Below are 113,491 nucleotides of genomic sequence, written 5' to 3' on the forward strand. Positions count from 1 at the left end.
TACCGCTTCAGCCGTAAGCGAACCATAATAACCGGTAGGATTAACATCTAAATAACCTAAATGATACAGCGTCTGCTGAATGCTCTCCACATCAGAACCACTACTTCCGTCTACCAACAAGCTCGAGGCCTCCGTTTTATTTTCCTGTTGAATAAAGAAAAAGCTTGCAAACATAATCGTAAAAATAATAAATTTTTTCAAATTCACACACTCCTCTACCTGTTTATAAAACATATTAAAGCGTATGCTGAGAATCTACCCTGTCTATCATCTATCGAAACTATTAAAAGGGAAAATCCATCGATATTCCCCGGAAAGCATTCAATTAAACATTCATTTTTAAGAAGATAGTCTTATATTATCTTCATGTTACTAGGCCTTTCTGTTTTAAAGCAATTTAAAGGACGCACTTCTTTTTCATTAAGAATTTGCTTCCCTATTGTTGTTTGATTATGAAGTAACAATTAAAGATGATATAAGAAACCAAATCCATTCACATTTGATAGTATAAAAAACAATCGCAACTCCTCGCTTAATAAGAGAGGTTATATGACGTAGTTGTTCACAAATGTAGAGTAAGGAAAGTTATTATTCCTAGACTTTTTGAACATGCTCTTATTAAGTCGATTTCAGAGGAGAGAATACTTTGGATATCAAAATCATGACCTACAACATTCATCATGGTAAAGGAATGGATAAACAAGTAGACCTAGACAGAATTGCTGAAGTGATTGAAAGAAGTGATGCAGATATCATCGGTCTTAATGAAGTTGATAAGCATTTTTCTAAGCGCAGTCGCTATGAAGATCAGATTAGGTGGCTTGCAAAGCAACTAAATATGGAACAGGCTTACAGTCCTTCCCTGTCATTAAAGTCAAAAAAAACAATGAGACAATATGGAAATGCCCTCTTATCTCGATATCCGATAGTAAAAAACAATAGCTACCCGTTTAACTTTATTTCTGGACTAGTTGAAAGAAGGTCATTGCTCGAAACGACAATCGAGGCTAATAAACAGCTCTTTCAAATAAATGTGACACACTTAAGCCTTAACCCTTTTCTTCATAAGAAGCAAACAGACTTCATTTTAAACCAGGCTTGCAATTGTTCTCATCCAATTATTATCATGGGCGATTGGAATATGAGACCCAGATCAAGAGAATGGCGAAAAGTAACCCGAAACCTTCAAGATGTTTGGTCTGTTTTAGGAGAAGGAGCAGGATACACTTACCCTTCACGTCGACCAAGAATGAGATTGGACTACATATTCGCCAGTCAAAACCTCCGAGTTGTTGAAGCAGAGCTTGTGAAAACAATACCAGAAGCGTCTGATCATTTACCGATAAAAGTAACACTCTCTTCTTCTTGAAATTAAGTTGTATTGTTTTTTTATAGTGGTGTTAACCAATCGATACATTTATCTCTTCGCAGCTGTGTAGCTTACTAAAAATCGAAATAGCCCTTCCCCTATTAGAACCCAACGATTCTCCATATTTAATCCCTAACATCACAAAAGTAAGTTTATTCTACATAAAAGGGAAAGAAAACAGCCAAAAGGAAGCCAACCTTCAGCAAAGTGAAGGAAATCAACTCTTAGCTGTCCGCTCTAAACTTTCTTATCTCTGAACAAAAGCTCAAGGCGCCCGTGTACCCGACTAATTGCAAATGTTCTGTCGATTAAAAAGTGCTTTTTACTTTTAATTGGGCAGGTTATTTATTTGACACGAGCCAATGGAGCTGAATCTAGACAATGAAAAAAAACGACACAACCCCTCGTTAAAACGAGAAACCGCGTCGTTGTTAACATATGGTGGAGCATAGCGGGCTCGAACCGCTGACCTCTTCGCTGCCAGATATATCTCACCTAAACAAGTTAATTATTGGAAAAATTCAAAAGATCAAGAATAATTACTGACTAGTGTTAGGAAAAATGGGGGGATGCACTCGTCAACTCGACTTAACCCTATCTATTTGATCACGATATTTACTTCTTCTCAAGCTATTCTGTATAATTCCCGTACTAAATAATACCCCCATTACAACTAGAAGAAAACCAACCCAATGCCCCAATACTATGGATTCCTTTAAAAAGAAATAAGAGCCAAGAATAGAGAAAAATGGAGTAAAATTTAAGAAAATAGCCGATTTCCCTGCACCAATCTCTCGAATTGAAAGATTATACAGGTAATGACCTGCTCCAGTTGCAATGACTCCCGAAAAGATGAACAACATCCAGACCGTCCAATCCCCCTGATCAAGCTGATAAACACCATCAGGTTCAAAAACCATACTTACAAAAATAAGTAATATTCCACCGAAAAATTGACTAATTCCTGTAATAACAAGAGTATCAACACTATTTGATATTTTTTTGACAAAAATAAAACCAATGACTTGAACAATTACTGTGCAGCAAAACAGCAAATCACCAATTGAAATATTAAACCTATAATCCGAACCAGCCAGTATTATGACAACCACACCACAAAACCCTAAAATAAAACCGGTAACTTTATGTATGTTAAAACGTTCTTGCAGAAACAATGCCGCTCCTACCGAAGTAACGATTGGTACCGTTCCAAGTATTAACCCGCCGTTAACAGCAGAAGTGTAATTTAACCCTACCGACATGAACAATTGGTGACCTACGATTGTGGTAAGGGAAATACCTAATAAATATAATCCATCCCTCCTTGATATTTTTTTCCACGAATGTCGAATAAAAAGTAAAGGTAAAATGGAAATAAATGCTATAAAAACTCTTAATGTTGTAATAGTTAATGTAGGAAAAGTCGAGACAAGAAGTTTAATAGCAATAATATTAAAACCCCATATAGCCATTGTTACGATTAACATAATGTATAATAATGCCATTTTCATCTTTATCCACCTCGCAATTATGATAAAGAAACTTGGCAATTGGTAATCTAAAACATAGATCAAAAGTTGTTACACTAATAAAAGTATTATAGAATGCCTGTATTAACCTATCGAACAACCGAGGAAAGTACAGCTGCCACGGGTACTGCAACTCCATACAAAGGATGAATCCATTCTTTGTGACCCTTAATAAACATGTTTCTATATGATGTCCAAAGGATCTTGTTAGCACGAAAAACTGCGTGACATGAATGATAAAAGGAGCAAAGCATAATAAACAGCGCAGCTACTCGATTAACCATTGTTCATTAATTAGACATATCAAGCCTTTCATAGAGAAAATAATAGTCACTACTTGGCATTTCAAATTAGCAAGTAGTGACTAATTGACTTTTTATAGTTTGTCTATGAAATGTTAATATAGTTGTTAAATTTTTACCCCAAAGTTATCTGTAACAGAAATTTCAGAAATAGCGGGTGGGGCTGGCAGCTTTATCAGAGCAAAGACAAAACCCACCTAATTCCAGTAATGACCACTCGTAAGGTTAGTATTATTTTTTCACCTGTAGTAGTAAAGAATTTTTGTAACAAGTTTAAATGTTTTTAAATTGTTTCACTTGTTCCGATATCGCGACTTCCGTAGGCAATCTTTCTACACTAGAGGCTCCAAAGAAGCCAGATACGCCTCTTGTGCGGTCGAGCACATATTTCGCATCTTTAGGCTCTGAAATCGGACCGCCATGACAAATAACGATAATATCTTCATTTACCGATTTCCCTGCATCATGAATATCTTGGACTAAATTTACGGAATTCTCAAGACTTAATGCGGTCTGAGCTCCAATTGCGCCTTTCGTCGTTAGACCCACGTGTGCAACCAGCAGGTCTGCTCCCGCTTCAGCCATCTTAATCGCATCTTCTTTATTGAAAACATACGGAGAAGTAAATAAACCTAATTCGCTAGCTTTTCTGATCATTTCAACCTCAAGATCATACCCCATACCTGTTTCTTCTAGGTTTTGGCGGAATTGTCCGTCGCATAACCCGACTGTCGGAAAGTTCTGGACACCTGAAAATCCCATATCTTTCAAATGCTTTAAGAAGTGCTCCATATCCCTGAATGGGTCTGTTCCACAAACACCAGCTAAGACAGGAGTATCTTCGACAATGGTAAGGACTTCATTCCCCATCTCAACAACGATTTGGTTTGCATCCCCATAAGGCATAAGGCCTGCCAAGGATCCTCTTCCTGCCATACGATATCTTCCTGAGTTGTAAATAATGATTAAATCAATGCCACCCAGTTCTGCACTTTTAGCTGACAGCCCAGTACCAGCTCCTCCACCGATAATAGCTGTACCATTACGAACATTTTCTCTTAACCTTCTTATAATTTCCTCTCTTGCAATTGCCACTTTTATCACCTCTTCATTTACATGAACTGTAATAATTCCTTGACCATTAACTCAGAAACTGACGGATCATTAATGTCCTCTTCCACTTCAATATATGGAATATTTCCATTTAAATTTTCTTTAATGCTTGCATACAGTACTTCTCTTTGTTCATTCCCCTCAAATGGCTGCCCATCCTTATCTAATAAGGAAACACCGCCTTTTGGCAGAATTACAACCGTTTTACCGTGGGCTTTATTTATTTTTTCAGCGATCATCTTTCCTAATTGTTCATTCTCTCCTACTGTTGTTCTCATTAATGTAGTCGTAGGATTATGCTGGTAGAATAAACGATCTTTAAACTGTTCTGGGACGGTTTCTGGTGGGCCGAAGTTAACCATATCTAGTGCACCGACAGAAACCACTTGCGGAATACCTCTACTCCCCGCGCTTTCCAACCTGTCATCACCAGCGCTAAAAATTCCCCCGACTAATTGATCAGCGAACTCAGTCGTCGTAATATCTACGACCCCTTCAATAAAACCATCTTGAATCAACGATTCCATCGCATCGCCACCTGTACCTGTTGCATGGAACACTAAGACATCATATCCTTGGCCTTCTAATAATTTTCTTGTCTTCGTTACACAAGGCGTTGTTACACCAAACATCGTGGTAGCAATCATCGGCTTACTTTCTACTTTTGGCCCTTTTTCCGCCCCTTGAACCATCCCGCTTAATGCATTTGCTGCGTTTTTCAAAATTTCAGCCGACAAACCATTAATCCCTGCGATATCAACAACAGAATACATCATCGTGATATCTTTATCTCCTACATATGGTCTCGTATTACCAGATGCAACAGTAGAGACAAGGATTTTCGGCAGGCCTACTGGCGCATTTCTCATTGCTGTTGCTGCAACAGTTGTTCCAGCTGTTCCACCCATACCAAAGATACCTGATATTTCATTTTCCACTGCCAATGTTGAGACGATTTTAGCAGCACCTTTCGTCATTGTGGCCACAGCCGTACCTCGATCATTTTTATCACGCAACTCCTGCAGGGCGACACCGCCAGCTTCTGCAACTTCACTGCTAGTTATGTCTCCATGAATAGATGTTTCATAGATTCCTGTGTTCATTAGTAAAACCGTATGATTATTGCTCTCTAGAATATCTTTTACGTAGAGAAATTCGTCTCTTTTCGTATCAAGTGAACCAATAACAAGCACTTTTTTCTCCATCGTTGATCCTCCATTCATTCTTATCCGATTACTCCTTCAAAGAACTCCTTTGTTTGACGAACAACTTCTGCCTCTCCAATTTTGTCTTGTTGATAGAATGAAGGGTAGTGTGTATCGATCGATAAAATAACGTCTGGTTCCCCTTCTGTAAGCGCCTTCAAAACTGCTTCATGTTTAAAGTCATCTTCTCCGGCAATAGCAAAGTTATTAAACCTTCCCTCAGGCATATCGTTTGTTATAGTGTTGACGACTCTCGAAGCTCCTTTTAAGTGAACAGATGCAACATTTCCTTTAATTTGTTCATATAATTCCACCGTTGGATATTCACCAGATCTCCAGCCGTTTACAATATCCCAATTTAATTTTAAATGTGGATGGTCCGCATATTGCACTAATTTCCCGAGTTCCACGCAATTGTTCGTTAACGTAGGCGGTTCATTTTCTACTAAAATCACTTTCCCTCTTCTTCTTGCGTGTTCTGCATGCCTTTTTAAGACTTCAGCATTATGTCTATATTCTTTTTCCTTTTCTTCCTCTGGCCATGTATCGAAATCAGGTTGTCTGTACAAAGAATAGATTCGAACGTTTGGTGCAGAAAAAGCATCTGCTAAATTGAATAATCGATCTAATTGATTCGTCATTTCTTCATGGTGGTTTTCGTCGTAGTTATCATATTTAGGTGATCCAGAAAAAGTACAAGAGTTTACTGCCCAAGAACTAAGAGTCGCAACTTCCAATCCATGTTCTTTGACTTTTTCTCCTAATTTCTTTGCCTTGTCAACGGATATAGAATCTATTGTATCCCCATTCAATTTGGCACGAAGTTCAATATAATCAAAACCTACTTCCTTGGCTGTTTGTAACGCATCATCAAATGATTCTAATCCTAACATATCTGTCACAACACTAAACTTCATAAAGTTCCCCCCACCTTGATTCTATATATTTACATTGAATATTATCCGATCTTAATCCAGTCACCAGCTTTATTACCTTTATATGCTTCAAATATTTGAGTTAAATGCCATGCGTCTCTTAACGTTGCACGTTCCACTTGTTTATTTTCTAATACTGCTTCCGTAAAATGATTAACACTTTGAACCATCCCTTGAGTAAATAAATTCTTATTATGCAACTGACCTAGCGAGAACTCCGGCTCCCAATGCACAGGTCCATTCAATGGGTCGTCTCCAATAAAAGAAGGTGCTTTACCATATTCACCACTGCCTTTTTTGCCTTGGTAATAACCAAGTCGGACCGCATTGTCAATTACAATATTTTCGCTATTACCGATAACTTCATATTTTTCTTTAGGACTCGTTTCTGATTGAGTGGACGGTAAGTGCAAACTGCCTACCGCACCAGATTTAAACTTAAATAATGTGTGTACATTACCACTTGGCTGATGATCAACAAAACACATTTCATCAATATCCCCCATTAAATACTGCATTCCGGAAACCGGGTGACATATATCTAAAAACCAGTGTAAACCTTCTCGTTCCCCTGACTCTTCATTAAAAGGTGTTAATGTCAGCGGATAACGCCCTGTAATCGAGGTAGCACCTCCGAATTTTTCACTCTCTACGACCTTTTTAGCTCCTTCGAATGATGGATAAAAGTATCTTTTGTTTGAAACAAGGACTTGCACATTATATTTTGCTTCTAATTCCATTAACTCTTCCGCTTCTTTTGTCGTATAAGAAATGGGTTTCTCTACCCAAACAGGAATGCCTGCTTTCATAATTTCTGGCAAAATCTTTGGGTAAAGAGGACGGCCGTTTCGATCAAAATTCAATACTACAAAAATGGCATCAAGGTCTTCTTTTTTAATCATTTCTTGATAGTCTGTATATGCTCGTTCTGCTCCAAATCGTTTTCTGTAAATCTCTGCTCTTTCTAAATTCAAGTCACAAACTGCGACTAAATCCACTGGAGCATAATCAAATGTAGGGTAAACGTTGCGAAACGAGTGAGCACCACACCCAATAAATCCTGCATTAATCTTATTGGTGTACTCGTAATTAAATTTAATATTTGTCAAAAATGACTCCCCTCTCCATATATTATTCTCCGACCGTTTGTCTGTCCGGTGCTGAATAAGCGATAATCATCCGGCAAGGTTCCCAGCTGGTAACTTTCGCATTATGAGGAATATTCCTTGGAATTCTTAACATCATTCCAGGTCTTAAATGGTAGGTTTCATCACCAAGGCTATGATCACATTCTCCTGATAAGACAAAGATCACTTCTTCGCAGTTCGGATGAATGTGACGCGGATTTTCTTCACCTGCATTAATAAACACCATCCCGAATGTCATTTCACTATCTGGATCGATATCCTCTCCGCAAAGCCATTGGATACCGCCCCAGTCCATCGGCAGTAAATAACGCTCTTCGCTTAAATCTGTAATAGTTGCACTTTTTTGATTACTAGTCATGATAATCCCCCGCTTCTTTTAGACTCTTAAATAAATCTTGTTGCACATTCCTTCGTACACAACCTGTGCAACAAAAGATTTGTTAACTATATTTTAAATCGATATATAGTACTTACAATGAGGTATTCCTTTTAAAAAAGTGGCAAAAAAGTAGATTGCTGTATTTTCACCACCAATATTACTTGTTGGACCCGCTCGACATCCCTTCAATAAAGGAGCGCTGGAATATTAAATAGACGATAATACTTGGAATCATACTGATAACCGTTCCGCCAAAAATAAGTGAATAGTTAGTTGCCATTTCTCCTTGAAATGAATACAAACCAAGAGATATCGTATATTTACTCTGTGACATTAAGAGAACTAACGGTAATAAGAAGTCATTCCATATATTCATAAATGTAAAGATTAACAATGCAACCAACCCTGGTTTCGCTAACGGAAGCATCACTGTCCAGAAGATTCTCCATTCTCCTGCACCGTCGATCATGGCAGACTCACGTAGTGCCTTTGGAACATCCCGAAATGTATTTCGCATCAAAAATATTGAAAATGGTAAGGCTAACGCAGCTGAAACCAGCGTTAGACCGGTTAGCGTATTCACTAACCCCATTGACCTCAAGTGGAAAAAGATCGGAATAATGATCGCTTGAACAGGCAAGGCCATCCCTAACAAAACAATATAAAAGATGAGGTTGTTCCCTTTAAAAGTTAATTGTGAAAACGCGTACCCAGCAGGACTTGCAACCAGTGCTACAACAAACATTCCACCAACCGTTACAATCGCACTATTAATGATATATTGCTGGAAATTCCCTACCTGCCATGCATTAACGATATTTTCGAAGTTCCAGCTACTAGGCAAAGAAAAGGGAGAAGAGAATATTTCCATATTTGTTTTAAAGCTTGCTAAAACAGCGTAAATAATTGGTGCAATGATTAATGTTAATAGTAAAAATAATACAACCCTTATCATCAATTGTGAGGACGACTTTCTTGACATTGTTCTCTCCACCATTACTCAGTCCTTTCTCTGTAGTAGTTAAATCCGATCGTAAAGATAATAATGATAATCCCTAATACTACACTTTGTGCTGTCGCGTAACTAACTTGGTTCATGCTAAATGCAGTTTTATAAACTAAGGTTGATACAACCTCACTCATGTAGAAAGGGCCACCTTGAGTCATAATCCAGATTAGCGCAAAACCTTTTAGCGCATGAATGATCACCATACTAATGACAACGTTCATTGTATTGCGCAAGCTTGGCACTGTTATATACCAAAACTTTCTGATTGGACCCGCACCGTCAATATCTGCTGCTTCATACATTTGCGGCTCAATACTTTGTAACCCTGCTAAAAATAAAATCATATACAAACCATAAAACGCCCACGTACTAGCAATCACTAAGGCAGGAATGACAAACATCTGCTCTCCAAGCCAGTTTCTTGCCATAAAATCGAACCCAACTGCCCGAAGGAAAATATTAATCGGCCCCATTGTCGGATCGTAAATTTTCGACCACAATACCCCTACAACTGCAAGGGACAATACACTTGGCAGGTAAAAGGCTGCTCTGAAAAAGGTTTTACCTCTCTTTACCTTACTAATAAGCACAGCGAGTACTAAAGTTGGAATAACCATTAGTGTTAAACTTAGGACAACCCACAATAGATTGTTACCTAAGGCTCTAAAAAAGAGAGTGTCTGTTGCTAATCTTGCATAATTTTCTATACCAACAAAGTTCATTGTTGGTGATGCCCCGTTCCAATCAAATAAACTATAACGAACGGCATCTGCCATTGGGTAAAGCATAAAAACTCCATAAAGAATCAGCGCTGGTGATAAAAAGGATGCAATAACCGCAAATCTTTTTATCTTATTATTCCTTTGCCCTCTGACTATATTTTGATTTTGAGCACTTACATTTACAGTTGGTAAATTCATGTTCATAAGCAAACTCCCCTCCCTGGTTAATTTCGGAACACTTTAAAGCGCATTCACAATTGGGTCTAATGCATGTGATAAATAACTTCATCCCCTCCCATATTTGTTTCTTTACATAAAATAATAATCTGATTTTTCAGTGAATAAAAGGAGCTATTTCGATGATAAAAGTGGGTAGAATCACATAAAAATGAATGAATAATAGAAAACGAAGGTGCCTTCTATACTTTTAGAAAACACCTTCGCTTTGTTATTAGAATCACTATACTACATCATGGTGATCCTATCTCTTTAATTGGAACCCGTTTGCTTTGTCTTCTTGAGCCGCTTCTTCAATTGCGTTCATTGCTTCTTCTGGAGTCGTTAATCCACCGACCAACCCTTGTAAGTTTTGAAAGTAGGCTTCACCCGTTTCCACGCCGATAAATACACTTGGGTTATAACCTGATCCGTCCGCAACGTCAATTGCTGCCGCTCGTAAAACATTGCCAACAGGCTCTACATCCATAGAATCAGTAGATGCGAGGATAAAGTTATAGTCTGGGAAACTATAGACAATTTCTGCATAGTCACTAGAAAGAATAAATTCTAACCATAACTCAACCGCATCTTGATTTTTTGCACCTTTTGGAACGACCCACGATTGGCCAATTCCACCTGTTGGTTTTGCTTCTTCCCCATCTATAAAGGATGGTGCCATAAAGAATCCTACACTGTCTAGCAAACCTTCTTCCGCTAAATCTGTAATAAGATACGTACCACCTGTATAGATTGCAGCTTGTTTATTTAAAAATTTAAACTTTGAGTCTGTCTCTTGCAATGTAACAGCATCTTGAGAAATATAGCCTTTATCCAGCCATTCTGTCATAGCCGTTGCTACTTCCACTACTTCCGGATCATTCCACTTCCCATCTTCAAAGAAAATTTCCTCCAATTTCTCTGTTCCTGCCTTTGCTTCTAGCATAGCCCCAAATAACCAGCCAATTGCATAACCATTTCTGGCGCCTACTGTAATTGGATCAATACTAGATTCTGCAGATAACGTTTCTAATACTTCAATGTATTCATCAGGAGTCTCAGGAACATCTAGTCCGTATTCCTCAAACACATCGATGTTATAGAAGTGGGCAATTGCATCTACCATATGAGGTACTTCATAGATATGGTCGCCACCTGCAATCAAGTCGTACGCAAATGGACGAACAGCATTCTCCCATTGGTTTGCTTCATATATGTCATCTAGCGGTTTAATTAATTCGCCCTGTGACAAAACGGAAATACGACTTGGGCCAGCATTCATAAGAAGTACGTCAGGGGTGTTTACTTCAGACTGTAACAATGCTGTTAAACTTCCAGACTCGACCCGAACATCGCCTGTTTCTAATACAACTTCAATCTCAGAATTTAATTCGCTGAAACGATCCACTACCTGCCTCCATTGATCTCGTTCCACATCATTGTAATAGTTTGGAATCAGTAACTGAAGCGTATTTTGTTCATCTTCTGATGCCTCCTGTTCTTGACCACCGTCATTTTGTTCTTCTGCTGCTTGCTCATTACTCTCTACTTCCACACTCGAGCCCCCTGACGGAGACTGACATGCAGCTAAACCTACCAACAGCAATAAAGAAATAAATAACAATGACCTTCTCATTAGCGTTTGTATCATTATTCATACCTCCTTTTTTTAATGCAAACTTTCTTTTACAGTTAGCATCGGTTAAAATTTATATTAAGCGCTTTCAAAATGAATTGAAAGAGGGCGTTTCTGTGATAAAAGTGGGTAAAAAATTTCCCCTAAACTATCTTTTTTTGTCGATAAGGTTGATAGTACTCAAATATATCATTATAATTCCTCACAAACACTTACATAGGAAGTAGGCTGAAAGTATCTAAATAATGATCAGAGAGAAAAAGAGGTAATCTCGTATAAAATTGCAAAAAGGAGGTGACTTATGAAGTTTTTTCACTCTCTATTCTTTAAATTGTTATTTTGTTTGTTAACCATCTCCATTATTCCTTTAAGTATCGTCGGACTAATTACGTACAATAACACCTCCAAAAGCATGACGGATAATCTAGATTATCATGCAAATTATATTCTTGAGCAGAAAGTAGACGCATTAGACCAGCTTTATCATGACTTAGAAAGATTAAGCAGCGGAATTGTTAATAATAAAGTGTTTTCTACTTTTAGTGGAAATGACAACTATCGAAGGCACCAGCAATTATATCTGGAGTTAGATCGATTGTTAGTCAGTATTGAAAATATATTTCCAGCATTCGAAGGCATCACCATCATTAATGAATCGGATTTCATTTACAACTATGGCTACCCATTGGCGCTCAACACCACCGCAACCACTTTCTATCAATCTGACTGGTTTCCATCGATAGAAGCTCTATCTCACCCGGCCCTTACTCCTCCACATAACAGAAAATACAGTAACAAACAGACACCCGTTTACTCCTTTGTTTATCAAGGGTGGGACAATAAATTAAACTCTAGTTTCATTATAATCGATTTCACAGAAGAGTATATTTCTAATATTCCGAATATTAAGTATAAGGGAGCTGACATAGCAGGAACGATTATTTATAATAATGACAAAATTGTCTACTCCGAAAATGAAATGTTTACCTTTTCATATAAAACAATCTCCTCTAGTGATTCCGGAGATATTATTCGAAATGAAGAAAACGAAGAGTTTATTATTTACAAACAAAGGATCCCTTCAATCGACTGGACGATCGTGGAGTACTTCGAGGTCGTAAGTTTTTTTAAACCAGTCTATGATACTAGAAACTTCTTCCTTTATACGATCATTATTACTGTAATTATTTGTATATTTGCTTCATTATTCGTAACAAAACAAATATCAAATCCTATTTATAACTTACAGAAAAAAATGAAAGAAGTCGAAAGCGGCAACTTCGAAGAAAAATTCATTACAAATTCAAAAGATGAAATCGGAGACCTAGCCAAAGGATTTAATCATATGCTTATACAAATTAAAGCTTTAATCAGTTCAGTAGCTAAAGAGGCAAAGTTAAAGAGAGAAGCAGAAATAACAGCTTTGCAATTACAAATCAATCCACATTTTATCTATAACACTTTAGAATCGATTAATTCATTAGCTAGAAAGAAAAAAGATTATGAAATTAGTCATCTTATTGTGTTACTAGGAAGACTATTACGCTTAAGTATTAGTTCTTTTGAAGAAAAAATTCCTGTTCATCAAGAGATCATGTATATTAATTACTATCTAAATATTCAACAAAAGCGAATGCGACATTCGTTTGACTTCAATATAAATATTGACAATAACTTATACGATAAGCACATATTAAAGTGGATCCTTCAACCTATTGTTGAAAACGCTATTTCACATGGTATCGAGCCTCTTAAAACAAAAGGAGAAGTTGACATTCAGGGGCATTTGGATGAAGAGTTTATTATTTTTACAGTAAAGGACAACGGAGTGGGGATTAGTAATACTAAGCTTAATGAAATCAGGAGCAGATTACAGGACAATTCTAAGGAGCTTACAAAGTATAAAAAACGAATTGGCCTATATAATGTCCAATCACGTATTAATTTACATTATGGTGGTTCTTATGGAATTTCGGTTGATAGTGATGTAGAAAAAGGCACCACGGTGAAAATTACCATCCCTAATAGGAGTGAAATAAATGAATAAAATGCTAATAGTTGATGATGATTGGATGATTACCGATAGTTTAAAGCATATGGATGAATGGTTAGATCTGAACATTGATGTGGTAGGATCCGCTGAAAACGGGGAAGAAGCTTTATTTTGGTTACAAAAAGAAAAAGTAGACATTATCTTAACAGATATACGCATGCCAGAAATGGATGGGATATCTTTAACGAAACACATCTATAATGAGCAAATAAAAACTAACGTAATTATAATGAGTGGGTTTGAAGAATTTACTTATGCACAAGAAGCGCTACGTTATAATGCAAGAGGATATTTATTAAAGCCGATTGATATAATCGAGTTATTAGAAACTGTGAATAAAGTGCTACAAGAATATCTAGCTCAGCCCAATCAGCCTATTGTGGATAATATAGAAGAAATTTCACAAAGTCAAACACAACAAGAAAGAGTAATTACTAGCACTTTAAATTATATAAATACCAACTACATGGAGCCTTTAACACTAAAACAGTTAGCACAACGAGTGCACTTGAGTGACCATTATTTAGGTCAACTCTTTAAAACTGTGACAGGTGAATCATTTTTAAAGTATTTAACGAATGTAAGAATGGAAAAAGCACGGATGTTCCTAGAAAACCCTGTATTGAAAATCTATGAAATTAGCGAAAGGGTAGGATATACTGATCCTAAACACTTTATGAAGGTTTTTAAGAAAACCAATGGATGTACTCCTAAGGACTATAGACAAGGATTTAAATCCAAACAATGCGTGGAATAACAGTTTTAGAACAATTTATTTCAACCACTTATAGAGATGTATTCCAAGAAAGCAGAAAGAAAAGATGCAATAAAGTTGATTTCACAAAAAAAATTTCTGAATATAATAAACATTTCATTATCATGTTCCGCGGTTTAGACAAATTGCCCGGATACCTAAAGCTAAAGCTAGACAATGAAAAAAAACGACACAACCCCTCGTTAAAACGAGAAACCGCGTCGTTGTTCACATAGTATGGTGGAGCATAGCGGGCTCGAACCGCTGACCTCTTCGCTGCCAGCCGGAAGGTACGATATACCCTCGTCAATTCATCCGCCAATTCCCCGGAAAACCGCAGTAATTCAACGTTTATTCCCCGTTAATTCACCGCCAATTATTTCGTACTTCACGATAATACCACGCAGCACCACTTTTCGTCAAATTTTGCAGCGCTTTACCCGAAATAATCCGCCACGTCTTCGTCGACCCTCGCACGCTGCAACCCCCTCGCAATCTTCCGTATTACTTTCGAGCTCGGTTCATAGTGCTTGTCCGTACATAACCTCGTCAATGTGTTCGGACTGATCCCGGACAGCTTCGCGAACTCCTTTTGCGTAATATCGTAATCATCAAGTAGCCGACCGAACTGGCTGCGTGCTTTTCCTAATCCGAATAATTCTGCGAACATATTATCGCCTCCTTATCGGCAGTTTCGTCCAAGTATCGCAAATTTATACGACCTTCCGCCTAAACTTTTGCGAAACATGTACGAGCGGTACGGCATAGGTATATAACGTAGTCGCTACCACGGTCGGCTGGCGCCGCTGACTGCGGTAGCTACACCGGTCATTACCCGAGTTTCTACTATAGTAATGGTACCGAGGTTTTATCTTGTACAACGGAATAATACGAGGATTTACGAAGTCTGTTTAAAGTGGAAGACGGAGCGAAGCGGAGGATGGATGTAACGGTCATGTAAATTTTGGTGAACAGTAGAAAGAAAACTATGAGGGAGTGAAATTAAATGAAGTCAATAAGAATTGGCGTATCACCTTTAACTGAGAATGTATACGCGGGAGAAATCATAAATGATATGTGGGTTGGAGATAAACAAGACGTAACAGAAGATTTTAAAAGGTGTGTTGTTAACTATTGCACTAAAGTCGTTGAATTTGAAGTGGATGGAATGAAATTTAAGGCTACTTGTGAACGAGTTTAAAAGAGAAACTATGTAAGAAAATAAAAGGAGAAAATCAGATGGCTATAGTTGTTTTATATAAGGATTAAGCCTAAGTGATGAATAGTTCGATTCCACATGACGCGAGAGTATACGTCAAATACGAAAATAAACGGAGGAAATTTTATGAAACGGAATAGTACGAAAATTACAACGGTTGATTTTCGAGAGTTTGTCCGAAATGAGCGGATACCGAAACCAGTCCCGCAAGACTACACGTTAGCTAGCGTCAGTATTATAGACGTAGGCTCGTTTATCATCGTCGGTGCCGGACTGCTCGGTCTTGGTGTAGCTGCGGCGGAAATGGTCGCTGCTCGACGAGATAATGAACATGTAGCAGAGGGCATCGTGAAATTTATGCGATTATTCATGCCGATTACGTTACTTATCGCGCTAATCGTTCTGACGTTTTTCAATCCGTTAATAAAATGACGAAGGAGGTTATGTGCATGATAGCGAAGTTTACGAAGATTAAAGAGGAGCGACGACTCAAAGCGGAGTTAAAGAAGGCGTTTACCGTTGCGGAGATTTACCGCGAATACAATGGATTCGACGGCAAGAAGGGGCGAATATATCCGAAAATTCATTCGGTCAGAGAAACGGGTGACAGTCGCGAGTATGTATTTACGTTACCGACCGGATTAGACCCGCGAGATCTTACGAAAAAGGATTATGTGTTCCGGCAGGTCTTTGGCGATAAGCTTGAATTTGACGGGGAAATTAAGCGTTTTACACTTACCGTATACTATAGGTCTCTACCGTCATCCGCGCCCTATTTACGTGTTGATTTACCGTCAAAACTAAGCGATATGCGCCTCCCTATCCTTTGCGGAGTGGATCGATACGGGGAAACGGTAAGCTACGACATGGCCGAGTACCCGCATTTACTAATCGCAGGCGAAACGGGGTCCGGTAAGTCAACGCAGGTAAGGTCGATTATTACAACGTTAATCCGTAACGTGGGCGCCGACAAATTAACGTTGTACATGGCGGATTTAAAGCGGTCGGAATTTCACATATTTAAACGCGTAAAACATGTTCCCGAGGTAATGACGAAAACGGCGAAGCTTAAATCGCGTGTCTCGAAATTGCGAAAGGAGATGGAGCGGCGCGGCGACTTACTCGATGAACACGAAGTGACGCATGTGGACGAATTACCAGCCGACAAGCGCCCGAAATACATTGTGCTATGTATCGACGAGGTCGCGATGCTACAGAAGGAAAATGTAATAATGGAAGGAATCGAAGAGATATCCGCAATCGGCCGGGCGCTTGGCGTGTTTCTTTTGCTCTCGATGCAACGTCCGGACCGCAACGTGCTTGACGGAAAATTGAAGAATAACCTCACGGTGCGAATGGCTTTTCGACACTCGGACGGCATTAACTCGCGAATAACGATAGGTACGCAGGACGCGAAGGATATTAGCATCGAAGAACGCGGGCGGATGTATTTAAAACTCGAGGATTTAACGTTAATACAAGCGCCTTATCTCACGGATAAAGAAGCGCGAAAACTGCTCGATCCTTACCGAGTTGAGCGCGAAGAGTCCGAGGAATACGCGGAACAGCCGCCGGAAGACGGCGAAGAATTTATGGTGGGGTTGATTGATGATGAATAAACGATATAAAACGATTATAGATGAGGTTACGAAATTCCGGTGCTTGTCACGAGATCAAATTTCGGAGCTCTATTTCGGGCACTGCCGTAAACCTCATACCAACGCAAATACGGCGCTCAAACGATTAAGAGACCGCAGGTATTTAACCGTGGCCCCTTTCCGGCAGCCTTACGTGTACATGATCAACCCCGCGCCTATCAAACGCGACAGCAACAAAATCGACCATTACCTCGCAATAGCGGACGTGTATATCGCGCTGAAAAAGGCGGGCAAGGTGCGGGAGTTTACGGTGGAGCCCCGGTATGATGACGTCGAGGTGAGACCTGATATATTTACGGTGTATCAAGGAATGCCGTTGTTTATCGAGGTGCAAAAGTCCGTTTATAGCGATCGGGTCATGGCGAAGAAATTTGAGCGGTATCAAGCGTATTATGATAGTGAGGATTGGCGTAAACTCGACTGGCAGCCGAAAGGAAACCCGGTATTTCCCTATGTACTGTTATTTTCTACGCAAAAGTATCGAGTTGAGACGGAGGGGTTTAAGGTGCGACAATATACGGATGTAAGCGAGTTTTTACGGAGCTTGACTGTTAGAGTTAACGTCGGCTAAAAATAATTTAAAAAACTTCCGAAAAAGTGTTTACAATGTAAACGATTTGGGATATACTACAATTAATAAATCAAACGGAGGCGATCGGAATGACCGTAAAAGAAATGCTCGAAAAGGCGCACGAAATTGCTGAACAGAACGAAGCGAAATACGATTTTATCGGACTAAGATTCGAAGACAAGGAACGCGAGGAAGGCGAAACGTGCGAAACTAGCCGGCACAATCTCGACCGCGAAGATGAGCGGGAATTTCCGGAATACGGAACGGAAGAGTACGAAGAAATGTTCGAGCTTGACGGAACTAGCGCATGGCACATCGAATACGACGCAATGCTCGGCTACAACGATCGCGACATGGATAAAGACGCGGAAAGCCTGCACAACGTATATCACGCGTACATCATCGGAGGCAACGAAATTACGAATAAGGACGATGCTTTAGACGAAGGAGAAATCGTTATCAAAAACGCGAAAGTTATCGCGAAATTATATTAAACGGAGGCGATCGGAATGGGCGCAAAATCCGCAATTTACAAATTCTTGCGAATATGGAACGATGCGAGCGCGGTCAAACGAGGCACTGTCGGTAAACGTATTGGTCGGCGTGCTACCGGTAAGGCTGCCGGCCGCACCATGCGAAATCTATTTAAATGATACCGAAGCTTTACGCAAAGTCCGATCTAGCCACAAGGTGGGGCGTCTCGCGGCAGGTCGTCAATAACTGGTCGCGGCGCCACGCCGATTTCCCTCCGGAGCACACACGAGTCGATAACGGACGCCTGCCTTTGTTTCTCGAGGATGACGTAATTAAATACGAAACTACACGCAATTTAGCCCGCCGGAATTAACCGAGCGGGTCTTCGTTATTCAACGCTAATTACGCAATCAAACGACAACCGCTCGCGATTACCTTCCGAATCGATCAACCGAAACTCCTTCCGCTGGGCATCGCAATAATGGCAATGTGCGGTGATATCGTACGTATGTCCGTCGCGCCAATACGTAAAGGTTAGCGGGCGGTTTTCCGCCATTGCTTCCGCTACCGTTCGGCTGATTTCTTCGTATGCCTGTTCGTCGAGTTCCGGTTTTGGCGATTTACCATACTCCGACCGACTCTTCCGTAACAATGCGGCATGTTCCGGGATCATTATCGGCTGCCATTTGACCATGCCGCGGTCATTAAGCCGATCATCGAAATAATCTTTCGTAATCCATTGCGAGCCGTCTCCGAATTTACCGCGATGTGTCATAATACCGCCCCCTTATCGATATTATACACGAACAAACGTTCGAATAAAACAAAAAAAATAAAAGCCCGCCGTAGCGGGCTCAGTACGTATCTACTTTATCGAGAGTGTCGCGCAGCTTTTTAAGCGTACGTTGAAAATTCGTTAAATGCGAATCCTCGCTATCTAGCACGGGATCGTCGCGATTATACCGCATAAGAGCAATGTTTAATTCGCGGATGTACGAGTGTATTTCCCCTTCGTACCAGTTCAACACGCTGTAATCGTCGTATTTGTGCATGTAATCGTCGTAAAGGATTTTTTCGCTGTCGTCTAAATTGCGCCCTTCGCGATAAGCTTCGTAAATTACCGATTTAACCTGCTTCGTGTCATCGTACAAGTCTTTCGAAACTTCCTCGCGGAACAATTCCTCTTCCTCCGCCTGACGCGCTTCTTTCTCTTCGTCCGACAACGGCTCTAAGTCGCCCGACTGTGTCGACGCGCAACCGACTAATAGTAGTGCCGATATAGCAAAAATAAATATTTTCATCGTAATCGCCCCTTTTTCTAAATATTACCGCATATTCTATGTATAGGCAATAGGGCACGCAATTATGCGCACCTTTTCGCCTGTATCGTTAATTACGTTTATCTTCCGCTTTGGTTTCGAGGAAATATTTTATCCCCGCCACTGTTCCAACGCCAAGCAACGCGTACTGTAGTCCGACCATCAACGCATCCGGTGAAACTCCGCCCGCTTCCCAAAACGCGAACGGCACGGCTAGAACGATCGCCACTACCGGTATTAACGCGTTAGATACTGCGCCTGCTTGCCGGATAGCATATAGTACGACCGCTAAACCTACGTACGGCGCGAACTCTGCTGCGAAATCCATCTACATCACCTCCGCTAATTTTGCGCGTGTCTTAGGTCCGTACACGCCATCCGTAGTCAAGCCGTGAACCGATTGGAATCGACGTACGGCGTCCGCTGTCTTAGGTCCGTACACTCCGTCTACTCCGTTATTTCTCGCACCTTTTTCCGGGTAGAAATGAACGGAAGCTAATGACTCCTGTACGGCGCGCACATTAGCACCGCTTGGGTACGGTCGGTTCGCGCGTAAGACAACGTTCGGTAAACTCGGCTTTGGCTTCGGGTTTGCTTTAGCTAACTCGCCGTACGTTTGCGGACCTACTATTCCGTCCACTCCGATTCCGCGCGCCTTTTGAAACGCCTTGACGCCTGCTTCCGTTTTAGGACCGAATATACCATCCGCGGTACCTACGTTGAATCCTAGCGTGTTTAACCGTTGTTGCACGTATCGAACGTCTGCTCCGCGAGATCCCCGCCGGACGGTTGCGCGAGATGATGGCGTAGGCTTTTTCGGCTTTGCCGGTGCCGGCGTGGCTACCTCGTCCTTTACTCCCGTTTTAGGCGCAGGTTTAACGGATTTATACGGCTGTCCGAAGTAACGACACACCGCTCGGCACGCAGCTTCCGCACACTTGCGTCGGTAATCATCATCGAGTAACAACGCTAAGTCCTCAGCGTTGGACATAAATCCGTGCTCCATTAGCACCGCCGGCATATTCGTTTCGCGGACAACGTGGAAATTCGTCCATGCGCCCGGCTTTGACGCTTGATTATTGCGGCGGTTGTCCCCGCGTACCTTCGCGACCTCATCGTGCCAAATATCCGCTAGCTTCTTACCGTTTTTTGACGTGTGCCAATAGAATCCCCAGTGACCGCGCGCACCTTTGTTACTGGTATAGTCCGCGTGAAACGAGAGGAATAAATCCGCCTTCTTCCCGTTTGCTTCGTTCGTACGCGTACGGAGGGCAACGTCATTCCCGTCCAAGGGCTGCGTCAATAAAACGTCGAACCCGTTCGCCTCGAAGAGCGGTTTTGCATATCCGACAACTGCCGAGTTAAACGAAAACTCCGGCATCTTCGGTACACCCTTCGAAGGCGGGTACGTGTTCTTTCCGTGACCTGCGTCCAGTGCGATTAATTTCGTCATATTATCGTCCCCCTATAAAAGAATCGACAGTAACGCGGTACTAACCGCAATTACTGCCGTAAAAAATAAGCCCCATATCCACCGCTTTTCTGTGCGATCATTTCGCCATCGTTCGTCGTTTTCGACAAGACGGTGTTCGTGCGAATCCAGACGCCCATGGGCGCTATTAGCGGACTCCTTTGCGTCCTCTGCCGTTTTTTGTATTTCGGATAGTCGGTCGACCTTCGTGTCGAGTCGCGCGATTGATTCTCGGACATCCATCGCCATACGGAGAAGCTCTTTCGTTTCGTCGAGATTATCGGACATTTCGTGTGTCACCGCCCCTTTTTCGGACATAAAAAATACGCCCTATTCGGCGGACGTTTCGGATTGGCTTTCGTTTTGTGATTCCTGTAATTCGCGAATGATTGCGTCTTTTGCGGCAGATTCGTAAGTAAGTTGCTGGATTCTCCCTAGCAAAGAATCAATTATCTTCTGATTGTCCGGTTGTATCTGGTTCATCCTCTGATCCCTCCAATATTTCTATTCGATCTTTTAAATCTAATATAATGTCATCTTGTTCTTGGATAGCTTTTACTGCGTATCCTAAGAGTTTATAAATGATAATCGCTTTTTGATCCTTCGTGGCGACCTCGGGGCTAAACTCACTAATCAACCCAACTTGCTCATTATCGTATACCCCATTGTCTACGTCTTGTTGAAGAAAGTATTTAACGACTTCTAATTTATTTATTACGTACCGTCCGTCATCCTCCAAAGGCTCTATGTTTGTTTTGTACTGCAAACTCGACCCGTTGCGGTATTCGCTTGCTCGGATAGGGTAATAGGTTGTATCACCGTCATTCCGAAGTAGTTTGTTCGTAACTCGTACCTCTCCATTATCTGTTCCACTTACGCCAAGATAAAGGTTAGTGTGCCCTGTCATAATTCCGGACGCCTCTATCGGCCTGTATGATGTGCTATCACCATTGTAGCCCGACATGCTCGTTACGCGTAATCGGTGGTCAACGTGTACATATGCGCTACTAACCTTTGCTTCCAGTGCGCCGAATAATTTATTCGCCCATAGACTACCGCTACCCTTATCGCCGTTTCCGTTTGTAACCCATAGCATGGGTTCGCCAACCGACGTTTTTTGGAATCGTAAGCCCGATCCGTAATTCGTGTTAGGGCTACCGTATTGTATCCACCCGTCAGTATCGCTAGGGCCGTCATTATCCTTTACATTAAAACGGAAATGGTTATTTCCAGAACGACTATCGTCTCTCGGCATGAGTGTAATTGTGCCCCGACTTGCCATAATCTCAACGTTACGGTCCGAGTCTAGGATAATATCACGGGTCATTGTCCGCAATCCGATTGTCCCGCGGTTGGAGAATAACGTCAGTCCACGTACATCGGGGTTGTACATATGCGAGAAAAACTCGATAACACCCGAGCCGTGGAACTCCGCGTTGTCGCTTTCATCGTCATATCCTCGAAGAAATGTTGATATACCAAAGTCCGAGAAATAAAGACGTTTATCTTCGTTAAAATTTTCTACTCGCATACGTCCATTCCGAAATTGGAACGCAACATCGTGTGTTTTCGTTTCGCCGAACCACGTTCGCGTAAAACTACCGCGCGATTCAATGTCGGCTCCGCTTATACGAGTGTAGTTTTCCGTGTCGCCCCCGTAAATCGTCACGTTATTTGCGTTAATTTGCCCGCCGGTAATAACATCCGCTACCATTCCGTCGCCGGTCATGGCAGTCGTAACCGTTTGCCCACCGTCTTTACTTATCCCGATCCCTTTCGAGTTAAAGATAACGACTTCGTTCGGATTCTCTTTTTCAATCGCAAGAATTCCATTTTCGAATACAAGCTCCGTTTGTGCCGACTGTAGCGCCCGTGTCGCGTTAAGTACGGCATCGTCCAGCACGTTAAATGGTAATTTCGCCTGCCCACCCATAATCCGGTTAACTTGAGTGGACGTGTTCGAGAATCGCGTAAAGTCGTCGATGATGCTCTCGCGGATATTCGACAAAGTAACCTTCGTACTAATCGGCTTAAGGTTCGCGTCGAAAGTTTCGCTTATTTCGACCACTCTCGCCTCTATCGTCAATCCCATCGGCTCATAAACAATATAACCGCGGTCGCCCTCGTTGACTACTTCGTAAAATTGGTTATCCGCGCGCAAGTCCGCAATATCTATCGTAATGGAAAGCTGCGGCTCGTCGATAATCGTCGCTTCTAGCAGATCGAGCATTTCCGACTCGTTCGTAATGTCGCGGTTATATACCGGAGGTGCTTCGTTTTCCTCGCCGATTATGTCAACGTGGGGAGACACGTATGTTACTTCGACCGGGTAAACACCGTCCTCGTCGGGTTCTCCGCCATAACCACGGATAACCGCGGCAAGGTCGTCCGTATCGCGGTATACGTTTATCGCATTAACGTTGTATCCGTAGCGGAATTGGAAGCCGACGTTCGCGCCGATTTCCCTCCGCAATGTGACTAAATTGCCCAGTACGGTAAACTCCGAGCCGTAAATTTCGAGCGCTTGCTTAAACAACGTCAATTTCGATGTGTTGCCGAAGTCCTCGACGCGTTCGGAGCTGTACGAGTCAACGATGTTAAACGTGTACGGCGTGCCTTCGAATATAAACGCAAGAATCGCACTAAACGACTGATTGCCGTTGAGGATGCGGCGCTCGGGGCGTCGTCGCATTGTGTCGAAAAACTCGTGGATAGCTACCGCGTGCTTAACGGACTTGTGACCGGAGTTACCTTCGTTGACGCGTTTAATTACGTAGCGTGCGTTCGAGTATTCGATAGATGATTCTCCGTCGATCATTCCGAAGGCGTGCTCGTTTGATTCATCGGGAATACAAGAAAAGGCTATACTCCGATCACCGTTTACTTTCCGGTTCAGAGTAAAGCCTTTTATATTCGTGAGATTTTCGATATCTCCGTTTAAGTCTGTTATTGTAAGCAGGGTTATCCCTCCTTTCTGCAACTAACTGGTACACCGTTAGTTACCATTTCAACCTGTACTTAACCTTAATGTCCTTTTCCCTTTGGGAAACCAAGTAAAGTGCAAAAAACACAAACACTAGATTATTCGATGCGAGATCACCGCTCGTAAAAGAAAAAAGCACATGAAGAATGTAAGCAAAAAACACCCAGTTCCTTAATCCTTTTAAAAACAACAAAATCGCCAATAGCGTCTGAAAGGACAACAGAAAGAATCCAATCAAACCGAGTTCAAATAAAACTTCAAGGAAGAGATTATGCGGGTATTCTCTCACATACCCATACCCCATACTGCTTGCAACGGTACCCCCACCATGTCCGAAAAGAGTGTTAAAAGTGCCGCTACCGATAAACGCATTCCAAGTCGATTGCATCATTGTTTCACGCATGCCGATTGTCCCAGATTCTAGACTAAATCTCTGGATAAGCGCCGCACTGTTAATTGTGTTCAAAAACATCGCAACCATACTGACCACACCGATTAGAGCCAGCACACTTAATACGGTTCTTTTGTTTATACCACTATTAAACAATCTGTACAGAACAATTATCGGAAGTGTAAAATAAAGAACTGTTTTTGAGCCAGTGAGCAAAGCCGTAATTACAAGCGCAATACTTAAAACGAATACCATTACAGGTCTTTTTTCGAAACGAGGTGCCTGTAAAACCAATAGACCTAAACCGAGAAATCTACTTAACCATACTGGGTTCATTTCTCCGATAGATTGCCGACTAAACCAGTCAGCCTGCAGTCCAGCTAATCCACCATCCGAAAATGTGTTGTACAATACAACCAAGGACGTGGCAAAGCAAGCAAATAAGATAAAGTTTTCAATCAATGTCATTTCATTTTTCTTTAATTTACCTACGATTAGAATCAAGAACGCAGGAAGGAAAGCCAAAAAGACAAACTGCCTCATTTTCCACAATCCATATTCAGATGTGGCAGCAGGCGAATAAAAATAAGACAGCAGAAATACCGAGAGGAACCCAGCCAAAAGTATAATTCCTAAAAGGTTGATCTTGGTTTTAACATATGATTTGCAATAAAAAACAATTAAAAACAAAGCTAAAGAAAGTATTCCATAGGAAATTACCATTCTCCCCTGACCAATGCCAATAATGGACAGGAGTGTAATTGACAATATTCCTATAAAAATAAGCCCAATAACCTTTTGTTCCTTCAAAGAGGAAACAATCGATTTTAGAATACTTGCGATCAAGACGAGATTCAAAGCAATTTGCAATTAACACACACCCTAAACTATATCTAATATTTGAAAATTATATCACACATTTAGGGTGTTTTTTCCTATTTTTATATTTCAATCCACTCAGGTACTTTAATAACCACTATTTTATTTTTTTCGCCGTCCACAACCGTAGTTACAATTTCTCCTTTGCTGTTCGGGCCTGCAACACCTCTAATGCCTCCACTTGGTACAGAAGGGATTTCATGGTCAATGCATACAGGATAATACTTGTCACCGTCTGCTGTACCGTAGACAACACTAGGTAAATAGCGAGCATTATTCAACTGGATAAAACCAAAATAGGCTGCTGAATTGTCGTAGTCTGTACAGCCGAAATGCGCCACAGGCTCAACGTCAAATACTTCTCTTGAAATTGTGTAGGCTATCTCAATTTCAATATTTCTATGGCTGCTTATACTATCTTCTATCCCTCTGTTCCTGTCCCATTTATAAACACTTGTATGCCGGTTGTCACTAAGGAATAATACACAATTCGCTAGTGGGAGAATGGCTGTCCACTGGTTAGGGCACTCGCCCCATTCGTAAACACGACTCCAATTCTTACCCCTGTCGATTGACCAATAGACGTTTGAGTTTATCGTGTCGCCCACCGCAAGCCATATAATATCTTGGTACGGATCATATTTTACGCTGTGAATGTGGTAGTCGTCTCGTGGAGCTTCCTCGAATATTTTTTCGAAGGTATCACCGTGATCTGTACTGATCCAAACTCTGCGCGAATTGTTAGGCAACACTTTAAGTCCATACTCACCCAGTAAAACGAGGTTTTCGTGAATATCAATGCTGTCGATGCCGATGCGACCTACAGGCATTTGTAAAACCAATTCAGGTTCAACGTTCGCCGCATCCTCCATTTTATAAACTTCACCGTTGTTGTATCCTGCCATTACTTTTCCATCATTCAATTTCTTTACCATTGTAGGGTAAGGCGACGAATCATCTTCCCATCGATTAAACAATTCGGTGAAGGTTTGCCCGCCGTCCGTTGTTTTAACAATAACTCTCCGGTAGTATCCGTAAATTGTATCATCTGTAATGTCGGTAGCGAAAAAAGTTCCGCTATCAGGTTGCGGGATGTGAACCTCTTTCTCTGCCTGTAGTGGTTTTGGTCTAAAATGTTTTTGGTGTCTTTTTTCGGAAACTTGAACAGGCTTGTTTGTTGCCACCGCCCGGACGGTTACACTGGAATGCACCTCATGCTGCACGTAAATAGCGTTACATTGGAAGTAACTATACCCGCTAACGTCTACAACGTACTCGCCGATATTATAAATCGCCTCTAGTTCGGTTCCTGTCCATATATTAGTCGCCTTTTTATGGCTCCAATCAGAATTATTGTCTGTCTCGCTTACTCTCGGTTGCAACGTTGCTCTGGTACATTTATCTACTTTCAGAATGACTTTATCGTAATTCCTAACATCAATTCTGGTTCCCGCCCCTACCGTGCGGCGGTCATCGTGTAATTTTGTTTCTGTGTCTAGATATTCGATTCTTCCTTTTACATATCGTGTTTTTACCATTATTCCACCTCCGTGATCCTATAGTGTACCGCCAACGTTACAGCAATATTTGCTGTAGGCTGCGGAGATGGCGGGCTTTGAACCATAAAACGAATGCCGAACGGGAAGCGCTGTTTTTCTCTCAGCTTGAAAATATAACGGTTTTCCTGGTCATCATACACCACAGATTCGATAAAAGGATGTGTGTGTCTGCATTGTCTTAATCTCGGCAAGGTCGATATACTACCCGGTGAAATTGATGTTCTTTCTCGATCTTCGAAAAGCCCATTTCTGTTTCTGAACTGCATTTCGAACTGCAAATTATTGTTGTTAGCATCGACCACTAAACTATCTATAATAATAGACTTGTTTATATCTATCGCCTGATTGTTTCCCGGCTCTAATGTCGTGGCAATAAACGCCAGTTTTTTATTAAACCCGTTCTCAACAATACTCCCAGTTAGTTGTACATCTGTTACCGGCTTGCCTGTACCGTCATCCCTTGCTGATGTTACGATATCGCCATCTGTATTTAAAAAGTTTGGCATGTTATCTCTCCCCTACATGTAAAGTTCGTTGAAGTCAAATGTAATTTTTCCGTACCCCTCAATAGAGGCAGAAAAGACGTTCTCGCCCGGCGCTAATGAAATCAATTCACGATTGGTTGACCCAACCACGCTTAACCCATTACGCATCGACCGCACGCCTTTTAATATGATTGTGTCGCCATCGTTTAGCGCACCTTCGTATTTCCACGTATCGCCTGTTGTCTCGTTTTGTATTGTCACTTTATCGCCTTGCGCCCCCTCTACACCCACCGTTATTTTTAGTAGGTGGTCGAGGTTGCGGGGATCAAGTGTAATGTTGCCGTGATTCCAGACAGAGAATTCAACGGGCGAAGCATCGAAAGTAGAATACCCGTTGAAATCCTCACCGCCCAAATCTACAGAACCGCCGGACTTAACGAGGATAGGCGTTTGTATGTCGTATTCTTCTAACGTTGGATCGATTAATTCCGCAAATGGATTGTTTGAGATGAAAGGGATTGTAAACTCTCCGGTACTGCCTACGCGACTAGGCGTAAACGTCGAATCTGCCTCGACTGTCCACCGCTTTTCCGGCTCCTCGTCCGCGATAATATGATACGGTTCCAGCCTGAACAAAGCGTCGTAAATACGTTGTCTTGCCGTGCTGTAGCTCGACGCGTCACCTACGTAAAACTCGCAAACTGCCATTATCTGCCGCGGACCATAGTCGCGTCCCATACGGATAGCGCCGTGCCTGCCCGGTATTACCTCCGTATAATCAACCGGATTCGGCGCGCTTACCCGGAAACTACGCACAAGCACGGAGAGGTCGCACGCCATGTCGATTTCCGTGCCGTCCGCGTACACTATCTTAAAATTCGAGTCTACTTTCGGTATAGTAACCGCCATGTCTAACGCCCCCAATCTCCGTTAAATATTCGTTGCACGCCGTGCTTGTCGTGCTGATTCGTGCTAACGTGTGGCTCCACTTTGCGGCCGACTTCTTCTCCGTCGAGCTCTATCGTAAAGCTCGGGTCAATTTCCTGTATCTTACGTTCTATTTGCGCGATACCGCCCGCGATTTCAGCGAGGTATGCTTCGGACGATCCGCCCGTTGACTGCCCGCCGCCTTGTAGTGACCGGAACAGATTCGCCTGCTGGCCTTCCGTCAATACCATTTCGTTACGCAAAAGTCGTACGTCTACCTCGTTATGCATCGGCGCGTTCATTAGTTGCGAAGCTAAACCGCCAGTATGCAACTTTCCGGCAGGCGCTCCGTCGCCCGGTCGATATTGTCCGACGGGTCCTCCGTTGTGGCGGGATAGTCCGACCGAATTAAGTAGCCGCTCGCGTACGCTGACGATCTTAGTCACCGGGCTGGACGCACGGCGATTGATATCGGCGATGTCGCCACCGTCCGATACATTTACGGCCTTGTCGACGTCCTTGCCGAGTTCGTCCGTCATCTCGCCGGCCTTGGCGGTACCTTCGTCGATCTTGTCGTTTGTACCCTCTTGCGCACGCGTATTTCCGAGCATCGAATCCTCGATTAAGTCGAGTTGCGCGCGGTTTTGCTCAAGCTTACGGTTGTGCTCGTCTTCCTTACCGAGAATATCCGATTTCAACCCCGTTTCCTCTTCGATCTGTCCGACGATATTTTCGTGCTTGCTGATCTGCTCATTGAGCGTATCGACTTGCATTCCGAGGACACCGTGTTTGTCGCCCTCTTTCGATATTTGCTCCTCGATTTCCGCCTTTTCATCTCGAAGTTTCTGTAATTTCTCGTCGGCTATTTTGAGGCCTTCTTCTCCAACTTCGTTAATACCGATTTCCGTAAGGAGGATTCCGGCAATCTTTTCGTCGATGACCCCGAGCTTATCGATCTCATCCTGGTGCAATTCGAGTTTTCCGTCGATTTCCTCTTTTTGTTCCCGTAGTTTTCCGTGAGTTTCCGCCATACCGGTTTTGTGTAATTCCATTAATACGTCGCGTTCCCGTTCTAATTTAACAAGTTCCTCGCCAGTCGCGAATTCATCATTAATTAAACGGTTTATTTCACTGACCCGATCCCTTCGCTCATCCTCGGACATATTTCGCGATTCCGTTAGGATTTCGAGGCGCTTTCCTATCTCTTCTTGCTCAAGTAAATCGTCGCGATGTTCCTTACGCAACTCCGCCTCACGCTCAAGCGCGGCAATACGTTCCATCTGCAATTCCTCCAACGCCATATCGCGTAAGGATTGGATATAGTCGCGCACGGCGTCAGTCGCATCAACAACCGCATTACCTCGCTCGCTCATCGTCTGCTCTACGTGCGGAGTTTGTTCGATAATCTCGTTATTCACCGCGAGTAATTCGCTTATCTCGTCTTTCGATAACCCGGACTTTTCCGCGATGTCATCGTACGCATTTTCGAGTTTCTTCAATTCTTCGGGGTCGCTTTCTCGTTCCATCCGCTGTTGTATATCGAGTAACTCACCGATTTGATCCGTAGTTAAGCGCGACTTGCCTCGCAATTCATCGTAACGATCAGCTAATGATTCGAGCGAGTCCGCTTGCTCAATCGTAGCGTCCGCAACTTCGGCATTTACTTCCGCTGCTCGCTTCGACCGATCGTTCCACGCGACTACGCCCGCTGCTACTGCGGATAATCCGAGAATTAGCCAACCGGCCGGCCCCATTGCCGCGTATAATCCGCGTATCGCCGTACCTAGCTTTATTACCGACGTAACTACCAGCGTCACCCCTGCGGCTGTTCCCGCCATTTTTAAGCCTAACGCGACGGTTGCCGGGTCGAGATCGCCAAATTTACGCGTTAATTCCGTGGCGCGTTCGACGACATCCCGTATGACCGGGAGAAATTCTTGGCCAATCGAGATACCAATTTCGGACATCGCCGATTTAAATTCGCGGAAAGCCCCGTTTACCGTGTCGTTTTGCGTGTCGGCCATTTCTTTCGCCGCGCCTTCGGAGTTTCGGAGTTCTTCCGTATAGTTCGCAAGGCCATCTTCGCCTTCTTCGAGTAACGCGAGGAATCCGGACGCCGCTTGTGTTCCGACGAGCATTTCGGCATATTGCGTTTTTTGAACGTCCGTCATGCCTTCCATGGCATCCGATACGACTCCGATAATTTCGGACAACGGCAACATTTCGTCATTTGCGTCGGTAATTGAGATGCCGAGATCTTCCATCGCATCCTTCGTGCGTCCGGTTGGCGAGGCGAGAGATAAAAGCATCGCACGCATTGTGGTTCCGGCTTGGCTTCCCTGAATTCCGGCGTCGCTCATTTTTCCGATAGCTGCGGCGGTTTCCTCGATATCAAGACCGAGGGACGCTGCAACCGGAGCAACGTATTTCATCGCGTCCGCCAACTGCGGAAGATTCGTATTTGCGGAAGTCATTGTCGCAACTAATACGTCTACCGCCCGATCCGTTTCCTCAGCAGACATACCGAAACCCGTCATAATATTGGAAACGGCGTCCGAAGCTAACCCGAGGTCAACCGCTGCGCTTGCTGCGAGATTTAATACTCCGGGCATTGCGGATATAATTTCATTTGTGGAAAATCCTGCCATTCCTAGGAATTCCATCGCACTTGCCGCCTCGGATGCCGAAAATTGTGTGGTACTACCTAACTCTCTTGCGGTGCTCTCTAATTGCGCCATCTCTTCGTCAGTACTTCCGGTAATTGCTGCGACTCGCGCCATGCTCTGCTCGAAATCCGCCGCTACTTTTGCGCTTCCGCCGATTGCCGCTACGACGGCGCCACCGACGGCTAGTGCCCCGCGTTCAATCATTTGTAACGATTTCCTATTACGTTCCGCGGAAGAAGTATTAGCGTCCATATCGCGTTTTGCCTGCTCCATTCCCTTGCGAAATTGCTCGTTCTCCAATGTTCATTACCTTACGGCGAGTTCTTTATCTCGCCCTCGAACTTTCGTAGCGAGGATGGGATCATATCATCGTCCGCAATGGGACGGCGTGCGCTCGTGGTACTTTACTGCCGTAGCTTTCGCGTTAGGCTCCGTGTACTGATCTCTACACCTTCCGCGACTTTCGTCGGCGGCTCGGCTCGGGATTGCCATAGCTTGCGCCGTAGGTTTCCCCGAATTCACACGCTGTTTTAAGAAGCGAGTTACCTCGCAACTGCCCAATCGTTTAGGCGCGCTTTTATTTCTCCTGCGCTTGCTTGTGACATGAGTTACCTCCTTTCGTAAAATGAACAACAAAAAAAGACCGCCTTAATTGGCGATCTCGTTTAACTTAAAGTTGTCATGTAATGCTGTGTAAAACGATTTGTACTCACTTAATGACATATTGTTTTTGCTCGCGATATAATCAATAGCTTCTTCGAACTTTTTCTCACATAATCCGAACCTAACCTTGTTTACTTCGAACCATTCAAAGACATTTTTATCTTTTTTAGAACTGTTCAGATCCGGTCTGAGAGGTAATATATTTCCCACTACTGTACCACCGCACCCCCAAGACAGCGGGATAACATGATCTAAGTGCCACACCACAACTTCCCCACTTAGCGCGCACCTATCACCAAAATAAGAAGCCATTTCGGACATGTCATCTTCGGAAAATTTATAAGGTAGTGAGGATTTTCGGGTTCGTCTAATTTGCTTATAGAGGCGCATCTTTTCCGGGTTTTCCCTTCTCCATCTATTGTTCCTCTCTAAAACTTCGGCTCGGTTTTCTTCTCTATATATTCGCGGGTAGTCCGGATTTTTCTCCAACCATTTAGCGGTTCTCGCGGATTCCGACTCCCTGTTAGTGACTCTCCACATAGCTTTAGACAGATGTTCAGATTCTTTATTCCTCTGATAGTAAGACGACCTAAATTCTGAACTGCACACTTTACACCTAGGCATCCTCCCGCCAAATCCTTTGCTTGTCTTATGGAATTCATTAAGGCTTTTTAAGCTATCGCAGATACTACATACTTTGGCGGTAATTTCCCCACCCTCATCTACAGTATATTTAGTTCCTGCTCGGTTGTATTTTTCCTCCATTAACAATCGCCCCTCTCCGCTATTTGCGCAAACTTCGCGTAACACCCTCGCAAGTTAAACGCTCCTATAAGGTAACTACTAGCGAAATCGCCGTTTCGCACGGAAATCCCCAAAATAACGGAAAGTTTTACGATTTTTTATTCGCGCCATTCCCAGCCATCATCCGTAGTTGCTCGAATTTATCGCGGTCAAACGTTTCCTTCGGCTTGATTCCGGCTGCGCGTACCAGCGCGTTTCTATATTCTTTGTAATCCTCGTCTTCGAGTCGTCGCCCGTTGTTTGCTACTTGCGCGTGGTTGTCCGCTAGTCTCTGTATCGCGTCAGTTCGGCGCTTATCGTCGAGCAATTCCGGCAAGTCGACGAGGTAATATTCATTTTCAATTTGCCGTTGCGTTTTGCCGAGTATGACGGCACTTTCACGCAACCAATCGTCTATTGTTCGGTCGTCTCCGTTGTCTCCGCCTCCTGCATCGTCGGTTCCTTGCGCAGAAGGCTTCGCACGTTTTTTACCGTTTCAGCGAAGTTATTCCGTTTGTACGTCCATACGAGGTAATCCGCTACCTCCGTAATTGATGCGTTGTTTTTAAGCCATTCCGCGTCTATTTCGGATAGCACCGCGGTAGCTTCGAATATCTCCTCCGCGACAATGTCGAATAAGTGTAAAGCGGTTGATGCGCGTTCTTCCTCCGGCGTAAAGATTAACGTCGTTATCGCGCCTGGTAATTGCGAGGATACCTCGATCATCCTTCGGTATTTCGTGTACGTCAGCTTCGGTACTTCGACTTCGCGGTCACCGAGCATAACGTGTGATTTCGTTTTCTCTTTCGTAAATCTATCGCGTAATTTATCTAAAATCGGCACTCCGAGCGTCCTCCTTCCGTAGTAAAAAGGCGCCCGTTGTGAGCGCCATTAATATTCAGCGTAAAACCCGAAATTAGGGCGTGTCTGCCGCCGACTCGTCACCTAGAATAAACAATACGCCGTCGTTTTCGAGGTCTGGATACGCCACGAACGTAAGGTTCGCGATACGCTCGTTTGAGCTGTCATACGTATAATCCAAGTCGCTACGAGCGCCTGCGAGTGGAATCGTGATCCAGTCGTTTTCCGTAGTTCCCGCTGACGTAGGCTTGATTACGAGTTTCTTCGCGTTTTCGAGCATATCGTAACCTGCCTGCGCCTTAACGGTGATTTTCTTTTTGTCGCCGTCCTCTACGTATTCACTGTTCGGGATTGCTTCCGCCAGTTTTTCGAGGTCATGTAACGCGAATGGTACCGTTACTTGCGCCGATCCGCCTTGGTACACCGACTTGACGACGGTTTCGCCATATTGGTCGACTGTTACGTCGTGTACTTGTGACGTCGATTGAAATTGGATACCGCCTTTTGTAATTTTGTATGTCGTATCACCGTACTCGACTTCCGCCGGTCCGATAGGTACGTTAATTCCGTTTGCCATTTAGTCGTCCTCCTAATTAGGTTTGCGGTGCCGGCCGTATCACCGCGTTAAAATTCATCGAATAGATTGGCCGGTAGATCTCGTCCTCTCCGATATAAAAAGGCGCCGACCCTACCGGTGTGATAATCGATAGTGAGTCCGCGCCGATATTGACATCCCGCCGATTGGCGAGCGTGTCGAATATTTCGTATGCTTTCGCTTCTGCATCGGCATCCCCATTCGGTCCGCCACGTACGAGGATTTGAAACGATGGTTGCCGCTTGCCCGTCCATTCGTCGACGGGTCGTCCCGGGTGAATCACGACCGCAGCCGCTTTGTCCGGATATCCCGCCGACGTCGGAAACTTGTTCGGGACGTATTGATAATCGACTTCACCGCGCAGAAACGTAATTAAATCGATGACTCGCATTAATCGAGCACCCCTTTCACGCCGGACGCGATTTCCCGCAGCCAACGTTGTTCCTCGCCTTCCAGTGGACGCGTCAAATACTTCGGCCCGACCGTATATCCATCGGTACCTCCGCTAGTACGCGCCTGCCCCGCGCCCATGAATTCATGCGTCCATATCGCGTAGTTAAATTCACCGTATCCGCTCGAATTGGCTATCGCATTAAACGACACCTCGCCCGACAATGCGCCCGTTTTAGATCGCATGGACTTGCGGATTTGCTTGCGAAGGTATCCGGTGTGTATCGGCGCAATACTTTGTGCTATTCGTGCGAGATCGTCAACTGCGTCCATTAACCGCTTTTCCGCTTCCTTTTGCGCTCCGTTACCTTTTGCGTCAAGATGCGATAGGAAACTCGATGCGTCCCATTCCACTAGATAAACACCTCCTCAGATAAAAATTTCGGTTAATACCGGTTTTCCGCTTAACATCCGCTTTACGTTGATTTCCTTCGGCTTTCGCGTTATTGTCTGTCCGAGTTCATTCGTAAAGGATATTTCGTCGGTGTACCGGATGTCCGCAAGTTTATCGAGTAGGATCCGGGCTTGCGCCACCTGCGTACTGCCGGCGGTTGTGCCTGACCCGTCGCCGGAGCGGTTTACGACTACGTTACTTCCTTCCGCGACACGTGCCGGAATGGATACGGTCCCGTCGTCGAGTACCGTCTGATTATGCGAAATAAAATACGACTCGGGCTCCGACATGTTCGGATTACCCCAGTCGTCGAATTCCGTTTCTCCGTCTTCGTTCGTATTTGCGCGCAGGACGATGATATGCTGATTTAACGGTATAAGCGCCATTACATCGTCACATCCCTCGGCGTTGATCCGTCGCCTAGTTTCGGCAGGCCGACGTTTTCCGGTGAGGCGTTAATCAGTCCGTAAACCTCCGGCGGGATGTACGCAGTAAGCGCCTGCCCGCTTGCCGCCTTAACGTTGTTTTCCTTAAACGTAAATGACGCCACCCCCGTAACGGAGAATGACGCCACGCCGTGCTGCTGTAACCGGTTGGTATCGTTAAATACAACCGCCAGTTTTGCGCAGTATTCGAATACGGCATCGGCCGGCACGTGATGGAGCGGGAATTCCTTCCGAAGCGTGCGGTCAGCGACGTTTATCATCCGTTGTTTTTTCGCTTCCTCCGCCTCGAACCAGTCTTCCGTATCAATCACGTACGATCCGATGTATTCGTCCGCTGCTTGCGTTGTTAGTGATTCCGCCATTTACGGCACCTCCTTTATTTCGCGGAGGATGCCTTTCGCTTGGCCGGCGCTTTCTTGCGCGGGGCTGGCTTCGGCGTTTCTTTCGGCTCCTCCGCCGGTTTTGCAGGCTCGGGCTTCGGCTCATCTACGCGCGTTGCGTCAGATAGCGAATCGAGCGCTTTGATTGTCCGTGCGTCCTCCGTCTTAAAAACGCCAGCGACGAACTGCTTACGCTCATCGCCGACGTAGAAAGCTAACTCGGAGTAACGCGATTTGAACTTCGCCATGATCGCGACACCTCCGTTTTTATTACGCTAGACCTTTGATACGTCCGTGTGCTTTTTCCTGTAGGAATTCGAGCGTGTACTCACCAACAAGCATACCTTTGTAGTAGTCGCCCTGTTTTCCGAGGTATTCGTGAGAGATTTCGCGGCCCTGTAGCGGCTTAAGCGCGATACGGTTCGCATCTACTACGAATAGTTCGTCAGCAGCGAGGTTGTTGTTCAGTACGATTTCAGCAGCGCCGAAGTCGGATACGAAGTGGTCAACTACCTGGCCGCGTCCGTTGTCCTGGCGGTCCAAGCGAATATTTGATTTTTCAAAGTTGCTGATAGCACGCTTCTGCTTCGCGCCAACCATGATTTTATAGTTACCGCCAGTCTGGAATCCGCCTTTTTCGTAAATAGCCTGCATAGTATCGTTAATCTTCTCGTCAGTAAGGTCTCCGCCACCGTTAGCAACGTTCGTCTGAATGAAGTTACGGATACCGCGCATCTGACGAGTAACGCCGTCACCGGACTCGTATTTAACACCGTTGATTGCTGCTTTTTCGATGTGCAGCGCAAGCTCGAGTAGTTTTTTCGCTTGTTCGTGGTTGTAGATGTTATCAATGCCGTAGTTCGCGACAGCCGCAGCAGTGCCGGTAATGGAGATAGAGTCGTCGAAGATTTGCGTAAGGTTGCTCACGCGTTTACGTGGCTTGTAACGAGCGTCACGCGCGTCGCGTCCCTCTTCGCCTTCTACGAACATAACTTCGATTTTCGCGTTTTCGTCAACAGCGGCTGCTGGTGTAGAAGCATATCCACGCTGTACGGAAAGGTCTTCACCGTTTACTGCAGTTACGAGCATAAGCTCCTCGCCTACTTTAACAACTTGGTCTTTACGGAATGGCTCTGCATCTACTACCGGAATTGTAGTTGCGTCGTCCATCACTGCGCTGGTAACTGTAGACTCGTCCGCGAACATTTCGTCCTCGAACCATTGGTGCTCAACTTGCGTTACTGGTGCGGAGAATCCGAGAAGGCTCACAAGTGGCGTTTGGTGCTCGTTAAGAAGTAGTAGCTGATCGACTACCGATTCGCGTTTTCCGACTAGTTCCTGGTTAAAAATCTTAGACATTTAAAATTCCTCCAATTTTGTTTTAGGTTTTAATTGCATAAAAATAGCGCCCGGCAATATGCCCGACGATTTATCGTCCTAATTCTCGTTTAAGTTGCTGATACGCGGCGAGGTCCTCGGTCTTTCCCGAACGCTTCGCCTTTTGCGCCGCTTCCTGCAGCAGTTGGTCGGCCGTTTTCTCCGCCTGCTTATCGTCGTAATTTGACGGACTGCCGATCTCTTTTGCTTCCGCTTTCTTCTGCGCAAGTAAAAACGGTTTATTTTCAATCAGCGATTGCACTACGTCATCCACGCCGTTCACTTTCCCGTCTTCGACCGTTACCGCGGATAGGTCGGCCAGGGCCAGCGCGTCGTCTACATACGCAATGTTCGCTGCTTGCGCCTTTTTGATAAATTCGTTCGTTACCTTTTCGCGTTGGACTTGCGACTTAAACTCCTCGAGCTGCTGCGCAATTTCCGCCTTTTCTGTTTCGTACTTCTTCGCCAATTCTTCCGCCCGTTCTTTCTCGGACATTTCGGCGAGACGGCGTTCCTCCGCTTCTTTTTCGAAGCGCTCCGCTTTCTCTTTTACGGACTCGTAATCGGAGTATTTCTTTTTCTCGCGACTGAGTCGGTCCGCAATAAGCGCGTTCACTTCGTCCTGCGTAAACGTTTTGGCCTCCGCCTGTTCTTCCGGTTTAGTTTCCGGTTCCTCAACCGTTTGAGTTTCGTTTACACTTTCGTCTGTTTCGGTTACTTGCGAATCTTTAGTTTCCTCTACCATTTGTACCTCCACGTTTTAAAGTCCGCGTAGACTATAGATTCCGAAAGTTTAAAGACATTCCGTAAGTCAGATATTAACGAATTATGTTTGGGTCTCGTATAACGACTTGTGAATGTAGGCACCCCGGATGATAAAGCCCAAAATTCCGCGCCTCGTCTACGGTCGGTTGCGTCCCTTCGATCGAGTCGTTAATTCGTAGCACGCGTCCTTCCCAAGGAACGCATTTTTTACAGCTCCCGCCATGTTGCGATATAACAACGTAACCAGCACCGCGTTCCCTCGCTTCAATCTCGCCAGCTTCTCGGTGCGCCTCGACCATCTTCGTCTTCATAACGACATCCGCGTAGTGGCTCATCTTCCAACGCCTACCCGCCGAATCTGTTATCGCGTGCATTCCGGCACGTTCGAGCCGTTGCGTCATTACTCGCCGATTCACCGCGGTCGAATACTCCTCACGCAAGACCTCCGCAGCAACTCGCCTAACTTCCGACTTGACTCGGCGCCTCGTATTCGACGTCATTGCGAGCAAGTCTTCGGTCGTGACGTCCTTTTGCGATGTTTTCCACGTTCGATGCGTTCGGCTCTCTATTACGTCGTCGCTTCGCAAATAACGCCGAGCTGCGCCCATCGACGCGAATAATCCTAACGCAATTAACGTACGAGCGCGCCCGTGTTCGTAAATATCGTCAATTGCGTTATCGATTTCCGCCGACAAGTTCGCATCGAGTCCGCCGAGTATTTCGTTAACACGGCGCACGACGCGTTGTTGTTCGGCACGCGTCAAGTTATCGAGCTCAATGTCGCCAAGCACTTCGAGAACATCGTTCCGCGTTCCGGCAACCTTTCGCGCAATTCGGTTAGCGTGACGCTCGATATCTGCGCTAGGGTCTACGTCGAGCGCGTTGCGATATCCTTCGCTCTCTGTCGGCATTAAGCGTCATCTCCTTCGATCGGCTCTTCGCGGATTGATTGTACGCTTGCGAACGACTCTTCTTCGCGAGTCTCATCCGTAACAATGCGGTCAATCGTTTCGCGAGCCTTTTCGTCGTCAACGTCATCCTGCTTCTTAATCGCGGAGTGCTGGTCGATAGTCGGCTTGCCTCCGGTTCTGATCGAATAGATTTCCGCGAGCTCCTTCTCGTTCTTCGGAAGTCCGTCGCTCCACGTTACCGTCGGATATACAGGCTCGTACGGTTCCCACCCGTCGACGTCTTCGTTCGCTTCGTTTTCGAGCATTTGCGCCTTCCATAGCGCGTCGCGAACGGCACGGTCGACATACATGCGGATCCGCTTAACTTTCGATAGAATCGGCATGAACCGCGCTTTAATGGCGGCGCCGTCCGTGTGGGACGTTCCGGTGCCTCCGCGGTCCTCCGTCATCGTCGTACCGAATAGCCATTGCGGCGTTTCGGACATCTGGAAAATCACGCCGAGCAGATAGTCGATCTCCTTAAACGCGGAATCGAGCTGCGCGTTCCACGTTAAGTATTCCGGAGTCGTCTCGTCCTGCGTGAACGGGAAATACTTGCCGCTCGCTTTCATCGAACCGTCTCCGCCGTATTGCGGTCCACGCATCGCGGGGTCCGCGTGCTTCCATAGGATATAATCGATCTGCGTAAGGCGGTCGTTTAGCGCGGCCAGTATGGATTCGAGTTTCTCCACGCCGCTGATTCCGAAGAATTCGTCGTCTGTCGCCTTGTACGGAATGTGCTCGACGAGCAGGTGCGGTACACCCGTAAATATGGCGTCTTGGTCGCGGTTAGTGTTAACGCGCTCGCCGACGGTGAATACCGGCACGTGCGCGCTGTCTCCGTATTCGGTTACGACGTGCTTATCGTGCATGCGATAACGTTCGTACAGTATTGCGCCGGGCACATGGCGTTCGACGTTAAGGAATACGCGCTCCTCCTTGCCGACGTCTACGAATTCCGGCCATGCGATGTTATACGCTTTAACCCGCTTCTTCGATCCTTCCGCGAATTCTGGGAATACGAATTTAGCGCTCACACTTTCGATGATAACTTCGCGCTTCATCTTTGCGCGGATCTCATCGCGCCATGCTTCCGGCACCTCCGAGATATCCTGGCGGTACGTGTAGTACGTTTTCAAGAACGCGTCGCCGCGGTATCCGTTGCCGGTCGTCTGTTCGTGGAGCATCTGCGTCATATCGTTATTTTCGACGATTTCGTTAATGCGGCGCTGCTCGATTGATTCGGAGTCTTTACCGGACTCAAACTTCGGCGGCTCTCCGACGAGCAGGTCGGCCGGCTTGGCGCAAAGGATGTCCATGATTCCGATAGAAATATATAATTTGCGGAGGTAATCCGCGTGATTCGTTTCGCTTAAGATTTCGGTGGCGCGGTCGTATACCTCCCACAGCCGGTTATCGAATACCGCCTTACCTCGGGCATATTTCGCGACACGTCCGATATGTTCTTCCGGGGGATACTGCGCCCCTTCGTAAAATAGTGCGATGGCAAACGCCTCCTTTCGTTGTAATGCCGGTTAGAATCCCGGCGGTTTGTCCATTACGCGTAATTCCGGCTTTTGAATAACCGAGTATGACATTTCGCAGCTATCCGGACCGTCATCATGCGCCCCGGTTCCGTAGCGCTCGAATTGCTCGAGCAGGGCCGCGTGTTTATTTGAAAACCGGATCCGCCCGCTTTCAATGTCGGGCAGCATCGCTTCGATTCGCAGTTCCTTACGGCTCCGTTGCTGTATCTTCTTTACGCGGGTATGAGCCGGGTAGCCCGCTTCTTGCAACGATTCTTTTAACGTGTCGACGAAGAATTCCTGCGCCATCTGCGCTTCGGCGGCGATTATGTCCGGCTGCCAGTCGATTACCTTCGCGACAATGACGTCGATAAACTTCTGTGGCGGGATCCGGTCGAGGAACGAATCGACTACGTAGATAATGTCGTTCGCCTCGTCCTTTGCCGTCACTGTTACCGCCTGATAGTCTCCGCGTTGTTTACCCATCGCAAAGTCGACGCCCATTCCGATACGGAAGCGCCGGTTATTCTTGAAATCGTCCGTGTGGAGCGACGGGTCCTTCGTCCAGTACGTGAACGTGTCCGGGTTGAAAATCATCGATTCCTCGTCGATCGGGTTGTTCATGTACTCCGTATTAAACGCTTTGGAACCGTTATCCCATTTCCACGTCATTAGTTTGTAAATCGGCTGGACGTCTTGCCATAGAACTCGAACACCCTCGTCCATGTCTTCGCGGTTTTCCTCATAAAAAAGCCGAGCTTCATCGGCTCGGTTCGCATTTTCTCTATTAACATATATCTCGCGACAAGACTCCCACAGTCCGCCGTTTACCGGTTGATCTATAATCGCGCGGTATAACTTTGTCCGAAAGTCCGACCGCTTGTATAGGATGTGCATTAAAAGTGCCTCATGATGTACGGTTGTGCCCATGTATAAAATAGCGGTCTTTTCACCTTTCGGGTCACCAAGCGGTACAACAACTGATGCGAACCATTCGCGGAGTTTCTTCCGCTGCTCAGGGGTAGCTGCGTTCGTGTTCGCGTCCTCTAAGTCATCGCAAACGATTAAGTCCGGCCGGTTTCCGTTCCAGTTACGTCCCCGTAGTCTCTGTCCCGTCGATGCCGCTTGCACTAACGCCGACTGCCGTTTGCGTCCGTTCTTATCTTCGTACCATGCGATAAATTCTTCGGAATTGTCTTTAATGTTCGCCTGGTCCTTCGGCGATAAGAGCGGTCCGAAGTCCGCCCGCAGCTTTTCGTTGTTCTTCAGTTGCTCCGATATCCATTCCATATTCGCGGAGGATACCGCCGGCGTTTCCGATATGATAATGACGTACTTGCGCAGTCGGAACACGACTTCGCGAATCGGGTACGCCTTCGATAAGAAGGAACTTTTAGCATGTGACCTGGGCGCCGCGACGGCAACCTTATCATTACGTCGAACGTGTGACACGTCGTTCATGATTTCGCATATCTCGCCGTGAAAGAAAGGCGCGTTAGACGTGATGGTGTCCGGGTTGCTGTCGTCGTACCGCGGAATCCAGTTACCGTCGTTATCCGGGTTTAAGTCGTCGCCGAAGTATTCATACGCGAAATATAGTAGGTCGACTTCTGCCCGGTGGATTCGTTTAAGCCGATCGAGTTCCTCGAGCGTTTCGTATAAATCGTATTGTAAATCGTCCGGCAACGCGCCCACGTCTCCGCCGAATGTATCGTCCACCAGCGTAAATAACTCGTCCTTTAACGCGGTGAATTCATCGATACGTTTCTGTCGCGCTGGCCTTTCGAGCCACTCTCCGTTCGTCCACGCCATCTAACCGCCTCCTTTCCGTGTGATATAGTCGTGCTACCTTCCGCGGAACGTATATTTCCGCACGAATTCCCGCCATTTACGTAGTTTCGTTGTATGTTCGGTTGGATGCGCCTTTGACGCTTCATGTCGTAGTTTGCGTGCTTCCGTGCCGTATAATTTGGCGCAAAAAGTCCGGCAGGTACATTGCTTATCGCCTTTATCCGGACAGCGCCCGGTGGATATGTCCGCCATTATTTCGCCTCCTTTTCGTAAGTTTCGCTTGACTCCGTATGTATCGCTGATATATACTGAATGTAACTTAAGCGATAGCTATGTTACACGAACGGAGGTACGTTCCATGAACGAAGTATCCGCAATAAAATGTAAGCGTCAGATAGCCGCCATGAAATCCGCTCTACATGGGCGCAACCGCTTGTTATTCGTCATCGGGATTAACAGCGGACTCCGCATATCCGATATCCTTACGCTCCGGGTCGGGCAGGTGCGCGGTCAGTCCACAATAACCTTGCGCGAAGGAAAGACCGGCAAGGCGAAGCGGTTCGTATTTAACACCGCAATTAAACGGGCGGTTGCCGAGCTTGTGCCGACCGATGCGGAAGATTCCGATTACTTGTTCCGTAGCCGTAAAGGCGCTAGGCCGATTAGTCGCGTGCAAGCTTACCGCGTAATAAACGAAGCAGCACGTCGGGCCGGCATTAGCGGGGAGATCGGATGCCACTCGCTCCGGAAAACCTTCGGATATTTCGCGTATAATAACGGCACGGATATTGCGTTGTTGATGCGGATATTTAATCATTCGAAGCAATCGCTCACACTCCGATATATTGGCGTTGAACAATCGGATATCGACGAAGTTTATACCGGAATTAATTTGTAACGTGAAGCCTCGCTGAAAACAGCGGGGTTTTTACCGTTTGTAGGCGTTTAGGTACGTTTACCCTCCGAGAAGGCTAGCGCGACGAAAACCCCGTGCGTAGACGGTGAGAAACGTGATATACTCGATGTAATACGGGTGGTGTCCGCTTCATTCCGGTAAGATCCGAAGTGAAAATTTGATATCCGCGGCCAGTGAGCGTCAGGCGTGGGGAATCTCGTCCCACCCGTTGGGGGTCGACAGCTTTCGACAAGCTCCGGCATGCATACGGAATTCATCGATTGCATAACGAAAGTAACAGAATGGCGCTTTGTTACATACGGAACGCCGTCACATCAACGGTTCGAGCGCTTCTAATCGGTTCCTTCGTTTATGCATCGAAAGAATGGCGTTAAATCAACGTTTTACAAATTCTTCTGATGAATAAACGAATGAATAACGACGATAAGATTCGACGCAAAGTGTTCGAAGGGCCGCGCGGCAGGGCGGTGGTGCAGGTATATGCGCGTGTGTACGTACCTGCCCGTGTGTATTCGTACGTATCTGTATGCGCAACCCTACCGGCCTGTGTCCGTCTAGCACCGTCTGTGCCTGCGTATCAGCGCGTGCGTGTCCGCCTAATACGTAACCCCTCCGTCACTATTGCGCAGTAATATCGTCGCCCGTAACGGCCTACAGCGGTATAATCCGGTATAATACCCCTGCGCCATGTAGCCGTACGTACCTCGGTATAGCCCACCCTGCATACGACTATATCCGGGTATCTTCCTATTATATGTGCGCCCCTATAACGGTACCCCTACGTCTGCGTATCACGGTGCGTCTGTATCTTCGCACGTATAGCGTCCATGTCCGCCTGTCCGGATCCCTTCGCCTCTACCTCGTGCTTCTCGGTTAGCATTCCGTGTGCCTGTAATAGTGTGCGAAATAAGGCCGCATTACCATCTTCGATAATATGATCGGGTATGCTCGCCATAATGTCCGGCAACCTATCGAGTGTACTCCGCATAATCTGCGCCTTAAGTTCCGCGTTAAAGTCGTCATCCCTCCGCCAGTCATGTAGTGTCGTCCGGTGTATGCCGACCTGCTCCGCGATCTGCTCATATGTCATACCGCCACGTTGCGGAAGAGAGAGCAACGCAATAGCCGCGTACTGCTTATCGGATAGTTTCTTCGCCATGTAATCGTCCTCCTTTCGTGTTATACCGTATTTACCTATGCCGCCCTATTACGGGAATCCCCGATGGCTTTGAAAAGCCGACGACGGATTCAATGTCAAGACCCTGCGCGTCGCTTTGCTCCGCGCCACTCTGTTATTAATACATATTCGCGAAAAGGTTTTATAAAGAACATGTGGCCGACGCCGTAGAGAAGCGGAGGCGGAAGGCAGGCACTTGTCCTTGTCTATTAGCTGCGTAATCCCGAAACTACTAAAGACTAAGATATAATTTGCGTCGCCAACACCACCACTCGTCAATATATAGTATACAAACGCCATATATACGCACTATATACGCTATATGTTGTGTTTTACGCCTATTTAAAAACGTCCGCGAATTTACCGATGAAAGCCCGAAAACGTCCGCGAATTTACCGATGAACGGTCATTCACTTTTCTTTCCCGCTAAAACCGAGCCGGAACATCTCGCGCAGTGTCGCATCCGGCCGACCATTCTTGCGGTAGAAAATGAACGGATTCAGCTTATAGTAGAACGTCTTGCCCCGCCTGATCTCCGCGAACACGTACTCGTCTCCGAGCTTCATCCGCCTCAGGTACGTATATACCGTCTTCTCCGACACACCGGTCAGTTGCGCAATCTCCCGCTTCGATAGCTGCGTAATCTTGGCGACGTCCTTCTCGTAAGGATTCGCGCATACCGTGTTCGTTTCGAAGTGGACGTACGGAAGCAGCTTGTAAATAAAGCCGAGCTTGTTCGCGTTCCGCCCCGTGTAGAGCTCGCGCACCTTCGCCGTGAACGATTTAATTACGTTCGGATTGGCGGTGCTCCCTTTGAAATGGTACGCGGAGTTTACCGAGTAGCTGTCGTCCTCGTTGCGGTAGATGATTCCGTTATCCGTCATGTCCCGGAAGAACTCGCCGAACGCCGTTTTCTTAAGGCCGACGACTTCCTGGATATCGCGCTTGCTCATCGGTGTTTTATCGCGGTCAGGATTCGTCAGTCTGCCGTCATCGTACGAAATAAAACACTGCAGATACAGAAGGTACCCGCAGTGCTTATCTTCGATATGTCCGATTATATTCGGAATGTTATCCATGTCGGTAAACGTGAAGTCGTGGCGTCTACCCTCGCGTAATTTAGCGTAGCCTTCCGCCTTCCGCCGTTGCGTCCGGTCGTGTTCGTCCATTTCACGTATTTCGCCTGTTTGCCGGTGGATCATCGCCCAGTTAGTCAGCGGAATCACCGTCCTCTACCGAAATGGGTTCGTCTATCTCCCGCGGCTTGTCTACGATCCACTCGTCCGGCGCCTCCCGGAATTCCGGCTCGCGGTCTTCCATCTGCGCGACAATGAGTTCCATTCCGTTATACATTCCGTGCATATATTCGTCGTAATTCCAGTTGCCGTCGTAGCCTTGTATCGCGAGCTGCTTATTCGCTTCCGCAAGGATATCGTCGTGCTTCCTCGCTAGTTCCATGTGCGATTCGACAAGCTGTTCGAATTCCTCGCTCCAACCGGATTTTGCAGCTTCTAACTCCCGTATGGCCCGCGTAGCTTTCCGCGCCTCTCGCTGAATCGCTTTAAGTCCGGTTAGTGCTTCGGATACGTCTGCGGAAATTGATACCGTGAGTTCTCCGATTGATTTCGCTTCCTTCGCTTGATCTTCGCGTGGTTTATTACCCGCCATGATACATCGCTCCCTTTTCGTAATTTATTTAGCGCCGGTTTTCCGGCAAAATAAAAGCGCCCGCTGTGGACGCCGTAACACTGTCGGGAAGTATTTCCCCTCACACTTTAATACGTAACATTTTCCGCGTTTAGTAAGTATGATCCGAAAAATTCCTCTAAGTTTTCGTAAGTAGTTCGCGATTTTCCGTAAAATAAGTGGAATTCTTTGTGGCACGGCTCGCATAAAGTGATTCCGTTACTCTCGTCTGTGCGCAATTCCGGCCAATCGGCGTAGTTGTGAATGTGATGAGCGTGCATTATTCCCGCCCTAGTGGAGCAGTCCGGCTTCTGGCATTGATACCCGTCGCGACTTTTAACGGCTTCCGCCCATATCCGCCCCTCCTCTCCGCGGCCTGTGCGCGAATTAGTATTGCGCCGGACCGGTTCCGGCTTTATATAGTACGTATGCACCGGCTGCGCCTCGTTCATCTCTTCGTACCTGCGTACGTCACGGTCGATAATTTCTTTCGTAGTCTCGGGGTCCGTCCGCTCATACAATCCGCCCGACCCGTACTTAAGCAGGTGAACGTCGTAATCTCTCGGTACGTACTCCACCTCGAACCATTTAGTATCCTTACGCCGACGAGTCCGCCTATTAATTCTTCTGTGCGATAAAATCGGGTACTCTTCTGCGGAGACCTTATCCGGATTTCGATTCCGCAATTCTTCGGACAGGAGCGAATCTGCTATTACCTCGCATAAATAATCTGCCGGAGGCTCTTCGTGCTGCTCGACATAAGCGTCAATCATTGCGCCAGCCTCGGAAATACGCTCACTCCGCGAAGATACATGGTGAAGCGCGCGGGAGGCCTTTCGGAAAGAGATGTCGTAGTCATTCCGCTTTTTTAATGACAACGCGCAGCACCCCCTCCGTTTTTCCTTTTACAAACGCGTTATATTTACGTCTTCTTTCCGCGTTTTTATTTCGCGCTGCCCGATCCATGAACGCGTGTTCTTGCGGAGCTCGCATCCGCCGGGTCCCGCCTAATTTTCGCTCTTGTTCGCGCTCGATAGCCGACACCTTTACGTCCTTCGCCTTCCGATCCTCCGTCATCCTCGCGTTCATAAACGGGTACTCGGTGTTCCGTATTTTCCACGGTGTTTTATCCGTTAAATCTTCGTGCAGCAGTAAGTCCGATAACCTATCGAGCAAGGCGGTGTCAGGCGGATTTATCGGGAGTTCGCGTGGCTTCCTTCCGGAAGATTCCGCGGATAGTTCCTCCGCTGCTTTTTGCGCGTCGTTAAACGAGGAAAGGCGCAATACGTATTCCTTAGATACTCGATCAATCTCGGCGCTCCGTTCCTCGAAACACATACCGCCTTCGCGCACCTTACGTTCTATTACAGAGATTTCCGTTTTTAGTTGCTCCGTGTGTGTCGCCATTATTGCGAATCATCCTCCCCGCTTTCGTATCCTTCGCCGTGCCCCGCCCAGTGAAAATAAATCTCCGCTATCTTCTGGGTGCCTGCCTCGATAAATTGCGACACTGCCGCGTGCGACACGCCCATGCGCTTGCCTGCGTCGGCTTGCGTTAAGTCCTCGCCGTAAATGTAGCCGAGGGCCTCCCGCTGCCGATCCGTCAGTCCGGCTGCTCCGATCGCCGTCGCCAAGTCAGCGAGTATGTCGCACGCAGCATAATCCCCGTTATATGACCGGCTGTTCAGCGTGTGTATGTCGCGGAGCAACGCCCGTACGCCGTCTTTATCGTCGAGCGCGTACCGCTGTTCCAGCCGTTTGTGTTGCGCCGATTTATCATAGCGCGATACGCCCATATAATCGCCCCTTTCGTCTCATTTTCCGCCCAGCCCGTTTACAACTCGTCAATTTCGCGTATAATAAAGGTAACGCCACTAAACGAAAAGGACGTGTATACCCGTGTCAAACGAATCTTCCTTCGAATTTCTGAAAATCGCGCCAAATGAACCGCATATCACGCTCGACAAGTACGGACGCATCCGCCTGTCCGCGAAAGCTCTCGAAAAGATCGGCATAGACAGCGCATTTACGCCGTGGGTTGCCGTTGCCTATGATAAGGCTTCGAAAACCTTCGCGATACAAAAGGAGGAACTCGCTACGACCGCGCCTGCCGATGCCAAGACGAAAGTCGACCGGAAAAACTACCTCCACATTCGCCAGACGCTCCGTGACTGCGGAATTGACGTGCCCGACGAATACGTCCGCTATTTTTACGCCGGCGCCGTTAGCGTCAAAGGCGAGCGGTTTCACGCGTTTCGACTGGACGAGGACTAACGGGCCTTTCGAAGCTCAAACGCAGTCAGCACGGCGTATCCCGCCAAGTCTTGCACGGTATCTTCGAGGCTTTCCGCAACTTCCGTCTGATCGCCATCTTTTAACGTTTCCAATCGCGCCAGTTTATCGTCCATACGGATTAGCGCCGAGTCGATTCCGTAGCGTTCGAATTGCTTCGAAAAGCTGTCGCCATAGTCGCGATTCTTGCGGATGAGCAGAGTGGCGAGGTCTTGGCACACGTCATATATCGCCCGCTCATGGTCGTTGCGGAGAATACACGTCCGTTGTCCGATATCTTCGGTCACATCGGTAATATTCGCGTTCGCCACGGCAGGATCCGGCTCCTCTTCCGCGTCGTACACCGAATCACCGCGCCAAAAGTCGTAGGATTCTCCGACCGGGTGAGCATCCGCCCGAGGCTCGGCAATCTCCGCCACATCTTCGAGCCTGCCCGCCAGTGCGGCAAGTTCCCGCTTCATCTCCGCCTGTTCGCGGGCAACGTGCGCCAGGATGTCGGATAGGTCGCGGTCTTCTATCGGCTCGAGTACGCGGAACTCGTTGTTCGCAACTATAGCGAGTTCTTTTCCGCCGTAATTACCTTCCGGATGCCGAATGGAGATGACGCCTTTACCTCCCGCGTATACATCGAATACTTCTCCGTTCTCCCACCGTTTATCACACGTATTAACAACGATAATCTTATCCCCAACCTCCGCCTTCCTGTCCGCCTCTACGTAACGCACTCCGTCGATTTCGTGGAATTTCATTTAACCGTCTCCTTTCGTTATTACGCGCAACTCGACCGACTGCCGGCCGAACTGCCACGCGGTATCCGTGTCGCTTACGAGTAAATCGATCATTTTTCCGTTAATTGCGCCGCCAGTGTCGAGCGCCTTCGCCTCGAACGTGGTACCATCGGACAGCCGCACTTCTACGACCGAGCCAAGCGGAATCACGTCCGGGTCTGTCGCGACAATACGGCGGCCGCCTGGCGAATGAATCGTGTCGCTGACGTCATATCCAGTCGCGGTCACTCCGGTACATCCCGTGTCGCAAAAAGCAACGTAGGCGGTCGATTCGAACGTGCGCCAGTCGGGCTCGGGTTCCTCTTCGACTACCTCCGGGCTATGCGGATCAACTTCGACCGCCTCCGGCATATGCTCGCCGTATATTACGGGCGATCCGTCTATTTCGCGGACTTCGTTCGTATCTATGCAGATTGGCGCAAGTGTTAGCGCGAGTATGACGTGTATAATCGAATCACCCTTTCGTTATGCTTCACCGAAGAATTGCGAAGTCCACGGTTCCACCGCGACAACCTCCGACTTTAGTGACTCCGCTAACTTCGCTATCTCGCCCTGCGCGCCTCTCCCCGGCTTCCTTTTCGCGTAGAAGTCGAGCAGCGCCCGGAGATTAACGGACATTACGAGATTACACGCAGCGGCATTCGGTAATACTGAGCGGGCATCTTCGGCAGGCACTCCTGCTTTCCGTAATTTATCGTAAGCCCACTGTGCGTCTCCCATCGCTTCCTCGAATTGATCCCTCGCGGTAAGTTCCACGTAGAAGTCTCCGTCGTAATTACTCGGGTGCTTACGGTTGTCATTCGCAATACTATCCGGCACAACGTAGTCAAACCCGCCCGATTTATTCTCGCTACCGAATTTCACGTAACGTTGCGACTGGACGCTGAACGAGAAGCCCGCACGATGGCGCGTGAGTTGCGCAAGTAGCGCACGGCTTACGCCTTCGATCGTGAATGTGAACGTTAGGTGCTCGACGGTGCTTAGATGCTTACTGCGGAATATCATCCGGAGCAGCCGATCAGCGTCCGTGCCGCCTTCGCCGTCTGTCGCCTTCTTGCCGAAATACTTGGCGCCTTCCTTTGCGACGATTTCCGACGGCTTGTTCGCCGAGTAGCACGTTCGGATTGCGGAGAGTGCGACCGCCTGGCCGTCGGTTGCGTCGATCCCTTCGTCGAGGAACATCGCGTCCTCTTCGAATAATTTCTGCGTAAATTTCCCGCTCAACTGCGTATGCGCCATTAACGTAACGCTCATCGTTGTTTCCGCCATTTATTCCGCCCCTTTCGTTGTGTAGCCGGATGAACCGAAGCCGCCTTCGCCACGATCTGTCGCGCCCAGTTTGTCCACTTCGATAAACTCCGCTTGCGGTACGCGGTTAAGTACCGCCTGCGCGATTTTGTCACCTTTACGGATGATGTACGTACCCTCGTCGTATAGATTGCCGCCGTCATCCAGCGAAACCTTGCCGTCGATTCCACCAACCAGCGAAACGAATGGTTTTTCGGGTGGCTTATCCGCAATATTATCGACAATCACGCCAACCTCTCCGCGGTAGTTCGAATCCACCGTCCCCGGCGCATTAGATACGCGCAGATTCGTCTTCAGCGAAACGCCCGACCGTGGCCGCACCTGCATTTCGAAGCCTTCCGGAATCTCGAACGCCAGCCCCGTTTTGATTAGCGCAGTCTCGCCCGGCTCGATTACGGTGTCCTCTATCGCGACGAGATCGAAGCCTGCGTCGCCGTCGTGCGCATATGCCGGCATTTTTGCGTCCGGGTGCAGGCGCTTCACTTTTACCGGGATGGACTCCGCTTCATGCTTTTCGGCTTGCTTGCGCATATCCGCGTCAATGTCCTCGTTCAGTCCCCACTTCAATTCGAATCTGCTTCCGTCCATATTACCGCGCTCCTTACTTCGTATTTGTTCGTCCATATCGCTCATTCCGTCAACTTCCGGTCGGTTGTCGGTTATTCGTCAACGCGGCCTCGCGCGAACGTGAAGTCGTTGTCACGGAGTACCTGCGTAAGTACTTTGCCTACGCGGTTTACCGTATCTTCTTCGTGCTCCTCGAACCCTGCCTCGTACATTATCGCGTGTGTCAATTCGTGAATGAGTACGTCGAGCCGCTTTCCTTCCGATAAGCCCGCGTTCTGCAGTAGTATTTTCGTTTCGTTGTATCGAACCATTCCGATAAATCCGTCTGCTGCCGTGAGAGTGTCCGTCAATTCTACACTGTAATCGTTCGCGCCTACTCGCAGTGTTTGCGGCAATTGCTTCGTCATTCTCCGTCACCAGCCCATTTGCGGTAGTCCTCTACGTCCTGCTTCGTCTCCTCGATTACCTTCAATAGTTCGTCAATAACCGTTTGTTTCGCCCACTTGGGAATAAGTATCGAAGTGGTGCCCATTCCGGCGCTCATTTCGATAACGGCTTTCTTCTTGTCTGCGCGGAGGAAGTCGACGATCTTTTGCGCCTCGGTAAAGTCTGCGGAACCCCACAAGCTCTGACATTTACCCTTCGCGCAGATATGAATATTGAAGCTGTCCGGATACTTTCGGTGGTTACCGTAGTTGTCCATATAATGCACGTACTGAACAAAAACGGAAGCATCTTTCCGGAAATAATTAACGATTCTGTTGACGCGTTCCCACGTCCGGTAAATAACGGTTAATACGGAATGGCCCGTCTTATTTTTCGCGATACGCTCAAGAAACCGCCAAAGCTTTCCGTCTTCTTTCATTTACTCGTCCTCCCCGTATCGTCTTCCTCCGCTTCCTCTTCCGCCTGCCATTCGTCAAATTTCCGGCAGCAGTCCGCCTGTCCGCAGACGACGCCAATGTCGTCCACGACCGTGAAACGAAGCCCGCAGACCGGGCAGATATCGGTTATTCTTCGCATGTTATCGTCTCCTTTTATCTCGGTTGATCAGGACGATTACGTCGACATAGCCGTCATTGGCGTTCGCTTTAATTTCGAGTTCTTCGATGCAATCGTCGAATTGCCGGATATAATCGATCGCTTCCTGCGCTAAACCTTCGCTACTTTGCGTAAATTTCGCCATAGGTTCCGCCTCCTTTTGTTACGTGGAGTGATCGAACTGCGAACTAAGCCGTTTTCTCTTTTTTGCTTTCTAATTGTTCTGCAACCATCTGTAAACCAACCCAATAAGCAATAAAACTACGTGGTAATCTTTTTCCGCAATCACTAATACAACTTGCAGCCTCGCCATCAAACCAACTTACATTTGAATTTTCCCAAATTGAAAATACTGCTTTTTCAAAGTGATCTTGTAAATCCCAATTTCTAGCTGCGTAAAGAAGTTCTTCATAAAGTTCATTATCATCTTCGCTTAGTTGGTCGAAATGACTTACATCGCACCAATCAAAGATATATTCTTCTATCTGTTCTTGAGCAAGAGTATAATCGAAATCCCATCTTCTTCTTTCATAGGCTGACAACTTACCAGTAAAATAAGATAGGTCAAAATCTTTAATGTTTTCAAATGTTGCTTGGCAAGTTAAAGAATATGCCGCATCTCCTAAATCACCAGTAACGAAAACCATATTATCTGATAAAATATAATCAACTTGGTACATCCTAGTTCCTTTTTCTCCCCATGAAATACGTTGAAATCCGTTCTCGCCTTCGATTCTTTTTATTACGTGATTATCAAACCAACGTTCACGAATTTCTTTTTTTTGCATCCTCTAAATAATCCATTTTTAATTCCTCCTTATGTCGCAGTTTCCTTCTACTGCTCACCCTAAACAACAACTACACTATCTTCTGTTTTACAGTTGGGACATATCTCCCTAAACTTGATAATATTATTAGGGCTATCTCTTGAGTCTTTGCCCAAGAAGGTATCAATAGGATTAAAAGGTATCCACTCCAAATCAGTTCGCTTTCCTGAGAATTTACACTTTTCACATAAAACAAATTTTCCTAATGCAGTCAGAGGTATCGCCACCTTTTCTTTAAGTACATAGTTTCCACTCGACATTCCGTATGTCTGAGCCGTTTACTGACTTTGTTTCATACGTTTTAATATTTCTTTCTCTACCTCATTCAATCGTTCTAAATACTGAAATGTTTTGTTAGTGATAAGTTCGCCACTTGCTATGACTACACAAGTTTTGTACTCTTTTAATAAAACTTCATTCGATAAAGTTGCAATCGTAATCATCTAATCAACTCCTTCATAGTTTCCCTCAATCCGATATCCTAACTTTGTCATTTACATGTCCGCATATCTTACAAACTTTTTTGTGCGTAAACCAACCTACGTCTAAAATTTTTTACTAATTCATATTCATGCCTATGGTCACTTTTTTAGACATTTAACTCCATCCTCCTTAGTGAACAGTTTCGCTCTACCACGTAAGCTCGTCGGCATGTTGCGCCAATGGACTACGAAAATTCTCGGTCAACTCGCAAACCTGCGCGTACGGCTGATTGCGGAACCATTCGAGGTAAGGTTCGAAACCGCTCTTTGCCGGATTCTTTAAATCGCATTGGCCGGTATGTCCGATCATTACGACTTTCGTATTACGGTGAATTCGCGTCAGCAGCTTCTTTAACTCTCCGCGAGTCAGGTTCTGCGCCTCGTCAATAATAACGGTCGAGCCGATAATATTCGTACCGCGGACGAACGTATGCGACTTGGCGCGTATCCACGTCTGGTCGTTAATCATGTCCGGATTGCGTTCGCGGTATAAAGCGAATCGGGCGTCCTCGTTAATGGCGTCGAGCGCGTCGAGTAGCGGCTGGATATATTTCTCCTCCTTCTCCTCGACCGTGCCCGGCGTGTGTCCGATTGCGCCTTCCTCCACCGGCGAGAACGTGTATATCATCGGCTGGTCGAGAAGTTTCGCAACGGCAACGGCGAGCGTCGTTTTACCCGTGCCGCCTTTCGCGTTGACGATCGTCAACTGATTGTCGAAAATGGAATCGACGTAGGTGCGCTGCTCGTCGGTTAACTTTTCCGCGAATCCGAAGAACATCGAGTCTTTTGGTAACGGCATTAGTCCGCCTCCCTAACTTCGTAAATTTCGCCACGATTGCCGGTGATTTCGTAGCCTTGTTCGTATACTTCGTTATAGTCCGTGATGATGACTTCGTATGTGACGGTCGGCTCCGATGTGATTCCGAAATATATACCGAGCCACCCCGCTGTGGAAAATACAGTAAAAATAAAGATTGCTCCCAACGCTTCCGAGTCAAACTTACGCTCTATAATCATGATGACGGTGTACAGAACAATCAAACCAGTAAAAACCGGCCCGAAAAAACTTCCGAAAATAACCCCAAGCCAAAACTCGGTATTACTTACGCTTTCCGCGAGTATTTCCATCCGAACACCTCCGGACGGGGCTCCGAGGCCCCGCTTATTTTATCGGACAAGATCCGCCTACACATTCCATCGAATTGTCCGTCGTATCGTCGTCTTCTGCGGCAACCTCTCCGCTCATTACCTCCCACGGCTTCGCGGTTAGTTTCGCGGTCATTTCGATATACTGGTCCTCCGTGATTTCCTCGAGCGGCATCTGCGGATACGTATCGGTAGCGTGCGGCAGAAGGGACGTCGACTTGATCACGCCTTTGTAGCGGTCAAGGATGTCGGTAATCTCGTCGATAATCCGGTCCTCGTCGCGTTTATCTACGACCAGCTTCGGTTCGCCGAACTTATTCAGCAGCTTCGTGCCGTCGTGGAAGTATACCGGCCGCGGTGTCGGCTTCTTAAATGATAGCGTCGCGGATACGGCGTTATCGGACCAGTACGTCGCGAGTATCGCCTGCAGCGCCGCCTGCTCTTTGAGCGGTACATCTCCTGCGGACTGGAAATCGGCGTGGTCGGCGGTTGGCGACTTGACCGGGAACTCCACGACGATCGTGTGGTCGTCATATACCGGCTTTCCGTCGCTATCGAATCCTTTTACCGCAGGCTCCATTGAGTATCCGCAGTCTAGCAGCACCGGAACGAGCGGCGCGTTCGACGCCATGCGGATCCGGCGGATGATATATCGCGACCAGTGGAAATGTTGTCCGGGTGATACGCCCATGAGCAGCGAAACAGTCCCGGACGGCTTAACGGTTGTCACCTTAATAGACGGATTCGCGTTCAGTTCTTTCGCGTGACTTTCGTTACTTGCGCGAACAAACCGATAAAGCCTATCGAGTTCCTTCGTTACTCCGTGGTCGAACACCGCTTCGTCCCTGTCAAAACCGGCAATGGCTTTCCGTCCGAATCGCATAAGCACCCAGTCGGTAATACCGGTAATTCCTACGCCGAGCCTGCGGTGTCTGTATACTACGTCGCGGGTGGCGTCCCATTCGTATTGACGGAAAGTAATACGGTAGGCGTATCGCGTAGCCAGGTACGCAGCCTCTTCGTAAAGTGATTCGGTATCAATTCCGGCTTGGATTCGTTCGTGGATCCGCGGCAGGTTGATTTCGAATAGGTTACACGGACTGGCGTTCGGTAGCGTGATTTCTCCGCAGGGGTTAAATCCTTCGACTTCGCCGTCCACGTTCTCGATATAGCCGTCGATGATACGTCCGTAGTGCTTCGACAGTTCCGTATTCGTGTATCCGGGCTCTCCGTTATAGAAGATATTCACGGCTAGATTGCGCAGCTCCTCGCGCTCCGTATCGATGCCGATATCGACGCTGTTGTTCGAAGCCCATCGCCACTGACTCGCAACCTTGTTCTTTTCGAGCGAATAGTTTTTCGATTCGATATAGTCCTGATCGTCTTTGTCTCCGATGAGGATAAGTGCCGTACGACGCACATTCCCGGCCACGACACAGCACCCGATGTTCTGCACAACGTCGCCCCACTCCGTCGGCGAAACGTAGTCGTTTACGCGGTTATTAAGGATATTATTTACCTTCGTAAGCATGTCGACGAGCGGTGCCGGCCCGCTGGCAATTCCGCCGAAGCCCTTAATCTCGGAACCTCGCGGTCGTACATTCGAAATGTCAATCGCAAAATACTCAACGCCGTTATAATGCGCGTCAATAACGTCACCGAGCGCAGCCGCCCATCCCTGTCGCGAATCCTCGACTTTAAGTCGGATATCGTTGAATCCTTCCTCGGAATACACGCCCAGTCTCTCCACTTCGTCGAAATCGTCGTGGTACGGATCGCAGATAAATTCGATATCGAGGTGGTTACTCACTTTCGGCATCTTGTCGACATGCTTGCGCTGCACGTTAATGCCGACGCCTCCGCCTTTCATCGCCTGGTCGAACGTAAACACTGCCGGAAAGCTCGGGCGCAGCTCCCCGCCGTTCTCGTACGCTTGCGGTCGCATCGAAACGGACCAGCAGTTATTTTCCGCGTCGCCCACCTTTTCCGCGTATTTCGTGCCGCTCATCCACAGCCCGCGCCCTGGCGGAAGGATTACGAGGTTGAACGCAAGGTGGTAAAACCGTTCCATTTCCGTGTTCAGTCGGTCGAGCGCTTCGTCCGTTAGCTTGCCGATTTCTTCGAGCCGTTGCGCTTCGATCCGGAAGTTACCCTCGGTAAACCGCTGCACTGTTTCGTCCCACCGTTCGAGGTTTCCGTCGTCCTTTTTGCGGGCATATGTGCGCAGATATACGATATACCCGAGTCCTCCGAATCCCCACTTCGGCTGCTTTCCGCGATACTCGTTTAGAAAATCATCGGTTAGTCTTACGTTACTTACCTTCGTCAAATTACCGTCCCCTTCCGTTAGTTAAATACGATGTAAACCAGCGGCACTACGAGCATGACGCACGCCACGTAAATTTCCGTGTTCTTTTCGCCTTCCTGCGCGTTGGTGGCCGTTGCGTACGTTAGATACGCGAGGAATACGATTGATACGATTTTTAGTAACGTCATTTCCGACCCCTTTCCGCGATTTCCTTCGTATGGTAGGCGATATTTATTACCGCGAAAAGAGCCAGCGCCAAGCATCCGAAGAATCCTGCCGTCGAAACACTTTCGGTCCCCACGCCGATCAGTACGGCGATTATCGCGGCTATAACGTAATCATGTGCGTACATTTACTCCGCCTCCCCTTCCGTACTCTTCCGGTATTCCTTCCGCAGCGCCACGATCTCTGCGCCGAGTGCTTCGTGCTGCTGGCGCATTTCCGTCAGCCTGCGCATTTCTTCGTCAATGTCGCCGCCGAGTTCGACGTATTCCCGCTGCTTGGCGGTAATTAGTCGGGCGACGTTGCCCTCATACCATTCGCGGTGATCGGTCATTTCGTCAGGCATCCTCTGCGTCCATTCGTCGAGTTTTCCGTCCAGCCGAAGCCATGCGGAGCCGTCGAGCTGGCCTCGGTGGAGTTTTCGGAGGATTGCGGCGCGGTACGTTTGGATTGGCGGGCTATTCATCGATATCGCCCATTATTTTCATAGTGATTCGCGTCTCAGCCTCGGCAAAAGATGTTACGAGATTGTCGAAGTAATACTTCTGCTTATCGAACGCGCAACTTCCAACCCACACTATCGCAGTGGCATAATATAAATTTTCGCTCCCCGTGTATTCGTAATTTACCGAATACACGTTTACTTTAACGTCCATCATTCCGCCTCCTCTTTCGGTAATAATCCGTTTTTAATCGCCCACCATAGCGCTATGCCGGCCGCGTCCGATTCGTCGTATGTTCCGCCTTTTCCGCTTGTTGCGAATTCCACGTCGCCCAGGTACGTCTTAACCGCAGCCTCGACTTCTTCCTTCGTCAGCTTTCCGCGTCCACTTATCGCCTTCATCCACTGGCCGGGCGTCGCGGTTTCCGGATGCTCCTCGTAGCCGAGCGCAGCCATTGCCGAATCCATTTCGCGCCAGGCTCCGAATACTTTCCGGGTGATATCGACCGACGGCGAGTTGAATTTCTCGCGAGCGGCCGCATCGAACGGATAGTGTTCGCGGCAGAAGAGAATCGTCCAGCCGTAGATCATGCGGTTACGCGCTTCGTCGCCGAGCTTCGCGTATTTGCCGTTCGTTTTAACGTGGCTTGCCGCGATCAGCTTCGCCTTGCCGGCTTTGACGTCGATTACCGCCATGCCGGGCGAAGCGTAGGACGTGTCGATTCCGAGGATGCGTACGGCTTTATTCGCCATTGCGCAACGCCTCGATTTCCGCCAGTGCGCGAATGTAATTCGCCTTCACGTAATCCGGCAACCTCGACCGCTTAACCTGCGAGACCGTCCGCTCTATTTGCGATAACTCCTCGTCGGTGAGCGATTCGGCACACGCCGTTTTGAATCCGTTGAACGTCCAGTCCTCAATACTCAACGGCGGCGGTGTTCCAGCCTCAACCGCGGAAAGGATGTCGGCAAACCGGTCGTATATTGCGGCTTTGTCCGCTTGACTGAATGTTAGCCCGAACGCTCGAATGTCCGGTGACTTTTCGTACTCACCTTCCGGATACTCCCACGACTTTTTCGAAGCATTGACATACAGGATGACGTAATAATCGACGTTATACATGTCGGAGTAAACCGCGCATTGCTTGACGTGCTTTTCGTTAGGCTCGCTCATCTTATAAAATCCCGTTTGCGCTGCCGTGGTCTGTTTCGATTTTATTTCGAGTCCAACGCGGGTAACTTCACCTGTTTCCGGGTCAATGTACTCGAGTATGCCGTCACATGTTCCATATGCGTAGAAGGTGCGTCCGTTGTGCGTAATCTCCGTATTCTTTTTCGCGAAGTCCTCGAACATCGGCTCCCCGCGCTCCGTACGCTCGAACCTGAACGGACAGCCGGGCATGTTACGCTCCATCGCGAGAATGTCCCGCTGGGTAGTCGTTCCGATCGCTGTCCCGATCGCTTGCCAACGTCCCTGGTACGGAGGTTTCGGAAATGCGTCCTTCTTCGCGCGTTTCGCTTTGAAATAAAGCGACCGTGGACACGCCGTTGCTGCGCTCGGTGAAAAGTACGGACGCTTCGGCCATACGTTCGGGGCGTCTGCGTACCATTTCGCAATCTGTCGGTCGAGGTCGTTGTCCCACGCCTCCGGTAACGAGTACCATTCGTCTAGCTGTTCGATTAATTTGTCCGCGATTTCCTGCGACTTATTGCCGCCCACCGCCTGCCGTAGCCTGCTCGCTGCTGTGTTTCCGATAATAACCGCCTCCTCATATAGTAACTACGCACAAGATTTCGTATTCGCACTTGTAGTACGAAAATTTTTCGGTAAAGTTCGTTTTATGATTGTACTGTTCATTGATTAAGTTTGTGATTTTTTAGTAATTAGTCCAAACCTTCTATGCATAAAATATCCAGAGGTGATGATAATGGTTAAATGCATATGCACGCACGATAACTCGTCAGTTGATTGTAATATCTGTAATGGAACCGGTATAGACGATCGAAAATGGTACTTACTCGTCGGATGGTCGAAAAATAGTTACAGTGGGTACTGGAAGTTCACATCGGATTGGAATGAAGTTTTAAGTCATCAATCTGAAGGTATGGAACTTTATGGGTATGCTTCTGATCTAAAAGGTATAAGTAAATTATCGAACGAATTTTATAAAAGTGGAGGTTGGTTTTACCGCTGATTTTTAGCGGTATTTTTTTTGTTTAGCAAACTCCTTTACTTCGCAGTTTCCTTCAACTATCCGTTCCCGGCATTTTAACAGGCACCGCTTGACGACTATTCTCGAATTAACCGACCAATCACCGCTTCTTTCGGCATGAATCCGGTATGGCGCCACGTTTCCCTACCGTCCTTTTCGATAATCAACGTCGGCACGCTCATCACTCCGAGCGTCGTTACGCGGTCGGGATCGTCCTCCACTGTGAGTTTTTCGTAAATTATGCCAGGCACGTCGTCCTCGATGCCGGCTAGTTGCGCATCGAGCACTCGGCAGGGTACGCAAGTTTGCGATGAGACTTTCGTTAGTTTTACGGACATTAGGCGTCCTCCTTTACTGCGCAAACTTTCGTCCATACATAAAGGCTCGATTCCGCTTTGATACGGTGTGCGAAATCCACCGCATCGACTCTCGTAGAGAACACTTTCGGCTCGTTCGAATATGCGTCCGACCACATTCCCACGGATTCCATGCCCGCAAATACTTCGATTGTATACGCCATATTAAATCGCTCCCTTTTCGTTTTGTTTAAACCATTCGTCGACCGTCATTCCGTGCCCCCATCTGCGCGCAACCTCGATATCGGTTCCGTTCGGCACATCGCCAAACCGGTACGATTCCGTCATTACGCGTTCAATGTCCGCAATATCTGCGCGGGTAAAGTCTGCCGGCGCCTCCCACAGAATTTCGTCGTGGACGGTGCCCCACAGATGCCAGCCGTTACCTTTTTCGTGACACATACGGTCGGCTTCGATCATCGTTACCTTCGTCTGTATTGACGACGTGCCTTGTACGCGGGCGTTCGTCGCCTGACGTAGTGCCCGGTTGATTCGCGAGTTATTGAGCCGCTGCGGTTCGAATTTCGGGTCGTTATATTTTCCGTACGGAATAAATTCGCGTTTAAGCTGCGCGTCCTTCAGCCGGCGCTTGCGGTATTTCTTATCGGCCCATACGAAGCCGTTTTTCTGCACGAACGTCTTATTCGACTCGAGCCACGCGTTCAGTTTCGGCATGCTTCCGAATACCTCGTCCTTAAAGGCGGTCGCATCCTTTTTCGCGATACCGAGCATGTCGCCGAGCGCAAAGTCGGACATTCCGTACAGGGTCGCAAGCCAGACGACTTTCATCTGCTTTCGTTCCTTCGTATCGGACCCGTCCGGCAGCTTGTTTACTTCCTCGTACGGCCGCTTGTAGAATTGCGACGCCATCATCGCGTAGGGATCTCGGCCGGTATTGAACGCGTCAATCAGCACGGGCTCGCCGGAAAGGTACGCCGTACACCGGATTTCCTGCGCCTTAAAGTCCGCGCCGATCAGCACTTTGTCCGGCGGAGGCACGAACATCGGACGCACGTCTTCGGGCTGATTCTGCACGTTAAATCCGCTGCCCGTCTTGTCCTCTTCGTCCTTACCGGAACTGAATCTGCCTGTTACCGTTCCCATCGGATTGAACCGCGAGTGCCAGCGTTTCGTCGTCCGATTCTGCTTTTTCGGCAGGGCTTCGATATACGTGCCGGACAGTTTCGTCACGCGCTTATATTCGAGCAGCCTGTCGATAATTTCGTGCTGTTTGCGCAAAGGTTTAAGCGTGCGATTGGCGTCCAGGTTCGGCAGTTCCTTTCCGATAGCTTTCGATAATGCCGGGCGCATCTGATGCGGAGAATTTACGTTGATCGGTTCGTCTCCTTCGTGATACTTCGCTAGTTTATCGACGAGGTATTCGTGTAGTTCCGCAGCCTCTTTCCGCAGGCGTTCGCCGTATTCCTTCGCGAAATCCAAGTCGAGAATATATCCGTTAGATTCGAGGTCCGCAATTACGTCGAGCAGCGGAACCTCTACCGTCGTGTAATATTCGTACATTTCCGGAAACTTGCGAAGGTGACGTTCCTGGAACCGGTATAGCTCCCACGTTAGCTGCGTATCCTTCGCGGCATATACGAGCGCCACGTCGAGAGGTACTTCCGCAAACTGTGCGTTCTTGCCGAACAATTCGTCGTAGGTGTCCGACTCGACTCCGAGGTATTTCGGCGCTAAGTCCTTCAGCTTATACGACGGCTCGTTTTCGTTCAGCAGGTGCATCGCGGTCATTGCGTCCCATGCGATTCCGCGAAACTCTACGCCATGACTGCGGAGAATGTTCCGGTCGAATATCGCGTTAAACAGTACCTTGCCGATCATTGCGTCCTCTAATGCCGGCCGAAGCGCGTCCAGTACCGCCGCCCTGTTCATTGCGTGGTCATCCTTCGTAGGTTCCACCGGAATATATACGTGCCTGTCGGAGTCCGGCAGCGTGACGGATATCCCGACAATATCGTCGGAATACACGTCCACCCCAGTCGTCTCCGTATCGATTGCGATAATTTCTTCGTTCTGCAGTTCCGCCACGAACCGCGATAATGCGTCATCTGTCGTAATGAGTTCGTAATTCTCCGGTGTATCCTCGACCATTTTGCGCAGTCGGTCCGCCTTGTTCCGTTCCTGCAGCACGGCATACAAGCGGATCGCCTCCGCCTTGCTGAACCGTTTCGGCGTACCTTTTTTCGTGTGCGTGTCCGAGGGGCTCCTACCTATCGAGCCCTCCGACATCGCACGCTTGACTTCCGCCAACTTGCCACGGTCGGCGTCCGTTAATTTACTAGCGAATATCCGCGCCCACGCCTCGTCCATCGATTCCTTAGCCGCTGATTTACGGGCGCTCGCCTGCTTGACCGCTTGCCGACGGTCGGCGCTGGCGACGAGGTCACCGCGTAAGTTCGTTAAGTTTAGTTGCGCCATGTGCCGTCACCCCGCTATCGTTTCGGTGTCCTTCGTATACGCCTCGCGGTTCATTGCGATAGGTAGCTCGACCCACCGTTTGGTTGCGCGGGCTTCCGTACTCCAGTATTCGCGGCATTCCCTATTCTCGAACATGAACGCGCGCGGGGCTTCGCCTTCCCGAATCAGAACTCCGATAAATAAATCCACTTCGGACTTTGCGTACCCCTTTCCGTTGCTATTCTTCGCGCAGACGACGAGTTCGCCACCGCGGTCCGTCCGTTCGCGAATCGTCTTCACCTGCACACGATAGGACTCGCCGTTCAGCGGATCCACCGCCTCCAGGTCGTGCGCCTCCGCCATGCTCGGCCGGGACACGCGATACCCGTTGGCGATGAGCGTCATTTCTGCAACTAGCTCCGAATACTTTCCGACTACCTCCGTAATATGTGCGATAATAACCGCCTCCCCTTCCGCGCTTTACTGCGCCAATTCGATTGATTCTACGTCTTGTAATCGCGTAATCGTGCCGTCTTTGTGGCGGACTGTGATGCTCTTTACTTCGTCCTGTTCCGCGCTCTCCTCCGCTACCTTCCCGTAGATATCGAATTCCTCGCGACTGATTCCAACATTTCCTTCGTCCTTGTCATCTAGGAAATGAACGTCCCCGTCGGAATCAACATCCTCCACCTCGTACGGGATACCCTCCGTAATATCGGCGTCAGCCGTCTCCGTAAACACTACGACGTCGCCCGGCTTGGCTTTGCGGTGAACTCTCCGATATTCGGTACCGTCGTGTTCGATCGTTTCGGTCGACTCGGACGTTTGCTTCGGCTCCTCGTGCTCGACGATTTCGTAGGGAAAAAACTTAGCGACATGTTCTGCATCAAGATAATCGCCTACGTCATCGCAATATTTGCCGTCCCAAATGATTTTATATCGCTTGCCTACCCTTGTATCCATCGGCTTATCGTCCTTATCGGTAAATATGATGTAACGACCGGGTTTTGGCGCTAGCTTTTCGGTGACTTGTCGGTAATAGTCGAGGTGACGTGCGTACCAATGAAGATGATGAGCGGCACATAGAACCGGATCTCCTGCCGCATCAATGGCGAGAACCTCGGACCATTGACCTTGAAAAAATGAATTGTTTTCGTTAAACACCGCAATGTCGCCTTTCTTCGGATTTCCCGCCTTTTCGTAAACTTTTCCGTCATACTGCACGCGCTCAACAGTGCCGCCCTTTGCGTCGATTACCTTAACTCCGTTTAATTTCGCGATAAGTCATCGCCTCCGTTTTCGTTTATTTTTCGTGGCTAATCCGAAGGGTTACGGTGTCCGCCACCGACTTAGAAATCGTCTTCGGGCGGTGCATCGGCGTCGCTCGGGATTGGCGTGGCTTCGTCCTGTGGTTGCGCGGACTCTACCGCAGGCAGTACGGACTTGTCTACGTGGTCGTCGTGCGCTTCGTGTAGAATCGCAATGATATCGGACTCCTCGCGGAAGTTAGCGAGTTCTTCGTAATCGATTTCGGATTGATCGACTTTCGCTGCGTCGTCTTTCACCTTCGCCGCCTTGTCGTCTTCCATGTCGGACGACTCGATTGTGTACGATTTACCGTCCGCAGATTTGCGTATAACAACTACGTCGCCAATCATCGTATAAGATTTATCGAACTTTCGCGCAGCTTTTTCCGTTTTATCCATGTCGTTAATGAGGTTGCTAACGTGGAACTCTTTAAAATCGAGCACTCTCCACTCGTTGTATTCCGGGTCAAACACCGGCACCATGAAATATAGTCCGCGCTTGGCTTTCGCTTTGTCCGAAATACAAACGTTCGGGTTCGGCTTTTCGAACTTCGCGAACATTTCCTCGGCTTCCTCGATTGTTTCAGGCGCCTTTCGCGGTGAATTCAAGCAAGTGTGCTTCTTAATATACGTTTGTCTTGTCGCAAAATCTCCCGCCTCGTGTACGTAATAGAAGTACCATAAATCCGGGTCGCGCAAGATAACAAACGGCTTGCCTTCTCCTTTAAGTTCGGTGCTTAATCGTACATATCTCGTTACGCCTTCCGGTAGTCCTCCGTTGATTCCTCCGTTTGCTGCCTTCTCGCGTCGTTCCTCACGTTTCTTAAGTTGATCGCGTAGTCCCATTAATTAACCGCTCCCTTTCGAATATAGTCGGACGTTCTCCGCTGTGTAACGTTGCGCACCGTTACATGCGCTAGTCGCCCGCGAAACGATACCACCCGCCAGCTTCGTCCCGGAACAGTGGGGCGAGTGACACCGCTTCGCCGACGACTAGAGCCGGCGTGTTATTCCGCGATTGCCAGTTTATCCGCGAAACAACTATCGTAATATTCCCTGTATTCCTCGACGCTCATATCGTTTAGCTTCGCGATATACGCTACCATTGCGTCGAATTTCGATTGTTCGAGTTTGAACCGTTCCTTATTCGCCTCAAACCATTCGAACACGTTGCGGTTGCCTTTCGAAATGTTCAAGTCGGCACGCAGCGGAATCATATTGCCGTGGATGGTTCCGCCGTGTCCGCTTGCTAACGGAATCACGTGGTCGTAATGGGTTTCGCAATCTTCGCCAGTTAGCGCACACCCGCCAAAGTGTGAGCGTATTTCTTCCGCTTGCGTGTCCGTGAACGTGTCGGGGAGGTTATGTTTGCGGGCTCGACGTCGTTGGTCGACTAGGCGCTTTATTTCGCGACCGCGTTCGGTTTGAAAGTATTTCTTAGGATATTCCGATATACGTTCTCGGTTAGCTTGGTAGTATTCCGCAAAATATTCGCGGTTAGCTTCGTAGTATTCCGCATTCCTTTCCGCTATACGTACGCGGTTAGCTTCGTAGTATTCCGCATTCCTTTCCGCTATACGTACGCGGTTAGCTTCGTAGTATTTCCTCGCCGTTTCCGCTATGCACTTTTTACATTTAGAGCGTTTACCGCCAAGCCCGTTTTTTTGTATCGTAAACTCTTGCAAACCCCTAACCTCGCCACACTTCCGGCACTCTTTCGCGATAATCTCCTCCGCCTCATTAACGAAGTACCTTGTCCCCTTCCGGTTCTTCCGCTCAAACATGCGCAGCTACCTCGGCAAGTTTCCGCCCGGCTGCCGTCTGCTTCCGTTCGATACTTTCGTATGTTTCGCGTAACCTCGTCAATTTAACGTCAATCGCCGCTCGGACTTTCGGACTCCTCGCACGGGCGCGGTTAAGTTGCAGGCGGGCGATCTCGAGATTAACCTCCGCAAGCTCCGTTTCGATCGACCGGATTTCCTTTCGGTATTGCCGAGTGAGCGCGCTTGCCTTACGTTGGATGGCCGCGCGAATCTCTTTCGGAAATGATTCGGCGTCAAGCGGACCTTCCATTTTATACGCGGTCACAATACGAGTGCCGTCGACTACTAGCCGTGTGCGACTGCGGTGATGATCGTAGATTTTCGTCATAACCCCGCGGGCGTTCGGTTGTTCTCCCTGGTAGACCGCCGTCTGCATTAATGTTACGAGATGGTTCCGGGCATGTGAGCGAGTCTGACCGAGGCGCTCGACTGCGCGTTCAATCGCGTGTGACGTTACGTGGTACTCTTTCATCCGAGGCGCACCCCTTTCGGCGCAAACTTTACATAGTCCGCCGGGTCTTCGTATTCTTCGAGTGCACCTTCGTATAGGTATATCGGACAATCTATTTCGGTGTCGCGTGTATATTCGGTACTAGTTTCGGGTAGGTTATTAGTACGAGTCACTTTAATCCGCTCCTTTGCGTTTACTTAAATCCCGTGTTATAATATCGGGCGTGGGTATTATTACGGTAAGACCACGCTATATTACAAGTACGTAAAAATTTCGTTACATTTGCCGTCAACAACTCATCCGTATGTTACGATAGGGGGAAAGACCTACGCGGTACTGTGCCTATTTACCGCGCGTCTTTCGCATAGTTAAGCGCTAAGATAGTCGTGAATGTCGCCAAATTCGTTTGGATCGTAATTTTTCGCTAGCTTTCTTAGCCGTCTTAAGACTTGTTCGTGGTGCATTCCTAGCGCTTTGCCGAGCGCCGTGATGGAATTGTATTTCGGAAACGCTTCGACGATTGCCGTCGTCTTTGCGTCAGAGACCTTGTCCGGGTCGATTAGATGGGAGATCAGTTGCCGCTGGTCTCCTTTCGTCTGCGATTCAAAAAATTGTTGTTCGAGCGTGTATTCGTCTGCAATCTCGATTGGTAACTCTTCGCTGTCCTCCGTCTTGTGATCGACGATTAACGGTTGCGACTCGCAATACCGTTTGCATTTTCGATAAATCGTGGCCTTCGTGTTCTTAATGCTTCGCGCCAGCAGGTTAGCGAACGGTCGCTGTCCGTCGTACTTCGTTAGTACGCTTAGGAGCGTGTCCTCGAATGCTGCTTGTACCTCTTCTGGACTGGACCATAGCTTTCTCGCATGATACCGATATCCTCTCGACCACTCTGACGAGAGGATATCGTAAATTTCGTTAAATACATCCTCGTCTTTTGTTATTGAGTACATTACTGCGAGATTATTTAATTTTAATTCGTTTAACATTTTATCTCCTCCTATTTGCTTCTCACTTATTAACTACTAGGCTCGGACAACTTTCGCACAAGATTTAAAAAATTTATTTAAAAAAATCTCATTTTATTTTCCACCTCCTTAATAATGTAAATTTGTAGTATAATATTGATAGGTAAAATTTTCTGGGGGTCTATAAACCAATGGACGATAAAACTTGTATCGACTTTTCTCCGCTGTACCGTACCATGTACGAAAAGGGAGTCACCCGCACCGACCTACGCGAATACTTCAGTAAGTCAACCGTTGCGAAGTTTAAGAACAACCAGGACGTAATGCTTTCGACTGTCGTGCGATTATGTAGGGAGCTCGAAGTCCCGATCGAAAAGGTTGTCCGAATTGAATATCGCGACTGACCCGGAAGTTTCTCGTTTTGCGTTTTTCGCATTTCGGGAAACTTTTTCGTTAAATGACGAATGACGCTACCCGCGAAGGGCAACGTCATTGTCTTCCGTACTCTCTATTAAATTAGGAAATCGATGGCTCTTGGTTCAATCGGATCTCTGCGGCCTGCGAAAAACTCAACAGACCTCGGTTCGATAGGGTCGCGACGTCCCGCAAAATGCTTCGGGTCAACTGGATCGCGTCTCCCTGCGGTTTCCACTCCTTCCGGCTGCTCAATGAATTTCGGATCAATCGGATCTCTCCTGCCTACCTCTTCGTTGCTGACTGCGAACATGATATCACCTGCGATTAGAACTGCGATTAGTGTAATTACTGTCATTAGTTTTTTCATTAACCTTTCTCCTCCTATTTATGCGCGGAGGAAGAAGTCTGGCACGCCTCTTTCTAATAGCATGCGGTACGGAATCTGCGCAAAGAAGTTGTCTCCGCTTGCTCGGAATTTCCGCATTGACTCGACCAACCTCTCGACGTTGTTTTCCGCCATACCGAGGTATAGGTGTGTGTATGCTGTCTCGCCCGATGCAGCTTCGATTGCTTCGACTCTCTTTTTGCCTTCTTCAATATCGCCGCTTACGATTAACGCGTGCGCCTCTTCCTCCGACGACATTTCCGATTTATATTTTTTTCTGTGAAGATTATACGCGAATGATTCGGTCGTCCGGTTTATTTCGGTTACATCGTCCGTATGCCCGCCTTTACGGTAGGCGTCTTTTGCTCGATTAAGATATAGAGTAAACTTGTCGAAGTCATCGATAATGTAAGATAGGCCGATCGTCTCCGTAAGTGAACCGCGGTAAACGTACGGAAGTTCCAGCGTCAACCCTTCCTCGGCCACTTTGCGGGCACCTTCCGGGTTGTTATTTGCGAACAGTTCCGCGTTTGCGTTGTGAATCGCGACACGGGCTTTGTAGCAATTGCGGATAAAGTCGTCCTCGATTGCGTTTACCTTCTCGTCCAGTTCGGCCGAATACAAGAACATCACGCCGTATTGCTTCTTCTTATAAAGACAACCGACTTCCAGAATCAGAAGGAGTACGCGGAGAACATCCGACTTGGTGAATGTGTCCTTAATTACTTTTACAAGCTCCGTGTAATCTACGAGTCTGCTTCGGCGAAGAACTACCCGATAAACGCTGCACCATTCCGCTAGTTTCTTATCGCCTTCGTGCTTTTCGATTAGTTCGCGTAACACGTCGAAGTGGCCGTTGAATGCGCAATACTCGAAGGAGCGCGTTACGGACTTTAGCTTTTCAGTCGCGAGGCAGTAAAGACGCATGATTAACTTTTCATCGCGCGGACAAACGTACCGTACAATTTTAAGTACCGTCTGAATATCCGTATTAGCATCTCCGCGTAGAAACTTCGAAATAACCGACTTGCTGATCCCGAGCTCCTTCTGTAGGTCCGACTGCTTAATGCCCCTCTGTTCCATCTTTTCAATAACAAATTCCGCGACTTTTTGCAATATGTCCCCCGCCCTTCTAGTATTCTACCGTTTATATCCAACTTTTCCACCTTTATTTTTGACAGGTAGTAAAATAACCCGGTTTTCTTTTATAATGTAGAAGTCTGTGGCTAAAGGAGGATTTTCCGATGCGATATGACCGCGGAAAATGCCTGCTGAAACTCGTGCTGCGCCGAAAGGGCATGTCCCAGGCGGAACTTTCGCGCCGGACCGGTATCAATTACAGCCAGCTTAACGGCTATGCTAACGACCGGAACGAGATGAAAGTTTCCGAAGCGAAGTCGATCATGTCCGAACTGGACTGCGACCTCGACGACTTGTACGAGTTTCCACCGAAGTAGGCGCAAGGCCGGCGGCTAGCACGCCCCTTGCCGTTAAACCTACGTACTTCTACGTATATTTGCTGCGTTGTTTCCCCCGTTGTTTTTCCTCTGATACCATCATATTACATTATGTTCGCGATAGCAACCCCTATTCCGAAATTTTTCGGAATATTTTCAAAAAGTCTCCGACATCCCTCCGCACCGCGCGTCCGCAACACGTCGTTCACGTCTTTGTATTCGGAAAATTGCGTCCAATCCACCGAAACGACTTCGATATATCCCGAGTAATCTCCGAAAGCTGCCATCACCTTACGCGTAAACTCAGCGCCCGCCCTATCGTTATCTCCCGCAATAATCAACCGTGCCACCGGCGACTTTGCGATGAGCTCCGCCTGCTTGCGGCTGATGCTCGCCCCACCCGTTGCCAGTCCCGCGTACCCTGCCGTCATGCACGATAACGCGTCGATGGGTGCCTCGGTTAGTACCGCTGTATTACGACGGTATTTATACACTACGTTGAGTCCGTAAACTAACTCACGCAAGGGGACGCCACCTTTTTCGTACCAAAACGCTTTGCCTTCTGTTTTGCGGTAAAGAACGGTTGCCAGCCGTCCGTCCGCATGATACCACGGCAACACAATCGCCTGCCTATCGCGATCGTATACAACGCGCATGATACGTTGTACCTTTTCTGAGATGCCCCGCCGTTCGAGATACGGATGTCGATACGCGTACTGCTCGAGCATCGCCGGGTCAAGCGGTGGGCGCTTCGGTTTGTCCGTTAGCCCGCTTAGGTCAATCGTAACTGACTCGTCGTAGCCGTAATCGTCCTGGTCGACACCGCCGTATTGCTCGACGAGGTATTCCGCGGTCGACTCCTCGTCCTCATTGCGTAAAAATGCGAGCAGCTTAACGAAGCCACCTTTCGAAAACTCGTCATCCACTCCGCCCGAGTCGCCCCAACTGCCCGCCGGCGCTGTTTCGGTGTCCTCGAGGTATACATAAAACGACGGCCGGGTATCATATCGAAACGGGGATTCCGCTATCAACTTCGTATTACTCCATGTCGCGCGGTGTCCCCAATCGTACTGCTCGAGTTCGCCTCGAATGTCGACGCCCACCCGAAGATTATGTCGGTTGTCGAAAAGATTTACATACGGCAATTATACTTCACCTCCTTTCATATTTTTACATAATTTTTTATATCTTGCTTAAAACGATTCATTAGACCTAATTTACTGTGTCGTTAGAAGTAGAATTATAGATTATTTCTTCGACCTAACTTTTATTATAGATGAATTTTGAGATAACATAGTATGGCAGGCTTGGATTCCTGTGGATACCGTGGATAACTGGCGTTTTTCTGTGGGTAAACCTAAAAATCAAACTGTGCCATCGCCTTTTCGCCGGTATCCATTTCCTTTAAAATCCCGTAATCTAATATCGATATTAACTCGATTTCTAAATCCTCGCCTCCATTCCGACCCTTTTCTATATTAATAACCGCCTGACCTCCGACCTCATCCGGAGCCTTCACGGAATCGAACGATAGGAGCACGGTCGCAATATCGAGGAGCCTTTTCGACGTCTTCACTTGGTCGCGAGTAGGCGGATTTAGTTCCCGATCGCCCTCCTCGTCCTTCGACTTCTTTTCGACAGTAGCCTGCACGGTGTACATTCCGACGACGTTATGATCTCCGATAATCTGCTCGAACCTGGTCGCAGCTTGTTCCGCAGCACCGCCGGAAGTCTTGTTCGCGTTCTTTCCGTATACGTCGGTCAGTCCATAGAATGGGTCGAGCACTACGACGTCAATGCCCCCGCCTTCCAACTCGCGTTCTAACCCATCGAGAGTTCTCGTTAAATCCTTACCGCCTTTAGCCTGGAGGAACACGTTTCCTTCGTAATAATTGTCGAGATTATCGAGTATTCCTTCGAAATTTTCTCGGATGTGGCTTTCCATCTTCCCGGAGAGAATAGCGCGAACAGGAATTCCGAAGCGACCTTCGAATTCTGTTCGTTGTTCTTCCGACACTTCCGAAAAATTGAATAGCCCTTCCCTCGCCGATATGATCGAGATTAGCCGCGCAATCCAGTCGTACTCTTTAACCTCGTATGACTTAATCGCCACGTTTGCGCCTTGACGTAAAAGCTCGTCGATAAACATTTCGAGCAGGTACGTTTTACCCCGACCCGACTCCGCCATAATTCCGTAGATATCTCCACTGTAGAGTCCGCCGATAATCTCGTTGAATGTCGGGAAGGGCGTTTTCCACACGGTAAATGATTTTCCATCACGCCGTTTATCAAATTCGTTTCGTACGGATTCTTTTATTTCGGCGAACGTTTTGCCTGGATTGTTACGAACGCTTGTTCTCATTGTAATATCATCAGCCAAATTCCGCAAGTATTTTCCAATTTCTTCGGGATCATTTCGCGAAAATACCTCGGCAAACTCGCTTGGCTTCTGCTTCGCGATCTGTTCGGGGGTGCCGGAGAACTTACGCTTATATTCGTTAATGGCGTAGTTTTGCTTAAGTTTTTTTGCGAGATATTCGTATCGATCCGTGATGTCGTCGAGGTACATAAAGTCCGGCACCGCGTCGGTCACTGCCGCGTAACTTGGCGTTTGTTGCCCGTTTTCATCCGCGTAGTCGATGATAAAACGATAGGCTTCGCGTTCCGTTTGAGTGGCGAAGTGCTGCTCGTCGATTCCGTATTGCTTGAGTGCGCGGATATTGTTATCGTCTACTACTCGTGATAAGAGCATCTCGCCATATGCGCTATTTCCGTTAGTTATCGTAATCACCTCCGTTGTTTTCGTTGTTTGGTCGAGCTATTCATTATTCCTCATATATGTTTCCGATAATCTCAATTGAATAATCAATCAATCTATAAGAAGTGATTGTTGGATTTTCAATGGCGAACGAAGCGTTTTTAAAAACAACTATGCCTGTTCTTTTCACATGTGAGTCATTAACGTATCTAACAATATCACCCTCATAAATATCTTTCTCGTTTATATCCTTTAAGCCTGTGTATTGCATCAATGTACCATGAAGGCTTTTCATGTTGTAATACATTTTCTTTCCTACTTCGTCCCATCCCCTAAATTTAATTTCTCTCATTTTTAATCACTCCTTATGTCACGGTATTTACGTACTGCGAACTATTTCATAAATACTAACCAATGTGTTTTACTACGTTTATTGCCGATTAACGGCCTTTGTCCAAAGCATTTCAAGACTTCTCTTAGAGGTATCTGATCCTCATTCCACTTGAAAATTAATGTTCCGTTCGTTTTTAAAACTCGCATACATTCGTCAAATCCTTGTGCAATGTCCTCTCGCCAATTATCGTCAAGCTTCCCATATTTTTTGGCCAACCAAGATTCATCACCGGCTTTTAATAAGTGTAGTGGATCGAAAACAACCAAATAAAAACTTTCATCATCAAATGGCATGTTTCGAAAATCTGCAATAACATCAGGTTTGACTACTAACTTTCGACCGTCACATAACTCTGTTTCTAATTCACGTTTATCCATAAAAATTACATCTTCGTTTTGTTTATCAAACCAAAACATTCTGCTACCGCAACAAGCGTCCAATACTTTGTCCAAATTCATTCACTCCTTCACAGTTGACTACCCTAAAGTGAATCCGTCTGTTTTACTCCAACATTCCGCCCCTACTACTTGAAAAGCAAAAGAAGAAAGTTCTAACCATCCATTTATCTGCGAGACTGAATCGGCAAACATTTCCTCTGTCATTCCCATTTCGAAAAGTGCTTCTACTTTTTCTGGCGTATCCTTCGTCATCACATACTCACAATCACCGCACCCTACAGAATAATCATCAATACTCATACTATTTAAAACATCAAGTTTCTCTTGTGCAGTCATTTTACTCACTCTCCTTCGCTTTATGGTCGCACTGCGACATTACTTAACTGGTTTGAGTGGGTCAATTTCCACTCTTTCTAACACTTCTGTAAGTATGGCTTCGTGATAATGACAATTTCCACAAATGTATTTGTCTTTTACTTGCCATTCCCAAAGCCAAAACTCATTTGTTTTAACCCCACAATGATTACATTCGGTTGCAAACCTCATTCTTAATTGAAGAATAATAATCACCCTTCCTTACTGAGCAGTTTCGCTCTACTCCGCGCTATCAACTCCGCCAGTCAACGCAGTCAACTCCGCCTTTGCCTCGTCAATCTCCGTTTTATTCCCCGCTTTCATCGCGTCCGATAACGTTGCTAACCAGTATCCGATTGCCACGTCGTTTGCGGTCTTTCCGTCCTTCTCCGCCATATCCTCGTCCTCCTTTCGCGCAGGACTTAACGTCATCGGTCCGGTAAAGTCCGGCTGTATCCAGTTTTGGCTATACCATGTCGGATCGCCCTCGAGCCGATACACGTTGATATGTCCGTTTTCCTCCGGTCTGACCTCCGCAATCTTGCCTCGGTAAGGCTCCGAATGTCCGTGCACATCGAGCGGATCTCGCACAAAGACGTAACCGCCGACGGCTGCTTCGTACGGGTCGGTGTATGGGGCCGATTCTTCCTCCGCGAGTAAAGCGTCGATCCATGCGTCCTCCTCTGCGAGGCGTTTCCGGTGGCGGTTAGCGAGGTAGGCGGAGGTGCCCGCTGTAATGATTGCGCCGATTGTCGTTAGTACCGTTAGTTTTCGCAAGTTATCGCCTCCTTTATTTCCAAAAATTCTACGAGCTGGTATATGTCAATAAATCCGATAACGCCTTTTCCTTGTCCTCCTCTGCGTACATATCGATATACTCGTCGGCCCCGCCTTTGCGTCGGTTTATCTTATAGAGAAACAATACTATTCCTAAATTTCGTGTTTTCTGCGCCTTTAAATAGTACACACTAACGCCTCCCTCTTTTCGAATCTCCCGCAAATTCAAACTCCACGCACATGTCCCCGATTCTGTCCGCCAACCTCGCATCAAACACGTCCGCCAAGCCGTCCATTGCTATATTACTCGTATATACCGTCGGGCGCTCGTTTGTCACCCGATGATTTATTACGTCGTGCAAGTCCGATCGAAATCCTTCCGTAGCACTCCGCACACCTATATCGTCGAGTACCGCAAAGTCCGCCTGTTTCGCGCGTTCCAGTTGCCGGTAATACTCAGTCGCTTTCGGCGCGGCAATTTCATCCGGCACCCTACCACGGTTGAACCCGTTATATGTTGTTTGTGCCTCGTTTACGTCGAGAAAATACGCCGGCTGTCTCGGCGGAGCAAGCCCGCGTTTCTTTGCGCCGAGGTACACCGCGGTCAGGTACGCGTTGAGTAGCGCAGCCGCCGTGGTCGTCTTGCCGGTGCCGGGCGATTCCGAATAGAGATACACGGATTTAATACGGTCGCCTCCGTCGTACACACGCTCGAACGTGCTGGCGTATTTCGTCAACCTTGCGTATATGTCCGCCTGGTCCGCTCGTGCCGGCGAATCTGCCAGCGTAACCAACCGGTAATCCTTCGGCAGTCCTGCGAGCGTGTGCCGTCCGCTTGCGCTGTGAATGGCGATGTAATGTCCGCAGGTGTCGTTACAGGCGGGCGTGCCGGCGAGCTTGCACGGCGCGGCTAGTACGCAGCGTGCCTCATTCGTTTGTTGCGTCAAATTGCGTCACTCCTTCCGTCTGTTACGTAGCTTTCGATTTTTCTCAACGATTTTTCTACGTCGATTATCCGCTGTCTCACTAGCGAACAGCTTTTCGATAAATTCCTCGGCAGTTATTTCGCCGTTATCGTATTGCTTGCGAAGTTTTGCGTCGGTATCTACGCTCATTCGCTTACCTCGCGCGAGTCGTCTACGAGGATTCCGCGTATTCCGACAGGTGATCTCGGATGACACTCGAATATTCCGGGTGTATTTTTTACCGACGCTATGGTCCTATACTCGTCTTCCCTCTCGATATAAACAACGTTCCCCGGACGCTTTTCCGTCGGCTGCGGTGCGGTCAAGTATTCATCCGGCACGTCCAATCCGAGCGCTCGACGGAGGGCGACCGCCTTTCCGATATGTGCGTTGAAGCAGTCGTTCGGCGCACACTTGGCGATTCCGCGGAATGAAGTGTGTGTACCTCCGTTTATTGGTGATTTATACGTTATATAACACACAACCGTACGCTTATCGTTATTTATCGAAAAATTAACGGTTTCTAATGCCGGATTAAATGCGCTCGGCGGGTAATTTAACGAAGGGCAACCCGGCCGCCACGTCGTGCTCAACGCCTCAACGTCCGCCTTCGCCCGCTCCACGATTTCGTCCCGCTGTTCTTGCGGTGATTTAATCGGTCGCTTCAATGTAATAGGTCCCGTCGTTGTTCCAAACGTAATCCACCCATCGCCTTCTAGTCGTTCAACCTTCTCCTTTAACTCGTCGATTTCCGCTTCTAGTCGTTCAATAATTCCGCTCATTTTACCGCTCCCTTTCGGCTTGTCGCCGGTTATTTTAATTTCGCCTATGCTCCGAATATGATTGCCGGCGCGAACAGTACCGCCGCAAGGGCGATCCAGCCGGCCACTGCGAGTAGTGCTTCGGTCAGTTCCGTCGTCATGGTCCGACCACCTCGATTCGTACCGGCTTGTTCGGGTGGCAGAAATCTTCATATATAACCGTCACTGTTTCCGCTGCCTTATTAATCATCCTCAGGAATCGTCCCTGCCCGTCCACTTCGGTTACAACGTACACGCCCGTCACGTCCTCGCCGGAGCATTTCCGTCCACTTGCGATCATGCCTTTGTTTACGAGTGTTTCGCTAATTGCGCCCACATTCGTCAGTCCTTCCGTTATTTGAATTCGTCGAAGATGCACGGCTTCGCTTCGAGTATTTCGTAAAGGTATTCGTGTGCGTTCTCCGCGGTAATGTCGACGCCTGTTAGCGCCTCGATTTCGTCGCGTGTTTCCTTCGGCACCATTTCGAGCAGCGCCGATCCGTAGCCGAGTTTGTTCACCATTGCGTCGTACACTTTCGGATAGTACGTGCGCATCCAGTGCATGTAGCCGTATTTCACCGGGATCGGGCACATTTGACAGCCCGTACGAGGCGCGAATATCGTAAATCCGAGTTTCTCGAGCTCCATCGCCTGTCTCCGTCCGACCGTCTGCGTCTCCTTATCACGCAGACTTTCCGTATCCAGCCCGAGACGTGCCAAGTCTCCGCCGTATTCGTTGATAATGTCGGTTAAGTCGTCCGGGTAGCGTTGGATCAGGTTCTTCCGGTATAAATCGTTGTACGGTACGTCGCGCCACTCTACGTACTCCCACAGGTCCGCCTCGTCCCACCAAAGAATCGGCCGCGACACGTACGACTTCCATGTGCCGGACGAGTAGAAGTATTCACCATCGCGGAGGGCTGCGAGTAAACGTTGCCGGCTTTCGTCCGCGCGTAATCAGTTAATAATGAGGTCCCATCCGTTTTCCCGCGTTGCGCGGTTCATCGGTTCATGCTTCAGTGTTCCGCAGCATTTCTCCGATAGAGGCTGGCCGTTTTTACGCGAACCTTTCCGCGCGGTGAAGTACGAGCCGTCGATGCCTCCGTTATCGTCGATTACCTTTTTCAGCGGCTTTTTCGGCTTGGTCACGATCAGCCGTAGCTTCCACTGTTCCGTTAACTCCTTCGCGAATGTCTGTACCTCCCGGAATTCGTTAAGCGTGTTATTCCACACGATATCGATATCGGAAGGAGCTCGGCCGAGCTCCGCCATCGCTTTCCGCGTCAGGTAAATCGAAACCACCGAATCGATTCCGAAGCTGCACGACACCACCGGTTTTTCTGCGCGTTTGATGCCGGTTTTGATAATCTCGACTGACCACCGTTCCTTTTCGCTGATCGGCGCGTCCTTGCGTTCGTTGAAATGCTCGTACCGCACGTCCTTTTCGGCGCGTGTCCGAAGCCACCGTTTCTTTCCTTCAATCTCAGTCTGTTCCGGCTGCACCTGCGCATCGTACGCTTTTGCGATCGTTACTGAATCCGTCAATGTACCGCCTCCCCCTAGAAATAATCGTCAATCTCGTCCGCCGTCATTTTCGTCTGCTCGCGCTCCTTGCGCGCCTGCTCCTTGCGGCGTTCCTCCGCCAGTTGCGCCTGTGCCTTCGTAAGGTTGCGGTCCATGTACGAATACATGAACGTAAATGCCGCGAAAGGGTATTCCGGCTTCGGCGCGTATTCCGTCAGGCACAAGTCGATGAATCGCCGGAGCACCTCGTTACCATACCGGCCTTGCGCCTGCTTCAGCATGCCTTTTTCGCGCATCCACCGCTGCGACTTCGACCCGCCTCCGCCTGGCGCGTAGGTGACTCCGTAGAGCCCTGCGGTCTGGTCGATTAGATATTGCGAAAACGAAGCCACGTTCCATTCCGCGACGGGTAGCGACCGCCAGTCGGTCGATTTCGGTTTAGTCATCGCGATCACGCTCCTTCCGCTTAACGTCGTCGTCCGAAATACCCCAGAAATCCCGGAACGATTCCGGACCGACGCCCATGTCTTCCGCGACATGCTTCGTCTTCCTGTACGCGTTATTCGCCGTCTTGTCCGCTTCCTTTGCGATGTCTTTCAGATGATCGAACATCCTCCGTCCTCTCCTTCCGTTCTACTCGAAAATCTACCGCAGGTTTTCCGTGCATGCCGCAAGTCTCCACGTAATCCCGGAACAACTCCGTCATATATTTCCGCGGACCCGCTCCGTAGAATTCTCCGTTGATATAACAGCGGTACGTCACCCTCATGTTACCCGCCTCCATTTCATCTCATTTTCGTGCACAATCGCCATGGCTTCGACCCTTTCTTCTATATCGTCGAGAAGTAACAGCGTAATCTCCGCAAACTCGGCGGCTTCCGTGTTGGAGCTTTGCGCAACCTTTTCGGCGCGTTGCCGGATTTGTTCGCGGTCAGACTCGGTAACAGTTCGGTGTGCTTCTGTCATTTTACCGTCCCCTTTCGTTGATCCCGTTTTATCACGGGTAAATTAGCGCCCTAGCGTATCTCTAACGTATTACCCTCGGTAAGCCCTACCGCCTTAATTTTCCCGCAATGGCACAGGCAGAACACTACGTATGTGCGCTCGTATCTCCGTAACCTCTTCGACTAGCTCCGCAATCGACGTCGCTTCACTTCGCATGATTTCGCGGTTAACAATCGAGTTGAGCGCCGACTCGAGCGTGCCGTGATATGGGCGGGCTGACGCCGTGCGCCATACTTCTCGTGGCTGACGTGCAGCATGTTCCGGGTCGCTGGCGTCATAGCCGGGCACTTTCGTCGGGTCCGTGATATGGCGTTCCTCCACGATAAAATTGAGCTGGTCGGTGACAATACGGTAATCGTCCGTGATTTTAAATTGCGCCATTTACTCGTCCTCCTCCTTCGGGATGTACGTCCCCACCGTGTTTACACCGGGTATTTGGCGTTCTAGCAATTCGACAGCCGTTCGTATTCCGGAGGCTTTTCCGCAATGAAATGCCCGTACGTACGTGCCGAGAGGGTGGGCGTCCGCGATACGTTGTTCCGTATGGTACGCGTCGGCTACGAGTTCTTCCGGCGTTCGTTCGATCGTGTAGCCGAAAAGTAGAGCGGTGATGATGTCGGCAGGTCCGTGGTCGTCGACGTACTTCCGCAGGTGATCGTGTCCCGTATAGGTCATCCGCGAAGATATGAAAGAGATAACGTTGTCGGCTCCGTAGAGGGATCGGACAAATTCGAGGTTGTCCGCTACGGTGCGCGGCAGTGTCGGTAGGGTGATCGTCTTTTGCTTCGGCATGGTTTCGTCCTCCTTCGTTTAGTTAAAACCTTTCGGGCAAAGACCGCCCTCAACCTTCGTTCCTTACGTCACTCGGTCACTACTTTATCCGCGACAATTACTTATATCGGATACATTTTCGCGACAAGATAATGAAGACGAGCGATAGCGAAGTCCGGTGCGTTCTTTGCACCGCTACTCTCTTAATCTTTATAGATAGTTCTTTATAGATAGTTCTTTATCAGTTACCACCTAGTAGATATAAAGTTACCACCTAGTAGATTATATCTACTGGTTAGTGGTATTACGACCCTTCCGCTTCGGCTTTACCTCCTTTCCGACAATCCGCCCGGCCTCCGATTTCTTTTCGATAAGCCGCAGCAGATCTGTCCGTATATCCGATTCCTTTTCGCGAAACTCGTCCCGGCTTAACGGGTCATGGACGATGTAGTAAATTTTATCGCGTCCCCTTCCGCTCGGCTCCGTTTCGATTTCGATTAGTCCGGAAATTAGGAGTATGTCGTCCATTATGGGAATCGCGGAATATGATACTTGGAATTTTTCTACGACTGATTTCCGACCGTTCCACGACTTTCCGAAGTGGTCCGAACCCTCCTCGGTGTTTCGGTAGCGCAGTAGGAACATGTAGTATAGCAACGCCTTGTCTCCGATGTAAGGATGATAAAGGTCGAAAATATCGTGGTACATTATCGTGAAGCCGTTTCGAACGTTACCTCTGCGTATGTGTGGTTTCGTCAACTGACCGCCTCCTTTTCCGCTTTCATTACTTAACTACCAGCCTCGATTAGTTTTCGCACAAATTTACCGAAACTTTTTTCCGGAAAATAAAAAAAAGACGCCGGAGTTAACCGACGCCTGCTTCATCGCAATATTTTTCGATTCTTATTTAATGTTCCGTTGATTACGCTCATCGGGGAGTACCGTTCATGTTGCGCGCTCAACGACTTATCCGATAAATGCGTATATCTCATCGTCATTCTTAAATCCGCATGACCGAGAATCATTTGTAAATGGCGGATGTCCATTCCGTTTTCTAACGCCATCGTCGCACCAGTATGCCGAAACAAATGCGGATGAACGTTCTTCGATATCTCCGCTTGTTTCGCAAACTTTTCGAGCCTGTGCCGGAAGTGGTTCGGTGTTAACGACCCGCCGTAATTTGCGAGGAATATCAACTCGGTGTCCTCGAATACAGATACCTCCGCTACGAGTTCCTTCATTAACCGGGCAGTGCGTCGTTGGATCGGAACCCTACGACTTTTCCGTGTTTTAACGTTGTCCGCCCGTATATGTACGGAACAGTCGTTAAAATCCACGTCGTCGCGCGTAAGTTGACATGCTTCGTTGATCCGCATCATACTATCGAGTAGCAACGTCATAAGTACGTAGTCGCGGAAATCAGCGTACCTTCGTTGATCGGGTGCCGATAATAACGCCCTTAGCTCGTCCGCGGTCAGTACCGTGATGTCCTTATCGACCTGCCGAACGTTTTTGACGGAGTGAAGCGGATTATGATCCGCCAATCCCTCTGCGATTAGAAAATCGTAGAAGTTTCGTAATGTCTTTAGTACGGAATTAATCGATGTAGCGGACAGCCCAACCGTTTTCGCCGACTCCGGCTTATACTTATGGCCTTCATTTTTTACGTATTCATCGCGCATCCAGTTAACGAAATGACGATAAAATTCCACGTCCATCCGATCAATATTCGGCTCCCGCCCGACATGATCCGCGTATAAAAATAAAATGCGAAAATGGAAGCGGTAACTATCTAACGTAGATCTCGCTCGTCCTTCCGCCTCTTTCGCGAGGTAATACTTTTCGTAGAGCACCGGTATACTCTTTATTGATTGCCGCATAGTGATCCCGGCTCGCTCGACTTTCTGCGACTTCCCCTTCCGCTTATCCAAACGCGCCAATACAAAACGCCTCCTTTCATGGGCGATGAAAACGGAGCGCTTTACTCTCCGCTATAGGAGCACTTTACTACGTCCAATTCAACGGGTAATTCCCCACCTAATTCAACGCATGAAAAAACGCCATATCCGTTGATATGACGCGGTTTATCCGAAGTATGGTGGAGCATAGCGGGCTCGAACCGCTGACCTCTTCGCTGCCAGCGAAGCGCTCTCCCAGCTGAGCTAATGCCCCATAAGCTTGTGTGTATTACCTCACATTTATTGATTATAGCTGAAGGGTCTGAGAGGATCAAGCTTTTTTGCGAAAAAGATAGATTTTTGTTAAAAAATGATGAAAAGTATGTACCAAGCAATTCCTGCAACTATCGCCGCAGCTAGTCCGGCAAGAACGTTTTCTTTAATGATCTTTCGGTGTTTGATGCCATCAAAGATGACCCATCCGATAAAGATAGTGATTGCAAATATAATAGACTGAATCATATCATTTCCCCCTTCTGACCTTTCTATCTTATCAAATGTATGAATGGATTTCACTTCATTCTGTCAATAATGGAAAGAGTACAGTATGGGGAGGCAATTTTTGTGTTTCGATTATCTTCTTTTTTTCAAGCGGCTTCAAATCAACTACCAACCTTAATCAATTTATTAACTGCTCTCTTTTTCGTCATTTTTTTATTTGGTGGCATTGCTCATTATATAGAGCCTGGGGTTTTCCCTGATTTGTTCGATGGAATTTGGTGGGCGATGGTGACCATTTCAACAGTGGGCTATGGAGATTTCGTACCTGAATCAATTCCAGGAAGACTTATTGGCGTGATTCTTATTTTAACTGGTGTTGGAATTTTTTCTTTCTTTATAACAAGTGTAGCTACTTCAGCAGTTAATGCAAAAGATAATCACGTAAAAGGGAAGCACTCGTTTCATAAAAAAGGGCATATCATCATTGTAGGGTGGAACGAACGAACCAGACTGTTACTAAATAAAATTAAGAAACAAAACTCAAAAGCCCATGTTGTGTTAATCGACGAAACATTAGAAAAAAAGCCCTCTAACCTATCTTGGGTCCATTTTGTTAAAGGGTCAGCCAGCCATGATCATATACTACATAAAGCAAACATCCATGAGGCTTATACGGCAATCATAACCGCTGACTCGCATGAGGAAGAAGGACTTGCCGATTCAAAAACGGTGCTTTCTTTACTTGCATTTAAAGGGGTCAACCCTAAAATTTATACAATTGCCGAAATCATTACAGAATCACAAATATCAAACGCGAGACGAGCTGGTGCGGATGAAATCGTGCAAAGTTCAGTTCTCCTCAGTTCTTTAATGAATAACGGTCCTGAATCTCATGGTGTAAGCCTGCTGATGCTGACTCTCTTACAAAAAGATACAAAAAATCAAATGGAATTAAAAAAACTTCCCGAAGAATGCATTGGCTTAACATATGGAGAGCTGTGTGAAGATTGGGATCTTTTTGAAGGTGAACACTTGTTAGGTATTTGGAGAGGTGATTCAGCTGAACTTCTGCCAGCTGACAGCTATGAACTAAAAGAAGGAGATCATTTAGTTGTTTTAGTAAAGAAAAAACAAACAGGCGACTAAAGAATAGTTAGTCGCCTCTTGGGTAAATTTTCATGTCGTGCAAAATAACTTGCTCCAGCTCTTTTATATATTCCTTCCCTGTGTTGATCCATTCCCCTGGGAAGTTGTCGTCTTTGTCTTCAGGTTCCGCGAACTGATTGACCCATGGATTCGGGTCATAAGTGTTATCATCGTCTTGCCCGCTTTCGTACGTGTGCGCTAATAGAAATGGTCGCCCCAGTCTAACAATCACTCCTCTTGTGTCAAGCTCCCCTTTTGCTGCATAAAAAGGAAGCCTCACACACAAATAGCTCGATTCATCATTCATAACGTAATCAAAATACCCGTGATCATAATCCCATCCTCCACCAATCGCATAGCCAATTGGTTTTAATTTCTTTTCTAAATCAATTAGTTTAAATTCCTGATTTTCCAAGGGAGATTGGACTTCAATCATTGCCTCCCACCTCCAGAACGTTGTTTTCAATAGCATGTCCTAGGAAAGGTTTAATTATTTACTATTAGTGCTACTGGCAACATTGTTTTAGAAAAGAGTCAATGTATAACAAATTAAAAAATCCGTTGATAGGAGCAGTATACGCTTCATCAACGGATCTTTTCATTCATTTTTCAACATATTTCCCGGGAAACCTTATTAATAACCGACAAAAATCGAGTAGTATACCCAAATTCCTTACAGTCTTTTTTCAAGCTCTGCTTTTTCTTTTTCAAAACCTGGCTTGCCGAGTAGGGCGAACATGTTTTTCTTATAGGCTTCTACTCCTGGTTGGTCAAATGGGTTCACACCAAGAATGTAACCGCTGATTGCACATGCTTTTTCGAAAAAGTATACGAGATAGCCGAAGTGGTATTCATTCAATTCTGGAATGTTTAACACTAAGTTTGGAACGTTACCGTCCATATGCGCTAGCATCGTACCTTCATAAGCCCTTTTGTTAACAAAGTCCATTGTTTCTCCAGCAAGATAATTAAGTTTATCTAGGTCGTCTTTTGCTTCTGTGATCTTCAATTCTTCACGTACATTTTCTACATTAAGAACTGTTTCAAAAAGGTCGCGACGCCCGTCTTGAACGTACTGACCTAGGGAATGTAGGTCTGTTGAAAAGTCCGCTGCGGCCGGGAAAATTCCTTTACCGTCTTTCCCTTCACTTTCTCCGTACAATTGCTTCCACCATTCACTTACATAGTGTAAAGCTGGCTCATAGTTTACCATGAGCTCAATCGTCTTTCCTTTGTTGTAAAGAGCATTTCGTACGGCAGCATATTGATAAGCTTCATTTTCAACAAGGTTCGGACTACTGTATGCTTCACGAGCATCCGTTGCTCCTTGCATCATCGATTCAATGTTTAACCCACTTGCAGCAATTGGCAGAAGTCCCACAGCTGTTAAAACAGAAAAGCGGCCGCCGACATCATCAGGGATTATAAATGATTCGTACCCTTCTTCAATTGCAAGCTGCTTTAAAGCACCTTTTTCTTTATCCGTTGTTGCATAAATACGTTTGCGTGCTTCCTCAATTCCGTATTTTTTCTCTAAAAACTCACGGAATATACGGAATGCAATTGCCGGTTCTGTAGTTGTTCCGGATTTTGAAATGACGTTAACCGATACGTCTTTTCCTTCTAGCACATCAAAAAGATCGCGAACATAAGTAGAACTGATATTATTTCCTACAAAGATAACTTGTGGAGCGTTACGTTGTTCTTTTTCTAACACGTTATAAAATGAATGGTTGAGGGCTTCAATAGCAGCTCTTGCACCGAGATAAGAACCGCCAATCCCGATCACCAGTAAAATATCGGAGTCGGACTTGATTTTCTCTGCTGATTTTTGAATGCGGGAAAACTCTTCTTTATCGTAGTTAACAGGAAGGTCTATCCATCCTAAGAAGTCATTTCCAGCACCTGTACCGTTATGTAAAGCTTCATGAGCTGACTTAATCGCTCCAGACAATTGCTCTACTTCGCGTTGAGAGACAAAGTGAGACGCTTTTTTGTAGTCAAACGAAATCGTTTTTGACATATTGATACCTCCATTGATGAGAAACGCTATTTTTACTCTTCCACTTTTCACTTTATTAAAACAACCCTAATTAATCAAGCGCATATATAATTATAAGCGTATCCAATAAAAAAAAAAAAAAACAGCTGGTTTTCTGCGTTAACTTTCTGCGCTTGTTTTAAAGTTTCATGGATGATTTCTTTGGCTCTTTTCTAAAACATTGTTGCTATTTGTTTCTTGAGCGTTTTAATAAGTGCAGCGTAAAGGTAGCTGTCCGATTATAGTTTCTGATCTTTTAAAAATAAAGACACTCATTAAGAGTGCCCTTAGTTAACCATTATAATGCTGCATTTAAAATTGCAACAACGTCTTCTTTTTCCAAAGCATTAAAGTTTCCAAATGGGCCTCTTGCCATCGCTTTGTCGGCCATTTCACCGATTCGGCTATCATCAATGTCATAATCGGCGAGACGGTTGGGTGCTCCTAAACTGCTCCAAAATTGTTCTAAGCGTTCAATACCTTCTTCAGCAACTTGACGGTCCGATTTACCTTCAGTGCTAATCCCCCATACATTCACGGCAAGCTGAACTAATTTGCGCTCTCCTTTGTCCAAATGATGTCTCATCCATTGCGGGAATAAAATCGCAAGTCCTCCTGCGTGAGGAATATCGTAAACAGCAGAGACGGCGTGCTCAATGTTGTGTGATGCCCAGTCTCCTCGAGCCCCCATTTGCAGTGTTCCGTTTAAGGCAATGGTACCAGAATAAAGGATCGTTTCACGAAGCTTTACATCATCTAAGTTTTCGACCAGCTCTGGTCCTGCTTCGATCACTGTTTTGAGGACAGCTTCACACATATTTTCTTGTAGTGGTGTGTTTGTTTGCACGTGAAAGTACTGTTCAAATACGTGACTCATCATGTCAACGATCCCATAAATCGTATGATCCTTTGGAACCGAAAGCGTATTTGCTGGGTCAAGGATCGAAAATTTCGGGAACACAAGTGGGCTTCCCCATCCATATTTCTCATGGGTTTCCCAGTTTGTTATAACAGACCCTGAATTCATTTCAGAACCCGTTGCGGCTAACGTAAGGACCGTTCCGAACGGTAGCGCATCTTCAGGTGTTTCTTTTTTCGTTACTAAATCCCAAGCATCACCATCGTATTTTGCCCCGGCAGCAATCGCTTTCGTACAGTCAATAACACTGCCGCCCCCGACAGCTAATAGGACGTCAATCTCATCTGTTTTACAAATTTCTACGCCTTTATGTACTGTATCAAGACGTGGGTTTGGTTCTACCCCTGCCAATTCACTGACCTTAAAACCAGCTTCATTTAAAAGAGTCGTTACTTCTTCATGAAGACCGTTACGTTTAATACTTCCTCCTCCATAAACAAGAAGAATTTTATTTCCAAATAGCATTAATTGATTTACAAGCTGTTCTTTTACTTGTCCTTGACCAAAAATAAGTCGAGTCGGATTTTGATAAATAAAGTTATCCAATGTCATCACTCCTTTATCAGATTTAAGTCCCTTTTATTATCTACTATGACAAAAGGATATGTAAAGAAATCTGCCGGCGGCGTTATTTTTTTGTTTAAATGCATAATTCGATTCATGTTTATTCATTATAAGGAAAGGAGCATTACGCTTCTTTAAAAAATGAGTGAACCCCTATAAGGAGGTGAGGAGCGAATGAGCGGTATTCAACGCACAGCTCTTGTTTTGTCCATTATCGGAGCAGTAAACTGGGGCTTAATCGGATTCTTCCGGTTTGACCTTATAGCAGCCATCTTCGGTGGTCAAGCTGCCGGTTTTTCACGTTTCATCTATGCTATTGTCGGATTGGCTGGGTTATATTGTATCTCCATTCTATTCAAGCCAGACGAAGAGTTGGAACGTAGTCCAGAACCCCAACGGTAGTCGATATCAACACCATTCGGTCCCATTCCTTTCAAGGGTCCTGATGTTAAATGGAAGCGCTTTGTCAAGACAGGCAGAATAGCTAAAAAAAGAGGCAACTCTCGGGAGCTGCCTCTTTTTGTCTTGGAAAGTAGGATTCTGGGTAAATCCTTATTTTTTTGCGCGCTTATTTAAGTCAGCTTGAATTTCGTTAGACTGCTTCAACCAACCTTTGAGTTTTTCTTCAAGAGTGTTAAATCCTTGAGGCTTCTCATTTGTGTGACGTTTACCACCGCCACCTCCGCCTTGTGCTGGGCGCTTTGGACGTTCTTGACGTGCTGGACGCTCCGGCTTAGGTTGCGTTTCACGGATAGATAGTGAAATTTTGCCTGATTCTTCATCTATAGACAATACTTTCACTTTTACTTCGTCGCCAACAGAAAGGTGTTCATTAATATCTTTAACGAACCCGTGAGCGATGTGTGAAATGTGAACTAGACCCTGTTTATCTTGATCTAAGGCTACGAACGCACCAAAAGGTTTAATCCCAGTTACTTTTCCTTCGACAATACTGCCAACTTCATAATTACTTGACATGAGAACAACTCCTATAGCTATTTATTAACTGGTTAATTATATCACAGCTTTTTCATCGTGACAAAAAGGGATTATTTCCATTACACCTAAATACATACAGGCTTCAATCATTTCTTAGTAATAAAGGAGGTGACAGTCGTTGACATCGTTGGTGTAACGCTTTATAGTATAAAAATATTGCAGTGAAAAACATCATTTTTCTGAATTTTCTAGTCAGAATATTCCTTTCACACACATTTCTTTATTACAGAGAAAAAGGAGGTTTTTTTATGTCCCAAAAACAAGATCAGTGGACATCTAAGCTCGGTTTTATTTTAGCAGCTGCCGGCTCTGCTATTGGCCTAGGAGCGATTTGGAAACTACCTTATGTAGCAGGCACGAGTGGTGGTGGAGCATTCTTTTTGATCTTCCTACTATTCACAATCTTTTTAGGTTTGCCCTTGTTACTTACAGAATTTACGATTGGGCGTAAAACTCAGCATGAAGCCATTACGGCTTATCGGATGTTAGCACCTGGTACTTTTTGGCATTGGATTGGAAAGCTCGGAGTTGCTACATCTTTTATTTTATTGTCTTTTTATAGCGTTGTTGGTGGTTGGATTGTCATATATTTAACTCGAGCCATTACGGAAGGTCTTGCTGGAAGAGAAGGAACTGAGTTTGAGCAACTATTTGGACAAACGATAAGTAATCCGTTTTTAGCCGTGTTTGCTCATTTAATCTTTATGGTTTTGACAATCTTAGTTGTTCGAGGTGGTGTTCAAAAAGGAATCGAGCGATTTAGTAAGATTATGATGCCGGCCTTATTTATTTTATTTCTTATTATCGTGATCCGTTCTGTAACACTCCCAGGTGCTATGGAAGGTGTCGAATTCTTCTTAATGCCTGATTTTTCTTCTGTCACCGGTGAAACAATTCTATTTGCATTAGGACAAGCATTTTTCTCATTAAGTCTCGGTGTTTCGATTATGGTTACCTATAGTTCATATTTGAAATCATCTGAAAGTTTGCCACGTTCTGCAGTGTCAATTGTCGGCTTAACGATTTTTATTTCTATTTTAGCAGGGCTTGCCATTTTCCCGGCAGTTTTTTCATTCGGTCTGGAGCCCGCAGAAGGGCCACCGTTAATCTTCATCGTCTTACCTACAGTCTTTAGTGCGATCCCATTTGGAAGTGTGTTCTTTGTAGCGTTCATGGCGTTGCTATTGTTCGCAACATTAACTTCCGCATTTTCTTTATTAGAAATGGTCGTCGCTTCGGTTACAAAAAATGATCCGACAAAGCGAAATAAAGCTGCATGGACTATTGGTTTATTAATATTTGTAATGGGAATTCCCTCTGCCCTTTCCTACGGTGTAATGGGAGATGTACTGATATTCGGGAACAATTTCTTTGACGCACTAGACTTCCTGGTAAGTAATATTATGCTTCCACTAGGAGCCTTATTAATCGCGATATTCGCACCGCTAAAAATCAAGAAAGATGAACTGTATGAGGAAATCCAAAAAAGTTCGAGTATAAAACGAGGCCTATTTAATACATGGTATATCCTCGTCAAATACGTCACACCAGTCGCAATTATTATCGCCTTCCTCAACGTTCTTGGGATTATTTAACTTTCAAGGGACAGGCCCCCCTTGTGGTGCCTGTCCCCCGAACAATTGTGTAAAATGGCTGGCTCCTCTTGACAGGAGCCGCCCTTTGTTATTTTTTTGCTCCTTAATGTATAGTTTTATGCAGGGTGGATACAATGATAAATGTATACAATCTAGTATTCCCCCTTTTAACAAGGTGAGAGAGTTGAACTTTTACTCTCTTATCTTGTTTTTTTATCTTCTCTCTATTAGCAATTCTGATATTAGAAATTCTACACCAGTCAGACTTTATTCCACACAAAAGTGAAATTATCCGACACCAAAATTGATTTTTTCCACCTAAAAACTAACTTTTCACCTTTTATAAAAAGAGCATTCTACAATCAGCGCTCATCACCGTATTTTCCCCAAAAAACTGTCAATCCTCTCAACCGCCTCTTCTAGCTGAGATAAAGAACTAGCATAGGAGCAACGGATATGGCCTTCGCCACCAGCACCAAACACATTTCCCGGTACGACCGCGACCCTTTCATCAAAAAGTAACTTTTCAGCGAAAGCTTCTGAGGATAGCCCTGTTGATTCTATAGATGGAAAAGCATAAAACGCGCCACCTGGTTTATGACAGGTGAGACCGATTTCCTTTAACGAACTTACAAAGAAATTCCGACGTTGCCTGTAGCTCTCGATCATTTCCAGCATTTCTTCTTTTCCATTTTTCAGGGCTTCTATCGCACCATATTGAGCCATAGTCGACGCGCACATCATCGCATATTGGTGAATTTTCAGCATACCCGAAGCAAGGTGTGAAGGTGCAGTTACATACCCTAATCGCCATCCTGTCATCGCAAAGGCTTTTGAAAAGCCGGAAATTAATATCGTCCTCTCCCACATCCCATCTAGACTCGGGACACTTACGTGCTGATTATCGTAGGTCATCTCAGCATAAATTTCATCAGAATAGACAAGCAAGTCATGGCGTTTAATAACTGCAGCAACTTTCTCCAGCTCTAATTTTGACATGATTGTACCAGTGGGGTTATTTGGAAAACAAAGTAAAATCGCTTTCGTTTTTTCAGTGACACATCGTTCAATCTGTTCTGCGGTTACTTTAAAGCCGTTTTCAATCGAAGTTGCCACAGGGACTGGAACTCCACCGACTAAAGAAACAAGAGGGGCGTAGGATACGAAGCTTGGTTCAACAATCAACACTTCTTCACCTGGGTTCACAGTTGCCCGCAATGCAAGATCAATGGCTTCACTTGCTCCAGCTGTTACGATGATTTCATCGGACGGATTATACAGAGTCTCAAATTCATTCTCTAAGTAACGAGAAATCGCTTCTCGAAGTTCGAGCATGCCTGCATTCGCTGTATACGAGGTAATTCCTCTTTCTAAAGAAGCGATACTTGCTTCGCGCACGTTCCATGGAGTCGAATAGTCTGGTTCTCCCACACCTAACGAAATGATATTGTCCATCGAGGACGCCAAGTCGAAAAACTTTCGAATCCCCGACGGCTGAATTCGTTTTACCGCGCTTGATAAATATTGATTGGATTTTTCTTGTGATGACGTCATGGCGATACCACAATCCGATGGTCTTCATCCCCGTCTTCAAAAACGACACCATCGTGCTTGTATTTTTTCAACTGAAAGTGTGTCGTTGTAGATAAAACCGATTCCAATGTTGATAATTTTTCAGAAACAAACTGCCCGACCTCAGACATTGTTGTTCCTTCAATCACGACTGATAAATCATATGTACCCGACATGAGGTATAACGCTTTTACTTCTTTAAAACGGTAAATGCGCTCAGCGACTTCATCAAAACCGACGCCTCGTTTTGGTTGAACTTTTACATCAATCATCGCAGTTATTCCTTCTGGGCTATCTACTTTTGTCCAGTCAACAATTCCAGAATAACCGAGGATCACCTTTCTTTTCTCCAAATCACTCATTCGTTCTTCTACTTTTTCGACCGTTAAATCAAGCATTTTAGCTATCGTGATTACAGGCATTCGGCCGTTTTTTTCTAAAAGCCTGAGCAGTTCCATTTCTTTTTCCATAATCTAGCTCCTCCAGTTCGTTTATCTATGTTTTGACAATCCCGGTTATGGGAAAATTAAATCATGTGTCTTTTAAGCGAAAACTATATCTTTAATACTGCAATTCATACTCGTGCCGTTTATTTTAACAGAAAGGAAGGCTCCTTTACTATGGTTGATAAGAACGAAAATCCTCATGTAACCGAATATGACCACGTCGCTTTATTATTAATCGACGTGGTCAACGATTTAGAATTTGAAGACGGTGAAAAGCTTTTAAGACATGCAAGACCTATGGCGGAAAGAACTGCTTCCTTAAAAAAGCGAGCTAAACAATTAAACATTCCTGTTCTATATGTGAATGATAATTACGGACGATGGCAGTCAGATTTTCAAACACTGGTCAATCACTGTTTAACAGAAAATGTAAGGGGGAAAGAAATTACAGAACTTCTCATCCCGGAGGAAGACGATTACTTTGTCTTAAAACCACAATTCTCTGCGTTTTTTAATACACCATTAGACTTGCTTTTGGAGTACCTTAACGTGAAATCGCTCATTATTTCAGGATTAGCGGGTAATATGTGTGTTCACTTTACTGCAAATGATGCGTATATGCGCGGCTATAAACTGTACATTCCCTCCGATTGTGTCGCTTCGAACCATGAGGAAGATAATCGTGAAGCTCTTAACTTGATGGAGCATGTCCTAAATGCTGAAACAACACGGTCAGACAAAATGGATTTAGAAGCAATCAAATATTACTGGCGAGACCAAGCATAAAAACAACGTAAAGAAAAAGCTCAAAACAAATATCATTCCAATTTAAAAGACCTCAAGGTTTTTTTCCTCGAGGTCTTCCCTCTAATTATCATGCTAACCGAAAAACGATACCGTGACCGCCTTTTGGATATTCCCATTTGATGTTATTAGTTGGACAACCGATTCGACAGCTGCCGCATTCGTGACAGCCTTCATAGCCGACATGCATCCGGGTTCCTTCCCATTTGTAAACATCAGCTGGGCAAAATATTGTACAGTCTTTATCCGGACATGATGTCAAACAGACATTATGATCTTTTACTTCTAAGTGGGATTGCGTATCACACCGAAAACGGACGAGGTACTGCTTTTCTTCAATCGTTTTCGCCACTATTTCATCACCCTCCATGCGCGGTATAAATCTTTAGCTACACCAATTTTTCCTTTTCCCTCTGTAAAACTCCGTAAAATCTTTCCCTGCTTCTCTTTTTTCGACTTCCCATCTACGGTAAAAAATGAACTCGCAGCTCTATTCATCATTGGGACGTAGTCTGCCATATATTGTGGATGTTCTTCAAACGTATGAGTGACATCTTTGTATTTTTTCAAATCTTTGCCGATAAAGCTGTTATAAAGATTTTTTCGATACGTATCTAACGTTCTTTCGGTAAAATCGTTCAATTCTTTTGCCTGTACTATCGCTTCAGCAGCCATCTTTCCTGAACTCATTGCCATGTTCGACCCTTCGCGGTGGATCGCATTCACAAACTGAGCTGCATCGCCTACAATCATAACGCCGTCGCCAACTAATCGTGGAACAGACTTGTAACCGCCTTCAGGAATGAGGTGGGCTAAATATTCAGAGGTTTCCCCACCTTCAATATAAGGACTGACCATCGGATGGTCTTTTACATACTCTAATAGGTGGTATGGCTTAATCTTTTTCTTGATCATCCCCGATAACGTCGTACCGACACCAATGTTTAAACTATCTTTGTTCGTATACAAAAAAGCGGTTCCTAATAACCCCTGGGTAGAATCACCAAAGATTTCTACGGAAACCCCTTGGTTATCAGAAACGTTAAATCGTTCGTTAATTGTCTTTTTAGGAAGTTTTAACACTTCCATGACTGTTAAGGCTACTTCATCAGGCCGCCACTCCTTATGAAAGCCGAGGCTTTTTCCTAAGAGTGAATTGACTCCATCTGCTAATACTACAACATCAGCATATAAATCCCCATCAGGACGGTCTGTTCGAACCCCCACCACTCTACCGTCTTCAACAATACACTCTAATACGACTGTTTCATTGATAAGTAAAGCTCCTTGCTCCACTGCTTTGTCTGCGAACCAACGATCAAATTTTGCACGAAGTACAGTAAAGTTGTTAAACGGTTCTTTTCCCCATTCGAGTCCTTTATAGCTTGTCGTAACCATCGATTCTTTATCTAAAAACCAAAAACGCTGTTCCACCACGGGACGTTCTAATGGCGCTTCTTTCCAAAACTCAGGAATAATTTCTTCCATTTGCTTACGATATAATATTCCACCCATCACATTTTTGGAACCCGGGAATTCACCTCGTTCGATTAATAGCACATTTAGTCCTTTTTTTGCTGCCGTGAACGCACAACTTGTTCCAGCAGGGCCTGCCCCGACAACGATCACATCAAATTTTTCAGCCATGGCTCGTCACTCCTTCTTCATCCTGTTTCGCTAAACTAGATTTTGACGGCTCCTTAAGTGCTTCCTGAAATGCTGATGTTAATAAAGGGGTAACTTCAAAGGCATCCGCTATGATTCCATAGTGAGCAGCTTGAAAAATGGGTGCATCCGGATCGGTATTGATCGCAATGATAAGATCAGAGTTTTGCATGCCGACAAGGTGCTGGATTGCACCTGAGATTCCTATGGCAATATAGACTTTCGGAGTGACTGTTATCCCTGTTTGCCCTACTTGGTGATCGTGACTACAGATCCCGGCTTCTACAACATCACGGCTTGCTCCTAATGAGGCGTTAAGCGTTTCTGCTAACTCTTTGACCATCGCAAAACCTTTTTCATCTTTAATCCCTTTACCTGCCGATACAATGACACTAGCCTCTTCCAAATTAACGGATTTTTTTGTGTCTTTAACAATGCGAACTACTTTCGTTTTCAAGTCTTCTTCACGTACGTCAATGAACTCCTCAACAACCTCTCCACTTCTTCCAGGCTCAACTGGAAGTCTTTTGATAACTTTCGGACGGATCGTTGCCATTTGCGGACGATGCTTCTTACACAAAATCGTCGCCATAATGTTGCCTCCAAAGGCAGGACGACTAGCTTCAAACAATCGTTTATCTACGTTTACATCCATGAGTGTCGTATCTGCAGTAAGTCCGCACAAAACTTCAGTTGCAACAGCACTCGCAAGGTCTTTCCCGTTCGACGTAGCCCCGTACAAGAAAATTTCCGGTTTATATTTTCTCACTAAGTCACCAACGGCCATCATGTACGTCTCTGTCCGATACAATTGTAAAACTGGATCATCAATCACATAAACTTTATCAGCGCCTGCTTCAAAAATAGTTTTTGTTAGACTCTTTACTTGATCACCTAAAAGAACCCCACAGAGCTCGACTTCTAACTTGTCAGCTAAATCTCTTCCAGCTGCCAAAAGCTCTAACCCTACTTCAAGTAAGACCCCTTCCTTTTGTTCAATAAAAACCCATACGCCCCGATAATCATCCAAGTTCATTTTCAAATCCATCTCCGCCTTTCCGTGGCAAGCTTTGTTACCTTAATTTAGGAGTCGAACAATTCACGCTGTTCTAACAAAATGTTCACCACTTCTTTCACTTGCGCCTCAGCATCTCCATTAATCATTTGAGCTCCTTTACTCTTTTCAGGAGGCCACATCTTTCCAACAATCGTAGGAGAGCCCTTAAGACCAAGCTGTTTAATATCAACATCTTCAAGGTCATCAACCGTCCAAACATTCGGCTCATAACGTGTCGCCCTCAGCATATTAGGTAAAGGTGAGTAGCGAACTTCATTGATTGCTTTTTCTACCGTTAATAAACAAGGAAGAGGAGAGTGAATGAGTTCATACCCTTCTTCTACTTTTCTGTGGACACGAATCGTTTGTTTTTCAAGATTCATTTCTGCGACTTTGATTACACACGTCAACGGTGGAATCCCAAGTCTTCTTGCTACACCTGGGCCTGTTTGTCCGGTATCGCCGTCAATCGCGTGCTTACCGCAAAGAACGAGGTCAACACCCTGGTCTGTTTGAATTTTTTCAATCGCCTTAAACAGTGCGTAGCTCGTTGCCAACGTATCCGCCCCAGCAAACCGACGATCAGATATAAGAATTCCTTCATCGGCGCCAATTTCTACACATTTACGAATTGCATTTCGAGCTTGAGGTGGCCCCATCGACAGAACCGTTACTTTTCCTCCATGGACCTCCCTCAAACGAACAGCTTCTTCTACCGCATGAGCATCATAGGGATTTAAAATCGCAGGAGCACTCGATCGGTCAAGCGTATTCGTTTTCGGATTGACTTTAATGATTTTCGTATCTGGCACTTGCTTAATACACACAAGAATATGCATCCCCGTCCCACCTTTCTCTTTTTTATGTATGTGACCGTTCAAAATTCGCCTTTGCTCAATATTTCACGTTTATATTAGAACTTAGTTTGTCGCTGCTGTTTTCGCAGTGCTTTTCACATACATCACCCTTTTCTCATTTATATGTACAAAAATAGGACTTATTCTTTGTCTCCTAAAAGGGGGCTGTGACCCCTGAACAGTTGTTAGGAACCAGATCTCTTTCACGGTGTATCTTCCTGCCTGGAATATTCATTTTTCGGCCAACTTTTTTAATAAGAAAACTTGGCTTTCCGCCAAGCCTTAATGGCGGAAGCCTTAGTTGCGTTTATACTTATTCCTTTAGAGAAGTTAAACTTTCTTAAAGTACAAAAAAAGTACCCTTCACTAAATTGAAGGGTACTCTTTCTGTAGTTTAAGTCGACTTCTTTTAATTTTCCGCAGGGCATTTCGTTGACCTTGAATCGTTTACGTTGTTTTTTTCTTTGCGACATCGTCAAAAACAACACTGGAAACGGTCTCCTCGACAAAGGTAACTTGAAACCAGTCGCCTTCCTTGCTATTGTGCGGCATCTTTTGCACGGGAAGGAGCACTTCTTTCTTACCTTCCTCTACCAGTAAAACCGCCCATTGTCCGTCCTCAATCCGGTCAAGAACGGCTTGCTTGATCCCCATAGTCTCTCACATCCGATCGTTATGTAGTTTGAGTTGTCACTTCTTTACGCTTAAATATATACACAGAGAGCGTAATCATACCGATAACTGCTAATACAGTAAACGTGATACTTAGCCAAAAAGCTTCTCCCACTTGACCTGTCATGAATAATGAGTGACTGTGCCCTGTCAACATTCCCGGAGACCATCTCATAAAGTCTGGAGCGACACTACTGAGAATAGAAAGTAAAATACCAATCCCCATCGTAAGAAAAGCGACTGCAGCATTACTTTTTAGAATTGTACTCAATGTTAGAAGGACAGTAACGATAAAAAGTAACCAAAGACCAAATACCGTGGTTCCATAAAGTACAGACGAAATTGAAAGGCCCTCAATTAAGATCGCCGTATAATAGACAGCACTTACCATTCCCAACACGTATGAAACGACGGTGATGGTTACCACACTCAGCCATTTTGAGGTAATAAAAGAAGGATATGAGACCGGTTTTACAAGGACCATCACATACGTACCTTGGTTTCGTTCATTCGTAATAGTACCCATAAATGCAAGAACGAGAACAAGAAAACCAATTTGACTAAACTGCGCAACGGTTTGAGCTAGAACTTCCCCCCCACTGGGAATAGGAAAATCAATAACCGCACCATCAGGCATTCCACCGAATCGTTCCATGATTTCCGGTAAATAATAGGTTGTCACTGGCTGCATAATCCCTAGAAAGATGAAAACTAACGGCAGCCAAAGCCATTTGTAGCTACGCCATTGTTCTTTAATTTCTTTTTTATATAACACCATCCATTGCTTCATGATTGCGTCACCTTCATAAATAAGTCTTCAAGTGTTGTTTTAACCACTTCAAAGCGAACCGGCTTTAACTCGTGAAAAGAAGGGTCCGCGAGAATCTCCTTTCTCGCAATTGTCACCTCATCCACCGTCATTTTTAGTTTATGAGTATCGACAGACCACTGACTAACCCATTGTTTCTCTGCTATTTCTTTAGCCCATTCAGTTAAGTCTTGTTCTGTTTCAACGTGAATCGCAGGCTGTTGGTGCTTTTGTTGCAAATTCTCTAATGAACCGTTCACGACCACTTCACCATTTTTCATTATAAAAATGTCGTCACAAACTTCTTCTGCATCGTGAAGGACGTGGGTGGAAAATAAAATCGATGTATCTTGCTTCATCCTTTTCATTAGCTCCAGCACTTCCCGTCTACCATGAGGATCAAGTGCTGACACGGGTTCATCTAAAATGACAAGTTTAGGGTTATGAATAAGCGCTTGGGCAATTCCTAAACGCTGCTTCATCCCACCAGAATAACCGGCGATCTTTTTAGCTTTTGCATCGATTAATCCAACAAGCGATAAGAGTTCTTCCGCTTTTTCCTTCGCCTTTTTTCGTGGCAAATGAGCAAGTTCACCTACATAAATTAAATACTCAAGACCACTCATCCAACCGTAAAACTTCGGATATTGCGGAAGGTAACCAAGATGATGACGGGGGTCTTCTTTAGGGTTATTCGCAAAGGCAATATGGCCTCTTGACGGCTTCATTAGCCCTGCAATCATGTTCAGCGTTGTCGTCTTCCCTGCTCCATTGGGACCAAGCAGTGCCGTGCACGCTCCTTCGCGAATAGTGATATCAACGTCTTTGACGGCCGTCTCTTCTTTAAACGTTTTCGTTAATTGTTCTGTTGTAATCAAACTCATCCATTATTTCTCCTTCCGATAATAAAATAAAGAATCGGACCAAGAATATTAATAAAAATAATGATTAAAATCCACATCCACTTCGGACCATTCAGCTCTGAATTTCGAACACAATCCACAAGAGCAACAACCATTAATATTAACTGAATCACAAAAATCGGAGCAATAAGCCCCCAATTGAATTCTGCCACAACCTCAAACCTCCCCATTCTCCATAAACACTCCTTAATGACTCTACGTACCCAACCCAAAAAAGTTCCTAACTGTTAAAAAGTTCAGGGGACTGTCCCCCGAACAAATTGTCGGGGGACAGTCCCCGCACAATTTTGTGTATGATTTACCTGATTCGATGAAACAATGAAAAGAAAATGGCAATGGCATGAATGAAAGGGGCGAATATGAAATCAATCAGTCTCATGACATTAATAGCAATCATAAGCGGTTATTTTTTCGTCACTCCCATTGATTCAAGTAATATGAAGATCAATGAATTAGCTGAGGAATCTCTCATTGAAACAGGCACTGTTGTAAATCCTGACATCAATTCGCAAATACAAGGTCTCTCGTTTTCAGAACTAGCAGAAGATCTCCTTGACACCCCCTATAACGGAAAAGGTAGTTCACCTGAAGAAGGGTTTTCAACAGGTACTCTCGTTCAATATATGTACAGTATTAGCGAAGGCGTCCTTCTCTCCCGGTATCCACACCTTCAAAGTGAGCTTGGGGAACCTGTAAAAAAGGAGAATTTAAAAGAAGGCGATCTTGTTTTCTTTCAGGGTAAGAAAAATAAAATCAGTGCCATTTACTTAAAAGATCAGCAATTTGTTGTAGTTACAAAAGATGGTGTGGCCCTCCGTCACTTAACTAGCGATCTTTTTTGGAAAAAGCGATTTATCGAAGGAAAGCGCCTAACCCAAAAGGAAAAGGTTAGCCTCAACCCTTCAACTTACAAAAATCATGATCATGTAGCCGTTCGTGAAGCTATTTCTCTTCTACATCGTCCCTATAAACTCACTGGGAATACATTAGCAGCCTTTGATTGCTCCTTTCTTGTCCAACACGCCTTTGAAGAAATGGACATTCATTTACCTCGAATCACGTATCAGCAATTTGACTTAGGAAAAGATATTTCACTGGAAAATGCAATGCCTGGAGATGTCATCTATTTTTCAGGTACTTGGCAGGAAGGCATCTCACATACAGGAATTTATTTAGGAGACCATTTCTTTATTCACGCCAGTGGAGAAGAGGGAGAAACAATGATTTCCTACCTAGGTGAAGAATGGATGAAGCATTTTACGGGTATTAAGCGATTTAATGAACTCCGAATTCAAAATGACCATCCTGCAGTAAAAGTTGCTTATGAAATGATTAACATGCCCTTCTCTACACAAGGGGAGTCTCCAGAAAAAGGTTTTAACCAAAGTGGCTTTATTCATTACGCTTTTAAAGAAATGAATAACCACGTTCCCCGTTCTGGCAAAAATCAATGGGATTATGGTGAAAACGTTCCTCAAGGCTCTGAAAAGCCTGGAGATGTTATGTTTTTTGAATCCGATCAAGGTATCCACCTCCCAACTCTTTATATCGGAAACGGTCAAATTATTACAGTAAGAGAAGATAAAGGTGTCTCCATTGTTTATCCGAAATTTAGCCACTATTGGACCTATGATCGTCATATTGGTACGAAAAGATATCCGATCAACTAAAATTCTTGCTCTTAAGTAGAGCAGCGATTTCCGCTTTCCTCAAAAAAGGACTTTTGACTTATTTTCACATCAAAAATTACCTCTATTTGAAACTTCCTTTCAAATGATTCGTATGGAATAATAGTGCAGGAACATTATTTCATCAATGTGAAAATTATTGGGGGTAATATTGTGAAAAAAGCATTATTAGCTGGTTGTTTATCAGCAACTACACTACTTGCTGTCGCTTGCTCGGCTGAAAGTGACGATGGTTTAACAGCAGAGGATATTTTACTAAAATCTGAAGAAGCAATGGAGGAGTTGTCCAGTTATTCCATGACAATGACGACTACTCAGGAAATGAGTGCTGAAGGGGATACACAAGAACTTGAAGTGGATTCTGAGGTCGATATGTTAATGGAACCACTCACAATGTTTCAAAGCATGTCAATGCAGTTTTTTGGAATGGATGTATCTTATGACTCTTATTTCTCTGAAGAACACGGCTTCTTTATGGAAGACCCAATGGGGGGCGAATGGATGAAGCTTTCTGACGGGTTCACTGAGGAATTAATGTCAATATCTGATATGCAAATGAGTCCGGAAGAGCAATTGAAGCCTTTTAAAGATAACCTAGAAGAAGTAAGCATTGAAACAGAAGAAGATCACTACGTCATTACACTCAAGGGTGATGGCTTAGATATGGATACAATGAAAGAGCAAGTTGCTGGAATTACAGGAGAAGGTATGGATGACATGCTTGGTGAAGCTTTTGACAGCATGGAAGTTCATGATCTAGAGTACGAACTTTTTATCGATCGTGAGACATTCTATAACACAGAAGCAAACATTTTTATGGATACTACTGTGGATGATGGGATCAATGGATTTGACATGAAGCAATCCGTCCACCTACTTATGCACAGCTTTAACGAGCTAGACGACCTTGAAATACCAGCGGACATTCTCGAAAACGCAGAAGAAGTCGATGAAAACGAGCTTTTCGGCGAATTCTAAATAGAGAACAGACCATCAATTTAAATAACTAACTGTGACCGTTTTTTACAAGAAAAGCGCAAGCGCCTTGGTCACGAGCGACAAGCACTTTCGACTGCAGATTGAAGCCGCTTTTTGGCTTCTTCTGACAGGCTAAAGTGACCTCGAGCTCGTAGGCGCTGGAGCTAGACATTGAAGCGTAGATTTTTATACTTTCTTAACTCGTAAGAAAAGCGCAAGGCTCTCTTACTCGAACGACATGCAAATGTTCTGTCCGGTCAAAAGTGCTTTTACTTTTGATCGGGCAGGTTCTTTGACACGAACCGATAGCGCCTGGATCTAGACATCGAAGCGTAGATTTCGGCATTTTATTAAAACCAGCGTCAGCTCGCATGTCTTAAAGTCTCAAAGATATTTTCCCTTGAGACGAACGGCGTGAAGGTAACTGTCCATTCTATATTTTCTAACCTTTCATAAAAAGCCATTCCCCTTCGTCAGGAAATGGCTTTTTTGATTTTACTCAAACGTTATACCGTGTCCAAATGGGTAGAGGACTTCTCCTGCTTCATCAAAGATCGTAACAGGTAACTGTCCAGACGGTTCATTTTGCCCAAAGAGTGTCGCGACTGTCGCGTCAAAACTTGCATCTCTAAATCCATATTGTGCGACATATGCATCGATGTCTTCAAATGCCATAATGTCATATGGATTTCGAATCCCTACTCCAACCACCGGTACCTCCACATTTTCTACAATTGCTTGATAAACCTGCATATGAGGATTATTAGCAGAACGACCAGCTACATCAAACGTATAGGAACCGATAATAATCGAATCTGCACTGTTTACTGTCTCTTGCTGTTCTTCAGTTAGTTCACTTTGACCAGCATTCAAGGAAACATGCTCCACATTTTCATGATCTTGTCCAATCGCTTCAAAGAGTGAGTCGCTATAAGTAGCACCTACAACTACGATCTTTTCTTCGGTGCCAGCCTCTAATGGCAATATGTTGTCATTTTTTACTACTGTAACCGCACGTTCTGCTACTTTTTGCTCAACCTTCAGATGTCCTTCTGAACCAATTATTTCATGAGCTCGTTCCTTCATTTTCTCTACATTAACTTCAGCTTCCGTCTTTAAAATACTGCGATTCAATTTTAACGTTAAAATTCTTTCTACTGCTTCATCAATTCGTTCTTCAGAGATCTCTCCGTCTAAAACGGCTTCATGCACACCTTCAAAAACTTCAATCAAACCAACAGGCATGAGCACGATATCTGTTCCTGCATTAATAGCACGGATTACCGCATCTACCGGCCCAAAGTGATCCGCAATAGCGTTCATATTTAATGCATCTGTCATTATCACTCCTTCATAACCCATCTCATCCCGTACGAGTCCGGTTAAGACTTTTTCAGAAAGAGTCGCTGGTAATGCAATTTCACTTCTATCTTTTTTAGAAATTACTTTCGTATCATCTATTTTCGGAAACGTCACATGAGCCGTCATGATCGCATCCATTCCATTTTCCATCGCTTCTTGGAATGGAGGCAGTTCCACTTCAAACAATCGCTCCCGGTCGTGAGGAACTTCCGGAAGCCCTAAATGTGAATCGACATCAGTATCTCCATGCCCCGGAAAGTGTTTAGCCGTCCCTGCAATTCCGTGTTCTTGTAAACCAAGAGTATAAGCAGAACCTAACTTTCCGACAAGGTCCGGATCCTCTCCATATGAACGGACACCGATAACCGGATTATCAGGATTATTATTCACATCAAGCACAGGAGCGAGGTTCATATTTATTCCTAACGCTTCAAGTTCAGCACCAATTACACGCCCAGAATCAAATGAGAGTTCCTCTGAACGTGTGGCACCGAGGGCCATATTTCCTGGCATGTCAGTCCCATTTTGTAATCGAGTGACAATTCCTCCTTCTTGGTCAATCGTCACCAGCATACCAAATTTATTCGCAGCATTTTTATACCCTTCAACTAAATCAATAATCTGTTCAGTCTCTACAACATTTTCTCTAAATAAAATAACACCTCCAATATGATAGTCTTGTATTAAGGCTTCAATTTCCGGAAGCATCTCCGTCACATTTTCACCATTCCAAGTTCTAAAGTCAGGCATCATCATTTGGCCAATTTTCTCTTCTAAAGAAAGCTCGTCCATCGCACGTTCAATCAGATTATACTGATCACCTTCTTGTTGTACGAGATTTGCGCCCTCTTTCGGTGTAACATGTACCGCAATTCGATCAGACTCTACTCCATTGGAAACAGAAATAAAACTCCGTCCTGGTTTACCTACTACCCTAACTTCACCATTTTCATTAACATCCGCTACATTTTTATTAGATGAGGACCATTCCAAGTTCTCGGAAGCTTCCATAAAGCCTCCACCTTCAGTTAAATATAAAGGAGTAAGCGAAAATCCGTCTTCTTCCAAATCTGTTTTCATATGTGGACTGTTCTGTAAAAGGATAAGTGATTGTCCTTGAGCCTTTCCTTCTCCACCACTAAACGTAAAAATTGAAAAAAACAAAAGACCAGCAATAATAAATGAAAATAAACATTGCACTCTTTTTTTCAACATTCATCAGTCCCTTTCCGAAAATTAGCGTGCCTCATTAGGTTTCTTTACTCAAAAAGGAAGAAAGACTCCATGTGGTAACGCTTACAATAAGTATAGTTGAGTATACCAGCTTTATCATGAGTGTAATGGACCATGCCGATATATCTTGAAAAATCCTCCACATATTCATCGTAGGTTCATTTACCCAAACTAGAATAATAATAAAACATGCGGTGTGAATATAGCTGTCCGTTTTTAGTATCAATCTTTGAAAGATAACTTGCCTTGCCGCCAATACTTAATCGTGGCAGCCTTAGTTGCGCTTATACTTTCTTTAGAGATGGTCATCCTTCTTAAAGTATAAAAAAGACCTCACCCGCAGGAGGTAAGGCCTTCTTTATATTCTTTAAAGATTAATCACAACCACTTTATCTCGAAGCATGGAGTCAATACTTCTACCAATCCCCTGTACTCCTTGGCCAGAATTCTTCACTCCCAAGAATGGGAAGTGGTCAGGGCCTCGAGATGTTTTGCCGTTCAGTTGAACCGTACCGGTTTCAAGCTTATCAGCAATTCGGAAAGCATCTTCCATATTGTTCGTAAAAATACTTGCTTGAAGACCGTATTTATTACGGCGTTCTAGGTCAATTGCTTCAAATTCATTATTAATACGGATTACTGGTAAAACAGGTCCAAATTGTTCTTCCCAAGCAACACGCATTTTTTCCGTAACATTGTCAAGTAGTGTTGGGTACAGTAAATTCTTTTTACGTTCTCCTGTTGTCACAACAGTAGCACCTTTATCCTTCGCATCATCAATTAATGTTTCTACATAGTTTGCGGATTTATCATCAATCATCGGAACTACGTTAGCACCATCTGCAGCAAAACCAACCGTCAACCCTTCCACTTTTTCTTTAAGTTTACGAACAAGATCGTCTGCCACATCCTCCATTACGAGAACACGCTTGATCGCCGTACAACGCTGTCCAGAATAACTGAAGGCCCCACTAACTATTTCGTTAGCCGCTTTATCCAAGTTTGCATCCTCAAGTACAATCGCGGGGTCTTTCCCTCCAAGCTCAAGTACAATCGGAATCATTGAGGCTTCTTTTGCGATATGTTTTCCTGTTTCAGTACCACCAGTAAATGATATCATGTCAATGGATGGGTGCGTCACAATAAAGTCACCAATGACAGACCCTCTTCCAGTAACAAGATTTAAGACGCCTTGCGGAAGACCTGCTTTCACAAGTGCCTCAATCATTTTAATACCACTAATTGCCCCTTGCGTAGCTGGCTTAAATAAAACCGTATTGCCTGTAACAAGCGCAGGCGCTATTTTAGCAGCTGAAAGGTTTACTGGATAGTTAAACGGTGAAATGGCTAGTACAACACCATGTGGTACTTTTTGAACAAGAGCTTTTTTATTTTTCCCACCACCTGGAAATCCATCTCCGGTCATATATTCACCTTTTACTCGTAACCCCTGTTCGGCAGTATAGCGAATAAGTTCTGCAGTTCTTGTTACTTCTCCTTTAGCAGAAGAAACATCTTTACCTACTTCATGTTGGATGATCGCCCCTATCTCATCCTCCATCTTTTCTAATTCATCCGCCCAGCGGTGAAGTAGCGCCACTCGCTCATCGATTGGTGTGTCTGCCCATTCAAGTTGAGCTTGCTTACTAGCTCTCGCTGCTGTATCTACTTCTTCTTGCGTCATAGAAGGGACACTTCCAACAATGCTCTCATCGTCTGGAGAAAGTATCTTAATTGTTTTTCCAGATTCACTCTCTTTCCACTCATTATTTAAAAGAAACGGATATATCTTATTATCTTGACGTAATTTCATGATGATCACTCCAATAAAATTATTGATATTTCTTTTTATATTGTATATACATGTTCAACTTCCATCGTTTAAAACTCATTAAAACATTTGAAAACCCTTTCCTACAAGCTCTTTGCTCAAGAAAGCAAAATATTTTTCTATTATTTATGGGAGTTTTCATCATAATTCTTACCCTTCACGGGTAAAAACAGCCTCATCTTACTTCTAATCATTAATGTCGTTCCCTTGAGGTTCAACGTATCTAATACATAAAGTAAGGAATTCTACATTCATCAAGCAAAAAAAATTCTACTATTTTCAAACTTCCTATACTATGTAACAACGTGAATTATGTCATTAACTCAATGAATATATTCTTAAATTAGAGTAAACTTTCTAAAAACCATAGGGAGCATGTTTACTACGTGCTTTTTTATTGTAGTTCTCGTCACATTTTAATCCACAGTAATATGTTCATTGATTATTGGAAAAATACAAAAGTAAAATACTTTTGTAAAGGTGGAATTAAAGTGCGACTAATGGTGACTATTCCTGTCGTTTGTTTAACTTTGTTATTTTTAGCTACAAATGTCTTTGCTCATAATGGATGGTCTCAAACCAATTCTCCCATTGTTGAAAAGGGCCAGCATTCGTATGTGGAATTACTGTTTGGTAATCATTCAGACGATCATACAAGTTACCGTATTGACCGAAAGTGGGACCTAAATGATTCGGAAGTAAAGGTTACATCTCCTTCTCTTGAAGAACAAACCATTACCGACTCTTTCTTTTACTTGGGAGAAGAAAAAGAAGTTGATGCTGAAAGGTTAGGGGTTAACAATTATTATGCAGGGTCGTTTCAAGCGATTGAAGAGGGGATCTACATCATCTCTGCTGAAGGGGACTTCACTTATGGTGATGAAGAAGAACCTACGTTAAGAAGCGCGAAATCATTTGTGGCAGTGAGCGATTGTCCACAGATAGCCAATGTGCGCGATTACAAAGGCTATGATGTACATGTAACGCCTGAACGAGCAGAGATCGTTCCTTTCTTTAACCCTGCAGTAATGACACCAGATCAGTCTGTCACTGCTCAAGTGCTATTGAAAGGTGAGCCTGTAGCAGATGCTGAAGTCGCTGTCATCCGCAGAAGTGATTCCAGTGATCTTCGCTTGAAAACTGACGAAAATGGAAAGTTCACGTGGGAAACGGGCGAAGCTGAGTACTATCTTATTCGTGTGGAACTTGAGGGTAATGAGGATGAATATGAAGCCACAATGACGTACACCGTTCAGGAAGGATAGTTATTTTATAATACGCGTTAACTCCGCCACAATGAGTCTTAAGGGTATTCTTTCTTAGAAGCGAACGGCGCGAAGGTAGCTGTTCACTTATTTTTTAGCAAGATATAAAAACTTAGAGCATTTTCTATAAGCTTTTGTAGCTATTATTCTTGTTCGTAGAAAATAAGTTTTTCTTCCTTACCTTCTCAATTTTCATTCCATTTTACTTCTGTGATTCACGACGTAAAAAAAAATATAATTTCCTGATCACGTTAAATAAAGCTGTTGAGATGGATTTCTCAACAGCCTACCTTATTTTTATAAGAGCTTTTGTGTTATTTATATGGCGCGCCCGAGAGGAGTCGAACCTCTGGCCTGCAGCTTAGGAGGCTGCTGCTCTATCCTACTGAGCTACGAGCGCATCACCTTTTATTAAGGATGGTCTTTTTTCTTAAATGCATTGAGTGGTTCGCTACAATCTTTTAAGAGTGATTGTACTTCTCTAGAGCAGCGTGAAGCGCCATTGCCTCTAATACATACTTTTATTATAAAAAGGTACAAAAAAAGTGAGGCATCGGATTCCGATCTCACTTTTGTATGTATAAATGGTGAGCCATGAAGGACTCGAACCTTCGACCCTCTGATTAAAAGTCAGATGCTCTACCAACTGAGCTAATGGCTCTTAGAGATGATTGTCAATAAGCTGCGAATCTTTTCGTCTGCTTCGTTCTTTCACATCCTCATGTACCTTTTGTACATTCCGGTGTTCTCTCACTTGCTTCCTCAACCTTCTTGCTTCTTGCCAATCATCGGTTTCGGACAATAAGCTGCGAATCTTTTCGTCTGCTTCGTTCTTTCACATCCTCATGTACCTTTTGTACATTCCGGTGTTCTCTCACTTGCTTCCTCAACCTTCTTGCTTCTTGCCAATCATCGGTTTCGGATCAATAAGCTGCTACCTTATGTAAGATCTAGTGTTTCACTTTGTTTGTGTAATTAAAAGTGGTGACCCGTACGGGATTCGAACCCGTGTTACCGCCGTGAAAGGGCGGTGTCTTAACCACTTGACCAACGGGCCAACATGAGAAAATAACTGGCGGAGAAGGAGGGATTTGAACCCTCGCGCCGCTTACACGACCTACACCCTTAGCAGGGGCGCCTCTTCAGCCACTTGAGTACTTCTCCAAAATGGCTCCACAGGTAGGACTCGAACCTACGACCGATCGGTTAACAGCCGATTGCTCTACCACTGAGCTACTGTGGAATGGTGGGCCTGAGTGGACTCGAACCACCGACCTCACGCTTATCAGGCGTGCGCTCTAACCAGCTGAGCTACAGGCCCAAGGGATGAAGGAAAAAATGATCGTTTAAGCATAACTATGGAGCGGGTGATGGGAATCGAACCCACATCATCAGCTTGGAAGGCTGAGGTTTTACCACTAAACTACACCCGCATTTATTCTTATAAAATTTAAATGGCGCGCCCGAGAGGAGTCGAACCCCTAACCTTCTGATCCGTAGTCAGACACTCTATCCAATTGAGCTACGGGCGCACTGGAGCGGAAGACGAGATTCGAACTCGCGACCCCCACCTTGGCAAGGTGGTGTTCTACCACTGAACTACTTCCGCAAAAAATGGCAGGGCTAGCAGGATTCGAACCTGCGAATCACGGAATCAAAATCCGATGCCTTACCGCTTGGCTATAGCCCTAAAACAAGTACATTTATTTAAAATTTATGGGGCGACTGATGGGATTCGAACCCATGCGTGCCGGAACCACAATCCGGTGCGTTAACCAGCTTCGCCACAGCCGCCATAAAATTTTTTTATTTAAAATGGCAGGGGTAGTAGGAATCGAACCCACATCAAAGGTTTTGGAGACCTTCGTTTTACCATTAAACTATACCCCTAAATGAAAAGTGGTGGAGGGGGACGGATTCGAACCGCCGAACCCGGAGGGAGCGGATTTACAGTCCGCCGCGTTTAGCCACTTCGCTACCCCTCCACAATATCTAATTAAATTAAAATGGCGGTCCCGACCGGGATCGAACCGGCGATCTCCTGCGTGACAGGCAGGCATGTTAACCGCTACACCACGGGACCTTAAATGGCGGAGGAAGAGGGATTCGAACCCCCGCGGGCCGTGAAGCCCCTGTCGGTTTTCAAGACCGATCCCTTCAGCCGGACTTGGGTATTCCTCCGCAATGTATATATGGTAGCGGCGGAGGGGATCGAACCCCCGACCTCACGGGTATGAACCGTACGCTCTAGCCAGCTGAGCTACACCGCCATATATAATAAATGAATTTGTAAAAATGGTGGAGCCTAGCGGGATCGAACCGCTGACCTCCTGCGTGCAAAGCAGGCGCTCTCCCAGCTGAGCTAAGGCCCCGTTTTTTGTTTGAAATAAGCTACGAATCTCTTCGTCAGCTGCACTCATTCGGTCAGTCACGTACTTGGGTACGATCCTTTCCTCTCTCTTGCTTCCTCGACCTTCTTGGCAATCAGATCTTTAGAGGACAAATATGCTTTTGGCACAGTTACCCTTTTAAAGGGATTGCCCAGCGACGTCCTACTCTCACAGGGGGAGAGCCCCCAACTACCATCGGCGCTGGAGAGCTTAACTTCCGTGTTCGGCATGGGAACGGGTGTGACCTCTCCGCTATCGTCACTAGACAACGTATTGAATTTGAGAAAACCTTGTTCTCTCAAAACTAGATAACAGCTTCAACTTGAAACCTTTGTGAGTTTCTTAAAGACAAACAACATCGTTTTTTGGATAAGCCCTCGATCGATTAGTATCTCTCAGCTCCACGTGTCACCACGCTTCCACACGAGACCTATCAACCTCATCGTCTCTGAGGGATCTTACTTACTTAACGTAATGGGAAATCTCATCTTGAGGGGGGCTTCATGCTTAGATGCTTTCAGCACTTATCCCTTCCACACGTAGCTACCCAGCCATGCTCCTGGCGGAACAACTGGTACACCAGCGGTGTGTCCATCCCGGTCCTCTCGTACTAAGGACAGCTCCTCTCAAATTTCCTACGCCCACGACGGATAGGGACCGAACTGTCTCACGACGTTCTGAACCCAGCTCGCGTACCGCTTTAATGGGCGAACAGCCCAACCCTTGGGACCTACTTCAGCCCCAGGATGCGATGAGCCGACATCGAGGTGCCAAACCTCCCCGTCGATGTGGACTCTTGGGGGAGATAAGCCTGTTATCCCCAGGGTAGCTTTTATCCGTTGAGCGACGGCCCTTCCATGCGGTGCCGCCGGATCACTAAGCCCGACTTTCGTCCCTGCTCGACCTGTATGTCTCGCAGTCAAGCTCCCTTATGCCTTTGCACTCTGCGAATGATTTCCAACCATTCTGAGGGAACCTTTGGGCGCCTCCGTTACTTTTTAGGAGGCGACCGCCCCAGTCAAACTGCCCACCTGACACTGTCCCCGAACCGGATCACGGTCCTGGGTTAGAATGTCAGTACAGCCAGGGTAGTATCCCACCGATGCCTCCACCGAAGCTGGCGCTCCGGTTTCCAAGGCTCCTACCTATCCTGTACAAGCTGTACCAAAATCCAATATCAAGCTACAGTAAAGCTCCATGGGGTCTTTCCGTCCTGTCGCGGGTAACCTGCATCTTCACAGGTAATATAATTTCACCGGGTCTCTCGTTGAGACAGTGCCCAAGTCGTTGCACCTTTCGTGCGGGTCGGAACTTACCCGACAAGGAATTTCGCTACCTTAGGACCGTTATAGTTACGGCCGCCGTTTACTGGGGCTTCAATTCAGAGCTTCTCCCCTAAGGGATAACCCCTCCTCTTAACCTTCCAGCACCGGGCAGGTGTCAGCCCCTATACATCGCCTTGCGGCTTGGCAGAGACCTGTGTTTTTGATAAACAGTCGCTTGGGCCTTTTCACTGCGGCTCTCCTGGGCTATAAACCCGAAAGAGCACCCCTTCTCCCGAAGTTACGGGGTCATTTTGCCGAGTTCCTTAACGAGAGTTCTCCCGCGCGTCTTAGAATTCTCTTCCCGCCTACCTGTGTCGGTTTGCGGTACGGGCACCTCTCACCTCACTAGAGGCTTTTCTAGGCAGTGTAGGATCAGGAACTTCGGTACTATAATTTCCCTCGCCATCACAGCTCAGCCTTACGACAAGCGGATTTGCCTACTTGCCAGCCTTACTGCTTGGACGCGCACATCCAGTGGCGCGCTTACCCTACCTTCCTGCGTCCCCCCGTTGCTCAAACGGTGAGGAGGTGGTACAGGAATTTCAACCTGTTTGCCATCGCCTACGCCTTTCGGCCTCGGCTTAGGTCCCGACTTACCCTGAGCGGACGAGCCTTCCTCAGGAAACCTTAGGCTTTCGACGGAGGGGATTCTCACCCCTCTTTTCGCTACTCATACCGGCATTCTCACTTCCAAGCGCTCCACCAGTCCTCTCGGTCTGACTTCACGGCACTTGGAACGCTCCCCTACCACTGTCCGAAGGACAATCCATAGCTTCGGTGATACGTTTAGCCCCGGTACATTTTCGGCGCAGAGTCACTCGACCAGTGAGCTATTACGCACTCTTTCAATGATGGCTGCTTCTAAGCCAACATCCTGGTTGTCTAAGCAACTCCACATCCTTTTCCACTTAACGTATACTTTGGGACCTTAGCTGATGGTCTGGGCTGTTTCCCTCTCGACTACGGATCTTAGCACTCGCAGTCTGACTCCCGAGTAAAAAGTAATTGGCATTCGGAGTTTGACTGAATTCGGTAATCCTGTAGGGACCCCTAGTCCAATCAGTGCTCTACCTCCAACACTCTCACCTCGAGGCTAGCCCTAAAGCTATTTCGGGGAGAACCAGCTATCTCCAAGTTCGATTGGCATTTCACCCCTACCCACACCTCATCCCCGCAATTTTCAACTTGCGTGGGTTCGGGCCTCCATCCAGTGTTACCTGGACTTCACCCTGGACATGGGTAGATCACCTGGTTTCGGGTCTACGACCACGTACTTGATACGCCCTGTTCAGACTCGCTTTCGCTGCGGCTCCGTCTCTTCAACTTAACCTTGCACGTAATCGTAACTCGCCGGTTCATTCTACAAAAGGCACGCTGTCACCCTTTAACGGGCTCCAACTACTTGTAAGCACACGGTTTCAGGATCTCTTTCACTCCCCTCCCGGGGTGCTTTTCACCTTTCCCTCACGGTACTGGTTCACTATCGGTCACTAGGAAGTATTTAGCCTTGGGAGATGGTCCTCCCGGATTCCGACGGGGTTTCACGTGTCCCGCCGTACTCAGGATCCACTCCGGAGGGAACGAAGTTTCGACTACAGGGCTGTTACCTTGTCTCGCGGACCTTTCCAGGTCGCTTCATCTACTCCGTTCCTTTGTAACTCCAATGGAGTGTCCTACAACCCCAAGAGGCAAGCCTCTTGGTTTGGGCTGTTTCCGTTTCGCTCGCCGCTACTCAGGAAATCGCTTTTGCTTTCTCTTCCTCCGGGTACTAAGATGTTTCAGTTCCCCGGGTCTGCCTTTTATACCCTATGTATTCAGGTATAAATAACACGCCATTACGCGTGCTGGGTTCCCCCATTCGGAAATCTCCGGATCGAAGCTTACTTACAGCTCCCCGAAGCATATCGGTGTTCGTCCCGTCCTTCTTCGGCTCCTAGTGCCAAGGCATCCACCGTGCGCTCTTATTAGCTTAACCGTCGATGTCGTTGGTCTTTTTCTAAGACACTCGGTTGTTCTCTCAAATAATCAAACAACCGGTGAAACTCACAAAGAGTTTACGATATGATGTTCAAAAACTCCGGGTATCATTGCCGTCGAATCTCTTCGTCACGTTTGTGTCTCCAGTCCTCACGTAGCGTACTACGCTCCGGGCTTCGACACTGCCGTTCCTCGATCTTCTCGACCCTGATCGTCCTCGTTTTTGAACATCTCATTTCAAATTAGAAATTTGATGTCGTTACTGTTATCTAGTTTTCAAAGAACAGGTTTTGAAAGGATTAACCTTTCAAAACTAAACAAAAAGACCAAAGCAAAACCTTTGTAAAACTCGTTGAGCTTTAATAGCTCCTTAGAAAGGAGGTGATCCATCCCCACCTTCCGGTAGGGATACCTTGTTACGACTTCACCCCAATCACCTGTCCCACCTTCGGCGGCTGGCTCCAAAAGGTTACCGCACCGACTTCGGGTGTTACAAGCTCTCGTGGTGTGACGGGCGGTGTGTACAAGGCCCGGGAACGTATTCACCGCGGCATGCTGATCCGCGATTACTAGCAATTCCGGCTTCATGCAGGCGAGTTGCAGCCTGCAATCCGAACTGAGAATGGCTTTATGGGATTCGCTCGGCCTCGCGGCTTTGCTGCCCTTTGTACCATCCATTGTAGCACGTGTGTAGCCCAGGTCATAAGGGGCATGATGATTTGACGTCATCCCCACCTTCCTCCGGTTTGTCACCGGCAGTCACCTTAGAGTGCCCAACTTAATGCTGGCAACTAAGATCAAGGGTTGCGCTCGTTGCGGGACTTAACCCAACATCTCACGACACGAGCTGACGACAACCATGCACCACCTGTCACTCTGTCCCCCGAAGGGGAAAGCCTTATCTCTAAGGGTGTCAGAGGATGTCAAGACCTGGTAAGGTTCTTCGCGTTGCTTCGAATTAAACCACATGCTCCACTGCTTGTGCGGGCCCCCGTCAATTCCTTTGAGTTTCAGCCTTGCGGCCGTACTCCCCAGGCGGAGTGCTTAATGTGTTAACTTCGGCACTAAGGGTATCGAAACCCCTAACACCTAGCACTCATCGTTTACGGCGTGGACTACCAGGGTATCTAATCCTGTTTGCTCCCCACGCTTTCGCGCCTCAGCGTCAGTTGTAGGCCAGAAAGTCGCCTTCGCCACTGGTGTTCCTCCAAATATCTACGCATTTCACCGCTACACTTGGAATTCCACTTTCCTCTCCTACACTCAAGTTCCCCAGTTTCCAATGACCCTCCACGGTTGAGCCGTGGGCTTTCACATCAGACTTAAAGAACCGCCTGCGCGCGCTTTACGCCCAATAATTCCGGACAACGCTTGCCCCCTACGTATTACCGCGGCTGCTGGCACGTAGTTAGCCGGGGCTTTCTGGTTAGGTACCGTCAAGGTGCCGTTCTATTCGCACGGCACTTGTTCTTCCCTAACAACAGAGCTTTACAATCCGAAGACCGTCATCACTCACGCGGCGTTGCACCGTCAGGCTTTCGCCCATTGCGGATGATTCCCTACTGCTGCCTCCCGTAGGAGTCTGGGCCGTGTCTCAGTCCCAGTGTGGCCGATCACCCTCTCAGGTCGGCTACGCATCGTCGCCTTGGTGAGCCACTACCTCACCAACTAGCTAATGCGCCGCGGGCCCATCTCACAGTGTTAGGTAAAACCCAACTTTTACAAAAGAATCATGCGATCCCTTTGATCATCCGGTATTAGCCCCGGTTTCCCGGAGTTATCCCAGTCTGTGAGGCAGGTTGCCCACGTGTTACTCACCCGTCCGCCGCTCGTTCCACAAGTTTCACCCCGAAGGGATCCACTTGCTTCCCGCGCTCGACTTGCATGTATTAGGCACGCCGCCAGCGTTCGTCCTGAGCCAGGATCAAACTCTCCGTAGAAAGTTCGATGTCTCTGACATCATAAATAATTCATTGACGGAATATCTCTCGATATCCCACGTTTCGCTTGGCTTTTTGTTTAGTTTTCAAAGGTCAATTTGTCGTCGTCGTTTTTTGCGGCGACAAGTAATAATATATCACGATAACAACAATAATGCAACAACTTTTTTAAAAAAGTTTTTGTTGTTTTGTTATTAACTGTGTAATTTTTGTCCTTTTCTTGGGGACCTGATTTATTATAGAGGCTTTCCTTCTCTTGGTCAACACTTAAATTCGATTTTTTTTAGACATTCTAGAATTGATTATTGGAGTTGTACAAACACAGAGCAAACCTAAAGTCAT

The 113,491-nt window shown here is 46.2% G+C and carries 123 protein-coding genes, 18 tRNA genes, 3 rRNA genes and 1 pseudogene (1 of these 145 running past the window's edge); 20 read left to right on the forward strand and 125 right to left on the reverse strand.

The features are described 5' to 3' along the window. A protein-coding gene (locus tag CDZ94_RS09345) for a cell wall hydrolase (protein ID WP_425352532.1) crosses the window boundary here: on the reverse strand, positions 1–201 show its start. Its footprint begins 417 nt before the window's first position; the window shows 201 of its 618 coding nt (coding positions 1–201); the start codon lies at positions 199–201; its stop codon lies off the left edge, out of view. A 445-nt stretch (positions 202–646) separates the two neighbouring features. On the opposite strand from CDZ94_RS09345, the gene CDZ94_RS09350 reads away from it, so the two are divergent. Next, positions 647–1,369 (forward strand): endonuclease/exonuclease/phosphatase family protein, encoded by a 723-nt coding sequence (locus CDZ94_RS09350; protein WP_232735702.1) that lies wholly within the window; start codon positions 647–649, stop codon positions 1,367–1,369. Between the two features lie 578 nt (positions 1,370–1,947). Here CDZ94_RS09350 and CDZ94_RS09355 read toward each other — a convergent pair. From CDZ94_RS09355 to CDZ94_RS09395, 9 genes are all read right to left on the reverse strand, one after another. After that, positions 1,948–2,880, reverse strand: coding sequence for a DMT family transporter (locus tag CDZ94_RS09355; RefSeq protein WP_096436428.1), 933 nt, complete (start codon positions 2,878–2,880; stop codon positions 1,948–1,950). A 593-nt stretch (positions 2,881–3,473) separates the two neighbouring features. Beyond that, positions 3,474–4,295 carry a phosphoenolpyruvate hydrolase family protein gene (locus CDZ94_RS09360; RefSeq protein ID WP_096436430.1) on the reverse strand — a complete coding sequence of 274 codons (822 nt, stop codon included), beginning with the start codon at positions 4,293–4,295 and terminating at the stop codon, positions 3,474–3,476. Between the two features lie 17 nt (positions 4,296–4,312). Continuing rightward, on the reverse strand, positions 4,313–5,518 hold the full coding sequence (locus tag CDZ94_RS09365; RefSeq protein WP_096440712.1) for a Tm-1-like ATP-binding domain-containing protein: 1,206 nt from the start codon (positions 5,516–5,518) through the stop codon (positions 4,313–4,315). A gap of 20 nt (positions 5,519–5,538) precedes the next feature. After that, the gene (locus tag CDZ94_RS09370; RefSeq protein WP_096436432.1) at positions 5,539–6,435 is read right to left on the reverse strand and encodes a sugar phosphate isomerase/epimerase family protein; all 897 of its coding nucleotides are present in this window, start codon (positions 6,433–6,435) and stop codon (positions 5,539–5,541) included. Between the two features lie 41 nt (positions 6,436–6,476). After that, positions 6,477–7,562: a Gfo/Idh/MocA family protein gene (locus tag CDZ94_RS09375; protein ID WP_157812120.1), complete on the reverse strand. Its 1,086-nt coding sequence runs from the start codon at positions 7,560–7,562 to the stop codon at positions 6,477–6,479. 22 nt (positions 7,563–7,584) lie between these two features. Beyond that, complete coding sequence (locus tag CDZ94_RS09380; RefSeq protein ID WP_096436436.1) at positions 7,585–7,959, reverse strand: cupin domain-containing protein; 375 nt, start codon at positions 7,957–7,959, stop codon at positions 7,585–7,587. Between the two features lie 178 nt (positions 7,960–8,137). After that, positions 8,138–8,962, reverse strand: coding sequence for a carbohydrate ABC transporter permease (locus tag CDZ94_RS09385; RefSeq protein ID WP_157812119.1), 825 nt, complete (start codon positions 8,960–8,962; stop codon positions 8,138–8,140). A 14-nt stretch (positions 8,963–8,976) separates the two neighbouring features. Continuing rightward, complete coding sequence (locus CDZ94_RS09390) at positions 8,977–9,915, reverse strand: carbohydrate ABC transporter permease (RefSeq protein WP_096436440.1); 939 nt, start codon at positions 9,913–9,915, stop codon at positions 8,977–8,979. A gap of 277 nt (positions 9,916–10,192) precedes the next feature. Continuing rightward, complete coding sequence (locus CDZ94_RS09395) at positions 10,193–11,578, reverse strand: ABC transporter substrate-binding protein (RefSeq protein WP_096436442.1); 1,386 nt, start codon at positions 11,576–11,578, stop codon at positions 10,193–10,195. Between the two features lie 286 nt (positions 11,579–11,864). Here CDZ94_RS09395 and CDZ94_RS09400 point away from each other — a divergent pair, with 286 nt between their 5' ends. Together CDZ94_RS09400 and CDZ94_RS09405 are read left to right on the forward strand one after the other, a co-directional pair. After that, positions 11,865–13,610 carry a sensor histidine kinase gene (locus CDZ94_RS09400; protein WP_096436444.1) on the forward strand — a complete coding sequence of 582 codons (1,746 nt, stop codon included), beginning with the start codon at positions 11,865–11,867 and terminating at the stop codon, positions 13,608–13,610. Then, entirely contained in the window at positions 13,603–14,373 is a 771-nt protein-coding gene (locus CDZ94_RS09405; RefSeq protein ID WP_096436446.1) for a response regulator transcription factor, read from the forward strand. The genes CDZ94_RS09400 and CDZ94_RS09405 overlap by 8 nt, the downstream gene beginning before the upstream one ends. A gap of 433 nt (positions 14,374–14,806) precedes the next feature. Here CDZ94_RS09405 and CDZ94_RS09415 read toward each other — a convergent pair whose 3' ends face one another. Continuing rightward, positions 14,807–15,040, reverse strand: a complete 234-nt coding sequence (locus CDZ94_RS09415; protein ID WP_096436450.1) for a helix-turn-helix domain-containing protein — start codon at positions 15,038–15,040, stop codon at positions 14,807–14,809. A 336-nt stretch (positions 15,041–15,376) separates the two neighbouring features. Here CDZ94_RS09415 and CDZ94_RS09420 point away from each other — a divergent pair, with 336 nt between their 5' ends. From CDZ94_RS09420 to CDZ94_RS09440, 5 genes are all read left to right on the forward strand, one after another. Then, positions 15,377–15,571, forward strand: coding sequence for a DUF7446 family protein (locus CDZ94_RS09420; protein ID WP_096436452.1), 195 nt, complete (start codon positions 15,377–15,379; stop codon positions 15,569–15,571). Positions 15,572–15,715: 144 nt separating this feature from the next. Then, positions 15,716–16,021 carry a hypothetical protein gene (locus tag CDZ94_RS09425; RefSeq protein WP_096436454.1) on the forward strand — a complete coding sequence of 102 codons (306 nt, stop codon included), beginning with the start codon at positions 15,716–15,718 and terminating at the stop codon, positions 16,019–16,021. Between the two features lie 17 nt (positions 16,022–16,038). Then, a complete protein-coding gene (locus CDZ94_RS09430) occupies positions 16,039–17,208 on the forward strand; it encodes an FtsK/SpoIIIE domain-containing protein (RefSeq protein ID WP_157911730.1) in 1,170 nt (389 codons plus the stop codon). Further along, positions 17,198–17,818 (forward strand): replication-relaxation family protein, encoded by a 621-nt coding sequence (locus tag CDZ94_RS09435; RefSeq protein ID WP_096436458.1) that lies wholly within the window; start codon positions 17,198–17,200, stop codon positions 17,816–17,818. Before CDZ94_RS09430 ends, CDZ94_RS09435 begins: the two co-directional genes overlap by 11 nt. 89 nt (positions 17,819–17,907) lie before the next feature. Continuing rightward, complete coding sequence (locus tag CDZ94_RS09440) at positions 17,908–18,312, forward strand: hypothetical protein (RefSeq protein ID WP_096436460.1); 405 nt, start codon at positions 17,908–17,910, stop codon at positions 18,310–18,312. Positions 18,313–18,680: 368 nt separating this feature from the next. Here the strand turns inward: CDZ94_RS09440 and CDZ94_RS09445 are convergent, their stop codons facing one another. From CDZ94_RS09445 to terL, 26 genes are all read right to left on the reverse strand, one after another. Then, entirely contained in the window at positions 18,681–19,067 is a 387-nt protein-coding gene (locus CDZ94_RS09445; protein ID WP_096436462.1) for a YolD-like family protein, read from the reverse strand. Positions 19,068–19,146: 79 nt separating this feature from the next. Then, complete coding sequence (locus CDZ94_RS09450; RefSeq protein ID WP_096436464.1) at positions 19,147–19,593, reverse strand: hypothetical protein; 447 nt, start codon at positions 19,591–19,593, stop codon at positions 19,147–19,149. Positions 19,594–19,681: 88 nt separating this feature from the next. After that, positions 19,682–19,939: a hypothetical protein gene (locus tag CDZ94_RS09455; protein ID WP_096436466.1), complete on the reverse strand. Its 258-nt coding sequence runs from the start codon at positions 19,937–19,939 to the stop codon at positions 19,682–19,684. Then, complete coding sequence (locus tag CDZ94_RS21835; protein ID WP_096436468.1) at positions 19,940–21,064, reverse strand: N-acetylmuramoyl-L-alanine amidase; 1,125 nt, start codon at positions 21,062–21,064, stop codon at positions 19,940–19,942. Positions 21,065–21,076: 12 nt separating this feature from the next. Then, positions 21,077–21,400 (reverse strand): hypothetical protein, encoded by a 324-nt coding sequence (locus tag CDZ94_RS09465; protein ID WP_096436470.1) that lies wholly within the window; start codon positions 21,398–21,400, stop codon positions 21,077–21,079. A gap of 12 nt (positions 21,401–21,412) precedes the next feature. Then, positions 21,413–21,565, reverse strand: coding sequence for a hypothetical protein (locus CDZ94_RS21310; RefSeq protein ID WP_157911731.1), 153 nt, complete (start codon positions 21,563–21,565; stop codon positions 21,413–21,415). Then, on the reverse strand, positions 21,528–24,062 hold the full coding sequence (locus CDZ94_RS09470) for a phage tail protein (protein WP_096436472.1): 2,535 nt from the start codon (positions 24,060–24,062) through the stop codon (positions 21,528–21,530). Before CDZ94_RS09470 ends, CDZ94_RS21310 begins: the two co-directional genes overlap by 38 nt. 19 nt (positions 24,063–24,081) lie before the next feature. Beyond that, entirely contained in the window at positions 24,082–25,266 is a 1,185-nt protein-coding gene (locus CDZ94_RS09475) for an O-antigen ligase family protein (RefSeq protein ID WP_157911732.1), read from the reverse strand. A 131-nt stretch (positions 25,267–25,397) separates the two neighbouring features. Then, a complete protein-coding gene (locus CDZ94_RS09480) occupies positions 25,398–26,873 on the reverse strand; it encodes a WD40/YVTN/BNR-like repeat-containing protein (protein WP_096436476.1) in 1,476 nt (491 codons plus the stop codon). Continuing rightward, positions 26,873–27,400 carry a hypothetical protein gene (locus tag CDZ94_RS09485; RefSeq protein WP_096436478.1) on the reverse strand — a complete coding sequence of 176 codons (528 nt, stop codon included), beginning with the start codon at positions 27,398–27,400 and terminating at the stop codon, positions 26,873–26,875. The genes CDZ94_RS09480 and CDZ94_RS09485 overlap by 1 nt, the downstream gene beginning before the upstream one ends. Positions 27,401–27,412: 12 nt before the next feature. After that, positions 27,413–28,288, reverse strand: a complete 876-nt coding sequence (locus tag CDZ94_RS09490) for a phage tail domain-containing protein (protein ID WP_096436480.1) — start codon at positions 28,286–28,288, stop codon at positions 27,413–27,415. A gap of 2 nt (positions 28,289–28,290) precedes the next feature. Then, a complete protein-coding gene (locus CDZ94_RS09495) occupies positions 28,291–31,272 on the reverse strand; it encodes a phage tail tape measure protein (protein ID WP_096436482.1) in 2,982 nt (993 codons plus the stop codon). Between the two features lie 348 nt (positions 31,273–31,620). After that, the gene (locus CDZ94_RS09500) at positions 31,621–32,400 is read right to left on the reverse strand and encodes a hypothetical protein (protein ID WP_096436484.1); all 780 of its coding nucleotides are present in this window, start codon (positions 32,398–32,400) and stop codon (positions 31,621–31,623) included. 127 nt (positions 32,401–32,527) lie between these two features. Then, positions 32,528–32,824: a hypothetical protein gene (locus CDZ94_RS09505; RefSeq protein ID WP_096436486.1), complete on the reverse strand. Its 297-nt coding sequence runs from the start codon at positions 32,822–32,824 to the stop codon at positions 32,528–32,530. Positions 32,825–32,832: 8 nt separating this feature from the next. Next, positions 32,833–33,261, reverse strand: a complete 429-nt coding sequence (locus CDZ94_RS09510) for a hypothetical protein (protein ID WP_096436488.1) — start codon at positions 33,259–33,261, stop codon at positions 32,833–32,835. A gap of 73 nt (positions 33,262–33,334) precedes the next feature. Continuing rightward, entirely contained in the window at positions 33,335–33,856 is a 522-nt protein-coding gene (locus CDZ94_RS09515; protein WP_096436490.1) for a hypothetical protein, read from the reverse strand. 16 nt (positions 33,857–33,872) lie between these two features. After that, complete coding sequence (locus CDZ94_RS09520; RefSeq protein ID WP_096436492.1) at positions 33,873–34,265, reverse strand: minor capsid protein; 393 nt, start codon at positions 34,263–34,265, stop codon at positions 33,873–33,875. Next, entirely contained in the window at positions 34,265–34,678 is a 414-nt protein-coding gene (locus CDZ94_RS09525; protein WP_096436494.1) for a hypothetical protein, read from the reverse strand. Before CDZ94_RS09525 ends, CDZ94_RS09520 begins: the two co-directional genes overlap by 1 nt. 15 nt (positions 34,679–34,693) lie before the next feature. Beyond that, positions 34,694–35,008 carry a hypothetical protein gene (locus CDZ94_RS09530; RefSeq protein ID WP_245415719.1) on the reverse strand — a complete coding sequence of 105 codons (315 nt, stop codon included), beginning with the start codon at positions 35,006–35,008 and terminating at the stop codon, positions 34,694–34,696. A 95-nt stretch (positions 35,009–35,103) separates the two neighbouring features. After that, a complete protein-coding gene (locus CDZ94_RS09535; RefSeq protein ID WP_096436498.1) occupies positions 35,104–35,526 on the reverse strand; it encodes a hypothetical protein in 423 nt (140 codons plus the stop codon). A gap of 14 nt (positions 35,527–35,540) precedes the next feature. After that, positions 35,541–35,792: a hypothetical protein gene (locus tag CDZ94_RS09540; protein ID WP_096436501.1), complete on the reverse strand. Its 252-nt coding sequence runs from the start codon at positions 35,790–35,792 to the stop codon at positions 35,541–35,543. Between the two features lie 22 nt (positions 35,793–35,814). Further along, entirely contained in the window at positions 35,815–36,903 is a 1,089-nt protein-coding gene (locus tag CDZ94_RS09545) for an SU10 major capsid protein (RefSeq protein WP_096436503.1), read from the reverse strand. 70 nt (positions 36,904–36,973) lie between these two features. Next, positions 36,974–37,666: a phage scaffolding protein gene (locus CDZ94_RS09550; RefSeq protein ID WP_198546706.1), complete on the reverse strand. Its 693-nt coding sequence runs from the start codon at positions 37,664–37,666 to the stop codon at positions 36,974–36,976. Between the two features lie 73 nt (positions 37,667–37,739). Continuing rightward, positions 37,740–38,423 (reverse strand): phage minor capsid protein, encoded by a 684-nt coding sequence (locus tag CDZ94_RS09555; RefSeq protein ID WP_157911733.1) that lies wholly within the window; start codon positions 38,421–38,423, stop codon positions 37,740–37,742. A gap of 173 nt (positions 38,424–38,596) precedes the next feature. Next, on the reverse strand, positions 38,597–39,955 hold the full coding sequence (locus tag CDZ94_RS09560) for a phage portal protein (protein ID WP_245415720.1): 1,359 nt from the start codon (positions 39,953–39,955) through the stop codon (positions 38,597–38,599). A gap of 216 nt (positions 39,956–40,171) precedes the next feature. After that, positions 40,172–41,974, reverse strand: coding sequence for a phage terminase large subunit (gene terL, locus CDZ94_RS09565; protein WP_245415721.1), 1,803 nt, complete (start codon positions 41,972–41,974; stop codon positions 40,172–40,174). 337 nt (positions 41,975–42,311) lie between these two features. Here terL and CDZ94_RS09575 point away from each other — a divergent pair, with 337 nt between their 5' ends. Further along, positions 42,312–42,851 (forward strand): site-specific integrase, encoded by a 540-nt coding sequence (locus tag CDZ94_RS09575; RefSeq protein ID WP_096436509.1) that lies wholly within the window; start codon positions 42,312–42,314, stop codon positions 42,849–42,851. Between the two features lie 796 nt (positions 42,852–43,647). Here the strand turns inward: CDZ94_RS09575 and CDZ94_RS09580 are convergent. The 6 genes from CDZ94_RS09580 to CDZ94_RS09605 all read right to left on the reverse strand — a co-directional run bounded on the left by CDZ94_RS09580 (position 43,648) and on the right by CDZ94_RS09605 (position 47,528). Beyond that, positions 43,648–44,028 carry a phBC6A51 family helix-turn-helix protein gene (locus CDZ94_RS09580; RefSeq protein ID WP_096436511.1) on the reverse strand — a complete coding sequence of 127 codons (381 nt, stop codon included), beginning with the start codon at positions 44,026–44,028 and terminating at the stop codon, positions 43,648–43,650. A gap of 428 nt (positions 44,029–44,456) precedes the next feature. After that, positions 44,457–45,215 (reverse strand): helix-turn-helix domain-containing protein, encoded by a 759-nt coding sequence (locus CDZ94_RS09585; protein WP_157911734.1) that lies wholly within the window; start codon positions 45,213–45,215, stop codon positions 44,457–44,459. Positions 45,216–45,255: 40 nt separating this feature from the next. After that, positions 45,256–45,714, reverse strand: a complete 459-nt coding sequence (locus CDZ94_RS21070) for a hypothetical protein (RefSeq protein WP_106408550.1) — start codon at positions 45,712–45,714, stop codon at positions 45,256–45,258. A 107-nt stretch (positions 45,715–45,821) separates the two neighbouring features. Continuing rightward, the gene (locus CDZ94_RS21315) at positions 45,822–46,310 is read right to left on the reverse strand and encodes an HNH endonuclease signature motif containing protein (protein ID WP_157911735.1); all 489 of its coding nucleotides are present in this window, start codon (positions 46,308–46,310) and stop codon (positions 45,822–45,824) included. Between the two features lie 277 nt (positions 46,311–46,587). Further along, a complete protein-coding gene (locus CDZ94_RS09600; RefSeq protein WP_096436517.1) occupies positions 46,588–47,139 on the reverse strand; it encodes a hypothetical protein in 552 nt (183 codons plus the stop codon). Continuing rightward, positions 47,139–47,528 carry a sigma factor-like helix-turn-helix DNA-binding protein gene (locus tag CDZ94_RS09605; RefSeq protein ID WP_096436519.1) on the reverse strand — a complete coding sequence of 130 codons (390 nt, stop codon included), beginning with the start codon at positions 47,526–47,528 and terminating at the stop codon, positions 47,139–47,141. The genes CDZ94_RS09600 and CDZ94_RS09605 overlap by 1 nt, the downstream gene beginning before the upstream one ends. Before the next feature lie 103 nt (positions 47,529–47,631). On the opposite strand from CDZ94_RS09605, the gene CDZ94_RS09610 reads away from it, so the two are divergent. Then, positions 47,632–48,006, forward strand: a complete 375-nt coding sequence (locus tag CDZ94_RS09610) for an alginate O-acetyltransferase AlgX-related protein (protein WP_096436521.1) — start codon at positions 47,632–47,634, stop codon at positions 48,004–48,006. Here CDZ94_RS09610 and CDZ94_RS21695 read toward each other — a convergent pair. The 16 genes from CDZ94_RS21695 to CDZ94_RS09680 form a co-directional block, all read right to left on the reverse strand. Next, positions 48,003–48,773: a nucleotide modification associated domain-containing protein gene (locus CDZ94_RS21695; protein ID WP_245415722.1), complete on the reverse strand. Its 771-nt coding sequence runs from the start codon at positions 48,771–48,773 to the stop codon at positions 48,003–48,005. The two genes, CDZ94_RS09610 and CDZ94_RS21695, sit on opposite strands and share 4 nt — an antisense overlap. Continuing rightward, positions 48,774–49,040, reverse strand: a complete 267-nt coding sequence (locus CDZ94_RS09620; protein ID WP_245415723.1) for a 3D domain-containing protein — start codon at positions 49,038–49,040, stop codon at positions 48,774–48,776. 237 nt (positions 49,041–49,277) lie between these two features. Beyond that, positions 49,278–50,081, reverse strand: a complete 804-nt coding sequence (thyX, locus tag CDZ94_RS09625) for an FAD-dependent thymidylate synthase (protein WP_245415724.1) — start codon at positions 50,079–50,081, stop codon at positions 49,278–49,280. After that, positions 50,082–50,615, reverse strand: a complete 534-nt coding sequence (gene dut / locus CDZ94_RS09630; RefSeq protein ID WP_425352562.1) for a dUTP diphosphatase — start codon at positions 50,613–50,615, stop codon at positions 50,082–50,084. 164 nt (positions 50,616–50,779) lie between these two features. Beyond that, positions 50,780–51,094, reverse strand: coding sequence for a hypothetical protein (locus CDZ94_RS09635; RefSeq protein ID WP_096436525.1), 315 nt, complete (start codon positions 51,092–51,094; stop codon positions 50,780–50,782). Continuing rightward, on the reverse strand, positions 51,091–51,552 hold the full coding sequence (locus tag CDZ94_RS09640; RefSeq protein ID WP_096436527.1) for a hypothetical protein: 462 nt from the start codon (positions 51,550–51,552) through the stop codon (positions 51,091–51,093). Before CDZ94_RS09640 ends, CDZ94_RS09635 begins: the two co-directional genes overlap by 4 nt. Positions 51,553–51,711: 159 nt before the next feature. Then, complete coding sequence (locus CDZ94_RS21320) at positions 51,712–51,873, reverse strand: hypothetical protein (protein ID WP_157911736.1); 162 nt, start codon at positions 51,871–51,873, stop codon at positions 51,712–51,714. A gap of 43 nt (positions 51,874–51,916) precedes the next feature. Then, positions 51,917–52,516, reverse strand: coding sequence for a hypothetical protein (locus CDZ94_RS09645; protein WP_096436529.1), 600 nt, complete (start codon positions 52,514–52,516; stop codon positions 51,917–51,919). Between the two features lie 317 nt (positions 52,517–52,833). Then, on the reverse strand, positions 52,834–52,998 hold the full coding sequence (locus CDZ94_RS21325; RefSeq protein WP_157911737.1) for a hypothetical protein: 165 nt from the start codon (positions 52,996–52,998) through the stop codon (positions 52,834–52,836). A gap of 187 nt (positions 52,999–53,185) precedes the next feature. Continuing rightward, positions 53,186–53,836 (reverse strand): PhoH family protein, encoded by a 651-nt coding sequence (locus tag CDZ94_RS09650; RefSeq protein ID WP_096436531.1) that lies wholly within the window; start codon positions 53,834–53,836, stop codon positions 53,186–53,188. Continuing rightward, complete coding sequence (locus CDZ94_RS09655) at positions 53,836–54,165, reverse strand: hypothetical protein (RefSeq protein ID WP_096436533.1); 330 nt, start codon at positions 54,163–54,165, stop codon at positions 53,836–53,838. Before CDZ94_RS09655 ends, CDZ94_RS09650 begins: the two co-directional genes overlap by 1 nt. Before the next feature lie 34 nt (positions 54,166–54,199). After that, positions 54,200–56,512: a ribonucleoside-triphosphate reductase, adenosylcobalamin-dependent gene (nrdJ, locus tag CDZ94_RS09660; RefSeq protein ID WP_096436535.1), complete on the reverse strand. Its 2,313-nt coding sequence runs from the start codon at positions 56,510–56,512 to the stop codon at positions 54,200–54,202. Positions 56,513–56,843: 331 nt separating this feature from the next. Then, positions 56,844–57,047 (reverse strand): hypothetical protein, encoded by a 204-nt coding sequence (locus CDZ94_RS21330; protein WP_157911738.1) that lies wholly within the window; start codon positions 57,045–57,047, stop codon positions 56,844–56,846. 124 nt (positions 57,048–57,171) lie between these two features. Then, entirely contained in the window at positions 57,172–57,369 is a 198-nt protein-coding gene (locus CDZ94_RS09670; RefSeq protein ID WP_096436539.1) for a hypothetical protein, read from the reverse strand. Next, entirely contained in the window at positions 57,369–57,908 is a 540-nt protein-coding gene (locus CDZ94_RS09675; RefSeq protein ID WP_096436541.1) for a RuvC family protein, read from the reverse strand. The genes CDZ94_RS09670 and CDZ94_RS09675 overlap by 1 nt, the downstream gene beginning before the upstream one ends. Beyond that, positions 57,898–58,875 (reverse strand): hypothetical protein, encoded by a 978-nt coding sequence (locus CDZ94_RS09680; protein ID WP_096436543.1) that lies wholly within the window; start codon positions 58,873–58,875, stop codon positions 57,898–57,900. The genes CDZ94_RS09675 and CDZ94_RS09680 overlap by 11 nt, the downstream gene beginning before the upstream one ends. A gap of 208 nt (positions 58,876–59,083) precedes the next feature. Between CDZ94_RS09680 and CDZ94_RS09685 the strand changes: the two genes are divergently transcribed. Next, positions 59,084–59,350, forward strand: a complete 267-nt coding sequence (locus tag CDZ94_RS09685) for a hypothetical protein (RefSeq protein WP_096436545.1) — start codon at positions 59,084–59,086, stop codon at positions 59,348–59,350. A 95-nt stretch (positions 59,351–59,445) separates the two neighbouring features. Here the strand turns inward: CDZ94_RS09685 and CDZ94_RS09690 are convergent, their stop codons facing one another. The 9 genes from CDZ94_RS09690 to CDZ94_RS09730 form a co-directional block, all read right to left on the reverse strand. After that, complete coding sequence (locus tag CDZ94_RS09690) at positions 59,446–59,706, reverse strand: thioredoxin family protein (RefSeq protein ID WP_096436547.1); 261 nt, start codon at positions 59,704–59,706, stop codon at positions 59,446–59,448. Between the two features lie 183 nt (positions 59,707–59,889). Next, the gene (locus CDZ94_RS09700; RefSeq protein WP_096436551.1) at positions 59,890–62,160 is read right to left on the reverse strand and encodes a DNA polymerase; all 2,271 of its coding nucleotides are present in this window, start codon (positions 62,158–62,160) and stop codon (positions 59,890–59,892) included. A 6-nt stretch (positions 62,161–62,166) separates the two neighbouring features. Beyond that, on the reverse strand, positions 62,167–62,544 hold the full coding sequence (locus tag CDZ94_RS09705) for a PDDEXK-like family protein (RefSeq protein WP_198546707.1): 378 nt from the start codon (positions 62,542–62,544) through the stop codon (positions 62,167–62,169). 75 nt (positions 62,545–62,619) lie between these two features. Beyond that, on the reverse strand, positions 62,620–63,363 hold the full coding sequence (locus tag CDZ94_RS09710; RefSeq protein ID WP_096436555.1) for a hypothetical protein: 744 nt from the start codon (positions 63,361–63,363) through the stop codon (positions 62,620–62,622). A gap of 125 nt (positions 63,364–63,488) precedes the next feature. Continuing rightward, positions 63,489–64,292, reverse strand: a complete 804-nt coding sequence (locus CDZ94_RS09715; RefSeq protein WP_096436557.1) for a single-stranded DNA-binding protein — start codon at positions 64,290–64,292, stop codon at positions 63,489–63,491. Between the two features lie 161 nt (positions 64,293–64,453). Continuing rightward, positions 64,454–65,131: a hypothetical protein gene (locus CDZ94_RS09720; protein ID WP_157911739.1), complete on the reverse strand. Its 678-nt coding sequence runs from the start codon at positions 65,129–65,131 to the stop codon at positions 64,454–64,456. Positions 65,132–65,222: 91 nt separating this feature from the next. Then, the gene (locus CDZ94_RS09725) at positions 65,223–65,741 is read right to left on the reverse strand and encodes a hypothetical protein (protein WP_096436561.1); all 519 of its coding nucleotides are present in this window, start codon (positions 65,739–65,741) and stop codon (positions 65,223–65,225) included. Continuing rightward, the gene (locus CDZ94_RS21335; protein WP_157911740.1) at positions 65,738–65,893 is read right to left on the reverse strand and encodes a hypothetical protein; all 156 of its coding nucleotides are present in this window, start codon (positions 65,891–65,893) and stop codon (positions 65,738–65,740) included. The genes CDZ94_RS09725 and CDZ94_RS21335 overlap by 4 nt, the downstream gene beginning before the upstream one ends. Before the next feature lie 195 nt (positions 65,894–66,088). Next, positions 66,089–66,709: a hypothetical protein gene (locus CDZ94_RS09730; RefSeq protein ID WP_096436563.1), complete on the reverse strand. Its 621-nt coding sequence runs from the start codon at positions 66,707–66,709 to the stop codon at positions 66,089–66,091. Positions 66,710–66,924: 215 nt separating this feature from the next. Between CDZ94_RS09730 and CDZ94_RS21970 the strand changes: the two genes are divergently transcribed. Further along, positions 66,925–67,092, forward strand: a complete 168-nt coding sequence (locus CDZ94_RS21970; protein ID WP_425352563.1) for a helix-turn-helix domain-containing protein — start codon at positions 66,925–66,927, stop codon at positions 67,090–67,092. Between the two features lie 107 nt (positions 67,093–67,199). Here the strand turns inward: CDZ94_RS21970 and CDZ94_RS09740 are convergent, their stop codons facing one another. Together CDZ94_RS09740 and CDZ94_RS09745 are read right to left on the reverse strand one after the other, a co-directional pair. Further along, entirely contained in the window at positions 67,200–67,472 is a 273-nt protein-coding gene (locus CDZ94_RS09740; protein WP_096436567.1) for a hypothetical protein, read from the reverse strand. Between the two features lie 18 nt (positions 67,473–67,490). Further along, complete coding sequence (locus tag CDZ94_RS09745; protein WP_096436569.1) at positions 67,491–68,606, reverse strand: AimR family lysis-lysogeny pheromone receptor; 1,116 nt, start codon at positions 68,604–68,606, stop codon at positions 67,491–67,493. Positions 68,607–68,734: 128 nt separating this feature from the next. On the opposite strand from CDZ94_RS09745, the gene CDZ94_RS09750 reads away from it, so the two are divergent. Further along, the gene (locus tag CDZ94_RS09750) at positions 68,735–68,947 is read left to right on the forward strand and encodes a helix-turn-helix domain-containing protein (RefSeq protein ID WP_096436571.1); all 213 of its coding nucleotides are present in this window, start codon (positions 68,735–68,737) and stop codon (positions 68,945–68,947) included. A gap of 104 nt (positions 68,948–69,051) precedes the next feature. Here the strand turns inward: CDZ94_RS09750 and CDZ94_RS09755 are convergent, their stop codons facing one another. From CDZ94_RS09755 to CDZ94_RS21550, 19 genes and pseudogenes are all read right to left on the reverse strand, one after another. Then, positions 69,052–70,092, reverse strand: coding sequence for a toprim domain-containing protein (locus CDZ94_RS09755; RefSeq protein WP_096436573.1), 1,041 nt, complete (start codon positions 70,090–70,092; stop codon positions 69,052–69,054). Positions 70,093–70,304: 212 nt separating this feature from the next. After that, positions 70,305–71,738 (reverse strand): DNA helicase, encoded by a 1,434-nt coding sequence (locus CDZ94_RS09760; RefSeq protein ID WP_245415725.1) that lies wholly within the window; start codon positions 71,736–71,738, stop codon positions 70,305–70,307. A gap of 34 nt (positions 71,739–71,772) precedes the next feature. Beyond that, positions 71,773–72,057, reverse strand: coding sequence for a YopX family protein (locus tag CDZ94_RS09765; RefSeq protein ID WP_096436577.1), 285 nt, complete (start codon positions 72,055–72,057; stop codon positions 71,773–71,775). A 41-nt stretch (positions 72,058–72,098) separates the two neighbouring features. After that, positions 72,099–72,557 (reverse strand): class I SAM-dependent methyltransferase, encoded by a 459-nt coding sequence (locus tag CDZ94_RS09770; protein WP_096436579.1) that lies wholly within the window; start codon positions 72,555–72,557, stop codon positions 72,099–72,101. Positions 72,558–72,575: 18 nt separating this feature from the next. Beyond that, positions 72,576–72,833, reverse strand: coding sequence for a hypothetical protein (locus CDZ94_RS09775; protein ID WP_096436581.1), 258 nt, complete (start codon positions 72,831–72,833; stop codon positions 72,576–72,578). Between the two features lie 258 nt (positions 72,834–73,091). Then, the gene (locus tag CDZ94_RS09785; protein WP_096436585.1) at positions 73,092–73,628 is read right to left on the reverse strand and encodes a hypothetical protein; all 537 of its coding nucleotides are present in this window, start codon (positions 73,626–73,628) and stop codon (positions 73,092–73,094) included. A 191-nt stretch (positions 73,629–73,819) separates the two neighbouring features. After that, complete coding sequence (locus tag CDZ94_RS09790) at positions 73,820–74,575, reverse strand: P-loop NTPase family protein (RefSeq protein WP_096436587.1); 756 nt, start codon at positions 74,573–74,575, stop codon at positions 73,820–73,822. Between the two features lie 6 nt (positions 74,576–74,581). Further along, positions 74,582–74,743, reverse strand: a complete 162-nt coding sequence (locus tag CDZ94_RS21340; RefSeq protein ID WP_157911741.1) for a hypothetical protein — start codon at positions 74,741–74,743, stop codon at positions 74,582–74,584. Further along, positions 74,740–75,375 (reverse strand): hypothetical protein, encoded by a 636-nt coding sequence (locus CDZ94_RS09795; RefSeq protein WP_096436589.1) that lies wholly within the window; start codon positions 75,373–75,375, stop codon positions 74,740–74,742. Before CDZ94_RS09795 ends, CDZ94_RS21340 begins: the two co-directional genes overlap by 4 nt. A gap of 372 nt (positions 75,376–75,747) precedes the next feature. After that, a pseudogene (locus CDZ94_RS21700) lies at positions 75,748–76,896 on the reverse strand (phosphoadenosine phosphosulfate reductase family protein). 56 nt (positions 76,897–76,952) lie between these two features. Beyond that, positions 76,953–77,363: a hypothetical protein gene (locus CDZ94_RS09810; protein WP_096436593.1), complete on the reverse strand. Its 411-nt coding sequence runs from the start codon at positions 77,361–77,363 to the stop codon at positions 76,953–76,955. Beyond that, the gene (locus CDZ94_RS21345) at positions 77,356–77,529 is read right to left on the reverse strand and encodes a hypothetical protein (protein WP_157911742.1); all 174 of its coding nucleotides are present in this window, start codon (positions 77,527–77,529) and stop codon (positions 77,356–77,358) included. The genes CDZ94_RS09810 and CDZ94_RS21345 overlap by 8 nt, the downstream gene beginning before the upstream one ends. 153 nt (positions 77,530–77,682) lie before the next feature. After that, positions 77,683–77,883 carry a hypothetical protein gene (locus CDZ94_RS09820; protein ID WP_096436597.1) on the reverse strand — a complete coding sequence of 67 codons (201 nt, stop codon included), beginning with the start codon at positions 77,881–77,883 and terminating at the stop codon, positions 77,683–77,685. A gap of 93 nt (positions 77,884–77,976) precedes the next feature. Continuing rightward, complete coding sequence (locus CDZ94_RS09825) at positions 77,977–78,303, reverse strand: hypothetical protein (protein ID WP_096436600.1); 327 nt, start codon at positions 78,301–78,303, stop codon at positions 77,977–77,979. After that, on the reverse strand, positions 78,304–78,714 hold the full coding sequence (locus CDZ94_RS09830; RefSeq protein ID WP_096436602.1) for a hypothetical protein: 411 nt from the start codon (positions 78,712–78,714) through the stop codon (positions 78,304–78,306). It lies immediately after the preceding gene. 267 nt (positions 78,715–78,981) lie between these two features. Continuing rightward, positions 78,982–79,452: a hypothetical protein gene (locus CDZ94_RS09835; protein ID WP_096436604.1), complete on the reverse strand. Its 471-nt coding sequence runs from the start codon at positions 79,450–79,452 to the stop codon at positions 78,982–78,984. A gap of 122 nt (positions 79,453–79,574) precedes the next feature. Beyond that, positions 79,575–80,633: a tyrosine-type recombinase/integrase gene (locus CDZ94_RS09840; RefSeq protein ID WP_245415726.1), complete on the reverse strand. Its 1,059-nt coding sequence runs from the start codon at positions 80,631–80,633 to the stop codon at positions 79,575–79,577. A 156-nt stretch (positions 80,634–80,789) separates the two neighbouring features. Then, positions 80,790–80,865, reverse strand: a tRNA-Ala gene (locus CDZ94_RS09845). 89 nt (positions 80,866–80,954) lie between these two features. Then, positions 80,955–81,113: a hypothetical protein gene (locus tag CDZ94_RS21550; RefSeq protein ID WP_198520810.1), complete on the reverse strand. Its 159-nt coding sequence runs from the start codon at positions 81,111–81,113 to the stop codon at positions 80,955–80,957. A 102-nt stretch (positions 81,114–81,215) separates the two neighbouring features. Between CDZ94_RS21550 and CDZ94_RS09850 the strand changes: the two genes are divergently transcribed. Beyond that, complete coding sequence (locus CDZ94_RS09850) at positions 81,216–82,238, forward strand: potassium channel family protein (protein ID WP_198520809.1); 1,023 nt, start codon at positions 81,216–81,218, stop codon at positions 82,236–82,238. Between the two features lie 7 nt (positions 82,239–82,245). Here the strand turns inward: CDZ94_RS09850 and CDZ94_RS09855 are convergent, their stop codons facing one another. The 3 genes from CDZ94_RS09855 to CDZ94_RS09865 form a co-directional block, all read right to left on the reverse strand. Further along, positions 82,246–82,674 (reverse strand): YugN family protein, encoded by a 429-nt coding sequence (locus CDZ94_RS09855; protein WP_096436608.1) that lies wholly within the window; start codon positions 82,672–82,674, stop codon positions 82,246–82,248. Positions 82,675–82,911: 237 nt separating this feature from the next. Continuing rightward, a complete protein-coding gene (locus CDZ94_RS09860) occupies positions 82,912–84,261 on the reverse strand; it encodes a glucose-6-phosphate isomerase (RefSeq protein ID WP_096436610.1) in 1,350 nt (449 codons plus the stop codon). Between the two features lie 316 nt (positions 84,262–84,577). Then, positions 84,578–85,744, reverse strand: coding sequence for an iron-containing alcohol dehydrogenase (locus tag CDZ94_RS09865; RefSeq protein ID WP_096436612.1), 1,167 nt, complete (start codon positions 85,742–85,744; stop codon positions 84,578–84,580). Positions 85,745–85,936: 192 nt separating this feature from the next. On the opposite strand from CDZ94_RS09865, the gene CDZ94_RS09870 reads away from it, so the two are divergent. Beyond that, the gene (locus CDZ94_RS09870) at positions 85,937–86,164 is read left to right on the forward strand and encodes a DUF378 domain-containing protein (protein WP_096436614.1); all 228 of its coding nucleotides are present in this window, start codon (positions 85,937–85,939) and stop codon (positions 86,162–86,164) included. A 150-nt stretch (positions 86,165–86,314) separates the two neighbouring features. Here the strand turns inward: CDZ94_RS09870 and yugI are convergent, their stop codons facing one another. Beyond that, positions 86,315–86,740 (reverse strand): S1 domain-containing post-transcriptional regulator GSP13, encoded by a 426-nt coding sequence (gene yugI / locus CDZ94_RS09875; protein WP_096436616.1) that lies wholly within the window; start codon positions 86,738–86,740, stop codon positions 86,315–86,317. A gap of 269 nt (positions 86,741–87,009) precedes the next feature. On the opposite strand from yugI, the gene CDZ94_RS09880 reads away from it, so the two are divergent. Continuing rightward, positions 87,010–88,356: a sodium-dependent transporter gene (locus tag CDZ94_RS09880; protein WP_096436618.1), complete on the forward strand. Its 1,347-nt coding sequence runs from the start codon at positions 87,010–87,012 to the stop codon at positions 88,354–88,356. A gap of 372 nt (positions 88,357–88,728) precedes the next feature. On the opposite strand, the gene CDZ94_RS09885 is transcribed toward CDZ94_RS09880, so the two are convergent. Both CDZ94_RS09885 and CDZ94_RS09890 read right to left on the reverse strand, forming a co-directional pair. Further along, positions 88,729–89,910: an aminotransferase gene (locus tag CDZ94_RS09885; protein WP_096436620.1), complete on the reverse strand. Its 1,182-nt coding sequence runs from the start codon at positions 89,908–89,910 to the stop codon at positions 88,729–88,731. Next, positions 89,907–90,398, reverse strand: a complete 492-nt coding sequence (locus CDZ94_RS09890; RefSeq protein ID WP_096436622.1) for an Lrp/AsnC family transcriptional regulator — start codon at positions 90,396–90,398, stop codon at positions 89,907–89,909. Before CDZ94_RS09890 ends, CDZ94_RS09885 begins: the two co-directional genes overlap by 4 nt. A 150-nt stretch (positions 90,399–90,548) precedes the next feature. On the opposite strand from CDZ94_RS09890, the gene CDZ94_RS09895 reads away from it, so the two are divergent. Beyond that, complete coding sequence (locus CDZ94_RS09895; RefSeq protein WP_096440726.1) at positions 90,549–91,160, forward strand: cysteine hydrolase family protein; 612 nt, start codon at positions 90,549–90,551, stop codon at positions 91,158–91,160. Between the two features lie 88 nt (positions 91,161–91,248). On the opposite strand, the gene CDZ94_RS09900 is transcribed toward CDZ94_RS09895, so the two are convergent. From CDZ94_RS09900 to CDZ94_RS09940, 8 genes are all read right to left on the reverse strand, one after another. Continuing rightward, complete coding sequence (locus CDZ94_RS09900; protein ID WP_096436624.1) at positions 91,249–91,548, reverse strand: ferredoxin family protein; 300 nt, start codon at positions 91,546–91,548, stop codon at positions 91,249–91,251. Then, entirely contained in the window at positions 91,530–92,825 is a 1,296-nt protein-coding gene (locus CDZ94_RS09905; RefSeq protein WP_096436626.1) for an FAD-dependent oxidoreductase, read from the reverse strand. Before CDZ94_RS09905 ends, CDZ94_RS09900 begins: the two co-directional genes overlap by 19 nt. Then, positions 92,818–93,879, reverse strand: a complete 1,062-nt coding sequence (locus CDZ94_RS09910) for an electron transfer flavoprotein subunit alpha/FixB family protein (protein WP_096440728.1) — start codon at positions 93,877–93,879, stop codon at positions 92,818–92,820. Before CDZ94_RS09910 ends, CDZ94_RS09905 begins: the two co-directional genes overlap by 8 nt. A 47-nt stretch (positions 93,880–93,926) precedes the next feature. Beyond that, complete coding sequence (locus CDZ94_RS09915) at positions 93,927–94,739, reverse strand: electron transfer flavoprotein subunit beta/FixA family protein (protein ID WP_096436628.1); 813 nt, start codon at positions 94,737–94,739, stop codon at positions 93,927–93,929. A 465-nt stretch (positions 94,740–95,204) separates the two neighbouring features. Continuing rightward, positions 95,205–95,411, reverse strand: a complete 207-nt coding sequence (locus CDZ94_RS09925; protein ID WP_096436632.1) for a DUF3006 domain-containing protein — start codon at positions 95,409–95,411, stop codon at positions 95,205–95,207. A 19-nt stretch (positions 95,412–95,430) separates the two neighbouring features. After that, a complete protein-coding gene (locus CDZ94_RS09930) occupies positions 95,431–96,219 on the reverse strand; it encodes an ABC transporter permease (protein ID WP_096436634.1) in 789 nt (262 codons plus the stop codon). Next, complete coding sequence (locus CDZ94_RS09935) at positions 96,216–97,121, reverse strand: ABC transporter ATP-binding protein (RefSeq protein WP_096436636.1); 906 nt, start codon at positions 97,119–97,121, stop codon at positions 96,216–96,218. The genes CDZ94_RS09930 and CDZ94_RS09935 overlap by 4 nt, the downstream gene beginning before the upstream one ends. Beyond that, positions 97,118–97,312: a PLDc N-terminal domain-containing protein gene (locus CDZ94_RS09940; RefSeq protein WP_425352533.1), complete on the reverse strand. Its 195-nt coding sequence runs from the start codon at positions 97,310–97,312 to the stop codon at positions 97,118–97,120. Before CDZ94_RS09940 ends, CDZ94_RS09935 begins: the two co-directional genes overlap by 4 nt. 207 nt (positions 97,313–97,519) lie before the next feature. Here CDZ94_RS09940 and CDZ94_RS09945 point away from each other — a divergent pair, with 207 nt between their 5' ends. After that, positions 97,520–98,830 carry a C40 family peptidase gene (locus tag CDZ94_RS09945; protein ID WP_198546710.1) on the forward strand — a complete coding sequence of 437 codons (1,311 nt, stop codon included), beginning with the start codon at positions 97,520–97,522 and terminating at the stop codon, positions 98,828–98,830. 171 nt (positions 98,831–99,001) lie between these two features. After that, a complete protein-coding gene (locus CDZ94_RS09950; RefSeq protein WP_096436643.1) occupies positions 99,002–99,826 on the forward strand; it encodes a DUF6612 family protein in 825 nt (274 codons plus the stop codon). Between the two features lie 495 nt (positions 99,827–100,321). Here the strand turns inward: CDZ94_RS09950 and CDZ94_RS09955 are convergent, their stop codons facing one another. Next, complete coding sequence (locus CDZ94_RS09955; protein WP_096436645.1) at positions 100,322–102,403, reverse strand: glycoside hydrolase family 3 protein; 2,082 nt, start codon at positions 102,401–102,403, stop codon at positions 100,322–100,324. Positions 102,404–102,788: 385 nt separating this feature from the next. Continuing rightward, positions 102,789–104,234 (reverse strand): NADP-dependent glyceraldehyde-3-phosphate dehydrogenase, encoded by a 1,446-nt coding sequence (locus CDZ94_RS09960; protein WP_096436647.1) that lies wholly within the window; start codon positions 104,232–104,234, stop codon positions 102,789–102,791. Positions 104,235–104,752: 518 nt separating this feature from the next. Here CDZ94_RS09960 and CDZ94_RS09965 point away from each other — a divergent pair. Next, on the forward strand, positions 104,753–105,517 hold the full coding sequence (locus CDZ94_RS09965; RefSeq protein ID WP_232735865.1) for a DUF4198 domain-containing protein: 765 nt from the start codon (positions 104,753–104,755) through the stop codon (positions 105,515–105,517). Between the two features lie 323 nt (positions 105,518–105,840). Here CDZ94_RS09965 and CDZ94_RS09970 read toward each other — a convergent pair. The 20 genes from CDZ94_RS09970 to CDZ94_RS10065 all read right to left on the reverse strand — a co-directional run bounded on the left by CDZ94_RS09970 (position 105,841) and on the right by CDZ94_RS10065 (position 113,149). Beyond that, a tRNA-Arg gene (locus CDZ94_RS09970) sits at positions 105,841–105,917 on the reverse strand. Between the two features lie 185 nt (positions 105,918–106,102). Next, positions 106,103–106,178, reverse strand: a tRNA-Lys gene (locus CDZ94_RS09975). 321 nt (positions 106,179–106,499) lie between these two features. Beyond that, positions 106,500–106,574, reverse strand: a tRNA-Glu gene (locus tag CDZ94_RS09980). A 16-nt stretch (positions 106,575–106,590) separates the two neighbouring features. Then, positions 106,591–106,681, reverse strand: a tRNA-Ser gene (locus CDZ94_RS09985). Between the two features lie 4 nt (positions 106,682–106,685). Beyond that, a tRNA-Asn gene (locus CDZ94_RS09990) sits at positions 106,686–106,760 on the reverse strand. A 1-nt stretch (position 106,761) separates the two neighbouring features. Beyond that, positions 106,762–106,838, reverse strand: a tRNA-Ile gene (locus CDZ94_RS09995). A 38-nt stretch (positions 106,839–106,876) separates the two neighbouring features. Continuing rightward, positions 106,877–106,950: transfer RNA gene (locus tag CDZ94_RS10000), tRNA-Gly, on the reverse strand. Between the two features lie 22 nt (positions 106,951–106,972). Continuing rightward, a tRNA-Arg gene (locus CDZ94_RS10005) sits at positions 106,973–107,049 on the reverse strand. A gap of 2 nt (positions 107,050–107,051) precedes the next feature. After that, a tRNA-Gly gene (locus CDZ94_RS10010) sits at positions 107,052–107,126 on the reverse strand. Between the two features lie 6 nt (positions 107,127–107,132). Next, positions 107,133–107,207 (reverse strand) — tRNA-Gln (locus CDZ94_RS10015). A 27-nt stretch (positions 107,208–107,234) separates the two neighbouring features. Then, positions 107,235–107,311: transfer RNA gene (locus tag CDZ94_RS10020), tRNA-His, on the reverse strand. 22 nt (positions 107,312–107,333) lie between these two features. Beyond that, positions 107,334–107,407, reverse strand: a tRNA-Trp gene (locus CDZ94_RS10025). A 10-nt stretch (positions 107,408–107,417) separates the two neighbouring features. After that, positions 107,418–107,502, reverse strand: a tRNA-Tyr gene (locus CDZ94_RS10030). Positions 107,503–107,524: 22 nt separating this feature from the next. Beyond that, positions 107,525–107,600, reverse strand: a tRNA-Asp gene (locus CDZ94_RS10035). Between the two features lie 5 nt (positions 107,601–107,605). Next, positions 107,606–107,698: transfer RNA gene (locus CDZ94_RS10040), tRNA-Ser, on the reverse strand. A gap of 12 nt (positions 107,699–107,710) precedes the next feature. Further along, a tRNA-Met gene (locus CDZ94_RS10045) sits at positions 107,711–107,787 on the reverse strand. Positions 107,788–107,813: 26 nt separating this feature from the next. Further along, a tRNA-Ala gene (locus CDZ94_RS10050) sits at positions 107,814–107,889 on the reverse strand. A 167-nt stretch (positions 107,890–108,056) separates the two neighbouring features. Further along, positions 108,057–108,173, reverse strand: a 5S ribosomal RNA gene (gene rrf, locus CDZ94_RS10055). A gap of 99 nt (positions 108,174–108,272) precedes the next feature. After that, a 23S ribosomal RNA gene (locus CDZ94_RS10060) occupies positions 108,273–111,207 on the reverse strand. Between the two features lie 376 nt (positions 111,208–111,583). Then, positions 111,584–113,149, reverse strand: a 16S ribosomal RNA gene (locus tag CDZ94_RS10065). Together the 16S, 23S and 5S rRNA genes with 17 tRNA genes alongside form the textbook arrangement of a ribosomal RNA operon. Positions 113,150–113,491 lie beyond the last annotated feature (342 nt).

The organism is Alteribacter populi (genome assembly GCF_002352765.1).
In the GTDB taxonomy this organism is placed as follows: Bacteria; Bacillota; Bacilli; order Bacillales; family Salisediminibacteriaceae; genus Alteribacter; species Alteribacter populi.

Bases quoted from the DNA above. Each gene is read 5' to 3' on its own strand.
- CDZ94_RS09355 (WP_096436428.1), bottom strand. From the start codon at position 2,880: ATGAAAATGGCATTATTATACATTATGTTAATCGTAACAATGGCTATA.
- CDZ94_RS09365 (WP_096440712.1), bottom strand. From the start codon at position 5,518: ATGGAGAAAAAAGTGCTTGTTATTGGTTCACTTGATACGAAAAGAGAC.
- CDZ94_RS09370 (WP_096436432.1), bottom strand. From the start codon at position 6,435: ATGAAGTTTAGTGTTGTGACAGATATGTTAGGATTAGAATCATTTGAT.
- CDZ94_RS09380 (WP_096436436.1), bottom strand. From the start codon at position 7,959: ATGACTAGTAATCAAAAAAGTGCAACTATTACAGATTTAAGCGAAGAG.
- CDZ94_RS09385 (WP_157812119.1), bottom strand. From the start codon at position 8,962: ATGTCAAGAAAGTCGTCCTCACAATTGATGATAAGGGTTGTATTATTT.
- CDZ94_RS09390 (WP_096436440.1), bottom strand. From the start codon at position 9,915: ATGAACATGAATTTACCAACTGTAAATGTAAGTGCTCAAAATCAAAAT.
- CDZ94_RS09395 (WP_096436442.1), bottom strand. From the start codon at position 11,578: ATGATACAAACGCTAATGAGAAGGTCATTGTTATTTATTTCTTTATTG.
- CDZ94_RS09400 (WP_096436444.1), top strand. From the start codon at position 11,865: ATGAAGTTTTTTCACTCTCTATTCTTTAAATTGTTATTTTGTTTGTTA.
- CDZ94_RS09405 (WP_096436446.1), top strand. From the start codon at position 13,603: ATGAATAAAATGCTAATAGTTGATGATGATTGGATGATTACCGATAGT.
- CDZ94_RS09415 (WP_096436450.1), bottom strand. From the start codon at position 15,040: ATGTTCGCAGAATTATTCGGATTAGGAAAAGCACGCAGCCAGTTCGGT.
- CDZ94_RS09420 (WP_096436452.1), top strand. From the start codon at position 15,377: ATGAAGTCAATAAGAATTGGCGTATCACCTTTAACTGAGAATGTATAC.
- CDZ94_RS09425 (WP_096436454.1), top strand. From the start codon at position 15,716: ATGAAACGGAATAGTACGAAAATTACAACGGTTGATTTTCGAGAGTTT.
- CDZ94_RS09430 (WP_157911730.1), top strand. From the start codon at position 16,039: ATGATAGCGAAGTTTACGAAGATTAAAGAGGAGCGACGACTCAAAGCG.
- CDZ94_RS09435 (WP_096436458.1), top strand. From the start codon at position 17,198: ATGATGAATAAACGATATAAAACGATTATAGATGAGGTTACGAAATTC.
- CDZ94_RS09440 (WP_096436460.1), top strand. From the start codon at position 17,908: ATGACCGTAAAAGAAATGCTCGAAAAGGCGCACGAAATTGCTGAACAG.
- CDZ94_RS09445 (WP_096436462.1), bottom strand. From the start codon at position 19,067: ATGACACATCGCGGTAAATTCGGAGACGGCTCGCAATGGATTACGAAA.
- CDZ94_RS09450 (WP_096436464.1), bottom strand. From the start codon at position 19,593: ATGAAAATATTTATTTTTGCTATATCGGCACTACTATTAGTCGGTTGC.
- CDZ94_RS09455 (WP_096436466.1), bottom strand. From the start codon at position 19,939: ATGGATTTCGCAGCAGAGTTCGCGCCGTACGTAGGTTTAGCGGTCGTA.
- CDZ94_RS21835 (WP_096436468.1), bottom strand. From the start codon at position 21,064: ATGACGAAATTAATCGCACTGGACGCAGGTCACGGAAAGAACACGTAC.
- CDZ94_RS09465 (WP_096436470.1), bottom strand. From the start codon at position 21,400: ATGTCCGAAAAAGGGGCGGTGACACACGAAATGTCCGATAATCTCGAC.
- CDZ94_RS21310 (WP_157911731.1), bottom strand. From the start codon at position 21,565: ATGAACCAGATACAACCGGACAATCAGAAGATAATTGATTCTTTGCTA.
- CDZ94_RS09480 (WP_096436476.1), bottom strand. From the start codon at position 26,873: ATGGTAAAAACACGATATGTAAAAGGAAGAATCGAATATCTAGACACA.
- CDZ94_RS09485 (WP_096436478.1), bottom strand. From the start codon at position 27,400: ATGCCAAACTTTTTAAATACAGATGGCGATATCGTAACATCAGCAAGG.
- CDZ94_RS09490 (WP_096436480.1), bottom strand. From the start codon at position 28,288: ATGGCGGTTACTATACCGAAAGTAGACTCGAATTTTAAGATAGTGTAC.
- CDZ94_RS09500 (WP_096436484.1), bottom strand. From the start codon at position 32,400: ATGGAGGAAAAATACAACCGAGCAGGAACTAAATATACTGTAGATGAG.
- CDZ94_RS09515 (WP_096436490.1), bottom strand. From the start codon at position 33,856: ATGGCAAACGGAATTAACGTACCTATCGGACCGGCGGAAGTCGAGTAC.
- CDZ94_RS09520 (WP_096436492.1), bottom strand. From the start codon at position 34,265: ATGCGAGTCATCGATTTAATTACGTTTCTGCGCGGTGAAGTCGATTAT.
- CDZ94_RS09530 (WP_245415719.1), bottom strand. From the start codon at position 35,008: ATGTCGGAGCCCGAGTCGTATTTTATTTCGCATAATCAGACGGTACTC.
- CDZ94_RS09535 (WP_096436498.1), bottom strand. From the start codon at position 35,526: ATGGCGGAATCACTAACAACGCAAGCAGCGGACGAATACATCGGATCG.
- CDZ94_RS09540 (WP_096436501.1), bottom strand. From the start codon at position 35,792: ATGGCGAAGTTCAAATCGCGTTACTCCGAGTTAGCTTTCTACGTCGGC.
- CDZ94_RS09545 (WP_096436503.1), bottom strand. From the start codon at position 36,903: ATGTCTAAGATTTTTAACCAGGAACTAGTCGGAAAACGCGAATCGGTA.
- CDZ94_RS09550 (WP_198546706.1), bottom strand. From the start codon at position 37,666: ATGGTAGAGGAAACTAAAGATTCGCAAGTAACCGAAACAGACGAAAGT.
- CDZ94_RS09560 (WP_245415720.1), bottom strand. From the start codon at position 39,955: ATGGACATCCTTTGCGCCAAGCCGGCCGACCTGCTCGTCGGAGAGCCG.
- terL (WP_245415721.1), bottom strand. From the start codon at position 41,974: ATGGCGTGGACGAACGGAGAGTGGCTCGAAAGGCCAGCGCGACAGAAA.
- CDZ94_RS09575 (WP_096436509.1), top strand. From the start codon at position 42,312: ATGAACGAAGTATCCGCAATAAAATGTAAGCGTCAGATAGCCGCCATG.
- CDZ94_RS09580 (WP_096436511.1), bottom strand. From the start codon at position 44,028: ATGGCGAAGAAACTATCCGATAAGCAGTACGCGGCTATTGCGTTGCTC.
- CDZ94_RS09585 (WP_157911734.1), bottom strand. From the start codon at position 45,215: ATGGACGAACACGACCGGACGCAACGGCGGAAGGCGGAAGGCTACGCT.
- CDZ94_RS21070 (WP_106408550.1), bottom strand. From the start codon at position 45,714: ATGGCGGGTAATAAACCACGCGAAGATCAAGCGAAGGAAGCGAAATCA.
- CDZ94_RS09600 (WP_096436517.1), bottom strand. From the start codon at position 47,139: ATGGCGACACACACGGAGCAACTAAAAACGGAAATCTCTGTAATAGAA.
- CDZ94_RS09605 (WP_096436519.1), bottom strand. From the start codon at position 47,528: ATGGGCGTATCGCGCTATGATAAATCGGCGCAACACAAACGGCTGGAA.
- CDZ94_RS21695 (WP_245415722.1), bottom strand. From the start codon at position 48,773: ATGAAATTCCACGAAATCGACGGAGTGCGTTACGTAGAGGCGGACAGG.
- thyX (WP_245415724.1), bottom strand. From the start codon at position 50,081: ATGGCGGAAACAACGATGAGCGTTACGTTAATGGCGCATACGCAGTTG.
- CDZ94_RS09635 (WP_096436525.1), bottom strand. From the start codon at position 51,094: ATGACGAAGCAATTGCCGCAAACACTGCGAGTAGGCGCGAACGATTAC.
- CDZ94_RS09640 (WP_096436527.1), bottom strand. From the start codon at position 51,552: ATGAAAGAAGACGGAAAGCTTTGGCGGTTTCTTGAGCGTATCGCGAAA.
- CDZ94_RS21320 (WP_157911736.1), bottom strand. From the start codon at position 51,873: ATGGCGAAATTTACGCAAAGTAGCGAAGGTTTAGCGCAGGAAGCGATC.
- CDZ94_RS09645 (WP_096436529.1), bottom strand. From the start codon at position 52,516: ATGCAAAAAAAAGAAATTCGTGAACGTTGGTTTGATAATCACGTAATA.
- CDZ94_RS21325 (WP_157911737.1), bottom strand. From the start codon at position 52,998: ATGATTACGATTGCAACTTTATCGAATGAAGTTTTATTAAAAGAGTAC.
- CDZ94_RS09650 (WP_096436531.1), bottom strand. From the start codon at position 53,836: ATGCCGTTACCAAAAGACTCGATGTTCTTCGGATTCGCGGAAAAGTTA.
- CDZ94_RS09655 (WP_096436533.1), bottom strand. From the start codon at position 54,165: ATGGAAATACTCGCGGAAAGCGTAAGTAATACCGAGTTTTGGCTTGGG.
- CDZ94_RS21330 (WP_157911738.1), bottom strand. From the start codon at position 57,047: ATGACCGATCACCGCGAATGGTATGAGGGCAACGTCGCCCGACTAATT.
- CDZ94_RS09670 (WP_096436539.1), bottom strand. From the start codon at position 57,369: ATGGACGTTAAAGTAAACGTGTATTCGGTAAATTACGAATACACGGGG.
- CDZ94_RS09675 (WP_096436541.1), bottom strand. From the start codon at position 57,908: ATGGCGAATAAAGCCGTACGCATCCTCGGAATCGACACGTCCTACGCT.
- CDZ94_RS09685 (WP_096436545.1), top strand. From the start codon at position 59,084: ATGGTTAAATGCATATGCACGCACGATAACTCGTCAGTTGATTGTAAT.
- CDZ94_RS09690 (WP_096436547.1), bottom strand. From the start codon at position 59,706: ATGTCCGTAAAACTAACGAAAGTCTCATCGCAAACTTGCGTACCCTGC.
- CDZ94_RS09700 (WP_096436551.1), bottom strand. From the start codon at position 62,160: ATGGCGCAACTAAACTTAACGAACTTACGCGGTGACCTCGTCGCCAGC.
- CDZ94_RS09705 (WP_198546707.1), bottom strand. From the start codon at position 62,544: ATGACGCTCATCGCCAACGGGTATCGCGTGTCCCGGCCGAGCATGGCG.
- CDZ94_RS09715 (WP_096436557.1), bottom strand. From the start codon at position 64,292: ATGGGACTACGCGATCAACTTAAGAAACGTGAGGAACGACGCGAGAAG.
- CDZ94_RS09725 (WP_096436561.1), bottom strand. From the start codon at position 65,741: ATGAAAGAGTACCACGTAACGTCACACGCGATTGAACGCGCAGTCGAG.
- CDZ94_RS09730 (WP_096436563.1), bottom strand. From the start codon at position 66,709: ATGTTAAACGAATTAAAATTAAATAATCTCGCAGTAATGTACTCAATA.
- CDZ94_RS21970 (WP_425352563.1), top strand. From the start codon at position 66,925: ATGTACGAAAAGGGAGTCACCCGCACCGACCTACGCGAATACTTCAGT.
- CDZ94_RS09740 (WP_096436567.1), bottom strand. From the start codon at position 67,472: ATGAAAAAACTAATGACAGTAATTACACTAATCGCAGTTCTAATCGCA.
- CDZ94_RS09750 (WP_096436571.1), top strand. From the start codon at position 68,735: ATGCGATATGACCGCGGAAAATGCCTGCTGAAACTCGTGCTGCGCCGA.
- CDZ94_RS09765 (WP_096436577.1), bottom strand. From the start codon at position 72,057: ATGAGAGAAATTAAATTTAGGGGATGGGACGAAGTAGGAAAGAAAATG.
- CDZ94_RS09770 (WP_096436579.1), bottom strand. From the start codon at position 72,557: ATGAATTTGGACAAAGTATTGGACGCTTGTTGCGGTAGCAGAATGTTT.
- CDZ94_RS09775 (WP_096436581.1), bottom strand. From the start codon at position 72,833: ATGACTGCACAAGAGAAACTTGATGTTTTAAATAGTATGAGTATTGAT.
- CDZ94_RS21340 (WP_157911741.1), bottom strand. From the start codon at position 74,743: ATGAGCGTAGATACCGACGCAAAACTTCGCAAGCAATACGATAACGGC.
- CDZ94_RS09795 (WP_096436589.1), bottom strand. From the start codon at position 75,375: ATGAGCGGAATTATTGAACGACTAGAAGCGGAAATCGACGAGTTAAAG.
- CDZ94_RS09810 (WP_096436593.1), bottom strand. From the start codon at position 77,363: ATGACTAAACCGAAATCGACCGACTGGCGGTCGCTACCCGTCGCGGAA.
- CDZ94_RS21345 (WP_157911742.1), bottom strand. From the start codon at position 77,529: ATGTTCGATCATCTGAAAGACATCGCAAAGGAAGCGGACAAGACGGCG.
- CDZ94_RS09820 (WP_096436597.1), bottom strand. From the start codon at position 77,883: ATGACAGAAGCACACCGAACTGTTACCGAGTCTGACCGCGAACAAATC.
- CDZ94_RS09825 (WP_096436600.1), bottom strand. From the start codon at position 78,303: ATGGCGCAATTTAAAATCACGGACGATTACCGTATTGTCACCGACCAG.
- CDZ94_RS09830 (WP_096436602.1), bottom strand. From the start codon at position 78,714: ATGCCGAAGCAAAAGACGATCACCCTACCGACACTGCCGCGCACCGTA.
- CDZ94_RS21550 (WP_198520810.1), bottom strand. From the start codon at position 81,113: ATGATTCAGTCTATTATATTTGCAATCACTATCTTTATCGGATGGGTC.
- CDZ94_RS09855 (WP_096436608.1), bottom strand. From the start codon at position 82,674: ATGATTGAAGTCCAATCTCCCTTGGAAAATCAGGAATTTAAACTAATT.
- CDZ94_RS09860 (WP_096436610.1), bottom strand. From the start codon at position 84,261: ATGTCAAAAACGATTTCGTTTGACTACAAAAAAGCGTCTCACTTTGTC.
- CDZ94_RS09870 (WP_096436614.1), top strand. From the start codon at position 85,937: ATGAGCGGTATTCAACGCACAGCTCTTGTTTTGTCCATTATCGGAGCA.
- yugI (WP_096436616.1), bottom strand. From the start codon at position 86,740: ATGTCAAGTAATTATGAAGTTGGCAGTATTGTCGAAGGAAAAGTAACT.
- CDZ94_RS09880 (WP_096436618.1), top strand. From the start codon at position 87,010: ATGTCCCAAAAACAAGATCAGTGGACATCTAAGCTCGGTTTTATTTTA.
- CDZ94_RS09885 (WP_096436620.1), bottom strand. From the start codon at position 89,910: ATGACGTCATCACAAGAAAAATCCAATCAATATTTATCAAGCGCGGTA.
- CDZ94_RS09890 (WP_096436622.1), bottom strand. From the start codon at position 90,398: ATGGAAAAAGAAATGGAACTGCTCAGGCTTTTAGAAAAAAACGGCCGA.
- CDZ94_RS09895 (WP_096440726.1), top strand. From the start codon at position 90,549: ATGGTTGATAAGAACGAAAATCCTCATGTAACCGAATATGACCACGTC.
- CDZ94_RS09900 (WP_096436624.1), bottom strand. From the start codon at position 91,548: ATGGAGGGTGATGAAATAGTGGCGAAAACGATTGAAGAAAAGCAGTAC.
- CDZ94_RS09905 (WP_096436626.1), bottom strand. From the start codon at position 92,825: ATGGCTGAAAAATTTGATGTGATCGTTGTCGGGGCAGGCCCTGCTGGA.
- CDZ94_RS09910 (WP_096440728.1), bottom strand. From the start codon at position 93,879: ATGAACTTGGATGATTATCGGGGCGTATGGGTTTTTATTGAACAAAAG.
- CDZ94_RS09915 (WP_096436628.1), bottom strand. From the start codon at position 94,739: ATGCATATTCTTGTGTGTATTAAGCAAGTGCCAGATACGAAAATCATT.
- CDZ94_RS09925 (WP_096436632.1), bottom strand. From the start codon at position 95,411: ATGGGGATCAAGCAAGCCGTTCTTGACCGGATTGAGGACGGACAATGG.
- CDZ94_RS09930 (WP_096436634.1), bottom strand. From the start codon at position 96,219: ATGAAGCAATGGATGGTGTTATATAAAAAAGAAATTAAAGAACAATGG.
- CDZ94_RS09935 (WP_096436636.1), bottom strand. From the start codon at position 97,121: ATGAGTTTGATTACAACAGAACAATTAACGAAAACGTTTAAAGAAGAG.
- CDZ94_RS09945 (WP_198546710.1), top strand. From the start codon at position 97,520: ATGAAATCAATCAGTCTCATGACATTAATAGCAATCATAAGCGGTTAT.
- CDZ94_RS09955 (WP_096436645.1), bottom strand. From the start codon at position 102,403: ATGTTGAAAAAAAGAGTGCAATGTTTATTTTCATTTATTATTGCTGGT.
- CDZ94_RS09960 (WP_096436647.1), bottom strand. From the start codon at position 104,234: ATGAAATTACGTCAAGATAATAAGATATATCCGTTTCTTTTAAATAAT.
- CDZ94_RS09965 (WP_232735865.1), top strand. From the start codon at position 104,753: ATGGTGACTATTCCTGTCGTTTGTTTAACTTTGTTATTTTTAGCTACA.